This window comes from Pseudomonas sp. PL-6 (assembly GCF_054110165.1).
Map to the genome: position 1 here is coordinate 56,606 of NZ_CM134189.1, position 110,672 is coordinate 167,277.

General features: G+C 67.2%; 101 protein-coding genes and 1 pseudogene (2 of these 102 running past the window's edge). 49 read left to right on the forward strand and 53 right to left on the reverse strand.

Translation table 11 applies throughout. The annotated features are described in order from the left end of the window. Positions 1-481, reverse strand: the beginning of a protein-coding gene (gene cls, locus ACW9UL_RS00265; protein ID WP_457788466.1) for a cardiolipin synthase. 959 nt of this gene lie to the left of the window's left edge; only the first 481 of its 1,440 coding nucleotides appear in the window; its start codon is at positions 479-481; its stop codon lies off the left edge, out of view. Positions 482-748: 267 nt separating this feature from the next. Between cls and ACW9UL_RS00270 the strand changes: the two genes are divergently transcribed. After that, positions 749-2,416 (forward strand): BCCT family transporter, encoded by a 1,668-nt coding sequence (locus tag ACW9UL_RS00270; RefSeq protein ID WP_457788467.1) that lies wholly within the window; start codon positions 749-751, stop codon positions 2,414-2,416. A gap of 254 nt (positions 2,417-2,670) precedes the next feature. Beyond that, positions 2,671-4,362, forward strand: a complete 1,692-nt coding sequence (locus ACW9UL_RS00275) for a BCCT family transporter (RefSeq protein WP_457788468.1) — start codon at positions 2,671-2,673, stop codon at positions 4,360-4,362. A gap of 118 nt (positions 4,363-4,480) precedes the next feature. Here ACW9UL_RS00275 and ACW9UL_RS00280 read toward each other — a convergent pair whose 3' ends face one another. The 3 genes from ACW9UL_RS00280 to folE2 form a co-directional block, all read right to left on the reverse strand. Further along, a complete protein-coding gene (locus tag ACW9UL_RS00280; protein WP_021443115.1) occupies positions 4,481-5,179 on the reverse strand; it encodes a 3'-5' exonuclease in 699 nt (232 codons plus the stop codon). Next, positions 5,179-7,083, reverse strand: a complete 1,905-nt coding sequence (locus tag ACW9UL_RS00285; protein ID WP_457788469.1) for a DUF294 nucleotidyltransferase-like domain-containing protein — start codon at positions 7,081-7,083, stop codon at positions 5,179-5,181. The genes ACW9UL_RS00280 and ACW9UL_RS00285 overlap by 1 nt, the downstream gene beginning before the upstream one ends. 128 nt (positions 7,084-7,211) lie before the next feature. Continuing rightward, a complete protein-coding gene (gene folE2, locus ACW9UL_RS00290) occupies positions 7,212-8,102 on the reverse strand; it encodes a GTP cyclohydrolase FolE2 (RefSeq protein WP_457788470.1) in 891 nt (296 codons plus the stop codon). Positions 8,103-8,174: 72 nt separating this feature from the next. Between folE2 and dksA the strand changes: the two genes are divergently transcribed. From dksA to ACW9UL_RS00305, 3 genes are read left to right on the forward strand one after another with little or no spacing between them, the layout of a single operon-like run. Continuing rightward, complete coding sequence (gene dksA, locus ACW9UL_RS00295; protein ID WP_021443112.1) at positions 8,175-8,597, forward strand: RNA polymerase-binding protein DksA; 423 nt, start codon at positions 8,175-8,177, stop codon at positions 8,595-8,597. Between the two features lie 13 nt (positions 8,598-8,610). Beyond that, a complete protein-coding gene (gene zigA / locus ACW9UL_RS00300) occupies positions 8,611-9,816 on the forward strand; it encodes a zinc metallochaperone GTPase ZigA (RefSeq protein WP_021443111.1) in 1,206 nt (401 codons plus the stop codon). Next, on the forward strand, positions 9,816-10,460 hold the full coding sequence (locus tag ACW9UL_RS00305) for a DUF1826 domain-containing protein (protein WP_021443110.1): 645 nt from the start codon (positions 9,816-9,818) through the stop codon (positions 10,458-10,460). Before zigA ends, ACW9UL_RS00305 begins: the two co-directional genes overlap by 1 nt. A gap of 190 nt (positions 10,461-10,650) precedes the next feature. Here the strand turns inward: ACW9UL_RS00305 and ACW9UL_RS00310 are convergent, their stop codons facing one another. Beyond that, positions 10,651-11,001 carry an NADH:ubiquinone oxidoreductase gene (locus tag ACW9UL_RS00310; RefSeq protein WP_457788471.1) on the reverse strand — a complete coding sequence of 117 codons (351 nt, stop codon included), beginning with the start codon at positions 10,999-11,001 and terminating at the stop codon, positions 10,651-10,653. A 96-nt stretch (positions 11,002-11,097) separates the two neighbouring features. On the opposite strand from ACW9UL_RS00310, the gene ACW9UL_RS00315 reads away from it, so the two are divergent. After that, a complete protein-coding gene (locus ACW9UL_RS00315) occupies positions 11,098-12,063 on the forward strand; it encodes a CobW family GTP-binding protein (protein WP_457788472.1) in 966 nt (321 codons plus the stop codon). A gap of 13 nt (positions 12,064-12,076) precedes the next feature. Here ACW9UL_RS00315 and ACW9UL_RS00320 read toward each other — a convergent pair whose 3' ends face one another. Next, on the reverse strand, positions 12,077-12,913 hold the full coding sequence (locus ACW9UL_RS00320) for an extracellular medium-chain-length polyhydroxyalkanoate depolymerase (protein ID WP_397498163.1): 837 nt from the start codon (positions 12,911-12,913) through the stop codon (positions 12,077-12,079). A 232-nt stretch (positions 12,914-13,145) separates the two neighbouring features. Here ACW9UL_RS00320 and ACW9UL_RS00325 point away from each other — a divergent pair, with 232 nt between their 5' ends. Both ACW9UL_RS00325 and ACW9UL_RS00330 read left to right on the forward strand, forming a co-directional pair. Then, a complete protein-coding gene (locus ACW9UL_RS00325) occupies positions 13,146-14,894 on the forward strand; it encodes a DUF1302 domain-containing protein (RefSeq protein ID WP_457788473.1) in 1,749 nt (582 codons plus the stop codon). A gap of 11 nt (positions 14,895-14,905) precedes the next feature. Beyond that, positions 14,906-16,258, forward strand: coding sequence for a DUF1329 domain-containing protein (locus ACW9UL_RS00330; protein WP_457788474.1), 1,353 nt, complete (start codon positions 14,906-14,908; stop codon positions 16,256-16,258). Here the strand turns inward: ACW9UL_RS00330 and ACW9UL_RS00335 are convergent. Continuing rightward, entirely contained in the window at positions 16,255-16,875 is a 621-nt protein-coding gene (locus ACW9UL_RS00335) for a TetR/AcrR family transcriptional regulator (protein ID WP_457788475.1), read from the reverse strand. The genes ACW9UL_RS00330 and ACW9UL_RS00335 overlap by 4 nt on opposite strands. A gap of 178 nt (positions 16,876-17,053) precedes the next feature. Here ACW9UL_RS00335 and ACW9UL_RS00340 point away from each other — a divergent pair, with 178 nt between their 5' ends. From ACW9UL_RS00340 to ACW9UL_RS00350, 3 genes are read left to right on the forward strand one after another with little or no spacing between them, the layout of a single operon-like run. Beyond that, the gene (locus tag ACW9UL_RS00340; protein ID WP_457788476.1) at positions 17,054-17,854 is read left to right on the forward strand and encodes an alpha/beta fold hydrolase; all 801 of its coding nucleotides are present in this window, start codon (positions 17,054-17,056) and stop codon (positions 17,852-17,854) included. Between the two features lie 57 nt (positions 17,855-17,911). Beyond that, positions 17,912-18,790 (forward strand): alpha/beta fold hydrolase, encoded by an 879-nt coding sequence (locus ACW9UL_RS00345; protein ID WP_457788477.1) that lies wholly within the window; start codon positions 17,912-17,914, stop codon positions 18,788-18,790. 3 nt (positions 18,791-18,793) lie between these two features. Continuing rightward, positions 18,794-19,153: a DUF7079 family protein gene (locus tag ACW9UL_RS00350; protein ID WP_457788478.1), complete on the forward strand. Its 360-nt coding sequence runs from the start codon at positions 18,794-18,796 to the stop codon at positions 19,151-19,153. Between the two features lie 4 nt (positions 19,154-19,157). Here the strand turns inward: ACW9UL_RS00350 and ACW9UL_RS00355 are convergent, their stop codons facing one another. The 5 genes from ACW9UL_RS00355 to ACW9UL_RS00375 all read right to left on the reverse strand — a co-directional run bounded on the left by ACW9UL_RS00355 (position 19,158) and on the right by ACW9UL_RS00375 (position 24,074). Then, on the reverse strand, positions 19,158-19,553 hold the full coding sequence (locus ACW9UL_RS00355; protein ID WP_122110153.1) for a DUF3301 domain-containing protein: 396 nt from the start codon (positions 19,551-19,553) through the stop codon (positions 19,158-19,160). A gap of 229 nt (positions 19,554-19,782) precedes the next feature. Beyond that, on the reverse strand, positions 19,783-20,268 hold the full coding sequence (locus tag ACW9UL_RS00360) for an acyl-CoA thioesterase (RefSeq protein WP_021445701.1): 486 nt from the start codon (positions 20,266-20,268) through the stop codon (positions 19,783-19,785). 144 nt (positions 20,269-20,412) lie between these two features. Then, on the reverse strand, positions 20,413-21,144 hold the full coding sequence (locus ACW9UL_RS00365; RefSeq protein WP_457788479.1) for a substrate-binding periplasmic protein: 732 nt from the start codon (positions 21,142-21,144) through the stop codon (positions 20,413-20,415). A 50-nt stretch (positions 21,145-21,194) separates the two neighbouring features. Continuing rightward, entirely contained in the window at positions 21,195-22,562 is a 1,368-nt protein-coding gene (locus ACW9UL_RS00370) for a glutamine synthetase family protein (RefSeq protein WP_397498169.1), read from the reverse strand. Positions 22,563-22,682: 120 nt separating this feature from the next. Further along, positions 22,683-24,074: an aspartate aminotransferase family protein gene (locus tag ACW9UL_RS00375; protein WP_457788480.1), complete on the reverse strand. Its 1,392-nt coding sequence runs from the start codon at positions 24,072-24,074 to the stop codon at positions 22,683-22,685. Between the two features lie 250 nt (positions 24,075-24,324). Between ACW9UL_RS00375 and ACW9UL_RS00380 the strand changes: the two genes are divergently transcribed. Continuing rightward, entirely contained in the window at positions 24,325-24,978 is a 654-nt protein-coding gene (locus ACW9UL_RS00380) for a GntR family transcriptional regulator (RefSeq protein WP_021443679.1), read from the forward strand. A 116-nt stretch (positions 24,979-25,094) separates the two neighbouring features. Here the strand turns inward: ACW9UL_RS00380 and ACW9UL_RS00385 are convergent, their stop codons facing one another. From ACW9UL_RS00385 to ACW9UL_RS00395, 3 genes are all read right to left on the reverse strand, one after another. Next, positions 25,095-25,502 (reverse strand): SMI1/KNR4 family protein, encoded by a 408-nt coding sequence (locus ACW9UL_RS00385; protein WP_021443680.1) that lies wholly within the window; start codon positions 25,500-25,502, stop codon positions 25,095-25,097. 76 nt (positions 25,503-25,578) lie between these two features. Beyond that, the gene (locus tag ACW9UL_RS00390) at positions 25,579-25,947 is read right to left on the reverse strand and encodes a VOC family protein (protein WP_021443681.1); all 369 of its coding nucleotides are present in this window, start codon (positions 25,945-25,947) and stop codon (positions 25,579-25,581) included. Positions 25,948-26,046: 99 nt separating this feature from the next. After that, positions 26,047-26,889, reverse strand: coding sequence for a Tim44 domain-containing protein (locus tag ACW9UL_RS00395; protein WP_457788481.1), 843 nt, complete (start codon positions 26,887-26,889; stop codon positions 26,047-26,049). Between the two features lie 145 nt (positions 26,890-27,034). Between ACW9UL_RS00395 and ACW9UL_RS00400 the strand changes: the two genes are divergently transcribed. Further along, positions 27,035-27,670: an FMN-binding negative transcriptional regulator gene (locus tag ACW9UL_RS00400; RefSeq protein WP_031303080.1), complete on the forward strand. Its 636-nt coding sequence runs from the start codon at positions 27,035-27,037 to the stop codon at positions 27,668-27,670. A 153-nt stretch (positions 27,671-27,823) separates the two neighbouring features. Here ACW9UL_RS00400 and ACW9UL_RS00405 read toward each other — a convergent pair whose 3' ends face one another. From ACW9UL_RS00405 to uvrD, 3 genes are all read right to left on the reverse strand, one after another. Next, positions 27,824-28,402, reverse strand: coding sequence for a TetR/AcrR family transcriptional regulator (locus tag ACW9UL_RS00405; RefSeq protein ID WP_457788482.1), 579 nt, complete (start codon positions 28,400-28,402; stop codon positions 27,824-27,826). A 125-nt stretch (positions 28,403-28,527) separates the two neighbouring features. After that, the gene (locus ACW9UL_RS00410) at positions 28,528-29,619 is read right to left on the reverse strand and encodes a TRAP transporter substrate-binding protein (RefSeq protein WP_457788483.1); all 1,092 of its coding nucleotides are present in this window, start codon (positions 29,617-29,619) and stop codon (positions 28,528-28,530) included. A gap of 58 nt (positions 29,620-29,677) precedes the next feature. Next, complete coding sequence (gene uvrD / locus ACW9UL_RS00415) at positions 29,678-31,861, reverse strand: DNA helicase II (RefSeq protein WP_457788484.1); 2,184 nt, start codon at positions 31,859-31,861, stop codon at positions 29,678-29,680. Positions 31,862-32,091: 230 nt separating this feature from the next. Here uvrD and ACW9UL_RS00420 point away from each other — a divergent pair, with 230 nt between their 5' ends. Both ACW9UL_RS00420 and ACW9UL_RS00425 read left to right on the forward strand, forming a co-directional pair. Beyond that, the gene (locus tag ACW9UL_RS00420; protein WP_457788485.1) at positions 32,092-34,974 is read left to right on the forward strand and encodes an EAL domain-containing protein; all 2,883 of its coding nucleotides are present in this window, start codon (positions 32,092-32,094) and stop codon (positions 34,972-34,974) included. A gap of 121 nt (positions 34,975-35,095) precedes the next feature. Beyond that, complete coding sequence (locus ACW9UL_RS00425; protein WP_457788486.1) at positions 35,096-35,758, forward strand: hypothetical protein; 663 nt, start codon at positions 35,096-35,098, stop codon at positions 35,756-35,758. A 16-nt stretch (positions 35,759-35,774) separates the two neighbouring features. Here ACW9UL_RS00425 and ACW9UL_RS00430 read toward each other — a convergent pair whose 3' ends face one another. Beyond that, entirely contained in the window at positions 35,775-36,200 is a 426-nt protein-coding gene (locus ACW9UL_RS00430) for a VOC family protein (RefSeq protein ID WP_122110162.1), read from the reverse strand. A 288-nt stretch (positions 36,201-36,488) separates the two neighbouring features. Between ACW9UL_RS00430 and ACW9UL_RS00435 the strand changes: the two genes are divergently transcribed. Then, entirely contained in the window at positions 36,489-37,343 is an 855-nt protein-coding gene (locus ACW9UL_RS00435; protein WP_457788487.1) for a LysR family transcriptional regulator, read from the forward strand. A 73-nt stretch (positions 37,344-37,416) separates the two neighbouring features. Here the strand turns inward: ACW9UL_RS00435 and ACW9UL_RS00440 are convergent, their stop codons facing one another. The 7 genes from ACW9UL_RS00440 to zur form a co-directional block, all read right to left on the reverse strand. Further along, entirely contained in the window at positions 37,417-38,187 is a 771-nt protein-coding gene (locus ACW9UL_RS00440) for a MetQ/NlpA family ABC transporter substrate-binding protein (RefSeq protein ID WP_457788488.1), read from the reverse strand. A gap of 64 nt (positions 38,188-38,251) precedes the next feature. Then, complete coding sequence (locus ACW9UL_RS00445) at positions 38,252-38,920, reverse strand: methionine ABC transporter permease (protein ID WP_021443438.1); 669 nt, start codon at positions 38,918-38,920, stop codon at positions 38,252-38,254. After that, on the reverse strand, positions 38,920-39,927 hold the full coding sequence (locus tag ACW9UL_RS00450; protein ID WP_457788489.1) for a methionine ABC transporter ATP-binding protein: 1,008 nt from the start codon (positions 39,925-39,927) through the stop codon (positions 38,920-38,922). Before ACW9UL_RS00450 ends, ACW9UL_RS00445 begins: the two co-directional genes overlap by 1 nt. A 191-nt stretch (positions 39,928-40,118) precedes the next feature. Beyond that, positions 40,119-40,952 (reverse strand): PA5502 family lipoprotein, encoded by an 834-nt coding sequence (locus tag ACW9UL_RS00455; RefSeq protein ID WP_457788490.1) that lies wholly within the window; start codon positions 40,950-40,952, stop codon positions 40,119-40,121. A gap of 122 nt (positions 40,953-41,074) precedes the next feature. Next, a complete protein-coding gene (znuB, locus tag ACW9UL_RS00460; RefSeq protein WP_021444556.1) occupies positions 41,075-41,863 on the reverse strand; it encodes a zinc ABC transporter permease subunit ZnuB in 789 nt (262 codons plus the stop codon). Further along, positions 41,863-42,651 carry a zinc ABC transporter ATP-binding protein ZnuC gene (gene znuC, locus ACW9UL_RS00465; RefSeq protein ID WP_021444555.1) on the reverse strand — a complete coding sequence of 263 codons (789 nt, stop codon included), beginning with the start codon at positions 42,649-42,651 and terminating at the stop codon, positions 41,863-41,865. The genes znuB and znuC overlap by 1 nt, the downstream gene beginning before the upstream one ends. Further along, positions 42,648-43,133: a zinc uptake transcriptional repressor Zur gene (zur, locus tag ACW9UL_RS00470; protein ID WP_457788491.1), complete on the reverse strand. Its 486-nt coding sequence runs from the start codon at positions 43,131-43,133 to the stop codon at positions 42,648-42,650. Before zur ends, znuC begins: the two co-directional genes overlap by 4 nt. Positions 43,134-43,199: 66 nt before the next feature. Between zur and znuA the strand changes: the two genes are divergently transcribed. The 3 genes from znuA (at position 43,200) to ACW9UL_RS00485 (ending at position 46,763) form a co-directional block, all read left to right on the forward strand. Continuing rightward, on the forward strand, positions 43,200-44,162 hold the full coding sequence (gene znuA / locus ACW9UL_RS00475; RefSeq protein WP_457788492.1) for a zinc ABC transporter substrate-binding protein ZnuA: 963 nt from the start codon (positions 43,200-43,202) through the stop codon (positions 44,160-44,162). Between the two features lie 175 nt (positions 44,163-44,337). Continuing rightward, positions 44,338-45,585 (forward strand): MFS transporter, encoded by a 1,248-nt coding sequence (locus tag ACW9UL_RS00480; protein ID WP_457788493.1) that lies wholly within the window; start codon positions 44,338-44,340, stop codon positions 45,583-45,585. A 185-nt stretch (positions 45,586-45,770) separates the two neighbouring features. Further along, entirely contained in the window at positions 45,771-46,763 is a 993-nt protein-coding gene (locus ACW9UL_RS00485) for a formylglycine-generating enzyme family protein (RefSeq protein ID WP_457788494.1), read from the forward strand. Positions 46,764-46,797: 34 nt separating this feature from the next. On the opposite strand, the gene ACW9UL_RS00490 is transcribed toward ACW9UL_RS00485, so the two are convergent. The 5 genes from ACW9UL_RS00490 to zwf all read right to left on the reverse strand — a co-directional run bounded on the left by ACW9UL_RS00490 (position 46,798) and on the right by zwf (position 54,715). Continuing rightward, positions 46,798-49,389 carry a LysM peptidoglycan-binding domain-containing protein gene (locus ACW9UL_RS00490; protein WP_457788495.1) on the reverse strand — a complete coding sequence of 864 codons (2,592 nt, stop codon included), beginning with the start codon at positions 49,387-49,389 and terminating at the stop codon, positions 46,798-46,800. Beyond that, a complete protein-coding gene (locus ACW9UL_RS00495) occupies positions 49,364-50,200 on the reverse strand; it encodes a DUF4123 domain-containing protein (protein WP_021445986.1) in 837 nt (278 codons plus the stop codon). Before ACW9UL_RS00495 ends, ACW9UL_RS00490 begins: the two co-directional genes overlap by 26 nt. 5 nt (positions 50,201-50,205) lie before the next feature. Beyond that, the gene (locus ACW9UL_RS00500; protein ID WP_457788496.1) at positions 50,206-52,257 is read right to left on the reverse strand and encodes a type VI secretion system Vgr family protein; all 2,052 of its coding nucleotides are present in this window, start codon (positions 52,255-52,257) and stop codon (positions 50,206-50,208) included. A gap of 168 nt (positions 52,258-52,425) precedes the next feature. Continuing rightward, positions 52,426-52,944 (reverse strand): Hcp family type VI secretion system effector, encoded by a 519-nt coding sequence (locus ACW9UL_RS00505; protein ID WP_003241180.1) that lies wholly within the window; start codon positions 52,942-52,944, stop codon positions 52,426-52,428. Between the two features lie 283 nt (positions 52,945-53,227). Next, positions 53,228-54,715 carry a glucose-6-phosphate dehydrogenase gene (gene zwf, locus ACW9UL_RS00510; RefSeq protein ID WP_177342939.1) on the reverse strand — a complete coding sequence of 496 codons (1,488 nt, stop codon included), beginning with the start codon at positions 54,713-54,715 and terminating at the stop codon, positions 53,228-53,230. A gap of 103 nt (positions 54,716-54,818) precedes the next feature. On the opposite strand from zwf, the gene hexR reads away from it, so the two are divergent. The 4 genes from hexR (at position 54,819) to ACW9UL_RS00530 (ending at position 58,921) form a co-directional block, all read left to right on the forward strand. Beyond that, positions 54,819-55,685: a transcriptional regulator HexR gene (gene hexR, locus ACW9UL_RS00515; RefSeq protein ID WP_021445989.1), complete on the forward strand. Its 867-nt coding sequence runs from the start codon at positions 54,819-54,821 to the stop codon at positions 55,683-55,685. 98 nt (positions 55,686-55,783) lie between these two features. Beyond that, positions 55,784-55,990: a PA3496 family putative envelope integrity protein gene (locus ACW9UL_RS00520; RefSeq protein ID WP_021445990.1), complete on the forward strand. Its 207-nt coding sequence runs from the start codon at positions 55,784-55,786 to the stop codon at positions 55,988-55,990. 221 nt (positions 55,991-56,211) lie between these two features. Beyond that, positions 56,212-56,670, forward strand: a complete 459-nt coding sequence (locus ACW9UL_RS00525; protein ID WP_457788498.1) for a (2Fe-2S)-binding protein — start codon at positions 56,212-56,214, stop codon at positions 56,668-56,670. A gap of 13 nt (positions 56,671-56,683) precedes the next feature. Further along, on the forward strand, positions 56,684-58,921 hold the full coding sequence (locus ACW9UL_RS00530) for a xanthine dehydrogenase family protein molybdopterin-binding subunit (protein WP_457788499.1): 2,238 nt from the start codon (positions 56,684-56,686) through the stop codon (positions 58,919-58,921). Between the two features lie 155 nt (positions 58,922-59,076). Here the strand turns inward: ACW9UL_RS00530 and ACW9UL_RS00535 are convergent, their stop codons facing one another. Both ACW9UL_RS00535 and ACW9UL_RS00540 read right to left on the reverse strand, forming a co-directional pair. After that, a complete protein-coding gene (locus ACW9UL_RS00535) occupies positions 59,077-60,264 on the reverse strand; it encodes an XdhC family protein (protein WP_457788500.1) in 1,188 nt (395 codons plus the stop codon). Positions 60,265-60,347: 83 nt separating this feature from the next. Then, positions 60,348-61,322, reverse strand: coding sequence for a LysR family transcriptional regulator (locus ACW9UL_RS00540; RefSeq protein ID WP_122110015.1), 975 nt, complete (start codon positions 61,320-61,322; stop codon positions 60,348-60,350). A gap of 154 nt (positions 61,323-61,476) precedes the next feature. On the opposite strand from ACW9UL_RS00540, the gene ACW9UL_RS00545 reads away from it, so the two are divergent. The 4 genes from ACW9UL_RS00545 (at position 61,477) to ACW9UL_RS00560 (ending at position 66,227) form a co-directional block, all read left to right on the forward strand. Continuing rightward, on the forward strand, positions 61,477-62,892 hold the full coding sequence (locus ACW9UL_RS00545; RefSeq protein ID WP_021443839.1) for an acetyl-CoA carboxylase biotin carboxylase subunit: 1,416 nt from the start codon (positions 61,477-61,479) through the stop codon (positions 62,890-62,892). A 16-nt stretch (positions 62,893-62,908) separates the two neighbouring features. Then, positions 62,909-64,717 (forward strand): sodium-extruding oxaloacetate decarboxylase subunit alpha, encoded by a 1,809-nt coding sequence (gene oadA / locus ACW9UL_RS00550; protein ID WP_457788501.1) that lies wholly within the window; start codon positions 62,909-62,911, stop codon positions 64,715-64,717. Between the two features lie 264 nt (positions 64,718-64,981). Further along, on the forward strand, positions 64,982-65,923 hold the full coding sequence (locus ACW9UL_RS00555; protein ID WP_021443748.1) for a sodium-dependent bicarbonate transport family permease: 942 nt from the start codon (positions 64,982-64,984) through the stop codon (positions 65,921-65,923). 1 nt (position 65,924) lies between these two features. Beyond that, entirely contained in the window at positions 65,925-66,227 is a 303-nt protein-coding gene (locus ACW9UL_RS00560; RefSeq protein WP_021443749.1) for a P-II family nitrogen regulator, read from the forward strand. A gap of 171 nt (positions 66,228-66,398) precedes the next feature. Here ACW9UL_RS00560 and ACW9UL_RS00565 read toward each other — a convergent pair whose 3' ends face one another. The 3 genes from ACW9UL_RS00565 to ACW9UL_RS00575 form a co-directional block, all read right to left on the reverse strand. After that, positions 66,399-67,127 carry a carbonic anhydrase gene (locus tag ACW9UL_RS00565; RefSeq protein ID WP_021443750.1) on the reverse strand — a complete coding sequence of 243 codons (729 nt, stop codon included), beginning with the start codon at positions 67,125-67,127 and terminating at the stop codon, positions 66,399-66,401. A gap of 335 nt (positions 67,128-67,462) precedes the next feature. Continuing rightward, positions 67,463-68,521, reverse strand: a complete 1,059-nt coding sequence (locus ACW9UL_RS00570) for a PA0069 family radical SAM protein (RefSeq protein ID WP_457788502.1) — start codon at positions 68,519-68,521, stop codon at positions 67,463-67,465. Positions 68,522-68,701: 180 nt separating this feature from the next. Next, entirely contained in the window at positions 68,702-69,691 is a 990-nt protein-coding gene (locus ACW9UL_RS00575; RefSeq protein ID WP_457788503.1) for a bile acid:sodium symporter family protein, read from the reverse strand. 81 nt (positions 69,692-69,772) lie between these two features. Between ACW9UL_RS00575 and ACW9UL_RS00580 the strand changes: the two genes are divergently transcribed. Then, the gene (locus ACW9UL_RS00580) at positions 69,773-70,564 is read left to right on the forward strand and encodes an AraC family transcriptional regulator (protein WP_457788504.1); all 792 of its coding nucleotides are present in this window, start codon (positions 69,773-69,775) and stop codon (positions 70,562-70,564) included. A 212-nt stretch (positions 70,565-70,776) separates the two neighbouring features. Here the strand turns inward: ACW9UL_RS00580 and ACW9UL_RS00585 are convergent, their stop codons facing one another. Next, complete coding sequence (locus ACW9UL_RS00585; RefSeq protein ID WP_397498740.1) at positions 70,777-71,040, reverse strand: YheV family putative zinc ribbon protein; 264 nt, start codon at positions 71,038-71,040, stop codon at positions 70,777-70,779. After that, positions 71,037-73,082: an oligopeptidase A gene (gene prlC / locus ACW9UL_RS00590; RefSeq protein ID WP_457788505.1), complete on the reverse strand. Its 2,046-nt coding sequence runs from the start codon at positions 73,080-73,082 to the stop codon at positions 71,037-71,039. The genes ACW9UL_RS00585 and prlC overlap by 4 nt, the downstream gene beginning before the upstream one ends. 135 nt (positions 73,083-73,217) lie before the next feature. Between prlC and ACW9UL_RS00595 the strand changes: the two genes are divergently transcribed. Both ACW9UL_RS00595 and ACW9UL_RS00600 read left to right on the forward strand, forming a co-directional pair. Beyond that, a complete protein-coding gene (locus ACW9UL_RS00595) occupies positions 73,218-73,760 on the forward strand; it encodes a gamma carbonic anhydrase family protein (protein ID WP_457788506.1) in 543 nt (180 codons plus the stop codon). Next, a complete protein-coding gene (locus ACW9UL_RS00600; RefSeq protein ID WP_457788507.1) occupies positions 73,760-74,407 on the forward strand; it encodes an HAD family hydrolase in 648 nt (215 codons plus the stop codon). The genes ACW9UL_RS00595 and ACW9UL_RS00600 overlap by 1 nt, the downstream gene beginning before the upstream one ends. 102 nt (positions 74,408-74,509) lie before the next feature. Here the strand turns inward: ACW9UL_RS00600 and ACW9UL_RS00605 are convergent, their stop codons facing one another. Both ACW9UL_RS00605 and ACW9UL_RS00610 read right to left on the reverse strand, forming a co-directional pair. After that, the gene (locus ACW9UL_RS00605; protein ID WP_021443284.1) at positions 74,510-74,740 is read right to left on the reverse strand and encodes a DUF1161 domain-containing protein; all 231 of its coding nucleotides are present in this window, start codon (positions 74,738-74,740) and stop codon (positions 74,510-74,512) included. A 61-nt stretch (positions 74,741-74,801) separates the two neighbouring features. Continuing rightward, positions 74,802-75,860: an aminopeptidase gene (locus ACW9UL_RS00610; protein ID WP_457788508.1), complete on the reverse strand. Its 1,059-nt coding sequence runs from the start codon at positions 75,858-75,860 to the stop codon at positions 74,802-74,804. Between the two features lie 85 nt (positions 75,861-75,945). On the opposite strand from ACW9UL_RS00610, the gene ACW9UL_RS00615 reads away from it, so the two are divergent. After that, complete coding sequence (locus ACW9UL_RS00615; protein ID WP_122110005.1) at positions 75,946-76,365, forward strand: PA0061/PA0062 family lipoprotein; 420 nt, start codon at positions 75,946-75,948, stop codon at positions 76,363-76,365. A gap of 70 nt (positions 76,366-76,435) precedes the next feature. On the opposite strand, the gene ACW9UL_RS00620 is transcribed toward ACW9UL_RS00615, so the two are convergent. The 7 genes and pseudogenes from ACW9UL_RS00620 to ACW9UL_RS00650 form a co-directional block, all read right to left on the reverse strand. Then, on the reverse strand, positions 76,436-77,437 hold the full coding sequence (locus ACW9UL_RS00620; RefSeq protein WP_457788509.1) for an LLM class flavin-dependent oxidoreductase: 1,002 nt from the start codon (positions 77,435-77,437) through the stop codon (positions 76,436-76,438). 132 nt (positions 77,438-77,569) lie between these two features. Beyond that, positions 77,570-78,862 carry a methyl-accepting chemotaxis protein gene (locus tag ACW9UL_RS00625; RefSeq protein WP_457790887.1) on the reverse strand — a complete coding sequence of 431 codons (1,293 nt, stop codon included), beginning with the start codon at positions 78,860-78,862 and terminating at the stop codon, positions 77,570-77,572. Continuing rightward, a pseudogene (locus tag ACW9UL_RS00630) lies at positions 78,836-79,165 on the reverse strand (PAS domain-containing protein); the annotation flags it as partial. The gene ACW9UL_RS00625 and the pseudogene ACW9UL_RS00630, both read right to left, overlap by 27 nt. Next, a complete protein-coding gene (locus ACW9UL_RS00635) occupies positions 79,162-81,414 on the reverse strand; it encodes a putative bifunctional diguanylate cyclase/phosphodiesterase (protein WP_457788511.1) in 2,253 nt (750 codons plus the stop codon). The gene ACW9UL_RS00635 and the pseudogene ACW9UL_RS00630, both read right to left, overlap by 4 nt. A gap of 156 nt (positions 81,415-81,570) precedes the next feature. Then, a complete protein-coding gene (locus ACW9UL_RS00640) occupies positions 81,571-81,855 on the reverse strand; it encodes a hypothetical protein (protein ID WP_457788512.1) in 285 nt (94 codons plus the stop codon). A 70-nt stretch (positions 81,856-81,925) separates the two neighbouring features. After that, positions 81,926-82,246, reverse strand: a complete 321-nt coding sequence (locus ACW9UL_RS00645; RefSeq protein ID WP_457788513.1) for an antibiotic biosynthesis monooxygenase family protein — start codon at positions 82,244-82,246, stop codon at positions 81,926-81,928. A 13-nt stretch (positions 82,247-82,259) separates the two neighbouring features. After that, on the reverse strand, positions 82,260-83,297 hold the full coding sequence (locus ACW9UL_RS00650) for an AraC family transcriptional regulator (RefSeq protein WP_457788514.1): 1,038 nt from the start codon (positions 83,295-83,297) through the stop codon (positions 82,260-82,262). Between the two features lie 171 nt (positions 83,298-83,468). Between ACW9UL_RS00650 and ACW9UL_RS00655 the strand changes: the two genes are divergently transcribed. The 3 genes from ACW9UL_RS00655 (at position 83,469) to ACW9UL_RS00665 (ending at position 88,768) form a co-directional block, all read left to right on the forward strand. Next, the gene (locus ACW9UL_RS00655) at positions 83,469-84,440 is read left to right on the forward strand and encodes a TAXI family TRAP transporter solute-binding subunit (RefSeq protein ID WP_122110002.1); all 972 of its coding nucleotides are present in this window, start codon (positions 83,469-83,471) and stop codon (positions 84,438-84,440) included. Between the two features lie 146 nt (positions 84,441-84,586). Continuing rightward, complete coding sequence (locus tag ACW9UL_RS00660) at positions 84,587-87,145, forward strand: TRAP transporter permease (RefSeq protein ID WP_457788515.1); 2,559 nt, start codon at positions 84,587-84,589, stop codon at positions 87,143-87,145. A 114-nt stretch (positions 87,146-87,259) separates the two neighbouring features. Continuing rightward, positions 87,260-88,768, forward strand: a complete 1,509-nt coding sequence (locus tag ACW9UL_RS00665) for an NCS2 family permease (protein WP_457788516.1) — start codon at positions 87,260-87,262, stop codon at positions 88,766-88,768. A gap of 9 nt (positions 88,769-88,777) precedes the next feature. Here the strand turns inward: ACW9UL_RS00665 and ACW9UL_RS00670 are convergent, their stop codons facing one another. Next, positions 88,778-90,421 carry a Na/Pi cotransporter family protein gene (locus ACW9UL_RS00670; protein ID WP_457788517.1) on the reverse strand — a complete coding sequence of 548 codons (1,644 nt, stop codon included), beginning with the start codon at positions 90,419-90,421 and terminating at the stop codon, positions 88,778-88,780. Between the two features lie 233 nt (positions 90,422-90,654). On the opposite strand from ACW9UL_RS00670, the gene ACW9UL_RS00675 reads away from it, so the two are divergent. Continuing rightward, positions 90,655-91,425 carry a substrate-binding periplasmic protein gene (locus ACW9UL_RS00675; protein WP_457788518.1) on the forward strand — a complete coding sequence of 257 codons (771 nt, stop codon included), beginning with the start codon at positions 90,655-90,657 and terminating at the stop codon, positions 91,423-91,425. Here the strand turns inward: ACW9UL_RS00675 and ACW9UL_RS00680 are convergent. After that, positions 91,406-92,326, reverse strand: a complete 921-nt coding sequence (locus ACW9UL_RS00680; RefSeq protein ID WP_457788519.1) for an AEC family transporter — start codon at positions 92,324-92,326, stop codon at positions 91,406-91,408. The genes ACW9UL_RS00675 and ACW9UL_RS00680 overlap by 20 nt on opposite strands. A gap of 47 nt (positions 92,327-92,373) precedes the next feature. Next, positions 92,374-92,763: a hypothetical protein gene (locus ACW9UL_RS00685; protein ID WP_457788520.1), complete on the reverse strand. Its 390-nt coding sequence runs from the start codon at positions 92,761-92,763 to the stop codon at positions 92,374-92,376. Positions 92,764-92,833: 70 nt separating this feature from the next. On the opposite strand from ACW9UL_RS00685, the gene ACW9UL_RS00690 reads away from it, so the two are divergent. Continuing rightward, positions 92,834-93,235 carry a GFA family protein gene (locus ACW9UL_RS00690; RefSeq protein WP_021444852.1) on the forward strand — a complete coding sequence of 134 codons (402 nt, stop codon included), beginning with the start codon at positions 92,834-92,836 and terminating at the stop codon, positions 93,233-93,235. A 67-nt stretch (positions 93,236-93,302) separates the two neighbouring features. Here ACW9UL_RS00690 and ACW9UL_RS00695 read toward each other — a convergent pair whose 3' ends face one another. The 3 genes from ACW9UL_RS00695 to ACW9UL_RS00705 form a co-directional block, all read right to left on the reverse strand. Next, a complete protein-coding gene (locus tag ACW9UL_RS00695) occupies positions 93,303-95,255 on the reverse strand; it encodes a DUF7844 domain-containing protein (RefSeq protein WP_457788521.1) in 1,953 nt (650 codons plus the stop codon). Further along, the gene (locus ACW9UL_RS00700; RefSeq protein ID WP_122109995.1) at positions 95,252-95,572 is read right to left on the reverse strand and encodes a DUF2388 domain-containing protein; all 321 of its coding nucleotides are present in this window, start codon (positions 95,570-95,572) and stop codon (positions 95,252-95,254) included. Before ACW9UL_RS00700 ends, ACW9UL_RS00695 begins: the two co-directional genes overlap by 4 nt. A gap of 143 nt (positions 95,573-95,715) precedes the next feature. After that, positions 95,716-96,036, reverse strand: a complete 321-nt coding sequence (locus tag ACW9UL_RS00705; RefSeq protein WP_457788522.1) for a DUF2388 domain-containing protein — start codon at positions 96,034-96,036, stop codon at positions 95,716-95,718. A 336-nt stretch (positions 96,037-96,372) separates the two neighbouring features. On the opposite strand from ACW9UL_RS00705, the gene ACW9UL_RS00710 reads away from it, so the two are divergent. The 13 genes in view from ACW9UL_RS00710 to ACW9UL_RS00770 are tightly spaced (at most 40 nt apart) and all read left to right on the forward strand, a layout consistent with a single transcriptional unit that may run on beyond the window. After that, entirely contained in the window at positions 96,373-97,842 is a 1,470-nt protein-coding gene (locus tag ACW9UL_RS00710; protein ID WP_457788523.1) for a glycosyltransferase family protein, read from the forward strand. Further along, positions 97,839-99,392 carry a glycosyltransferase family protein gene (locus ACW9UL_RS00715; protein WP_457788524.1) on the forward strand — a complete coding sequence of 518 codons (1,554 nt, stop codon included), beginning with the start codon at positions 97,839-97,841 and terminating at the stop codon, positions 99,390-99,392. The genes ACW9UL_RS00710 and ACW9UL_RS00715 overlap by 4 nt, the downstream gene beginning before the upstream one ends. Next, positions 99,389-100,267 (forward strand): class I SAM-dependent methyltransferase, encoded by an 879-nt coding sequence (locus tag ACW9UL_RS00720; protein ID WP_457788525.1) that lies wholly within the window; start codon positions 99,389-99,391, stop codon positions 100,265-100,267. The genes ACW9UL_RS00715 and ACW9UL_RS00720 overlap by 4 nt, the downstream gene beginning before the upstream one ends. Positions 100,268-100,307: 40 nt before the next feature. Beyond that, positions 100,308-101,144, forward strand: coding sequence for a class I SAM-dependent methyltransferase (locus tag ACW9UL_RS00725; protein ID WP_457788526.1), 837 nt, complete (start codon positions 100,308-100,310; stop codon positions 101,142-101,144). Positions 101,145-101,159: 15 nt separating this feature from the next. Further along, on the forward strand, positions 101,160-102,317 hold the full coding sequence (locus ACW9UL_RS00730; RefSeq protein WP_457788527.1) for an acyltransferase family protein: 1,158 nt from the start codon (positions 101,160-101,162) through the stop codon (positions 102,315-102,317). A 12-nt stretch (positions 102,318-102,329) separates the two neighbouring features. Next, the gene (locus tag ACW9UL_RS00735) at positions 102,330-103,220 is read left to right on the forward strand and encodes an FkbM family methyltransferase (RefSeq protein ID WP_457788528.1); all 891 of its coding nucleotides are present in this window, start codon (positions 102,330-102,332) and stop codon (positions 103,218-103,220) included. A gap of 34 nt (positions 103,221-103,254) precedes the next feature. After that, positions 103,255-104,166 (forward strand): GDP-mannose 4,6-dehydratase, encoded by a 912-nt coding sequence (locus ACW9UL_RS00740; protein WP_457788529.1) that lies wholly within the window; start codon positions 103,255-103,257, stop codon positions 104,164-104,166. Between the two features lies 1 nt (position 104,167). Further along, positions 104,168-105,139 (forward strand): GDP-mannose 4,6-dehydratase, encoded by a 972-nt coding sequence (locus ACW9UL_RS00745; RefSeq protein ID WP_457788530.1) that lies wholly within the window; start codon positions 104,168-104,170, stop codon positions 105,137-105,139. 4 nt (positions 105,140-105,143) lie between these two features. Continuing rightward, positions 105,144-106,583 (forward strand): mannose-1-phosphate guanylyltransferase/mannose-6-phosphate isomerase, encoded by a 1,440-nt coding sequence (locus ACW9UL_RS00750; RefSeq protein ID WP_457788531.1) that lies wholly within the window; start codon positions 105,144-105,146, stop codon positions 106,581-106,583. Continuing rightward, the gene (locus tag ACW9UL_RS00755) at positions 106,583-107,380 is read left to right on the forward strand and encodes an ABC transporter permease (protein ID WP_457788532.1); all 798 of its coding nucleotides are present in this window, start codon (positions 106,583-106,585) and stop codon (positions 107,378-107,380) included. The genes ACW9UL_RS00750 and ACW9UL_RS00755 overlap by 1 nt, the downstream gene beginning before the upstream one ends. After that, the gene (locus tag ACW9UL_RS00760; protein ID WP_122109981.1) at positions 107,380-108,630 is read left to right on the forward strand and encodes an ABC transporter ATP-binding protein; all 1,251 of its coding nucleotides are present in this window, start codon (positions 107,380-107,382) and stop codon (positions 108,628-108,630) included. Before ACW9UL_RS00755 ends, ACW9UL_RS00760 begins: the two co-directional genes overlap by 1 nt. Before the next feature lie 11 nt (positions 108,631-108,641). Beyond that, on the forward strand, positions 108,642-110,018 hold the full coding sequence (locus tag ACW9UL_RS00765) for a glycosyltransferase family 4 protein (protein ID WP_457788533.1): 1,377 nt from the start codon (positions 108,642-108,644) through the stop codon (positions 110,016-110,018). Further along, positions 110,002-110,672 carry the 5' portion of a glycosyltransferase family 4 protein gene (locus ACW9UL_RS00770; protein ID WP_457788534.1) on the forward strand. Its footprint extends 463 nt past the window's final position, so the window shows 671 of its 1,134 coding nt (coding positions 1-671); the start codon lies at positions 110,002-110,004; its stop codon lies beyond the right edge, outside the window. Before ACW9UL_RS00765 ends, ACW9UL_RS00770 begins: the two co-directional genes overlap by 17 nt.

Sequence of the window (110,672 nt, forward strand, 5' to 3'; positions counted from 1 at the left end):
GGCGGCCAAGGGCGTCGTCGCGGATGATGAAGAACTGCAGCAGGATCGCCCGCTGCGCACCCTGCAGCGCCTCGAACAGCGCGGCGAAGGCGGCCTCGCCGTCGATCAGCAGCTGCACCCGGTTGCCGGTCAGGCCGGGCATCCGTGACAGCCGCGGCAGGGCGCGCAGGCGCTGGTAGGCCGGCGCCTGGTGCGCGGCCTTGGCTTCCTCGACCCATGGCCGCCAGTCCTGCGCGGCCATGGCCTGGCGCATCTCGGCGTCGGCCTGGCGGCGCGCCTTCACATAGGCATCGAAGCGGCTGCGGCCGAACACCAGGTAGGGCAGCAGCGTCAGGTAGGGCATGAAGAACAGCGACAGGCCCCAGGCCAGGGCGCCCTGGGCGGTGCGCACGGTGAGCACCGCATGGATCGCGGCGAGCATGCCGAGGCCGTGGATCGCGGCGATCAGCCAGGCGAACAGGTGGGGGATGCCAAACTCCATGGACTTCCTCGCTGCGGGGGCCGTATCCAGCTGACCACGGGCGTTGCGCGCCGTTCGCCGGCCATCCTGCCACGGCCCCGCGGCGAATGGCAGAGGGCGTTTTAGCCGTTGTATTTGGCACTTTCATGCAGGCCTGTTTCTGCATGAGCCGGTTTCATCTGTTACCCTTGTCGGTTCGACCCAAAGGTGGGTCGTCTTTACTTGAGGAGGGCAGACCGTCCTGTTCACGCTCGTTCAGCGAGTCAAACGCATCAAGGAGCACGCCACATGGGAAACGTCCCTTCGCATGACATGACCCCGCCACCCGCAGCGGCAACCCCCGACGGCATCCCGGCCCCGACCGGCGAGGCCAACCTGATCGACACCGACTACGTCATCGGTCAGGACAACATCCAGGGCAAATTCATCTTCTCGATGGATATCCACGGCAAGGTCTTCAGCATCTCCGCGCTGGTCGCGGTGATCTTCGTGGTGCTGGCCCTGGCCCTGCAGAACCAGGTCGAGCCGCTGTTCAGCGCGCTGCGCGACTGGCTCACCCACCACATGGCCTGGTTCTTCATCGGCGCCGCCAACGTCTTCGTCCTGCTCTGCCTCGGCCTGATCGTCTCGCCGCTGGGCAGGGTGCGCATCGGCGGCAAGGACGCCACGCCCGACTACAGCTACGCGGGCTGGTTCTCCATGCTGTTCGCCGCCGGCATGGGCATCGGCCTGATGTTCTACGGCGTGTCCGAGCCGATGTCGCACTACAGCTCGGCGATGGCCGGCATCACCCTCGGCGAGGACGGCGTGCGCACCGACTGGGCGCCGCTCGCCGGCGCCGCCGGCAACAGTGAGGAGGCGGTGCGCCTGGGCATGGCCGCCACCATCTTCCACTGGGGCCTGCACCCCTGGGCGATCTACGCCATAGTCGCGCTGGCGCTGGCGCTGTTCTCCTTCAACAAGGGCCTGCCGCTGTCGATCCGCTCGATCTTCTACCCGATCCTCGGCGAGCGCGTGTGGGGCTGGCCGGGCCACGTGGTCGACATCCTCGCGGTGTTCGCCACCCTGTTCGGCCTGGTCACCTCGCTGGGTCTCGGCGCCGAGCAGGCCGCCGCGGGTATTGAGTACCTGTTCGGCATCAGCGCCACCGACACCAGCAAGGTGCTGCTGATCGTCGCCATCACCATCATCGCCCTGGCCTCGGTGGTCGCCGGTCTGGACAAGGGGGTCAAGCGCCTGTCCGAACTGAACATGGCGCTGGCCCTGGCGCTGCTGCTGTTCGTCATCATCGCCGGGCCGACCCTGGCCATCCTCACCGGCTTCTTCCAGAACCTCGGCGCCTACCTGCAGTACCTGCCGGCGTTGTCCAACCCCATCGGCCGCGAGGACGCCAACTTCAGCCAGGGCTGGACGGCGTTCTACTGGGCCTGGTGGATCAGCTGGTCGCCCTTCGTCGGCATGTTCATCGCCCGGGTCAGCCGTGGCCGCAGCGTGCGCGAGTTCCTCATCGCCGTGCTGCTGGTGCCGTCGCTGGTGTCGGTGCTGTGGATGACCGCCTTCGGCGGCACCGCGATCAACCAGCTGCTGGTGGACGGCTTCACCGGCGCCCAGGACGCCGGCCTGGAGCTGAAGCTGTTCAGCATGCTCGGCGAAATGCCGCTGACCGCCATCACCTCCTTTATCGGCATCGTGCTGGTGGTGGTGTTCTTCATCACCTCGTCGGACTCCGGCTCCCTGGTGATCGACACCATCACCGCCGGCGGCAAGGTCAACGCGCCGGTGCCGCAGCGGGTGTTCTGGGCCAGCATCGAAGGGGTGATCGCCATCGCCCTGCTGCTCGGCGGCGGCCTGGTGGCGCTGCAGGCCATGGCGGTGTCGACGGGGCTGCCGTTCACCATCGTGCTGCTGGTGGGCTGCGTGTCCATCGTCAAGGGGCTGCTGAGCGAGCCGCGCTAAGCGCCGGCCTCGCCGCCCCGGAGAGCGCGCCTGCGGGCGCGCTTTTTTATGCGCGGGCCCCGCGACCTCGGGTTCGACACCCTCCTGTAGGAGCGGCGCCCCCCCATCGCCAAGCGCCGCCCTCGTCGCTATTGGATAGCCCCGCGCCGCTTGCGCCGCGCAGGCCGGTTTTTCCTTCTGTTAGCGTCGGCCTCCGCGTTCGGCACTGCGCCGCGCGCCGCGTCGAGCACGCGATAACTATAAGGAGCAGCCATATGAGCCATGCCCAAGGGTCCAAGGGGCCCAGTACAGCCAACGACGACGGTATACCCGCCCCGAGCGGCGCCGCCACTCTGATAGACACCGACTACGTGGTCGGCCAGGACAATATCCGCGGTCGCTACCTGGTCAATCTCGATATCCACGGCACGGTCTTCATCGTCTCGGCGCTCAGCGCGCTGTTGTTCGTGGTGCTGGCGCTGGCCCTGCACAACGAGGTGGAGCCGCTGTTCAAGGCCGTGCGCGACTGGCTGACGCAGAACCTGGCGTGGTTCTTCATCGGCTCGGCCAATATCTTCGTGCTGCTGTGCCTCGGCCTGATCGTCTCGCCGCTGGGCAAGGTACGCCTCGGTGGCACGCTGGCGCGGCCCGACTACTCCTACACGTCCTGGTTCGCCATGCTGTTTGCCGCCGGCATGGGCATCGGCCTGATGTTCTACGGCGTGGCCGAGCCGATGTCGCACTACGACTCGTCGCTGGCCGGCATCGCCGTCGGCGACAACGGCGCGCGCAGCGACTGGGCGCCGCTCGGCGCGGCCGCTGGCGATTCCGCCGAGGCGGCGCGGCTGAGCATGGCCACCACCATCTTCCACTGGGGCCTGCACCCCTGGGCGATCTACGCCATAGTCGCGCTGGCACTGGCGCTGTTCGCCTTCAACAAGGGCCTGCCGCTGTCGTTCCGCTCGATCTTCTTCCCGCTGCTGGGTGAGCGGGTGTGGGGCTGGCCGGGGCATGTGATCGACATCCTCGCGGTGTTCGCCACCCTGTTCGGCCTGGTCACCTCGCTGGGCCTGGGCGCCGAGCAGGCCTCCGCCGGTCTGCACAGCCTGTTCGGCCTGCCGGCCGACACCACCACCAAGGTGCTGCTGATCGCCGTCATCACCCTGATCGCGCTGTGCTCGGTGCTGGCCGGCGTGGACAAGGGGGTCAAGCGCCTGTCCGAGCTGAACCTGGGCCTGGCCCTGCTGTTGCTGCTGTTCGTGGTGGTCGCCGGTCCCACCGCGCTGCTGCTGAGCGGCGTGCTGGACAACCTCGGTGCCTACCTGCAGTACCTGCCGGCGCTGTCCAACCCCATCGGTCGCGAGGACGCCAACTTCAGCCAGGGCTGGACGGCGTTCTACTGGGCCTGGTGGATCAGCTGGTCGCCCTTCGTCGGCATGTTTATCGCGCGGGTCAGCCGTGGCCGCACCGTGCGCGAGTTCCTCATCGCCGTGCTACTGGTGCCGTCGCTGGTGTCGGTGCTGTGGATGAGCACCTTCGGCGGCACCGCGTTGCATCAAGCCCTGGGCGGTCTGACCGAGCTGCAGCAGGCGGCGCTGGAGCTGAAGATGTTCGTCATGCTCGACCAGCTGCCGATCAGCGCGATCAGCTCCTTCGTGGCCATCGTGCTGGTGGTGCTGTTCTTTATCACCTCGTCGGACTCCGGTTCCCTGGTGATCGACACCATCACCGCCGGCGGCAAGGTCAACGCGCCGCTGCCGCAGCGGGCGTTCTGGGTGCTGCTCGAGGGCGCGCTGGCCGTGGCGCTGTTGCTCGGCGGCGGCCTGGTGGCACTGCAGGCCATGGCGGTGTCCACCGGCCTGCCGTTCACCCTGGTGCTGCTGGTGGGTTGCGTCGCCGTCATCAAGGGCCTGCTCAGCGAGCCGCGTGCGCTGCCGGGCGGGGCCGGGGTGCTGTCGCGCGACTAGCGTCTGTGCGAGGAGCCCCTGGCACTGGAGAAAAAGCCGCGATGCCGCTGGGTATCGCGGCTTTTTTCATGGGCGTTCGGGGCGCGCCGGCTATTCCCCTGCGAAGGTTGGGGCGCGGCTAGTGCCACAGCTCGCCCACCGGCGTATGCGTCCAGTGATGAGTGGCCGCCTGCGCCTGCAGCAGTTCGGCGGTGGCCAGGGCGTCGCTCAGCGCATGGTGCGCGCGGTACGCCGGCAGGCCGTAGCGCTGGCGGCTGTCGGCCAGGCGTATGGAGATCGGCCGTTGCCCGCGCAGGCGTCCCAGCAGGCCGGGACGCCTGCGTGGATGCAGGCGCGCCTCCAGCGCCATGGTGTCGAGCAGGGGGAACAGCAACCCCTCGCCCAGCTGGCGGCGCAGCGCCTGGTCGAGGAAGCCGCGTTCGATGCGGTGGTAGTGCACCACCACCAGCTTGCCGGCCAGGGCCTCGAGCACCTCGCCGAGCACCGCGTCCAGCGGCGGCGCATGGCGCACGTCGGAGTGGGTGATGTGGTGGAAGGTCACCGAATCGCCGTGCAGTTCGCTGCTGGGACGCACCACCCAGTAGCGCGCCTCCTGGCAGCGGATGCGGCGCAGATCGAAGGGCACCAGGCCGAGGCTGACGATGGCGTCGCGGCCCGGCTCCAGGCCGGTGGTTTCCACGTCCAGGGCGAGCAGCGGCGCCTCGCCCAGCGGCGTCTCGGCGGCCGGGCAGCCGGCGCGGTAGAAGGCCGCCAGGCGGGGATCGCGGGCAGCTTCGCCGAGCTGGCGCAGGCGCTCGGACCAGTTCGCGGCGCTCATCACAGGCGCCCCATGGGCTGCGCCGGATAGCGGAAGCGGAGGAATTTCTGCGCATTGCTGACGATCTGGAAGGCTTCCTTGAGGTTGTGCCGTTCCTCGCTGCTGATCTGCTCCGGTTCGATGTAGTTGCTCAGTTTGCGCTCGGCTTGCAGGTCGTGCGCCTGGTGGCGGATGCGCACCAGGCCGAGGAATTCGAAGGCGTAGCGCAGGCCCTCCAGCGCTTCGTTGGGCAGCAGCTTGGTGGTGGCGATGGCGTCCAGTCGTTCCAGCGAGTTCTGCGCGCGGGAGCCGCAGGCCAGGGCGTGCACGCGGATCAGGTCGGTGAGCGGCGCGGTGCCGCGGCCCTTGAGGTTGATGATGTGCTTCTGCTGGCCGTCGGTCTCCATCACGAAGGTGCGGAAGAAGCCCAGCGGCGGCGTGCGATTGAGCGCGTTGCGCGCCAGCGCGGCGAGGAACGCCGGGTTGCCGCTGGCGCGGCTGGCGAGCAGGTCCTTGAGGTTTTCCACCAGCTCGGTGGCGCCGTAGACGCCGTCGAGGTCGAAGAAGATGCTGGCGTTGAGCAGGGTCTCCGGGTTGGGCTGCTCGATCCACTGGATGAAGTAGTCGCGCCATACCCGCAGCGGTTTGCGCCACTTGGGGTTGTTGGCCATGATCCCGCCCTTGCAGTAGGCATAGCCGCAGGTCGCCAGGCCGTCGTTGACGAACTGCGCCAGCTCGGCGAAGTAGTCGCCGTGCAGGGCGGGGTCGAAGCTGTCGTCGAGCACCAGGGCGTTGTCCTGGTCGGTGAGCAGCAGCTGCTCGTCGCGTGCCAGCGAGCCGGCGACCATGAAGCAGTAGGGCACCGGCGGCGGGCCGAGCTTGTGCTCGGCGAGCGCCAGCAGGCGCTGGGCGAAGGCGCGGCCGATGCCGCTCATGGCCTTGCCGACCATGTTGACGTTGGCGTCGTCGGCGACCATGCGCAGGAAGGTGGCGCGCAGGTCCGGCGTCAGGCGCTTGAGCTCCTCGACCGACTGCTTGTTGAAGATGCCGTTGACCAGATACAGGCTGCTGCGCGACTCGTAGCGGACGATATCGGCCAGGTTGATGACGCCCACCGGCACGTTGCGGCTGAGCACCGGCAGGTGGTGGATGTTGTGCCGCAGCATGCTCAGCATGGCTTCGAATACCGAGTCGTCGGCCTGGGTGGTGATCGGATCGGGCGACATCACCTGGCTGACCGGGGTGTGGCCGGGCAAGCCTTCGGCCAGCACGCGGGTGCGCAGGTCGCGGTCGGTGAGGATGCCGGCCATCCGCTGCGCGGGGCGCTCGCCGGCGGCCGACGCGGCGTCCTTCTGCGGCGCCACGACTATGACCGAGGACACGCTGTGCTCGGTCATCACCCGGGCGACTTCCTGCACCGGGGTGTCCGGCACGACGCTGACCGGCGCCCGGGTGACCAGCTTGCGCACGGTGATCTTCATCAGCTCGCTGGCCTTGCCCTGGCTGTCCTCCAGCGCCGACTTCAGGCGCGACTGGCCGACCAGCTCGACGAAGTCGGCGAAGCTGTCGAACTGCTCGCACAGCTGGTGGAACAGGACGCCGGGGATGAAATAGATCAGGCTGTCTTCCAGCGCCCGCGCCGACAGGCGCACGCGGTTGCCGCCCATCAGCCCGGCCTGGCCGAAGATCTCGCCCTCGGTCAGGCGGTTGTGCAGCTCGCCGCTGCGCCTGTGGATCTCCACCGCGCCGCTGCGCACGTAGTGCAGCTCATGGATCGGCGCCCCCGGCGCGAGGATCTCGCTGCCGGCCTTGAAGTAGCCGACCTGCACCTGGCGGGCGATCTCGCCCAGGGTCTCCTCCGGCAGCTTGTCGAAAGGCGGAAAGCGCTTTAGGTGATCGCGGATCTCGATCAGCTCGATCTGCATGGGGCGTCCTTAGCTCGCGGGTGGCCTCCATCTAAGCATAGAGGCCACGGGATTCGCCCCTCTGAATGCGCCCAGCGCCGTCGCAGGCCCGCCGGCGTTTATGGCCGGGCGGGGCAGCGGCTCGTGCCTCACCCCCAGTTCCAGCGGCTCTCGGCCACCGCGTCGTGGGCGTGCAGGCTTTCCGCGTGCACCACCCGCACGCGCAAGGCGCTGGCCTGCGGCAGCTGGCGCAGGGCGCGGTGCAGGCGCCGCGCGGCATCTTCGCAGAACATCAGGTTCTGCCCGTTGGCCAGGGCGAAGGCCTGCTCGTCGGCGCGCTTGACCGCGGTCTGCACCGGCGTGCCGAGGGCGCGCTCGGCGCCGTCGAGCAGCGCCAGCAGCGGCAGCTCCTTGCAATCCGGGTTCAGGCGCAGTTGCAGGGTCGCCGTGCTGCGCTGGCTGTGCGGCGTGGCGAGGATGCCCCGGGTGCTGCCGAGCCAGCCGATGATGTCGGCGCGATCGAGGTTTTTGCCTGCAAAATCTTCGTTGAATTGTTGCTGGATCAGCTGCCGGGCCAGCGCCGCCGAGCACGGGCAGGTCGACGAATAGGCCAGCTCGACCTGTAGTTCGACCTGGAATTGGCGGCCGTCCTGGCGTGCGCGAACCTCGAAGGGGTAGTGCTTCCAGCCGCTCAACGGGCTGATCAGCGCCGGGCGCTCCAGCGGCAGCGCGCCGCGCAGGGTCAGGCTGGCGCTGTCCGACAGCTCGCGGTGGCTGCCCAGGCAGTCGTCCAGCAGCCGCTGCAGCGCCGGCACGTCCAGGGGTTGGCCGGCCAGCGCCTGCAGGGCCAGGTACAGGCGTGACATATGGATGCCGCGCGCGCCGCCATCAATCAGGCTGACGCCGATATCGGCCTGGGCCGTCAGCGTCTGGCCGGCCAGCCGCAGCGGCAGGGCGATGCCGGCCATGCCGACCCAGTCCAGCGGCAGGTCGTGGTGGGTGGCTTGGGCGGCTATGTCCGGCAGGGTCTGTACGTTCATCGCAAATCCATGGGTTGCTGGTTCGATTGAATGTTATGTTATAACACTAAAAAATAAACCAGCCGATGTGCCATGACCCTGACTGTGCCTACCGAAGCCGAACTGCTCGCCCAGCCCGCCGACGCCTATATGAACGACGCCCAGCAGCGCTTCTTCCGCGCCCTGCTGCTGGCCCAGCGTGCCGAATTGCAGGCGCGCATCGACGAGGAATTCGCCGAACTGCGCGAGCGCGAGACCAGCAGCGACGTCGCCGATATCGGCAGCGCCGAGGAGCAGCGCCAGTGGCAGCTGCGCCTGCTGGAGCGGGAAAAGAAGCTGCTGGACAAGATCGACCAGGCGCTCGAACGCCTGGCGCGCGGCGAATACGGCTGGTGCGCCGAAACCGGCGAGCCCATCGGCCTCAAGCGCCTGCTGCTGCGCCCCACCGCGACCCTGTGCATCGAGGCCAAGGAGCGCCAGGAGCAGCGCGAAAAACATCAGCGTGACCGTGACTGAACGAGGACCCCCCATGAATCAGCGTCTACCCGTTACCGTGCTGTCCGGCTTTCTCGGCGCCGGCAAGAGCACCCTGCTCAACCATGTGCTGAAGAACCGCGAGGGCCGCAAGGTCGCGGTGATCGTCAACGACATGAGCGAAATCAACATCGACGGCGCCACCGTCCAGCAGGACGTCAGCCTCAACCGCGCCGAAGAGAAGCTGGTGGAAATGAGCAACGGCTGCATCTGCTGCACCCTGCGCGAGGACCTGCTCGACGAGGTCAGCCGCCTGGCCAGCGAAGGCCGTTTCGACTACCTGCTGATCGAATCCACCGGCATCAGCGAGCCGCTGCCGGTGGCCGAGACCTTCACCTTCCGCGACGAGCAGGGCCGCAGCCTGTCCGACCTGGCGCGGCTGGACACCATGGTCACGGTGGTCGACGGGGTGAACTTCCTGCGCGACTTCCACGAGGCCGACAGCCTGGCCAGCCGCGGCGAAACCCTGGGCGAGGAGGACGAGCGCTCGATCACCGACCTGCTGATCGAGCAGGTGGAGTTCGCCGACGTCATCCTCATCAGCAAGATCGACCTGATCAGCCAGGCCGAGCGCGAGGAGCTGATGGCCATCCTCCGTGGCCTCAACACCCACGCCGAGATCCAGGCCATGAGCATGGGCCAGATCGCCCTGGACAAGATCCTCGACACCGGCCGCTTCGACTTCGAGCGCGCCGCGCAGGCGCCGGGCTGGCTCAAGGAACTGCGCGGCGAGCACGTGCCGGAAACCGAGGAATACGGCATCGCCTCCAGCGCCTACCGCGCGCGCCGGCCCTTCCATCCGCAGCGCTTCTTCGACTTTATCGCCCGCGACTGGGTCAACGGTCGCCTGCTGCGCTCCAAGGGCTTCTTCTGGCTGGCCAGCAAGTACCAGGAAGCCGGCAGCTGGTCGCAGGCCGGCGGCCTGATGCGCCATGGCCTGGCCGGGCGCTGGTGGCGCTTCGTGGCCAAGCAGCACTGGCCGCAGGACGAGGAGGGGCTGCAGGCGATCATGCAGCACTGGAGTGCCGAGGTCGGCGACTGCCGCCAGGAGCTGGTGTTCATCGGCCAGAACATCGACTTCGCCCGGCTGACCGCCGAGCTGGACGCCTGCCTGCTCACCGACGAGGAAATGGCCGGCGGGCCGGAGGCCTGGCGTCTGCTGCCCGATCCCTTCGGCGCCTGGCAGCAGGAGGCGGCCTGATGTTGGCCCTCAAGCTGCGCCCGGCGCCGCGTCAGGCGCTGGGCGAGGATATCCAGGTGCTCACCGAGGTGCTGCGCGACGAGGTCAACCTGGCCGTCTGGCAGCGCCGCCTGCCGGCGCAGATCGAGGACTTCGCCGCGGCGCTGCTGGCCCAGGGCGAATCCCTGGCGCAGTCCATGACCCTGGAGCTGGCGACGCCCGACAGCGCGCCGAATCTCGACGGCCTGGTGGCGCAGTACGCCGATCTGCCGGGCCAGGCCGCCTTTCTCGCCGACGTGGCCTGGCTGGTGCGCGCCTACGCCTGCCTGCTCGATGCCGAGCGCATCGGCCTGCGCCTGCGTGTGCTGGACAAGGCCATGTGCCCGCGCTTTCACGTCGACCACGTGCCGCTGCGGCTGATCACCAGCTACGCCGGGGTCGGCAGCCAGTGGCTGGAGGAGGGCGGCATGCCGCGCGCGCGCCTGGGCGATGGGTCGGCCGAGCCGCAGGACGCGGCAGCGATCCGTCAGCTGCAGGCCGGCCAGGTGGCGCTGGCCAAGGGCGAGAAATGGCAGGGCAACGAAGGCCGTGGGCTGATCCACCGCTCGCCGCAGCCGCCGGCCGGCGAACGGCGGTTGCTGTTGACCCTGGATTGGCTGGCCTGAGGGAAGTAGCGACGGTTTCCGTTGGGCTTCGTCGCGGGCTCCTCAACCCACGGGATGGCGAACCAAAAAAATAGGCCGGAGCGACTGCCCCGGCCTTAAGCACCAAGAGATCATGTCGACGCGTGACTCGACATGAGGGCCATGTGAGGTACCCGCAGTCATTAGGCGCTGTTTGGGTGACGTTTTGATGTCAGGGTTCGATCCAGGTGCCCTGATACTGGCTGGTGCAGGCCGGCTGCAGATACAGCGCATCGCTGGCCACGCCGTAGTAGTGGATGTCCTGTCGATACAGACCGCTGCCGGCCCGCGCCTCCTGGCACACGCCGTAGGCGCCCTCGGGGCACTGTTCGAGGAACTCCACCTCCACCTTCTGGCCCTGCAACTGCGGCTGGCAGAAGCCCTCGCGGAACAGCTGGCTCGGGATATTGCGGTTCTCCTGGCACAGCTGCACGTCCAGGCGCTCGGCCTGGCTGTGCACCACGCAAGCCTCGCCCAGGGCCAGGCCGGGCAACAGGGAGAACGGCAGCAACCACGCACGCATCGTATCGACTCCAGAGCAAATTGCCGGCGAATCTAGCATGCCGTCCACCTGCAGTCTGTGCTGGCAACGGCAGCCAAGACCGTCGACCATAGGCCCATGCTCAGTCAGATCCCCACCCACCTGATCGCCGGCCCCCTCGGTGCCGGCAAGACCAGCCTGATCCGCCAGCTGCTGGCGCAGAAGCCGGCGGCCGAGCGCTGGGCGGTGCTGGTCAACGAATTCGGCCAGATCGGCCTGGACGCCGCTTTGCTGGAGCGCGGCGAGGATGGCGTCGCCCTCGCCGAGGTGGCCGGCGGCTGCCTGTGCTGCGTCAACGGCGCGCCCTTTCAGGTCGGCCTCGGTCGTCTGCTGCGCCGGGCGCGGCCGGATCGCCTGTTGATCGAGCCATCCGGCCTCGGCCACCCGCTGCAACTGCTGGAGCAGCTGCGCCAGCCGCCCTGGATTGGGGTGCTGGCGGTGCAGCCGATGCTGCTGGTGCTGGACGCCGCCGCCCTGGCCCGCGGCGAGGCGCTGCCCGACAGCCAGCGCCTGGCTCTGGACGGCGCCGGCCTGCTGCTGCTGAACAAGAGCGAGCGCCTGAGCGCCGAGGACCGCGCCCGTATCGCCGCCGCATTGCCGCCGCTGCCACTCTTCTGGACCACCCAGGGCCGTCTCGAACTGGCGCTGCTGCCGGGCCGCTCCGCGCAGGCCGGCAACCTTAGCGCCGCCGCACTGCCCAGCGCCGCAGCACCCCTGCCACAGCTGTGGCGCACGCCGGACGAACCCATCTGCCTGATCCAGGATCAGGCCGAAGGCTGGAGCATCGGCTGGCGCTGGCACCCGAGCCAGCGCTTCGACCTGCTCCGGGTGCAGCGCTGGCTGGACGGCCTGGACTGGCGCCGGGCCAAGGCGGTGCTGCACGGCGAAGACGGCTGGCGCTCGCTCAATGCCCTGCACGGCCAGGCCGGCGAGGGCTGGCGCGCCAGCGAATGGCGCAAGGACTCGCGCCTGGAGCTGATCTTCAGCGAGGCGCAGGATGCCGCAGCCCTGCGCGTCGGCCTGGCCGCCTGCCACGTCTCGTAGACCGCGTTAGCGGTCAGGGATGACTCTGGAACCAGGCGAGGATCTTGCCCGGCGAGCTGGCGAACCACTCGTGCCCGCCCAGCGCCTCGGTATGCCGCGCGGTCGGTATGCCCTGATGGAGCAGGCGGTCGTAGTACAGCTCCATGCTCCACCAGGGCACGGTGAGGTCGACGAAGCCGTGCACGAACAGGGTCGGCGGATGGTCGGCCGGCAGCGTCGGCACGCTGCACAGCGGCCCGGAGCAGGTGGCGTAGGAGCCGGACTGGATCGCCAGCGCCTTGAACCGGCCGGGGAAGGACACTGCCATGCGGCTGCTGTTGTAGCCGCCACTGGAGATGCCGGTGGCGTACTGGCGGCTGGCGTCGAGCGGGCCGAAATGGCCGGCGGCGATGGCCTCCAGCACGTTGCCGAGAAAGTCGTAGTCGGTGCTCAGCTCGTAGTGCTGCGCCAGCCCGGGGATATTGGTCTGCCAGAACAGATCGGCCGGTGCGCTCGGCGCAACCACCGCGTAGCCGTTGTCGAGCAGGCGCTGGATCAGCTTGCCCTCGTAGAAGCCGCCGAACGGCATATTGCTGTAGTAGGTGAAGTCGTCGAGCGGGAAGAACGAGCCCTGGTAGATCAGCACCACCGGCCAGCCGGCGGCCGGAGGCGTGCCCAGCGGCGTCTGGTAGATCACCTGGCGCTGGCCGACCAGGCCGGAATCGATCCAGGCGGACTGATAGCTGCAACTGACCTTGGCTGGCAGCAGCAGGCTCTTGGCGCGCTCGCTGCAGCGCGAGGCGGCCTGGGCCTGGAGGGTGGACAGGGACAGCAACAGCAGGCAGAGACAGGCGGTGCGAAGACGGGACATGGCGGAATTCTCCGTTGTTGTTATGGGTACCGCGCATCGAATTGAAACAGGAATTCCGATTCCGTCAAGTACTGCAGGCCGCGCCAATCCTGGCCTGCAGGCGAATGCGGCGGGCTTGAGCGCTGCGGAGAAGAGAAAAATAGAACCGGGGGCTTGCCAGGCTGAAACCAGCGTACTAGTTTATTCGGAACCGATGTTCCGATTCCGATAAAAACAACAGCTGGAGGTCATCGTGGCACATCAAGGAAGGGGCCTGGCGGCAGCCGGCCTGGCATTGCTCGGGGCGCTGCCGTTCGGCGTGGTGCAGGGGTTTCAGACCCGTCATGGCGACTGGGGCGTGTCGCTGGACACCACCCTGTCCTACGGCGTCAGCTACCGCATGGAGGGGCAGGACAGCAAGCTGATCGCCCGCGCCAATGGCGGCACGGGCGACAACACGGCGCTGATCAACTCCGACGACGGCAACCTCAACTTCAAGAAGGGCGAGCTGTTCTCCGAGGTGGTCAAGGCCGTCTCCGAGCTGGACCTGCGCTATCGGGAACAATACGGCCTGTTCGTTCGCGGCCGCGCCTTCTACGACTTCGAGCTCGAAGACGACGAGCGTCGCCATCGCCCGATCAGCGACGCCGGCCTCGACGAAGCCGGCTCCAGCGCCGACTTGCTCGACGCCTTCGTCTACGGCAGCTGGACGCTGGGCGAGCGCGCGCTGAACGCCCGTCTCGGCCGTCAGGTGATCAACTGGGGCGAGTCGCTGTTCTACCAGAACGGCATTGGCGCGACCAACCCGGTGGACATCAACGCGCTGCGCGCCCCGGGTTCGGAGATCAAGGAGGCCTATATGCCGACCGCCATGGTCTATGCCTCCTTCGAGCTGCGCGACAACCTCAGCATCGAGGGCTACTGGCAGCCGGGCAAGGCCTGGGAGGCGTCGAAGATCGACCCCTGCGGCACCTACTACTCGACCCTCGACGTGCTCGGCGAGGGCTGCAACTACCTGTCGGTGGCGCCGCTGCAGGAGGCTATTCTCGGTACTGCCTTCGACAGCCCGGCCGTGGCCGCGGCCTACGGCGAGGCGCTCGGCCCCGGCTTCGTCAACGAGCTGATCCGCGGCTACCTGCCGCGCACCTTCATGCCGCGGGCGCAGGACATCGACGGCGACGACTCGCCCCAGTACGGCGTGGCCCTGCGCTGGTATGTGCCGCAGCTGAACGACACCGAACTGGGTTTCTACTACCTGCGCTACAACATGCAGGTGCCGATGATCGGCCTGACCGTCGGCCAGCCGGTGCTGGTACCGGTGGTCGGCCTGCTGCCGGACGCCAGCAGCTCGCGTTACTACGCCGAATACCTGGAGAAGCGCGACCTGTTCGGCGTCAGCTTCAACACCTCGGTCGGCGGCGACAGCATCTTCAACGGCCTGTCGCTGGCCGGCGAGCTGAGCTACCGACCGGACACGCCGATCGCCCTGGGCCTGGGCGAGTACCTGCCGGACGCCCTGTTTGGCAACCTCGCCGGCCTGCCGGTGGGCACGCGCCTGGATGGCTACCGCGAGAAGGACATGGTCCAGGCCTCGCTGTCGGCCATCTACAACTTCACCGGGCTGCTCGGCGCCAACTCCGCGACCCTGTTCAGCGAACTGGTGGCCAGCCGGGTGCAGGGCCTGGAGTCGGACGTCGACTACTACGAGGCCACCAGCAGCGCCTACGGCGCCCAGGCCAGCCTACAGCTGACCTACAGCAACGTGTTCAACCTGGTCACCCTGGCGCCCAGCCTCAGCTACCAGTACAGCATCAACGGCGTCGCCCCCCAGCTCACCAACGGCCTCGACGAGGAAGCGCAGAGCTGGTCGCTGGGCCTCGACGCCATCTATCAGGAAGCTTTCACGGTCGGAGCCCGCTACGTCGGCTACAGCGGCGGCGGCTTGTCGAACAAGCGCACCGACCGCGACTACCTGAGCCTCAACGTCAAATACAGCTTCTGAGAGGGAACGCCATGCATCGTCTGAATATCACCCTGCTGGCCTTCGCCCTGCTGGCAGCCGCGCCGGCCATGGCCCAGGTCGACGCCACGCAGGCCGCGCGGCTCGGCCAGGAGCTCACCCCCATGGGGGCCGAGCGCGCCGGCAATGCCGCCGGCAGCATTCCCGCCTGGGACGGCGGCCTGGCCAAGGACAGCGGCGCCTTCGACGCCAAGCTCGGCTACAAGGACCCCTTCGCCGCCGACCAGCCGCTGTTCACCGTGACCCAGGCCAATGCCCAGCAATACCGCGAGCAGCTCAGCCCCGGTCAGCTGGCCATGCTGCAGCGCTACCACGACAGCTGGAAGCTCAAGGTCTACCCGACCCGGCGCTCGGCGTCCTATCCGGACAAGGTATACGCCGCGGTCAAGACCAACGCCACGACAGCCAAGCTGATCGAGAACGGCAACGGCATCGCCGACTTCCAGCTGGCCACGCCCTTTCCCATTCCCCAGTCGGGCCTGGAGGTGCTGTGGAACCACCTGGTGCGCTACCGCGGCGACAGCGTCAAGCGCTACTATGCCCAGGCCGTGCCGCACGCCAGCGGCGACTACTTCATGACCCGCATCGAGGACCTGTTCCTGTTCAACCAGGACGCCGGCGATCTCAGCAAGGGCAACGGCAACGTGCTGTTCTACTTCCGCCAGTCGGTGCTGGCGCCGGCGCGCCTGGCCGGTACCGAGCTGCTGGTTCACGAGACCGTCAACCAGGTCAAGGAGCCGCGTCTGGCCTGGCTCTACGCCGCCGGCCAGCGCCGCGTGCGGCGCACGCCGAACGTCGCCTACGACTCGCCCGGCACCGCCTCCGAGGGCATGCGCACCACCGACAACTTCGACATGTTCTCCGGTGCGCCGGACAAGTACGACTGGCAGCTGCTGGGCAAGCGGGAAATGCTGGTGCCCTACAACAGCTACCGCTTCGCCGCCAAGAGCAACAAGTACAGCGACATCGTCCAGCGCGGCCACATCAATCCCGAGCTGCTGCGTTACGAGCTGCACCGCGTCTGGCACGTACGCGCCACGCTGAAGGCCGGCCAGCGCCACCAGTACAAGCGCCGCGACTTCTACTTCGACGAGGACAGCTACCAGATCCTGCTGGTCGATCACTACGACAACCGCGACAACCTCTGGCGCCTCGGCGAGTCCTACACCATCAACTATTACGATCAGCCACTGGTGTGGACCAAGGGCGACGCAATATACGACCTGATCGGCGGCCGTTATGTCATCGGCATTCTGTCCAACGAGGAACCGGCGGATCAGTTCGATATTGCCCTGAAACCCACCGACTTCACCCCGGCGCAACTTAGAAGGGACAGTGTGCGTTAACTTTCGGCAACTTTCAGGTAATTGCAGATAAGCCGGGAAAGTTCCTCTGGCACAACTTCCCTGGGCGTCGTGCCGAGGCTGCCGACCATAGTGAAGTAGTTCATCCCGGCCAGCAGCAGATGGGCGCACAGATCGGCCGCCTGGGCGGGATTGGGGTGGCCCAGTTCGGCCGGGTTGGCCAGGGCGATACGGCAGAAGGTCTGACCGATATGGGCATTGAGCTGATGGAAGCGCTGGCGGAAACGCAGGTCCGCCGAGCTGCGCCGGATCAGTGCGCGGAGCAGACCCTCGCTGCCTTCGAACTGGCGCACCAGGCCCTGGATAAAGGCCGTGACGCGCGCCTGCAAAGGCGTTTCGGCATGTGCCAGCTGCTCGGCGAGGGCATCGATGGCGCTGCCGCTCTGCTCGATGAAGCGCTCGTGCACGGCGTACAGCAGCACGTCCTTGTCGCCCAGCAGGCGATAGAAGGTGCCCACCGAGGATTCGGCCAGCTGGGCGATCTGGGAAATGCCGGTGTCTTCGAAGCTGTCGTTGGCGAGCAGCTCGGCGGCGACGTTGAGGAAGCGTTCCAGAGCCTTTTTGCTGCGTGCCTGGGTAGGGCTGGCGATGCTGTACATGATCAATTCTCGAACCGGCACGGGCCGATTCTAGGGGGTTTGGCAAGTCAAGGCAAATAACCGCTCCATTATTAGAAAGTTGTCTGGAAAGTTGATGGATTAACGCCCGGTGGATGATTCCTTTATTGCGAGTCAGGGCACTTTATTGTTTGTCGTTAATTAAGGAGTCGAGTGAGCTATGGACTATCTGCATTTGCCCTCTGGCCGTATCGCCTATATTTGCCGCGGCCAGGGCCCTGCGGTTCTGCTGCTGCACGGGCTGGGCTCTTCCTCGCTCGACTGGCAACCGCAGATCGAGCACCTGGCCCGGCACTATCGGGTCTATGCCCTGGACCTGCGTGGCCATGGCCAGAGCGCGCCGCTGCGTGCGCCGGTGAGCCTGGCCGAGCTGGCGGCGGATGTGGCCGACTTCATCCGTGCCCTGGATATCGAGCCGTGCGTCCTGGTCGGCATCTCCATGGGCGGCATGCTCACCTTCCAGCTGCTCGCCGATCACCCCGAGCTGCTGCGCGCGGCGGCGGTGGTCAACAGCGCGCCGAGCTTTCCGCTGGACAGCTGGAAGATCCGCGCCCAGGTCGGCCTGCGCCTGCTGCTGGTGCGCGCGCTCGGCCTGCCGACGCTGGCGCGGCTGCTGGCCGGCAAGCTGTTCCCCAAGGCCGAGCAGCAGGCGCTGCGCGAGCAACTGATCGAGCGCATCGCCGGCAACGATCGCACCTCCTACCTGCACGCGATGCGTGCCATCCCCGGTTGGAGCGCGCTGCCGCGGGCAGCGCAGGCGGATATCCCGCTGCTGGTGGTGGCCGGCGACCGCGACTACACGCCGCTGGCCTACAAGCGCGCCTATGTCGCCCAGTTGCGCAACGCCCGCCTGGAGGTGATCGAGGATTCCGGCCACGCCACCCCGCTGGACCAGCCGCAGCGCCTCAACCAGCTGCTGCAGGCCTTTATCGCCGAGCATTCGCCGCCCGTGCCGGCCTGACGCGGCGCCGGCGCGCCGCTACACTGGCCAGCCGTCATTGGCTGCGGCTGGTCCTCTATGCAACTGCTTCCCTGGTCCCATTCCTGTTCCGCCGGTTTCACCCTGCGCGGCTGGCACAGCCCGCCCTCGGGCAAGCCGCTGCTGCATTTCCTGCACGGCAACGGCTACTGCGGGCGGGTCTACGAGCCGATGCTGGCGCGGCTGGCCGAGGACTTCGACCTCTGGCTGTGCGACGTGCAGGGCCATGGCGACAGCGATCACGGCGGCCGCTTCCACGGCTGGAACCGCAGCGCCGAGCTGGCGCTGGAGGCCTTCGAGGCGCTGCGCGCGCCGTTCGGCACGGTGCCGCGCTTCGCCCTCGGGCACAGCTTCGGCGGCGTACTGACCAGCCTGATCCTGGCCCGTCACCCCGAGCTGTTCCGGCGCGCGGTGCTGCTCGATCCGGTGCTGTTCAGCCCGGCGATGATCGGCGTCATGGCGCTGTCCGACGTGGTCGGCCTGGCCCAGCGCAGCGGCATGGCGAGCAAGGCGCGCAAGCGCCGCCGGCAATGGCCGGATCGCCCCGCCGCGCATGCTGCGCTGCACGGCCGCGGCATGTTCCGCGGCTGGGACGAGGCGGCTTTTTCCGCCTATATCGAGCATGCGCTGAAGGAGGTGGCGGACGGCGTCGAGCTCAAGTGCCGGCCGAGCCGCGAGGCCGAGATCTTCGGTTCCTATCCGCGCCGCCTGTGGCCGTCGCTGGCCAAGGTGAGCACCCCGACCGAAGTGATTCACGGCGCGCGCAGCTATCCCTTCGTCGCCCGCTCGGTGGCGCGCTGGTGCGCGGGCAATCCCCATGTACGTGGCCAGGTGGTGCCCGGCGGGCACTGCTTCATGCAGGAGCGGCCGGCCGACAGCGCCGAGCGGGTGGCCAACTTCCTGCTGCAGCGTGGCTAGGTCGTGAGCGCCGAGCGCGAGGAGGTCTGGCTGGCGCTGTCCGACCTGTGGCTGGACAGCGAGCTGGACGAGCCCTGGCTGCGCAGCATCGCCGCGGTGCTGCGCAACAGCGGCCTGAGCCGTGCGGAGCTGGAGCGAATCTTCCACTACGAGGTGGCGCCGGTGGTGTGGCTCAACCACTGGGTGACGGCCGGGGTCTGGGGCGCCTTCGACCGTGACTGGCTGGTGGAGGGCTGTCGGCGCAACCAGGCCCGTGGACGCTGGCATCGCGGCTGTTGCCGGCTGCTGCGCTGGCCGATGAGCTACGGCTGCCGCGGCGAATGGCGGCAGGTGCTGACGCTGCTGGATGACGCCGAGGGCTGAGGGCTCACTCGGCCTTGCGCCGCCAATCCTCCAGGCGAATCACCTTGTCGCTGCCCTGGGTCGCCACCGGCTCCGGTTGGGCCTCGAGCACCGGGTGCGGCTGCAGCTCGATACGCCCCAGGTGCTGGCCGAACATGCTGATCTGCCCGCGCAGGCGCTGCTCGCCGGTGACGGTGAACTCGAAGTCGTAGAGCCGCGCCAGGCGCCGGTGGCCGCGGGCGTCGCGCAGGATGGCCAGGCGGCGCAGGGCCACCGCGCCGTCCAGCAGCTCGACGTCGAGCCTTGCGCAGTGCTGCTTGGCCAGGCTCAGGGCGCGTTCGCGAATGCCGTGGCCGCGCCACAGCCAGGCGCAGAAGGCGGCGAACAGCATCAGCAGGAAGACATCGAACAGATCGATCATTATGACTCCGGCGGCGGGAGAGAGAGCTTAGCAGGCCGTTGAAAAACTACCTACGTTGCCATTGCTGCGTTAAAAACAGACTCGGAATGCTCATTTACAGCTCGTAAACTCCGCTTCCTCGCCTGTTTTTGCCTTGCACTGGCTGCCTCGCCTACGTTTTTCAACGGCCTGCTAGCCTATCTGCCGCCTGCTTCTCAGCCCATGCGGTCGGGTGGACGCTGGGTGGCTCTCAGCTTTTCTCTTCGCTCAGTGCCTGGTAACGCTGCTGCAGTTCGGCGCGGATCTGCCGGCGCTGCGCCGCCTGGCGCTGGCGGCGCAGGCCGTCGGGGGTGTCCGGCTGCAGCTCCGGTACCGGCGCCGGGCGGCCCTGTTCGTCCACCGCGACCATGGTGAAGAAGCAGCTGTTGGTGTGGCGCACCGAGCGCTCGCGGATGTTCTCGGTGATCACCTTGATGCCGATCTCCATCGAGGTGCGTCCGCAGTAGTTGACCGAGGCGAGGAAGGTGACCATCTCGCCGACGTGCACCGGCTCGCGGAAGATCACCTGGTCCACCGACAGGGTCACCACGTAGCGCCCGGCGTAGCGGCTGGCGCAGGCGTAGGCGACTTCGTCGAGGTACTTGAGCAGGGTGCCGCCGTGGACGTTGCCGGAGAAGTTGGCCATGTCCGGGGTCATCAGTACGGTCATCGTCAGTTGTGCGGTTCCGGCTTCCATAGGTACTCCGTGGGCGGGGTTGGGCGGGACGCTGCAGGACGCCTGCTGTCGTGCCGGCTCGGTGCCGGGATCGCGGCGGCCTCCTGCAAGGACGCCGGCGGGCGCTCGCGCGCCACAGTCCGCGCCCGGTTTGGCCGCCGAACGTCAGCGCAGGCCGTACTGCGCCTTGAGCCGCTGCACGCTGGCGTCCTGCTCGACGAGGAAGCGGTCGAAGCGGCGGATCAGTTCCGGGTGGCGGTAGCTGCTCAGGTGGAAGCTGGTGTAGATCAGTGGCAGTTGCTGGTCCAGCTGCAGGTAGTCGCTGGCCAGGCCCATCTCGCCGAGCTGATAGCGCACCACCTGGGGGTTGGCGTAGAGCGCATCGAGCCGGCCGCGGGCGACCATGCGGATCAGGCTCTGGATATCCTGGATCTCCACCAGGTTCACCTCGCCCTTGGCCAGCAGCGGTTGCCAGGCCTCGGCGCTGAAGCCGCGCACCGTGCCGAGCTGGCGCACCCGGGCCAGGCCCTGGCCGCGCCGTTCGGCGAGCACCAGGGTGCCGTCGACGATCTGCGCGGCGGCATCGCTGTAGTGCAGGCGCCGCCCGGCCTTGGCCTGGCGTGCCCAGGCCGGGTTGTCGGGGAACAGCAGATCGAGACTCTGCTCGTCGAGCAGGTTGCGGTACAGGCGGTTGATCGGCTGCGGCAGCAGTTCCAGGGTCAGGCCCTCGTGCTCGGCGAAGGCCTGCAGCAGGTCGAGGCAGTAGCCTTCGGGCGGGCTGCCGGCGACGGCGCGGTAGTAGGGGAAGTAGTCGTGCAGCTCAATACCGACGCGCAGCGTCTCGCCCTGGCCCAGATTGGCCAGCAGTGCCAGAGCCAGCAACAGCCAGCGTTTCATGCGTTTCTCCCCGCCCCTCGCCGTAGCAAGCTTAGCCCAGGGGGCGGCGTTCAGGCGTGGCTCAGGTACCAGCGCCAGTCCTGTTCGCCCACCTCGCCCATGAACTGGCGGTACTCGGCCCATTTGATCGCCAGGAACACCTTGAGGAACTCCTCGCCCAGCGTCTGTTTGGCCCAGGCGGAGTTCTCCAGCGCGCGCAGCGCGGTGAGCCAGTCGGTGGGCAGGGTCTCGCGCGCCTGCTGGTAGCCGTTGCCGATGATGGCCTGGCCCGGGTCGATCCGCTCGCGGATGCCCTTGTGGATGCCGGCGAGGATCGCCGCCGCGGCCAGGTAGGGGTTGGCGTCGGCGCCGCAGATGCGGTGCTCGACGTGGCGACTCTTGGCCGGCCCGCCCGGCACGCGGAACGACACGGTGCGGTTGTTCACCCCCCAGCTCTTGGCCAGCGGCGCGTAGCTGTTGGCCTGGAAGCGGCGGAAGGAGTTGGCGTTGGGGCAGAAGATCGCCAGGGCGTCGTCGAGCGTGGCCATCATCCCGCCAATCGCATATTTCAACAGCGGCGTGCCCTGCGGGTTTTCGCTGGCCATGAGATTGTTGCCGTCCGCGTCGGCCAGCGACACGTGCATATGCAGGCCGCTGCCGGCCTGGTCGCCGAACGGCTTGGCCATGAAGCAGGCCTGCAGCCCGTGCTTGTTGGCCACGCCCTTGACCAGGCGCTTGTAGCGCACGCCTTCGTCCACCGCCTGCAGCGCGTCGAAGCGGTGCTCCAGGGTCAGCTCGAGCTGGCCGGGGGCGTATTCGGAGATCGCCGTGCGCACCGGCAGGCCCTGCGCCTCGCAGGCGGCGTAGAGGTCGTCGAGGAACGGCTGCAGCTGCTCCAGCTCGTACACGCCGTAGACCTGCGGCGCCTGCGGGCGCACACCGTTCATCTGCAGCGCCGGTTGCGGCCGGCCGCAGGCGTCGCGGGTCTTGTCCAGCAGGTAGAACTCCAGCTCCACCGCCATCACCGGGTGGTAGCCGTCGGCCTTGAGCGCCTCGATGGCGCGCACCAGCACGTGGCGTGGATCGCCCGGGGTAGCCGGCAGGCCTTCGGTCGGGTGCATGCTCACCTGCAGCTGGCCGGTGGGCACCGCGCGCCAGGGTTGCAGGCACAGCGAGCCGGGGATGGGGTAGGTCCAGCAGTCGGCATCGGCCACTTCCCAGACCAGGCCGCTTTCTTCCACGTCCTCGCCCTGAATGGTCAGCGACAGGATCGAACTGGGCAGCGGCCGGCCGTGCTCGTAGATGGCCAGCAGCTCGTCGCGGTGCAGCAGCTTGCCGCGCGGGATGCCGTTAGCGTCGATCAGCATCAGCTCGATGCTGCGTACCTCGGGGTGGCGTTCGAGGAAGTCGCGGGCTTCCTGGGGGTTGGCGAATTGCATGGTGGTCTCTCACCTGATGGGCACGTTGTGCACCGGGGCGTAGGGTGGATGGCGCTTTATCCATCCACCGGGTATCGGTGGCCTGTTGGTGGATGAAAAGAGCGTCATCCACCCTACGGATTATTCGCGGGCGCCGGGAATGGCCAGCAGCTCGGTGAGGGCCTGGTCGAGCATGCCTATCAGCTGGTCCACATCCTGCTCTGTGGTCGAGGGGCAGCACAGGGTCATATTGTGGAAGGGGGTGATCAGGATGCCGCGGTTGATCAGGTACAGGTGCAGGGCCATCTGCAGCTCGTCGTGGAAGGCCGCCTCGGCCTCGGCGCCGGTGCGCGGCGCGGTGGCGCAGAACTGGAATTCGCAGCGTGCGCCCAGCTCGGTCACCGACCACTTGAGCGCGTGCTGGCCGATCAGGCGGCGAAAGCCCGCCGCCAGTCTGGCGGCCAGCGGCAGCATATGGGCGTAGGCGGCCGGGGTCATCACCTGTTCCAGGTTGGCGCGCATGCAGTGCATGGCCAGGGCGTTGGCCGACAATGTGGTGCCCATGCCGCTGTGGCCGTGGCCATGGCTGCCTTCGCTGGCGCGTTTGCGCGCTTCGGTCATGGCCTCGGCCATCGCCGCGCTGCAGCCGAAGATGCCGCAGGGCACGCCGCCGGCGATGGGTTTGCCGACCACGAAGAAGTCCGGCTCGAGATCCCAGAGTTTGGTGCAGCCGCCGATATCGGTGGAGATAGTGTGGGTTTCGTCGATGATCAGCAGCGCGCCGTATTTGCGGGTCAGCTCGCGGCACTGATGCATGAAACCCGGCTCGGGCAGGACCATGCCGATATTGGTCATGGCCGGCTCGCAGAGCAGGGCGCAGACGTCGCCCTGGGCCAGCGCGGCCTCCAAGGCGGCGACATCGTTGAACGGGATCGAGCGGCTGTACTGGGTCAGGTCATAGGCCTGGCCGACCAGGCCGGAGCGGGCCACGGTCTGGCCATCGCGATGGCGCACCATCACGTCGTCCACCGTGCCGTGGTAGCAGCCGTCGAACACCAGCAGGGTCTTGCGCTGGGTAATGGCGCGGGCCCAGCGCAGCACATAGCGATTCGAGTCCGTTGCCGTGGCGGTCACCTGCCAGAACGGCAGGCCGAAGCGCGCCGCCAGCAGCTCGCCGCAGACCACCGCGTCCTCGCCCGGCAGCATGGTGGTCAGGCCGTTGTTGCCCTGTTCGGCGATGGCCTTGGCGATCGGGTCCGGCGAGTGGCCGAACATGCTGCCGGTGTCGCCCAGGCAGAAGTCGATGTACTCGTGGCCGTCGACGTCGTAGAAGCGCGCGCCCTTGGCCCGCTCGACGAACAGCGGCACCGGGGTCGACCAGTCGGCCATCCAGTGCATCGGCACACCGCCGTACAGCGAATGCTGCGCGCGCTCGGCCAGGGCGACGGACTTGGGGTTGCGGGCCAGGAACAAGGCGCGCTCGGCGGCGGCGAAGCGTTCCACGGCGGCGGGGCTGATAGCGCTGGCGGTCATCTGGGCATACCTCGGTAAGAATCTGACGGTATGATATTTTGTGATCACATATTAGTAAATGATGTCGATGAATCCGCTATATTTCGCCGATACACGGTTTTTTGGTGATCACAAATAAGGTGCGCCAGTTCGTCGCTTAGGCACAAAGCGGCGTCTGGAGTACACTCGTGCACATTTTTCACGGAGGCCGCCATGCGTGACTGTAGCCTGACCCTTGCCCAACTGCCGGCGCCGCCGCTGGAGGCGCTCGATGGCCGATAACCTGCAGGAGCAGCTGTACCAGAAGATTCGCGAGGGCCTGCTGGCCGGGCGTTTCCAGCCCGGCGAACGGCTGAAGATCCGTGACCTGGCGGCGCAGTGGGGCACCAGCCCGATGCCGGTGCGCGCGGCGTTGCAGCGGCTGGTGGCCGAGGGCGCGCTGGAGGGCGAGCCGCAGCGTTCGGTGCGGGTGCCGGCGATGACCCGCGAGCGCTACGAGAACATCTTCCAGGTGCGCCTGGGCCTGGAAGGGCTGGCGGTGGAACTGGCCACGCCGCGCCTGCAGGCGGCCGATCTGGCCCTGCTGCGCGACTGCGTGGCACGCATGGATGCGGCCATCGAGCAGCGCCAGGTGCAGGACTACCTCCGCGCCAACAGCCAGTTCCATCTGCACCTGTACGCCGCCTGCGGCAACCCGGTGCTGCTGCGCTCGATCGAGTCGCTGTGGCTGCAGATCGGCCCCTTCTTCAACCGCCTGTTCACCGGCGCCGACCTGTCGCTGCGGCTCAACGACTTCCACGAGGACGCCTTCGCCGCCATCGAGGCCGGCGACGCCAAGGCCGCGCGTCAGGCGATGGAGCAGGATCTGCTGTACTTCGCGCGCTTTTTGCTCAACCTGCTGGCGCTGGAGCAGGGCGAGGGGTGAGGCGCTGCTCCCCAACGGCGTCGGGGGCAGTCCTGCAGGCTGGGTTAGCCGCCAGCATGGTCAGTGCGGCGGGCGGCACTTTCGCGGCGGGGTGACCCAGCGCCGCTGCCCGGCCCTCAGCTTTCCAGCCAGACGTCGCGGCACCAGTGCCACACCGAGTCCCAGCTCTCGTCGGTCAGCTCGCCCTCGTCGCCGTCCCACAGCCAGACCTGGCCTTCCACGTCCACCGCGTAGTAGTCGCGGCCGCTCTGGCACAGCGGCACCAGGTCGCGCGGCAGGCCCAGGCTCCAGGCCTCGGCGGCCACTTCCGGCAGGTAGGTGTGCGATTGCGGGTCGCTGGCGGTGACCGGCTCCAGGCGGCCGTAGACCACGTCGCTGACCTTGAGCAGGAACTCGCGCAGCTCGAAGGGCAGGTGGATGAGGATCTGCTCCTGGATCTCCACCAGGGTTTCCTCGTCCGGCAACTCCAGCGGCACCGGCACCGGTTCGTTGAGTTCGCGCAGCTGTTCGATGACTTCTTCCACGGGGGCAACCTCCTGATCAATGCGGCGGGCTTTATACCCCAACAGCCTGCTGGGGCGGTATCGGTGCGCGACGGCTTCAGCCGGCGTGGAAGAAGGCCAGCTTGTTGCCGTCCGGATCGCGGAAGTAGCCGATATAGAAGCCGGGCATGCGTTCGCCCGGTGCGCCTTCGTCGCTGCCGCCGAGGCTCAGCGCCTTGGCGTGCAGTTCGTCGACCTTGGCCCGCGAGCCCGCCACCAGGGCGGTCATGCAGCCGTTGCCGACGCAGGCCTGCTGCTGGTCGTAGGGCAGGCAGACGCCGAACATCGGCTGCTTCATGCTGGTGCCGAACAGGGTCAGCCGGCCGATATCTACCAGCGGCTTGGCGCCGAGGCCGGCGAGCAGCTCGCCGTAGAAGGCCTTGGCCTTGTTCAGGTCGTGGGTACCGACTGTGGTGTATCCGATCATCCGCGCGTGCTCCTCGAGGTAGGCGCTATCACTCTAGCCGAAAGTCGACGGGCAAAAGAAACCCGGGACAAGCCCGGGTTGCTGTGTTGCGCGGCGCGATCAGTTCTGGCGGATGCCGGCGATCAGCCAGGGCTGGTTGTCGCCCTGGGCGCGTTCCAGGCGCCAGCTTTCGCTGAACGGCTCGCCCTGGTCGAAACGCGAGGTTTTGGCCACGCCGCTGAAGGTCAGGGTGGCGGTGGTCTTCTCGGCATCGTCGTCGACGCCGTCCAGCTGCACGGCCAGCTCGTCGATGTAGGTGGACTGGAAGCCCTCGCCCAGTTCGGCACGTTCGCGCTTGAGGAAGTCCAGCAGCTGCGGGGTGACGAACTCGGCGATCTTGTCCATCTCGTCGGCGTCCCAGTGCTGCTGCAGGTTCATGAAGTGCTCGCGACCGGCGGCGATGAAGCTCTGCTCGTTGAACCAGGCCGGGGCGTTGATCACCGGACGGGCCGCGGCAGCGGCGTTGCCGCCGAAGATCGAGGTCGGCGCGGCGCTGGCCGGCATTTCGCGCTGGTAGGGTGCGCCGGCCGCGGCGACTTGCGGCTGCTGGCGGGCGCGACGGGCGGCGAGGAAGCGGAACAGCAGGAAGGCGATCAGGCCGAAGATCAGCATGTCCATGATCTGCAGGCCTTCGAAGCCGTCACCCATGAACATCGAGGCGAGCAGGCCGCCGGCGGCTAGACCGGCCAGCGGGCCGAGCCAGCGCGAGGCGCCGCTGGCGGCGGCCGGTTGGCGACCGGCGGTCGGGGCGGTGGCGGCCGGCTGCGTGGGCTGGGCCTGACGGGTCTGGTGGCTGGGCGCGGAGCCGAACGACTTGCCGCCGCCGAAGCGCTTGGCATGGGCCTCGAAGCTGAAGGTCAGGGCCAGGCACAGGACCATGGCGATACTGAGGAAACGCTGCATCACGGTTTTCTCTCTGGTGGAAAGGCGTGGCGGCATCTTGCCCGGCATGGGCGGCGATGACTAGTGACAGAATGTTTCCGGCTTTTGCTTTGCGCCGCGACGGTGCAGCATGGCGGTCGAGTCGAGCCTGTCCGGAGCCGCCACCTTGTATCAGCCGAAAGCCTTCGCCGTGAGTGATCTTGCCGCCCTGCACCAGTTGATCGAGCAGAGCCCGCTGGCGACCCTGGTCAGCCCGGGCGCAAACGGCCTGCAGGCCAGCCATCTGCCGTTGCTGCTGGTGGCGCAGGAGGGCGAGTTCGGCACCCTCTACGGTCATTTCGCCCGGGCCAACCCGCAATGGCGCGAGCTGAACGGCGACGCCGAGGCGCTGGCGATCTTCCAGGCCGGCGAGGCCTACGTCAGCCCCGGCTACTACCCGAGCAAGGCCGAGCACGGCAAGGTGGTGCCGACCTGGAACTACCAGGCGGTGCACGTGCGCGGCCGGCTCGAGGTATTCGACGAGCGCGAGCGCCTGCTCGATCTGGTCGGCCGCCTCAGCGCCCATCACGAGCGGGGGCGGGCGCAGCCCTGGGCGGTAAGCGATGCGCCGGCCGACTATATCGACGGCATGCTGCGCGCCATCGTCGGCTTCGCCCTGCCGATCCGGCGGATCGAGGGCGTGCGCAAGCTCAGCCAGAACAAGGGCGCCGCCGACTTCGCCGGCGTGCGCGAGGGCCTGGCGCAGTCCTCGCGGGCGGAGGAGCGGCGGATCGCCGAGGCGATGGCGGGTCTGAAACGCTAGGCTGTCGCCGGGCCGCCCAGGCGGTGCGCATCACGGCCTTGTCGGGATTGCGCCCCGGTGTGCGGTTGCTCCTGTAGCCGGATGCAATCCGGGCCTGTGCACGAGGATTTTCCGCGGATTGCCTCCGCGCCGCGCATGCGCGCCATTTCCCCTTCAGCGGCGCAGCAGCAGGGCCAGCGCGCCGCAGCGCAGCTGGCCGCGCAGGAAGGCGCGGAATTCGGCGGCGTCTTCCTCGGGGTGGCGCAGCCAGTGCACGAAGCTGCGCAGGTAGGCGCCGGTGAGCAGGGTCTCTTCGGCGATGCGGCGCAGGTGCAGGGTCTGTCGCCCGGCGGCCTCGCGCCACCACTGCACGGTGCGGCTGACGCGCATCAGGCCGAGCAGCTGCAGGTGGATATGCCCGGGTTCGAGCTTGTACAGCAGCATCTGCCCGGTCACCGCGCGGTGCGCGGCGAGGCTGTCGAGCCAGGCCAGCAGGCAGGCTTCCAGGCGCTGTTCGGCGTTCAGTTCGGCGAGGTCGGGCTGGCGCGCGCGGGCCAGCATGGCCAGGTCGGCGCGGTCGAACCAGGCTTCGACCAGGGCGTCCTTGTCGCGATAGTGCGGGGCGATGTCGTCCAGTCCGGCGCCGAGGGCGGCGGCCACTTCGAACAGGTGCAGGCGCTCCCAGCCGCAGACGTCGGCCAGCTGCAGGGCGCTGTCGAGGATGCGGGCGGGGGTGAGGGCGGCTTTCTTCATCGGTTCACCTCGCCTTCGAGTATGGCCGCGCCGCCGCCAGGCAGGGCCTGAAACGACAAACGGAAGCCGTGGCTTCCGTTTGAGTGGGTAATGGCCCGGATTGCATCCGGGCCGGGCAGTGCCCGTCAGCGCCAGTTATAGAGTTCCTTCTCCGAGACCGAATGCATCGGCGCGGCGAGGGCCTGGAAGGCCTTCATCGAGGCCCAGATGCGGCCGTTCAGCTCGCTCTGCGCGGCCAGCTCGCCGAGCACCACATCGGCCTCGCGCTGCATGGCGTCGAGCACCTCGTCGGGGAAGCGCTTGAGCAGGGTGCCGCTCTTCTTCAGCTGATCCAGGGCCAGGGCGTTGTGGTAGACGTAGTCGTCGAGCATGTCCTGGCTGGCGCCGCGGGCGGCCTCGGTGAGGATCGCCTGCAGGTCGGCCGGCAGGCTGTCCAGGGCCTTCTGGTTGACCAGCAGCTCGAGCACCGCCTGTGGTTCCTGCCAGCCCGGGTAGTAGTAGTACTTGGCCGCCTGCTGCAGGCCGAAGGCCTGGTCGTTGTAGGGGCTGACCCAGTCGGTGGCGTCGATGGCGCCGGTCTGCAGGGCGGTGAACACCTCGCCGCCGGGGATGTTGACGGTGATCGCGCCGAGCTTGGCCAGCACCTCGCCGCCCAGGCCCGGGGTGCGGATCTTCAGGCCCTTGAGGTCGTCCAGCGAGTTGATTTCCTTGTTGAACCAGCCGCCCATCTGCATGCCGGTGTTGCCGACCACGAAGGGCTTCACCCCGTGCGGCGCATAGGCCTCGTCCCACAGCGCCTGGCCGCCGCCCTTGCTCAGCCAGGCATTCATTTCCAGGGTCGACAGGCCGAACGGCACCGAAGTGAAGAACTGCGCGGTGTTGACCTTGCCCTTCCAGTAGTAGGCAGCGCCGTGGCCCAGCTCGGCGGTGCCGCGCGACACGGCGTCGAACACCTCCAGCGGCGGCACCAGTTCGCCGCCGGCATAGACCTTGATGGTCAGGCGGCCGTCGCTCATGGTCTTGACCCGCTCGGCCAGGCGCTCGGCGGCGGTGCCCAGGCCGGGGTAGTTCTTCGGCCAGGCGGTGACCATCTTCCACTGGTAGGTCTGCGCCGGGGCGGCGGTCTGCTCGCTGCCGGCCTGGTCGTCCTTGCAGCCGGCCAGGCCGAGGGCGGCCAGCAGGGCCGCGGTGGCGGTGAAGAGATGACGGCGATTCATCGGGGCTTCCTTATTGTGGGTTCTCAATCCCGTGGTCCGGAGGCGAATCGGGCGATGGTCAAAGCGCCTCCAGCTTGGCGTAGCTGAGCATCAGCCACTTGCTGCCTTCGCTTTCGAAATTCACCTGCACCCGCGCCTGCGCGCCGGCACCCTCGAAATTGAGGATGGTGCCCTCGCCGAACAGGCTGTGACGCACGCGCTGGCCCAGGTTGAAGGGGGTCTGCGGCACGGCGCTGCCGGCGAACAGGCTGCCACCGCCCATCGCACTGGTGCTCATGGGCCGGCTGACGCTGTTGCTCAAACGCACTTCCTGAATCAGCGGTGCGGGGATTTCGCGGACGAAGCGCGACACCTTGTTGTAGGTCTCGCTGCCGTACAGACGGCGGGTTTCGGCGTAGCTGATCACCAGCCTGTGCATGGCACGGGTAATGCCGACATAGGCCAGGCGGCGTTCTTCTTCCAGGCGGCCCGGTTCTTCCAGGCTCATCTTGTGCGGGAACAGACCCTCCTCCATGCCGACCAGGAACACCAGGGGGAACTCCAGGCCCTTGGCGCTGTGCAGGGTCATCAGTTGAATGCTGTCCTCGTTCTCGGCGGCCTGGGTGTCGCCGGCCTCCAGCGAGGCGTGGGTGAGGAAGGCCTGCAGCGGGGTCAGCTCCTCGTCTTCGTCGTTCTCGAAGGCGCGCGCGGCGCTGACCAGTTCTTCCAGGTTCTCCACCCGCGCCTGGCCCTTCTCGCCCTTTTCCGCCTGGTGATAGGCGATCAGCCCGCTCTGCTCGATGACGGTCTGGGTCATCAGGTGCAGGGGCATGGCTGCGACTTTCTCGTCGAGGTTATTGATCAGATCAATAAACGCGGTCAGCGCACCAGCCGCTTTACCGGACAGAGCTTTGGTAGCGAGCATGCGACGAATAGCTGCCCACATCGGTAATTCATGTTCCCGAGCGAACTGACGAATGTTCTCTACCGTTTTTTCGCCAATACCGCGGGCGGGCACATTAATGATTCGTTCGAGAGCGGCATCATTGTCCCGGCCGTCGAGCAGGCGCAGGTAGGCCATGGCGTTCTTGATCTCGGCACGCTCGAAGAAGCGCTGGCCGCCGTAGATGCGGTAGGGGATCTTCTCGCGCAGCAGCGCCTCTTCCAGCACCCGCGACTGGGCGTTGGAGCGGTAGAGGATGGCGATCTCGCTGCGTTTCAGGCCCTCCTTGCGCAGCGCGTCCTCGATGCTCTCGACCACGTAGCGCGCTTCGTCGTGCTCGTTGAACGCGGCGTACAGCGCCAGCGGCTCGCCGTCGTCGCCGTCGGTCCAGAGTTCCTTGCCCAGGCGCCCCTGGTTGTTGGCGATCAGCGCGTTGGCGGCCTTGAGGATGCCGGCGGTGGAGCGGTAGTTCTGCTCCAGGCGGATCAGCTGGGTACCTTCGAAGTCGCTGGAGAACTGCTGGATGTTCTCGATCCGCGCGCCGCGCCAGCCGTAGATCGACTGGTCGTCGTCGCCCACCACCATCAGGCTGTCGCCGCCCTGGGCCAGCAGGCGCAGCCAGGCGTACTGCACGGCGTTGGTGTCCTGGAACTCGTCGACCAGGATATGGCGGAAGCGCCGCTGGTAGTGCTCGAGCAGGCCCGGCTTGTCGCGCCACAGGTCGAGGGCGCGCAGCAGCAACTCGGAGAAGTCGATCACCCCGGTGCGCGCGCAGGCCGCCTCGTAGGCCTCGTAGATGCCGCGCATGGTGGCCAGGAACAGGTCGCCGCCGGCCTGGATATGCTGGGGCCTTAACCCCTCATCTTTTTGCCCGTTGATAAACCACTGCGCCTGCTTGGCCGGCCAGCGCTGCTCGTCCAGACCGAGTTCGCGGATCACCCGCTTGATCAGGCGCTGCTGGTCGTCGGAGTCGAGAATCTGGAAGTTCTCCGTCAGCCCGGCTTCCTGCCAGTGCGCGCGCAGCAGGCGGTGGGCCAGGCCGTGGAAGGTGCCGACCCACATGCCGGCCGGGTTGTGGCCGAGCATCTGCTCGATGCGCGCGCGCATTTCGGCGGCGGCCTTGTTGGTGAAGGTCACCGACAGGATCGAATGGGGCGAGGCGCCCACCGCCTGGATCAGCCAGGCGATGCGGTGCACCAGCACGCGGGTCTTGCCGGAACCGGCGCCGGCCAGCACCAGTTGGCGCCCCAGCGGGGCGGCCACGGCCTGGACCTGGGCGTCGTTGAGAGAAGCGATCAGGAGTTCGGGGTCGTTTTGCATCGCGGCATTCTAGGGGGCGCGGCCACGTCGGGCAAACCGCGCGCGGCGCACGGCGGCAGCTGACGACCGGCGGGTCAGCGCGGCGACCGGCGAACCAGGGCGGCGGCGGCGCGGACGGCCCGTCGAAAGTTAGGCGCGAGCGGGTGAAATTGGTCACATCTTGGTTGGGCGATGCGTCTGTCTCGGGTATTCTGCCGCGACGCCTAGGCACCATTACAAGAAAATCGCCTATGACCGCCACCACTAGCGCCGTAGTCCCTGAAGTGACGCTGGATCCGTACGCGGCCGAACAGCTGTTCGCCACGGATATCGCCGTCGAACGTACCCGCCTGCTCTACCAGGGCTCGCGCCTGCCCACCCTGTTGATGCTGCTCACCGGCCTGGCCTGTGCCTTTCTGTTATGGAGCGAGCAGCGCGCGCCGCTGCTGGCCGCCTGGCTGGGCTGGATGGTGCTGCTGGTATTGCTGCGCCTGGTGCAGGTCAAGGCCTTCGACGCCGCGCTGCCCAGCCGCCAGGCCGAAGCCCACTGGCGCCGGCGTTTCCTGTTCGGCGCCGGGGCCTCGGGGCTGACCCTGGCCTTCGCCGCCATCGTCCTGGTGCCAGCCGATGCCTTCTATCAGCAGGCGCTGCTCTACGGCCTGATCGCTGCGGCGATCCTCTCCGCCAGCGTCGCCTACGCCGTCAGCCTGCCGGCTTTCCTCACCTTCGCCTTGCCCTGCCTGCTGCCCTCGGTGGCCTTCCTGCTGGCCGAAGGCAACAACCTGCAGCGCGGCTGGGGCGGGCTCGGGGTGATCCTCTCGCTGGCCTTGCTGGTGGTGGCCTGGCAGGTCAACCGCCTGGTCCAGCGCAGCCTGCTGCAGCGTTTTCACAACCAGGCGCTGATCGCCAACCTGGAGCACGCCAAGCTGCGCGCCGAGGGCCTCAACGAGGAACTGGCGCGCGAGGTGGAGCAGCGCCGGCGCGCCGAGCGCGAGCTGCGCGGCGCCCATGGCGAGCTGGAAATGCGCGTGGCCGAGCGCACCCTGGAACTGGACGAGGCGACCCACGCCCTGGGCAAGAGCCAGGCGCGCCTGGCCCTGGCCTTGGAGGCCAGCGAACTGGGCCTGTGGGACTGGGATCTGGAAAGCGACCAGGTGCACCACTCGCACTTGCGTGAGCTGTTCGGCCTGGACGCCGAGCAGGTGCAGGTGATGCTGCGCGACCTGACCCCGCGCCTGCACCCGGACGACCTGCCGACGCTGCGCCGCGCCCTAGTCGAGCATATGAAGGGGCGCAGCGACGGCTATCAGGTGGAATACCGGTTCAAGCACGCCGACGGCCATTGGCTGTGGATCGAGGACCGTGGTCGCGCGGTGGAGCGCGACGCCACCGGGCGCGTGCGGCGCATGCTCGGCACCCGCCGCGACGTCAGCGCGCGGCGTCAGCAGGAGCAGCAGCAGCGCCTGGCGGCGACGGTGTTCGAGGCGGCCAGCGAGGGCATCTTCATCCTCGACCCGGACTACCGCCTGCTGGCGGTCAACCGCGCGTTCAGCGCGGTGACCGGCTACGCCCGCGAGGAGGTGCTGGGGCGCACGGTGACCAGCCTGATCGGCAGCCGCGAGATGCGCCGCCAGTACCAGCTGATCCGCCAGGAGCTGGACGGCAGCGGCAGCTGGCAGGGCGAGCTGATCGAGACGCGCAAGAGCGGCGAGCTCTACCCGCAATGGCTGCAGCTCAACCTGGTGCGCGACGCCAGCGGGCGGCCCAGCCATATCGTCGGCTTCTTCGCCGACCTCAGCGCGCGGCGCGAGGCCGAGGAGCGCCTGCGCTACCTGTCGCACTACGACGAACTGACCGGCCTGGCCAACCGCAGCCTGTTCAAGGAGCGCCTGCACGAGGCCAGCCAGCGCGCGCGGCAGAGCGGGCGCAGCGTCGCCCTGCTGCATATCGACCTGGACCGCTTCAAGCTGCTCAACGACAGCCTCGGCCACGAGGTCGCCGACCAGCTGCTGCGGCAGATGAGCCGCCGCCTGACCCAGGCGGTGCCGGAGGCCGACTGCATCGCGCGGCTGTCCGGCGACGAGTTCGCCATCATCCTCGATGCCTACGGCAGCCTGTCCAGCCTGGCGCGGGTGGCCAGCCGGCTGCTGGCCAAGCTGCGCGTGCCGATGGACGTCGGCGGCCACGAACTGGTGGTCAGCGCCTCGCTGGGCATCAGCCTGCTGCCGGACTACGCGCGCGAGATCAGCGCGCTGATCAGCCAGGCCAACATGGCCGTGCAGCACGCCAAGCACCTGGGCGGCAACACCTTCCAGTTCTTCACCGACAACCTGCAGGCCTGCACCCTGGAGCGCCTGCAGCTGGAGAACCAGCTGCGCAAGGCGATCGAGGAGGGCCAGCTGGAGGTGTTCTACCAGCCCAAGCTGTGCCTGGCCGACGACAGCCTGAATGCCGCCGAGGCGCTGGTGCGCTGGCGCCATCCGCAGCAGGGGCTGGTGCCGCCCGGCGAGTTCATCGGCCTGGCCGAGGAAACCGGGCTGATCGCGCCGATCGGCGAATTCGTCCTGCGCCAGGCCTGTCGGCAGGCGCGCGAGTGGCAGCGCCAGGGCCTGGCGGAGATCCGCGTGTCGGTGAACATCTCGGTGCATCAGCTGCGCCAGGGCAACCTGACCAGCCTGGTGCGCCAGGTGCTGGAGGAAACCGACCTGGCGCCGCGCTACCTGGAGCTGGAGCTGACCGAGAGCCAGTTGCTGGACAACGTCGACAGCGTCATCGCCACCTTCCGCCAACTGCGCGAGCTGGGGGTGAAACTGGCGATCGACGACTTCGGCACCGGCTACTCCTCGCTCAGCTACCTCAAGCGCTTCCCGGTGCACTACGTGAAGATCGACCAGACCTTTATCCGCGACCTGTCGCCGGGCGGCGAGGACGCGGCGATCACCCGCGCGATCATCGCCATGGCCCACAGCCTGGAGCTCAAGGTGGTGGCCGAGGGGGTGGAGACCCAGGCGCAGATGGATTTCCTCAAGAGCCAGCACTGCGACGAGATCCAGGGTTTCCTCATCAGCCGGCCGGTGGAGGCCGAGGCCTTCGCCGCCTTGCTGCGTGCGCAGATCGACGCCCCGGTGTACTGAGGCTGTTCCCTCCCTACCCGGGCGCCGCGGGGACGGCCGGGCCGACCGAATCAAAGATGGCTGCCGGCGCGCGCCATCCTGGGAGATGCTGGGGGCTCCCGCTCACGACAAGGAGTTCCCGATGGCCGAAGCCCCATCCCTGAGCCTTGGCCAGCGCCTGCTGCTGGCTTCGCAGCGCATGGCGCCGGTGCCGGTGAAGGCGGCCCTGGTGCAGAAGCTCGGCCCCGAGCAGGCGGCGCAGCTGTCGCCACATCTGCCGCCGGCGCAGCTGCGTGAGCTGATCCTGGCGCTGCCCGTCGAGTTCCTCGCGCAGGTCACCACCCACCTCGACCCGCAGCTGATCCTCGCCACCTACCTCAGCCTGCCCGACAGCCTGCACCTGGAGGTGGCGCGCCGGCTCTGCGTGATCGGCGCCTTCGCCACCGCCGCGCGCTATGCCGAATGCCTGTCGGCCAGGCAGGTCAAGGTGCTGATCTACGGCATCAACGACGCCGACCACGTGCTGCAGATCGCCCGCCATATCCTCGATATCGAGCTGATCGTGCAGAGCCTGCGCAGCTTCTCCACCGCCTACCTGTGCACGCTGACCGAGGCGGCGGCCGCCGACGACAACGTCGCGGTGTCCGCCCGGGTGCTCGCCGGCCTGCCGTTGCCGCGCCAGGCGGATGTCTGCGCCCACCTCAGACCGGCCGTGCTGCGCGAGCTGCTGCCGCAGCTGCTGGCCGCCAACCCGCAACTGCGCGACCTGCTGCCCGAACGCCTGCAGCAGACGATCCTGGCCTAGGCTGCGCCGCCGGCCCTCACTTGGCGAACAGCTGGCCGATATCCTTGAACGCCTTGAACTCCAGGGCGTTGCCGCAGGGATCGAGCAGAAACAGGGTGGCCTGCTCGCCGACCTGGCCGGCAAAGCGCACGTGGGGTTCGATGACGAAGGCCGTGCCACGTGCCTGCAGGCGCTCGGCCAGCGCCTGCCAGTCGTCCCAGGCCAGCACCACGCCGAAATGCGGCACCGGCACGTCGTGACCGTCCACCGGGTTGCGGTGTGCCGCCTCCTGGTGCGCCATCTTCGGCGCTTCATGGATCACCAGCTGGTGGCCGAAGAAGTCGAAATCCACCCACTGCTCGCTGCTGCGGCCTTCGGCGCAGCCGAACAGCTCGCCGTAGAAGTGCCGCGCCGCGGCCAGGTCGTACACGGGAATCGCCAGGTGAAAGGGGGCTAGGGCCATTGCGGAGTTCCTCTTGGTTGTTCGCCTCAGGCTGTTGAAAAACTACCTGCGTTGCCATTGCTGCGTTAAAAACAGGCTCGTGCGCGAGTCCGATCAAAATGCTCATTTACAGCTCGTAAAGTCGCCTGCGACCCCAGCCGTTTTTCGCCTGTTTTTGCGGGGCCGCCATCGGTATTGCACTGGCTGCCTCGCCTACGTTTTTCAATAGCCTGACAGCCTAGCAACAGCCAAATCGATTGAAAGCGGATATCCTTGCTCGCGAGCTCAAATAATTTTGATGGATTGCCGATGCTGCGCGAGTTCAAGACCTTCGTCGCCGTCGCCCGCCTGGGCACCTTCGCCGCCGCCGGTCAGCAGGTCGGCCTGACTCAGTCGGCGGTCAGCGCGCAGATGCGCGTGCTGGAACAGCAGCTGGGCGTGCGTCTGTTCGACCGCAGCGGCCGCGCCGCCGTGCTCAACGCCGCCGGCCGGCATGCCCTGCCGCTGGCCGAGCAGATGCTGGCGTTGTACGCGCAGATGGCGCTGCCGCAGGTGGTGGACCAGTGGCAGGGCGAGCTGCGCGTCGGCGCCATCGCCACCCTGCAGACCGGCTTGCTGGCCGAGGCGCTGCCGCGCTTTCGCCAGCTGGCGCCGCGGGTCGAGCTGAAGCTGGTGCCGGGGGTGTCGCTGCAGCTGCTCAGCCAGCTGGATGCCGGCGAACTGGATCTGGCCCTGCTGATCAAGCCGCCGTTCCCGCTGCCCAAGGAGCTGCTGCAGGTGCCGCTGGCGCGCGAGCCTTTCGTGCTGATCGCGCCGCTGGCGACGGAGGGCGACGAGCCGCTGCGGCTGCTCGCCGAACAGCCGTTCGTGCGTTACGACCGCGCCTCGTTCGGCGGTCGTCAGGTCAGTCGTTTCCTCCGCGAACAGCGCCTGAACGTGCGCGAGGCGCTGGAGCTGGACGAGCTGGAGGCCATCGTGCGTCTGGTGGAGAACGGCATGGGCGTGGCCCTGGTGCCGCGCGCCGGGCTGTGGCTGCAGCGGCCGACGCGGCTGCGGGTGCTCGAGCTGGGCGAGCTGACCTTCCACCGCGAACTGCTCGCCCTGCTGCGCCGCGCTCAGCGCCAGCCGGCGCTGGATTGCCTGCTGCAGTGCCTGCAGGCGTAGACACCCTGCGTGCGCAACCTGCAGAAAAAAGCCCGCACGGCGGCGGGCTTCTGGATCGGGCAGTGGCTGCGGCTTAGAACGCCGGCACCACGGCGCCCTGGTACTTCTCGGCGATAAAGGCTTTGACCTCGGCGCTGTTCAGCGCCTTGGCCAGCTTCTGCATGGCGGCGCTGTCCTTGTTGTCCGGACGGGCCACCAGCAGGTTGACGTAGGGCGAGTCGCTGCCTTCGATGGCCAGGGCGTCCTGGGTCGGGTTGAGCTTGGCTTCCAGGGCGTAGTTGGTGTTGATCAGGGCGAGGTCGACCTGGCTCAGCACGCGCGGCAGGGTGGCCGCTTCCAGTTCGCGCACCTTGATCGCCTTGGGGTTTTCGACGATGTCCTTGGGCGTGGCGAGGATGCCGGCTTCCGGCTTGAGGGTGATCACCCCGGCCTTTTGCAGCAGCAGCAGGGCACGGCCGCCGTTGGTGGCGTCGTTGGGGATGGCCACGGTGGCGCCCTGCGCCAGCTCGCTCAGGTTCTTGACCTTACTGGAGTAGGCGCCGAAGGGCTCGACGTGCACGCCGACCACGCCGACCAGCTCGGTCTTGCGGCTGGCGTTGAACTCGTCCAGGTAGGGCTGGTGCTGGAAGAAGTTGGCGTCGAGGTTCTTCTGCTGCACCTGCAGGTTGGGCTGCACGTAGTCGGTGAATACGCGCACCTTGAGTTCCACGCCTTCTTTGGCCAGCGCCGGTTTGACGAATTCGAGGATCTCCGCGTGCGGCACCGGGGTGGCGGCGACGTTGAGGGTTTCGGCCTGGGCCGAGAAGGCCGCGCAAGCGGCCAGGGCAGTCAGCAGTTTCTTCATTTCAAGGTTCCTTTTGGGAAGGTTCGCGCGGGTCCCGCGGGTGGCGAGTCGCCGCTTTTCATCATTACTTGCGAGAAAAATGTACGACGAGGCGATCACCGACCATCTGCAGCACCTGCACCAGGATCAGCAGGAGGATCACGGTCACCGCCATCACGTCCGGCTGGTAGCGTTGGTAGCCGTAGCGCACCGCCAGGTCGCCGAGGCCGCCGCCGCCGATCAGGCCGCTCATGGCGGTGTAGGAGACCAGGGTGATGGCGGTGACGGTGGCCGCCGCCAGCAGGCCGGGCAGGGCCTCGGGCAGCAGCGCGCGGGTGATGATCTGCCAGGTGCTGGCGCCCATGGCCTGGGTCGCCTCGATGATGCCGCGCTCCACTTCGCGCAGGGCGGTTTCCACCAGACGGGCGAAGAACGGCGTGGCGCCCACCACCAGCGGCGGGATGGCGCCGGCCACGCCCAGCGAGGTGCCGACCAGCAGCTCGGTGAGCGGGATCATCAGGATCAAGAGGATGACGAAGGGCACCGAGCGCAGGATGTTCACCACCAGCGACAGCGCGCCGTAGAGCGCCTTCTGTTCGAACAGCTGGCGCGGGCCGGTGAGAAACAGCAGCACGCCGAGCGGCAGGCCGAGCAGCACGGTGAACAGCATGGAGCCGAGCAGCATGTTCAGGGTGTCGAGGCTGGCCTGCCAGATTTCCGGCCAGAACACGTTGGGCAGCAGTTGTTCGAGCATCAGCGCAGTACCTCCAGATGCACCTCGGCGACGCCGAAGCGCGCCAGCGCGGCGTCGATGTCGCCACCGGTCAGGGCCAGGGTCAGCTGGCCGTAGGGGGTGTCCTTGATGCGGTCGATGCGCCCGGCGAGGATGCTGTAGTCCACTCCGGTCTCGCGCGCCACGGTACCCAGCAGCGGCGCGTAGGTGGCCTCGCCCTGGAAGGTCAGGCGCAGGATGCGGCCCTGCACATGGGCGAAGTCGTCGTGCTGCTCGGCCTCGTCGACGTGCTCGGACTCCAGCACGAAGCGCCGCGTGGTCGGGTGCTGCGGATGGAGGAACACCTGGGCCACCGGGCCTTCCTCGACGATGACGCCGGCGTCCATCACCGCCACGCGGTCGCAGACGCGACGGATCACGTCCATCTCGTGGGTGATCAGCACTATGGTCAGGCCCAGTTCGCGGTTGATCTCGGCCAGCAGCTGCAGCACGGCGGCGGTGGTCTGCGGGTCGAGGGCGCTGGTGGCCTCGTCGCACAGCAGGATCTTCGGCCGGGTGCTCAGCGCCCGGGCGATGCCGACGCGCTGCTTCTGCCCGCCGGAGAGCTGCGCCGGGTACTTGTTGGCGTGCTCCTGCAGGCCGACGCGGGCCAGCAGCTCGGCGACCCGGGCGTCGATCTCGGCGCGGCTCAGCTCGCCGGCCAGGCGCAGCGGCATGGCGATATTGTCGGCGACGGTCTTCGACGACAGCAGGTTGAAGTGCTGGAAGATCATCCCGACCTGCTGGCGGAAGCGGCGCAGGCCCTGGGCATCGAGGGCGGTGACGTCGACGCCGTCGATCGCGATGCGCCCGCCGGAGGGCTCCTCCAGGCGGTTGATCAGGCGCAGCAGGGTGCTCTTGCCGGCGCCGGAATGGCCGATGATGCCGAACACCTGACCGCGTTCGATCTGCAGCGCGGTCGGCTGCAGTGCGGGAATCTCGCGGCCGGCGACGCGGTAGGCCTTGTGGACGGATTGAAACTGGATCACGCGAACGACCTTTTGGGTATGTTCAAGGGCGGGCTCCACGGTAGGTGAGCCGGCCAGCGGGCGCCGGGTGGGCGCAAAAGGGCGCTAGTCTACCCGGCCGTGTTTAGGCCGAGAAAATCTTTGTTGGCCTATGGTTATTACAAAATCGCATTAAAGAGGCAGGTTTTCCGAACAGTCTAGGCGGCTCACGCTCAGCCGCGCTGCGGGCTGAGCAGCAGGCGCGGCACCTGTTGCGGCACGATCGTCTGGCTCAGCTGCGGGCGAAAGGTCGGGTCGAGCTTCTTGATCCGCGCGCTCAGCAGCGCCGCGACCCAAGGATAGTCCTTGGCCTCGCGCACTTCGATGCGCACGGCGCAGCGGAAGGTCACCACGTCCGCCGCCACGCCATCGAGCAGGCGGCGCAGGTGCTCGTTGTCCTGCTTGTCCAGCATCGGCATGGGCACCGCGCTGCTGGCCGCGGCGGGATCGATCAGGTGCGCCGTGGGCGGCTCGGCGACGGCCGGCGCGGGGGCGGCGAGCTTGGCCGGAACGGCGGCGGCCAGGCGCTCGACTGCCAGGCGCTGCTCGCGCAGTTGCGCCTGACGCTGCGCGTCGAGCTGGGCGGCGGCGTCGCGCGCCTGCTGTTCGGCGGCGGCCTGGCGGGCGTCGCGGGCATTCTCGATGGCCTGCTGCAGATCGCCGCTCAGCGCCGGGGCCTGCGGCAGCAGGCTGCGCGCCTGGCCGAGGGGCTTGGCGGCGCGATCCAGATCGCCCTGCAGCAAGGCTTCGCGGCCCTGCTGCAGATAGGCGTCGGCCAGCTGGCGGCGGTACTGCTCGAGACGGGTGTCGCCGGCGGCGCTGCGCTCGAGGGCGGCGAGCTGGGTCTGGGCATCGTCCAGCCGCTCCTCGGCCAGGCTCAGGTCGAGCTGGCGCAGGGCGAGCACCAGCTCGTCGACCGGAGGCAGCGGCTGCTGTGGGGCCTGCTGGCAGCCAGCGAGGAACAGAACCAGCAGCAGAGGGAAACCACGGAAAACGAACGACTTCATGACAGTGCGTCTCGGATTGTGCAAAAAACGCGCAATCATACAGGGTTGCACCGGCGAATTCACGCCGATCGGCAAGGCTCTGGCCCGGATGGTATCCGGGCTACGCAGGGGCGAGGGCGCTATCAGGCGTTGCGCTTGGGCAGGGCGAAGCTGGCGAGAAACAGTGCGGCGGCGCTGACGACTATGGACGGCCCGGCCGGGGTGTCTTGGAACCAGGACAGGCTGAGCCCGGCGCACACCGCCACCAGGCCAAGCAGGCTGGCGCCCAGGGCCATCTGCTCCGGGGTGCGCGCGTGGCGCTGGGCGGCGGCCGCGGGGATGATCAGCAGCGAGGTGATCAGCAGCACGCCTACTATCTTCATCGCCACGGCGATCACCACGGCGATCAGCAGCATCAGCGCCAGGCGGATGGCCGCCACCGGCAGGCCCTCGACCCGCGCCAGCTCCTCGTGCACGGTGATCGCCAGCAGCGGCCGCCACAGCAGCGCCAGCAGCACCAGCACCAGCGCGCTGCCGCCGAGAATCCAGGCCAGGTCGGCTGGGCCGACGGCGAGCAGGTCGCCGAACAGGTAGCCCATCAGGTCGATGCGCACCTCGTGCATAAAGCTCAGCACCACCAGCCCCAATGACAGGGTGCTATGGGCGAGGATGCCCAGCAGGGTGTCCGAAGCCAGCGGCTGGCGCTGCTGCAAAGTCACCAGCAGCACGGCGAGCAGCACGCAGCCGACCGTCACCGCCAGGGTCGGGCTGACGTCGAGCATCAGGCCGAGGGCCACGCCGAGCAGGGCGGCGTGGGACAGGGTGTCGCCGAAATAGGCCATGCGCCGCCACACCACGAAGGAGCCGAGCGGGCCGGCCACCAGGGCCAGCGCCAGGCCGGCGAGCAGGGCGTTGAGGAGAAAATCGGGCATCAGTGTTTGCAGTCCGGGCCGTGGACGTGGGCCGGGCCGTGGATGGTCAGGCCCGGCTTGACCACGCTGCCGTGCAGGTCGTGGTCATGGTCGTGATGGTGGTGGTAGACGGCCAGGCTCTTGGCGTCCTGGCCGAACAGTTCGATAAAGGCCGGATCGAAGCTGACCTGTTCCGGGTGGCCGGAGCAGCACACATGGCGATTCAGGCAGACCACCTGGTCGGTGGCGCTCATCACCAGGTGCAGGTCGTGCGAGACCATCAGCACGCCGCAGCCGTGGCGCTCGCGCAGGCGCGAGATCAGCCGGTACAGTTCGGCCTGGCCGGCGACGTCGACGCCCTGTACCGGCTCGTCCAGCACCAGCAGTTCGGGCTCGCGCAGCAGCGCGCGGGCCAGCAGCACGCGTTGCAGCTCGCCGCCGGAGATGCCCTGCAGCGGGCTGTCGATCACCTGTTCGGCGCCGACTTCGGCCAGCGCGGCCAGCGCGCGGGTGCGGTCGACCCCCGGCACCAGGCGCAGGAAACGCAGCACCGACAGCGGCAGGGTGGCGTCGACGTGCAGCTTCTGCGGCATGTAGCCGATGCGCAGGCGCGGCTTGCGCCAGACGCTGCCGCGCTCGGCCTGCAGCAGGCCGAGGACGACGCGCACCAGGGTGGTCTTGCCGGCGCCGTTGGGGCCGATCAGGGTGACGATTTCGCCCGGGCGCACGCTCAGATGGGCGTCTTCCAGCACCGCCTGGCCGTTGAAGCTGACGCTCACCTGCTCCAGCCGGATCAGCGCCTCGTTCATGCCTTGTCCTTGCAGCCGGCGCAGAGGCCGACCACTTCCACGGTCTGCGCTTCGACGGCGAAGCCGACGCCGGCGGCGCCCTCGACTATGGCCTGGCTGATGGCCGGCTGTTCCAGCTCGATGGCGGCATGGCAGGCGCGGCAGATCAGGAACTGACCCTGGTGCGCGTGCTCCGGGTGGCTGCAGCCGACGAAGGCGTTGAGCGAGGCGATGCGGTGCACCAGGCCGTTTTCCAGGAGGAAATCCAGCGCCCGGTAGACGGTCGGTGGCGCGGCGCGGCGGCCGTCCTCGTCGCTCAGCACGCCGAGGATGTCGTAGGCGCCGAGCGGCTTGTGGCTGGCCCACACCAGCTCCAGCACGCGCTTGCGCAGGGCGGTCAGGCGCAGGCCCTGGCGCGCGCAGATGGACTCGGCCTCGGCCAGGGCATGGCTGACGCAGCGGGAGTGGTCGTGGGGGCGCGAGGCCAGGGGCGTGTCGGTCATGGGCAAGGACGGCGCGGGCTGGAGACGTTATTATATTACCCGTTCAATCCCGCCCGAGTATGCCCCGTGTCGCGTCTTTTCTGTCTCGTTGCCCTGCTGTTCGTCGCCAATGCCCAGGCCGAGGTGCGCCTGCTCACCAGCATCAAGCCGCTGCAACTGATCGCCGCGGCGGTACAGGACGGCGTCGGCGTGCCCGATGTGCTGCTGCCCCCCGGCGCCTCGCCGCATCACTATGCGCTGCGTCCGTCCGACGTGCGCCGGGTGCGCGAGGCCGACCTGCTGTACTGGATCGGCCCGGACATGGAAGGCTTCCTGCCGCGGGTGCTGGATGGGCGCGGCAAGCCGGACGTGGCGGTGCAGGAACTGCCCGGCCTGAGCCTGCGTCATTTCGGCGACAGCCATGCTGAGCACGAGCACGAGCACGAGCACGAGCACGAGCACGAGCATGACGAGCATGGCCATGATCAGGCGGACGACGGCCTGGGTCACGATCACGACCATCGCCCCGGCAGCCTCGACGCCCACCTCTGGCTGCTGCCGGCCAACGCCCGGGTGATCGCCGCGCGCATGGCCGCCGACCTGGCCAATCTCGACGCCGCCAATGCTGCGCGCTACGCCGCCAACCTGCAGGCCTTCGAAGCCCGTCTGGATGCACTGGATGGCCGTATCCGCCCGCAGCTGGCGAGCATCGCCGACAAGCCCTATTTCGTCTTCCACGAGGCCTACGACTACTTCGAGGCCGCCTACGGGCTCAAGCACGCCGGCGTGTTCAGCGTGCTCGGCGAGGTGCAACCCGGCGCCCGCCACGTCGCCGCCATGCGCCAGCGCCTGCAGCAGGCCGGTCCCAGCTGCGTGTTCAGCGAGCCGCCGCTGCGCCCGCGCCTGGCGGAAACCCTTACCGCCGGCCTGCCGGTGAAACTGGCCGAGCTGGATGCGCTCGGCGGCGAGCTGCCGGTGAGCGCCACGGGCTACGAGCAACTCCTGGAAAACCTGGCCAATGGCCTGACGGAGTGTCTGGGTAGTCTGTAACACGAGTCTCGCTCTGCTTCCGGGTGAGGTCCTCATAATTCGTAGCGCCCTCTCGCGGCGGTGCGCGTGGGAGGGCTTTAGCCGCGACCAGCCGGGCTACGAACTGTAACCACCCGTACGTTGCCGCTCGCAGTCGCTAACCACTAGGCTTGCGCTTTTGTCGCGAGCGCCCGCCATGTCGCCATCCGCACCTCGCCCGTCCAACGCCACGCTGGTGCTGCTGGCCTCGCTCTATTGCGCGCAGGGCCTGCCGTCCGGGTTGATCGCCCACTCGCTGCCGGTGCTGCTGCGCCAGCACGGCGTCGACCTGGCGCTGATCGGCCTGCTCAAACTGCTGGCGCTGCCCTGGCTGCTCAAGGTGTTCTGGGCGCCCTGGATCGACCGCCTGGCTTCACCGCGCTTGGGCCATCACCGCGGCTGGATTCTGCCGCTGCAGGCAGGCGTGATCCTCTGCGTGGCTGCGTTAGCCACGTTGGCGCCGCAGACCCTGTTCGGCTCAGGCCTGTGGCTGCTGCTGGGCCTGCTGCTGACGATCAATCTGCTGGCGTCCACCCAGGACATCGCCACCGACGGCCTTACCGTGCGCCTGCTGCCCGAGCGCTGGCGCGGCCTGGGCAACAGCCTGCAGGTGGGCGGCTACAAGGTCGGCATGATCGTCAGCGGCAGCGGCCTGCTGCTGGTGATCGACCCGCTGGGCTGGAACCTTGCCGTTGGTCTGCTGGCCGGGCTGATTCTGCTGATGACCGTGCCGATCTGGCTGTTCCCCGAGCGCCGGGTATTGCCCTTCCAGCCAGCATTGGCGGAAAGCGCACTGGGCCCGCGTCTGCTGCTCGAGCACTACCGCGGCCTGCTGGCGCAACCCGGCATGCTGCTGTGGCTGGCAGTGGTGCTGACCTTCAAGCTGGGCGACTCGCTCGGCTCGCCGATGATCAAGCCGATGCTGGTGGACCAGGGCTGGAGCACCGCGGCGCTCGGTCAACTGACCCTGATCAGCAGCCTGGCCGGCATCGCCGGCGCCCTGCTCGGCGGCCTGCTCTACGCCCGCATCGGCGTGCTGCGCGCGCTGATCCTGTTCGGTGCCCTGCAGGCTCTCGGCATCGCCGCCCTGGCACTGCTGGTGGGGCAGGGCGGCAATATCGGACTGGTCTACGCCGTGACCCTGTTCGAGCAGGTGGCCGACGGCATGTCCACCGTCGCCCTGTTCGCCGCCATGATGCGCATGTGCCGCCCCGAACACGAAGGCGCCGATTTCACCCTGCAGGCCTCGGCGCAGTTGCTGCTGTCCGGCTTCGTCGGGGCCAGCAGCGGGGTGTTGGCCAAGGTGTTGGGGTATGAGGGGTTGTTCATCGGGGCGGGGGTGTTGGGTTTGCTGGTGCTGACGGTGGTTTTCATGCATGCGAGTTGGTCGCGACGGGGCCTCTAGAACCAGGTCACGAATAGGGCGTCAGAGACAAATCCATGCTTCGTATGACAGGGCGCACAGAGCACGGGCGTGAACCTGGCGTTGCCCGCCTGGCGGTAGGTATTGTCTGAGCCCTGCCGATAAAGCCAATTTCCCTGGCTGGCCTGTTAGGCTAAGCCGCCGATCTGATTGACAAGGACGTTGCCATGTATCGTCGACTGATACTTCCTCTTATCGCTCCGCTGCTGGTGGTGGGTTGCCAGGCGCAGTCGCAGCCCCTGCCGAAAAGCGAAAAGCTCAGCCCGGAGAAGGTTGCGGCCATCGCCGAGCGAATCGACTCGCAGTACGCCAAGCTATCCGCCGAGCTGCGCAGCCAGGTGCTCACTACAGTGGTGCGCTCGCTGGATGAGATGGTGTTTATCGAAGGGGGCGAGTTCGAGATGGGCGACTTCGGCGCGCCCTGCGATTTCGATCAGACCAATATGGGCACCTGGCCCTATGGCTACGAGCCGGATGAGCTGTGTCCGATTACCCCCAAGTTCCACGATGACTATCTGCATCAGGTGCGTTTGAGTAGTTACTACCTGGCGAGTTACCAAACTCGGCTGGGAGATTTCGATTTATTCCGTACCAGCCAGGGACTACCTTTGTTCGATGTGGAGTATCGAGATAGGAGAGATTTAGCTGGCGAATTTGATCCGAACAAGCCTGCTCCACCCAAAGAATGGCAAGAGGCCAAAGACTATTGTCTGTGGTTGGGGCAGCTCAGTGGCTATCCAGTGGGCTTGCCGACTGAGGCACAGTGGGAATATGCCGCCCGTAATCGTGGACAGTACGTACAATTCCCTACGGATACGGGAAGCCTGGACTATGGGCGTAATATTCCTCGTGATGAAGACACCGACATACATCCCGTTGGACAGTTCGCTCCGAATCCACTGGGCCTATATGATATGGCTGGTAACGCCACCGACTGGGTCAATGACTGGTATGACCCTGATTACTACAGAAATTCGCCTGCTGATAATCCACAAGGGCCAACTACAGGCGCCCAGAAGATTCGTCGAGGGTCAAACTATTTTGAGTCAGGTTGGCAGTCTGCGAATACAGTTCGACGCTGGGCAGATAAGCCAGAGCAGGACGGATATTATCCAGGAACCAGTTTCCGCTGCGCTATTCAGCTCGACCATGAACTTTAAGAGACAAGGGCTCCCTATTGGGAGCCCTTGCTTTTTAGGCTAGCCCGTCGAACTGCCCACTGGATCTTGCCGCGATCAGAACGTCGCGCTTGCGCCATGCGTCTGTGGGTGTCCAAGCCAGCATCACAGTCGGGCTGGAGTCCATTGAGCCCGGTAGACCGCGTACGGCCAGTTGCTCGATAAATTGATTGAACTCCTGCTGCTGCCGTCCATCGAGCAGACGGTTAAGACGATTGAGGCTTTCCATTGCATTGACCTTGGCGCCATTCGGTGAACAATGTTCCATTGCCTCTATGAATTGACGCCAGCGGCGATAAAGGTGGCTGAGTAGCAGGACGATCGCTTTTTCTTGGTATTCCTGAAAGCTTTCCACATAGCTTTCACTAAGCACATACAGCATTGGGCCGACGGTTTGCGGTGGAAGTTTATCTAGAGGTAAGCGCTTGCCATTTATCAGTACGGCGCGATTAGTCAGAAGATAGCGGGCTAGGTTTTCTGCCTCGACCATGGAGGCGCTACGCCTCCTCCACCAAATGGACATCTTTTGAGCACCATTTTCAAACGCCTGGATTGCAGCAGTACCAGGTGCGCTTGCCACTTGATACAAACCCCAAGCCATATAGTTAAAAGCCTCCTGAGAAACCCCCAGCAGATATCGATAATCCACATCAGCCAGTGCTTCACACACCAGCTTCAGCAGTGCGTAGGTTTTCTCCAGATCCACCACGGTCGAGAAGCCACCGCTGGCCCCGGGACCGAATACCAGGCGGCCTTTGCAGTTCACGGCGAGTCGGTCGCTGGCGATGGTGATACCGAACTCGCCACCAATACCGGCACCGAAGGCCGCGCTGGCCTCGGCCTTGATTTCGGCCAGGCTGCTCCATCTGCTACCAGCGTTGGACTGACCGCTGACAATGGCGCCACGCCCCTGTTCGGAAGGGTCGACCCACTGCAGTGCACCGCTCAATGCGCCACCTGCCTGGGCACCGGCGAAGGCATCGCCTTTCAGGCCGATATTGCCGCCGCGGCTGGGGGCGATATGAGGTGAGCCGAGCAGCGCCGTGGCGCCCCCCGCGGCTTCGTCGCCGGGCTTGTAGCGCACGCTGACGCCCGCCGAGGCCTGGGCATGGGCACCGACGAAACAGGACAGCTCCACTTTTCCTTGCAGACGTATGACGCCCAGCGGGCAATCGACCTCGCGCCCTTCCGCGTTGCGGTAGCGCAGGCGCAGTGGGTAGCCGCCTTGGGAGGGGAAGAAGCTGGTGAGCGAAACCGAGCCTTCCGCCAGCGAGAACGCGGCACTGCCCTTGGCGCCGACTTCGATATTGCCCTGGGCTGGATTCCAGTTGTTCACGCCGGCACTGGCGCTGGCAGCAAAGCGCAGGGCATGGGCTTCCGATGAGACGGCGTAGGGGGCGGAGTCATCCGGGTTGCTGGTCCAGTTGGTCTCTTTGTGCAGGGCGTTGAGTAGGTTGTCTTCCTTGCTCGTCCAGCCGACCAGCTTGGCTTCCAATGCGCCGATTGGGCTGGCTTTGCGGCCTTCGCCAATTCCCTTGCGGATATCGTCGAGCAAATCCTTGGCCAATTGACTGCCGAAGGGTTTGCCTGCCAGTACGGTGCTGCGCACCTTGAGTTTCCAGTCCACCTGCTCGTGGTAGCGGGTGCTGATGTAATAGCGTCGGTCCGGTTGGCTGAACAGCACGACTTCGACGACGGTGACACCACTTCGGCGTCTTGTACCTCGTTCTCTTTCGCCGCTGCGGCCACCTCCGTGAGCCAGATCCGGGCGGGTGCCGCTGCCCAGGGTGCTGCTGTCATCCGGCTTGCTCGATAGCCGTCCACGTAGAGTGACGATCTCTGCATCCAGCTCGGCCAGCTTCTTCTGCCGCAGTGCTCGCCAGTTGCTTTCCATCAGGTTGCCGGTGGCGTGAGAAGAGTTGAACCAGGGGGTATAGGATGCGTACCAGTTGCGCGCATCCTGCAGAGTGCGCAGCTGGCCCTGGATGTCTTCCGCGGAGGTCAGCAGGGGGATTTCGTTCTCCTGCGGAGGAGGGGACAGCAGTAGAAGGCCGGCCTGTTCGGCTTTTTCGTTCCAGGCCTGTTTGATGCAGCGGCTGCAGTCGCATGCGTTGCCCTGGGTGCGTTCCTTCAGGCATTCGATGCGTTCTTTGGCCTGGGCCAGCTTCTGCTGCAATTCGTCCATCAATGCCTGTACACGCTGGATTTCGCGCTTCAGTGCCTGGGCTTGTGGTTCGGTCAGCACGTAGTAGTGGGCGTCGCCTGTGATATGCACCACATCGACCAACTCGTCGTTGCATTGGCTGGCACACTGCGCCTGCGCGCTGCTGGGGTCGTTGGCGTGCTGGGCAGGGGGTAACTGTCTTGCCCCGCCAGCGGAGGGCGCCGCTGCGGGCGTTTCATTGGCCGCAGCCTGGGCGGGGAGTTTGAGCTTCCAGCCGGGCTGAATGATGTTCGGGTCGCGAATTATCGGATTGATTCGCTGCAGCTCAGCCATTGTGGTGGCGTGTTGTTGGGCGACTCCGCTGAGGGTATCGCCGCGTTGCACGATGTAAGTCTTGCCGCTCGACATGTCCTTGTCCCTAGCCCGAAAGGCTTTCCAGTTCATCCAGTTTTGCGCCTGTCGTCAGATCCTGGCGCGCCAGGACTGTTCGTGCAGGCTCTGATTTCCAGAATCCCGTGCCATGGCTCAGGGTCAGTCGCAGCCAGCGTTCGTATTGGGCTTTCTGGGTAATGCCGATGTCGTAGGCAGCAAGCAACTGTTGTTGCACGAAGTCTTCGGGAGGCGAGGCTTCGATCACCGCGGCGTAGTCATCGGCCATCTGTGCGGCGATCAGCCGTAGTCGCGCCTTCTCCATCTCTCGCTGTCGTTGTTGACCCAACCATAGCCAGCCGGGCTGTTGCAGCCTGCCGTCCCACGGTTGTGGGCGAGAGGCGTAGCGCCAGCCCAGTTCGTTGCGCCAGGCCAACCCGGAAAACGGGCCAAAGAATGCCTGCCGCTCTCCAGCGCTCAGGGTTTCCAGAAGCGGCTCGATCCAGCGTGGTTCGAAGAAGCGCATCAACTGGTCGGGGCGCTCTTCCGTGCGGACGCAAAGCAGGCTTTGGCAATGTGTAACCGCGGCATTCCAGTGTTGCAGGTCATCCAGATAGAGCAGGCAGCCCGCGTCGCTTTGGGCCAGCAGGGCGTGGGCGTACTCGCTCCACGGATCGTCTGTCGAGCTGATCACCAGCGCTGGGCCCTGCTCGCTCAGGGCCCGATAGGGCGTATCCAGAAAAAGCGGCGCCCATTGTGGCGTGCCCTCTGGCGCTAGCTGATAAAGCCACCTTGGCATATCCGGGTCGGCGGTAGCTTCGAGGATCACGCAGCGAAGGTGTGTATCCGGTGCCTGCTCGAACGGGGAGGGGATCGGGTTCGCCATGTCGCTCATCCGTGATTGTGGATCATGCATTTCCCGCTGGCGTCGAACTCGCAACCAGAGGCAGGCAGCAGGTGTCCGGCTAGGGCCTGGTCGCGGTAGTTGCTGGTGACCATACCGGCTTTATCCGCATCCGCCGGCTTCGCCGCCCCCGGCAGTATCGGCGCCGCCCCCGAGCCGCTGCCCGGTGCGCCTCCGGAGTTGATCTTTATCACCGGGCCGACCAGGGTGATGCCGCCGCCGTCGAGTTTGATAAAGCTGCCGCCGCCCTTGAGGGTCAGTTCGCTGCCTGCCTCCAACACCACCTTGAGCCCGCTGGATAGGTGGATCTCGCTGCCGGCCTGGATGAACTGGCCGTTGCCCAGCTTGATGTGCTGGCTGTCGTCGACGGTGAGGTGGTCGTTGGCCTTGATCTCGGTCTTGCGGTCGGCGTGGGTGGTGCGGTGTTCTTCGGCCTTGAAGTGGCTGTAGGCATTGGCCTCGACGATGTCGTGGCGTTCGTTGCCGACGCGTATCTTCTGGTCGTGCTCGATGTTCTCGTCCCAGTCGCGCTGGGCGTGGAGGTAGATCTGCTCGGCGCCCTTGCGATCCTCGATGCGCAGTTCGTTGTAGCCACCGCCGCCGGGGCTGCTCAGGGTCTTGAATATGCTGCGGGTCTTGTTCGCTGGCAGGTCGTAGGGCACCACATGTTCGGCGTGGTACAGGCAACCGGTGACCAGGGGCTGGTCGGGGTCGCCTTCGAGGAAGGTGACCAGCACTTCCATGCCGATACGCGGGATGGTGATGGCGCCGTAGCGATCACCGGCCCAGCTGGAGCTGACCCGCAGCCAGCAGCTGGTTTTCTCGTCCGCTTGGCCTTCGCGATCCCAGAAGAATTGCACCTTCACTCGACCATATTCGTCGCAGTGGATTTCCTCGCCGACAGGTCCCGTGACCACGGCGCTCTGGCTGCCGAGTATGCGCGGCTTGGGGTGGGCCAACTGGGGACGGTAGGGCACGTTCCAGGGCGTGGCGGTGAAGCGGTTGCGGTAGCCCTGGGTGAAGCCGTCGGCAGGCTGGGTGTCGCTGGTCACCGACTCTTCCAGCACCTGCGGCTGCTTGCCTTCGTGCAGCACTTCGGTGAGCAGCCAGAGCTGGTTCCACGCCTCGCGCGGATGGCCTTCCAGGTCGAGGAAGTGGCCGCTGACCAGGGTCGGCGAGTCGCCGTCGCCCTGGGCCAGTTCGAAGTCGTGGCGGTGGCGCTCCAAGGCGCGCTTGGCCAGGTGCTTGCCGCGTTCGCGGTCGGTATAGCGGCCCGGGTAGTCGTAGTCTTCCAGCTTGGGTTGGGCATCGCCGTCGGCCTTGGCTTCCAGCTGCAGGCGCGGTTTCTCGAAGTCGTAGTCGCGGCGGGTGACCTGGCTGGTGCGGGTTTCCACGCGCACGCCGAAATGCTTGATCACCGGGTCGTCGGCCACCAGGCCGCTGTCCTGCTGGTAGGCCAGCGGTGCCAGGCGCGGGAACACGGTCTGGTCGTCGCCGAAGCACAGTACATGGCCTTCGCTGCTGTGCTGGAAGTGGTAGTGGATGCCTTCTTCCTCGCACAGGCGCTGGACGAAGTGCAGGTCGCTCTCGTCGTACTGCACGCAGTATTCACGCTCGGGGTAGAGCGAGCCGAGCTGGAACTGGTAGGCGTCAGCCTGGATGCCGTGTTCCTCCAGCACCTGGCCGATGATCTGCTCCACCGTCAGGTGCTGGAAGATGCGCTGGTTGGTGCGGTGCGCCAGGTAGGCCAATTGCGGCACCAGGGTCAGGCGGTAGCGCGTCATGCGCTTGCCGGATTCGCCCTGGGCGATGCGGTGGATCAGGCCGTGGATGCCGTCTCCATTGGGGCTGAAGGCGAGGAAGGCGCGCTGGTGCAGCAGGCTCTCCAGATCGAGGTCGGGGCGTTCGCCGATCAGTTCCACGTCGAAGGCGTAAGGCTGGCTGATCGCCTCGCACCCTTTGAACTCGAGCACCTGCAGGTCGTGTTCGACACCGTCGATGCTGAGGCTGAAATGGGTCTGGTTGGCCTGGGCGAACATTCGTTGTTCCTCTCGATCATTCCATGATGGGCGCGCGGCGCGCTCCAGGTTGTAACCGAATCGGCCGCCGCGCGCTGGCAACGGTCGAGGTTTTCGGCAGGCAGCCTGCCGAAACGCAGCGGCCAGGACGATGCCTGGCCGCTGCGGTGACGCGGACGCGATCCCGGCTTAGGCGGAGATCGGGGTACGCCAGTCGTCGGAGCCGGAAGTGCCGGAGACTTCGTGGGTCCAGACGATCTTGCGGTAGGTGAAGTAGACGTCTTCCAGGTGGGTGAAGTGCGCCATGTTCGGGTCCTGGCAGTTCGGCATGCGCGACTGCACGTCGACGATCACCGCGTCTTCCAGTTCGATGGTGAAGTAGTGCTCCTGGGTACCGGTGGAGGAGGTGCGGTACCACTCCAGACGGCACTTGTTCAGACGCTCGCCGGAGGTCAGGGCGTTGAAGATCAGCGGCGAGGACTTGTCGAAGACCTTGGTGATCATCAGCGGCTTGTGCACGCGCTGGCCGGTCGGTTGGCCGGACTGCGGGTCGCGCGGGATGATGACCTGGTGGTTGTAGGCTTGCACCAGAATCTGGTCTTCATGACCTTCCTGGAAAATATTGCCGACCGAGTCCTCGGTGAAGGTACCAGCGGTGATCAGACCTTGTTTGGTGCCTTCGAGGGACAGATACGCGGGTGTTGGCATGAGTGCTCTCCTTGCCTGGGTCATGGATCGTGATCGATCCGGGAGTCAGGCTCATAGCGAGCGGCGTGCCAGGTAATTTAATTTCAATAAAATCAATTAGTTGATATGACCGAGTTGCTGTTTTCGGTCATTGTGAGCGCTGCGTCACGTCTGGTTGCGCAACAAGTTGCGCAGTGCTGTGCAGCTTGTTGCGCAGCCTGCTGCAGGGCCCATGGTCGCTGGGCTGGGCCCGGCCCGGCGGAGGGTTATCCACAGCGGTCTGCGCAAGAAGCTGCCAGGTCGCTCACTCGGCCCAGTGCCGGCCATGGCGCTCCAGCAGGTGCTGCAGCTGCTCCGGGCCGTCGCTGCCGGCCGGGTAGGGACGCGGGCTCTGGTAGTGCTGATGCCAGCCCTGCAGGATGGGGTCGACCCACTGCCAGGCGGCCTCCACCTCGTCGCGGCGCATGAATAGCGTCGAGTCGCCTTCGATCACGTCCAGCAGCAGGCGCTCGTAGGCGTCCCAGCGGCGCTGCTGGCTGAAGGCGTCGGCCAGGTTGAGGTCCAGTTCCACGGGTTTGAGGTGCATGCCCTTGCCGGGGTTCTTGGCCATCAGCTGCAGGCTGATGCGCTCCTCGGGCTGCAGGCGGATCAGCAGCTGGTTGGCCTGGCCCTCGTGGAACAGGCGATGCGGCACCGGCTTGAACTGGATGAGGATTTCCGAGGTTTTCTTCGCCAGGCGCTTGCCGGTGCGCAGGTAGAAGGGCACGCCGGCCCAGCGCCAGTTGTCGATTTCCACCTGCACGGCGACGAAGGTTTCGGTGTCGCTGTCGTTGTCGACGTTCTTCTCGAAGTAGTAGGCCGGCACGTCGTGCCCGCCGATCTTGCCGGCGGTGTACTGGCCGCGCACAGTCTTGTCCTGCACGTCGAGGCCGCTGATCGGCTTGAGCGCCTCGAGAATCTTCACCTTCTCGTTGCGCACCGCCTCGGCGTCGAAGCGCACCGGTGCCTCCATGGCCACCAGGCAGAGCAGCTGCAGCAGGTGGTTCTGGATCATGTCGCGCATGGCGCCGGCATGGTCGTAGTAGGCGCCGCGGTTTTCCACGCCGAGGGTTTCGCACACGCTGATCTGCACGTGGTCGATATGCCCGGCGCGCCACACCGGCTCGAACAGGGCGTTGGCGAAGCGCAGCGCCATCAGGTTCTGCACGGTTTCCTTGCCCAGGTAGTGATCGATGCGAAACACCCGCGCCTCGTCGAACACCGCGCCGATGGCGGCGTTGATCGCCCGTGCCGAGTCCAGCGAATGGCCGATGGGTTTTTCCAGCACGATGCGCGCCTTGGGGCCGGCCAGGCCGGCGTTGGCCAGGTGCGCGGCGATGTCCTCGAACAGGTCCGGCGCGGTGGCCAGGTAGTAGACCCGCACGCGCTCGTCGTCGCGCCCCAGGCGTTTGCTCAGGCGGCCGAAGTCGGCGCTCTGCGCGGCGTCCATGGCGAAGTAGTCGAGGCGCGCGGCGAAGCTGGCCCAGGTGCCGGCATCGAAGTCGGCGCGTGCCACCTGAGCCCGGCAGCGGCGCTCGGCCAGGGCCTGGTAGGCCTCGCGGCTGTGGCTGCTGCGGGCCAGGGCGAGGATGCGCATGCCGGCGTGCAGACGCCCTTCGCGGTGCAGGTGATAGAGCGCGGGCAGCAGTTTGTGCAGGGCCAGATCGCCGGTGCCGCCGAAAACCAGCATGTCGCAGGGGATGCTCAAGAGAGGACTCCGACTCGGTTTAACCTGTGCGCGGCTGCGAGCCATGTAGTATAACTACAAGGCCACTACAACCGCCGGCCACCGATCATAACCGAGCCATGTCCGGTCGAGCGCCGCGCTTGACCCTTTTCTTCATAGAGCCGAATCCGTGAATCTGTTGCAACACATCGCCCAGTCGCGCCACCTGCTGCGCAAGTCCGAGCTCAAGGTGGCCGACCACGTCCTGCTCGACCCCGCTTCGGTGATGCACAGCTCCATGGCCGAGCTGGCCCATAGCGTCGGCATCAGCGAGCCGACCATCGTGCGTTTCTGCCGCGCCATCGGCTGCAGCGGCTTCCAGGACCTCAAGCTGAAGCTGGCGCAAAGCCTGGCCGCCGGCGCCAGCTTCGGCCAGTTCGCCATCCACGAGGACGACTCGGTCGCCGACTTCAGCCTGAAGATCTTCGACACCACCCTGCACACCCTGATGGAGGTGCGCGAGAAGCTCGACCCCGAGGCGCTGCAGCGTGCCATCGCCGCCTGCGCCCAGGCGCAGCGCGTGGAGTTTTACGGTTTCGGCGCGTCCGGCGCGGTGGCCGCCGATGCCCAGCACAAGTTCTTTCGCCTGCTGCTGACCGCCGCCGCCTACTCCGACCCGCATATGCAGGCGATGAGCGCGGTGACCCTCAAGCCATCCGACGTGGCCATCTGCATCTCGCAGTCGGGGCGTTCCAAGGACCTGTTGATCACCGCCAACCTGGTGCGCGAGTCCGGCGCCACGCTGATCACCCTGTGCCCGAGCCAGACCCCGCTGGCCGACCTGGCCACGGTCAACCTGGCCATCGACGTGCAGGAAGACACCGAGATCTACACCCCGCTGACCTCGCGCATCGCCCACCTGGTGGTGATCGACGTGCTGGCCATGGGCGTGGCCATGGCGCGCGGGCCGAGCCTGGTCAACCACCTCAAGAGCGTCAAGCGCAGCCTGCGCAGCCTGCGCCTGTCGCCGAAGTCGCTGCGCAACGTCGAGGACTGAGCGCAGCCGGTTTCACCGGCTGTTCATGTGGGCGCCGTCAAAGCGTCATCTGCCCGGAGGATGCTGAAGGCTCCAGTCCTCGTTCCGGGAGAACCGAGATGCCTCGTATCTTCGATGACGCGCCACTGCAGGCCAAGCCTGACGCCAAGACCCGCCGCAAACTCCAGGACCAGCGCCGCATGGCCTATCGCCGGGCCATCGAGGCCTACGCCGAGCAGTGCCAGCTGCAGCGCGAACTGGCCGACTATCCCGACCTGATCCCCGCCGGCTACCTGCTGGCCGGCGCCCAGCGCAACGCCGCCTGAACCCCGCCTGCGCCCGGCGCTCGCCGGGCCGGCCCGCCAGGGTTGCCCGATCCTGCGGACTTATTGCCCGGTTCTGCCGATCTGCGCGCGGGCCGACGACAGCGCCCGCGCGCCCCTCTAGAGTGATGCTCTGCCCCGCTGCGCATGACGCACGCGGGCCAGCGTGACCTGTCGGCCCTGGCGCCGGCTATCCAAGACCGGCCTGAAAAAGGTGGCAAACCATGATTACCCTGAACCTCAATGGCCAAGACCATGAGCTCGACATGGCCGACGACATGCCGCTGCTGTGGGCCTTGCGCGACGTCGCCAATCTCACCGGCACCAAATACGGCTGCGGCATGGCGCTGTGCGGCGCCTGCACGGTGAACGTGGAGGGGCAGCCGACCCGCTCCTGCGTGACCCCGGTATCGGCGCTGGTGGGCAAGCGCATCACCACCATCGAGGCGGTCGGCGAAGACGCCGTGGGTAAGGTGGTGCAGGACGCCTGGCGCCGGCTCGACGTGGTGCAGTGCGGCTACTGCCAGTCCGGGCAGATCATGGCCGCCACGGCGCTGCTCAGCGGCAACAAGGCGCCGAGCGACGCCGATATCGACGCGGCCATGAGCGGCAATATCTGCCGCTGCGCCACCTATGTGCGGATTCGCGCCGCCATTCACGACGCCGCCAAGCAACTGGCCTGAGGAGAGACGCAGCATGGGCAAGATCGAAATCCCCGATAGCGCCGCCCGCGGCATCCTCAATCTCAGCCGGCGCAGCCTGCTCAAGGGCGCCGGCGGCCTGGCTCTGGGCATCTTCTTCGCGCCGCTGCTGCGCGGTATGGAGGCGCTGGCGGCAGGTAGCCCGCTGGAGCCGAACGCCTTCGTGCGCATTGACCTCGACGGCACGGTGACCGTGCTGGCCAAACACCTGGAGATGGGCCAGGGCAGCTACACCGGCCTGGCCACGCTGCTCGCCGAAGAGCTGGACGCCGACTGGAACCAGGTGCGCGTCGAAGGCGCGCCGGCCGACGCCAAGCGCTACAACAACCTCGCCTTCGGGGCGATGCAGGGCACCGGCGGCAGCACCGCCATGGCCAACTCCTGGGAGCAGATGCGTAACGCCGGCGCCGTCGCCAAGGCCATGCTGGTGGCCGCCGCGGCGCAGCGCTGGGGCGTGCCGGCCGGCGAGATCGGCGTCAGCCAGGGCGTAGTCAGCCACGCCGGCTCCGGCCGCAGCGCCGGTTTCGGCGAGCTGGTCGAGGCTGCCGCGCAGCTGCCGGTGCCCGAGCAGGTGCAGCTCAAGGATGCCAAGGACTTCAAGCTGATCGGCAAGCGCGAACTGCGGCGCAAGGACAGCCTGGACAAGACCGACGGCAGCGCGATCTTCACCCAGGACTTCAAGCTGCCCGGCATGCTGGTGGCCATGGTCGCCTACCCGCCGCGTTTCGGCGGCGTGCCGCGGACCGTGGACAGCAGCAAGGCCAAGGCCGTGCGCGACGTGGTCGCGGTGGTGGAGTTTCGCGACCTGCCCCACGGCCGCGCCGGCGTGGCGGTGTTGGCGAAGAATACCTGGGCCGCGCGCCAGGGCCGCGACGCCCTGCTGATCGACTGGGACGAGAGCCAGGCCTTCACCCTCGGCAGCGCGGAAATCTTTGCCCAGTATCGCGAAGCCGCCGGCCAGCCGGGGCTGCCGGCCACGCGCAAGGGCGATGCCGACGCCGCGCTGACCGCGGCGGCGAAAACCCTCGAGGCCGAGTACGAGTTCCCCTACCTGGCGCATGCGGCGATGGAACCGATGAACTGCCTGGTGAAGCTGTCTGCCGAGCGCTGCGAGATCTGGAACGGCGAGCAGTTCCAGACCGTCGACCAGGCCATCATCGGCGGTTACCTGGGCCTGGCGCCGGAGCAGGTGTCGCTGACCCAGCTGTATGCCGGCGGCAGCTTCGGCCGCCGCGCCAGTTCGGTGTCGGACTATCTGCTGGAGGCGGTGGCCATCGCCAAGGCGGCGCGCGCCCAGGGCGTCGAGGCGCCGGTGAAGATGGTCTGGACCCGCGAGGACGACACCCGCGCTGGCTACTACCGGCCGCTGTACCTGCACCGCGTGCGCATCGGCCTGGATCAGGCCGGCAAGCTGCAGGCCTGGCACAACCGCATCGTCGGTCAGTCGATCATTGCCGGCACCTCGATGGAGTCGTTCCTGGTCAAGGAGGGGATCGACCACACTTCGGTGGAAGGGCTGTCCAATCTGGCCTACAGCGTGCCCAACCTGCAGGTGGAGCTGAGCACGCCGAGCAATATCAAGGTGCCGGTGCTGTGGTGGCGCTCGGTGGGCCATACCCACACCGGTTACGTCGCCGAAACCATGATCGACGAGGCCGCCGTGGCCGCCGGCCAGGACCCCTACGCCTTCCGTCATGCGCTGCTGGACAGCCAGCCGCGGCATCGTGGCGTGCTGGAACTGGCCGCCAAACAGGCCGGCTGGGACCAGCCGCTGGCTGCTGGTGCCGAGGGTGAGAAGCGCGGGCGCGGTATCGCCGTGCACGAGTCGTTCGGCTCCTTCGTCGCCCAGGTCGTCGAGGTGACGGTCAAGGCCGACGGCAGCTACAAGCTCGATCGCGTGGTCTGCGCGGTGGATTGCGGCATCGCCATCAACCCGGACGTGATCCGCGCGCAGATGGAGGGCGGCATCGGCTTCGGCCTGGCGGCGGCGTTGCATGGCGCGATCACCCTGAAGGAGGGACGCGTGGAGCAGTCGAACTTCCACGACTTCCAGGTGCTGCGGATGAACGAGATGCCCAGGGTCGAGGTGCATATCCTGCCGTCGGCGGAGAACCCGACCGGCGTCGGCGAGCCGGGCGTGCCGCCGCTGGCGCCGGCGCTGGCCAACGCGCTGTTCGCCGCCACCGGCGTGCGCCTGCGCCAGCTGCCGTTGCCGGCGCAGATCAAGGCCTGACGTCCGATACTGGAAACACGAACGCCCGGGGTAATCCCGGGCGTTCGTGTTTATGGAGGCTGTTTTTCCCGGATTGCATCCGGGCTAGGGTGTGGTGGGAGGCAAGAGCGTGTCGGGTGGACGACGCGAAGCTTGTCCACCTGTTTGATGGCGGCTCAGGATGCGTTCAGCCTGGTCGCCGTTTCGAGCTCGCTGGCGTCTTGCGGCGTCGGCACATGGATCGCCGCCTGGCGATGCTTGAGCATGCCGCCATCGCGCTGGTTCAGCGCTGCGGTCATTTCGGCGAGGATCGCCGTGGCCACGCTTTCCGGGGTGTCGCCGCCGATATCCAGGCCGATGGGGTAGTGCAGACGCTCCAGCGCCGGCAGACGCCTGGTGTGCTGGCGAATTTCTTCCAGCAGGCGTTCGGTGCGCTCGCGCGGCCCTAGCTGACCGATATAGACCGGCGCGCCCTGCAACACAGCGCCCAGCCAGTGGCGGTCCTGGCTGTAGCTGTGGCTCATCACCGCCACCAGCGCGCCGTCGGTCAGATGGTGCAGGGCGTAGGGCGAGCCGGTGTCGACCTGCAGCACCGCATCGGCCTCGGCAAAGCGCTCGGCGCGGGCGAAATGGGCGCGGCCGTCGATCACCGTGACTTGCCAGTCCAGCAGCTTGGCCATATGCACCAGCGGCTGCGCATCGTGGCCGGCGCCGAAGATCACCAGACGCCGTTGCGGCGCCAGGTATTCGCAGAACACCTCGATCTCGCCGCGCGCATCGCGGTAGCTGTGCAGCGAGGAGCGGCCTCGAGCCAGGGTCTCGGCCAGATCGGCGCGCACTCGGGCGTCCAGCGCCGGATCGAGCAGGCGCGCGCTGTCGGCGTGAGCCGGATGCAGCAACAGGCGCTCGCCAACCCTGACGCGGGCGTTGCGGTAGCTGGCGATCACCGTGGCCACGGCGCCGGCCTGGCCGCTTTCGCGCACCCGGCGCAGCAGGCCGAGCAGCGCCAAGGGTCTTTCGCCGCTGTGGCGCTCGAGCAGCACGTGCACGGTGCCGTTGCAGCCGAGGCCGAAGGTCAACGCGGCGTCCTGGTCGTCGTCATCGTCCTGGGTGGCGGTGCTGTAGCGGCGGATCACCGGCTCGCCGCCGTCGGTCAGCCACCAGGCCTTCTTCGCCACCTCGGACTCCAGGCAGCCGCCGCTGATGGTACCGACCGTGCCGCCGTAGAGCGGAATCAGCATGCGTGCACCGGGGCGGCGGTAGGCCGAGCCCTCGACCTTGACCACCGTGGCGAGCACGGCCTGGCCGCCGTCGCGCTCGACGGCGGCGATGGCGCCGAGCAGGGCGCTGGTTCCCGACAGCATTGGCTTCTCTCCCAGGCAGGTTCGGCGGGGCGCAGGGGCGCGCCGCCCAGGCTGCCAATGTCGCGCAGGCCAGTTACGAAGGGTTAGGCCGATCCTGCTGGATCATTGCCCGATCCTGCCGCTCCGAGCTGAAAGCGCTCGGCCAGCTGGCCGATGGCGGCGCGCTCGCTGCGGATAAAGTCGAGAAAGGCCTGGGCCACCGGCGACAGGCGCCGGCCGCGGTTGTTCACCGCGCACCAGCTGCGGTACAGCGGCAGTTCGGCCACCGCCAGCTCGCGCAGCAGGCCGTGGCGCAATTCCAGATGCACCGCGTGGCGCGGCAGCAGGGCCAGGCCGAGGCCGGCGATCACCGCCTCGCGCTGGGCGTCCAGCGAGCCGATCTCCAGGGTCTGGGGAAAGTGCGCGCGCTTCTGGTGGCAGTATTCCTCGCAGGCGCGGCGGGTGCCCGAGCCGCTTTCGCGGATCAGCAGCGGATAGGCGGTGAGGTCCTGCAGCTGGAGGTCGTCTCGTGCGCAGAGCGGATGATCCGGCGGCGCTACTGCGATGATGGGGTTGTTGAGAAACGGCAGAAAATCCAGCGCCATGTCCTGCGGCACCTGGCTCATGATCAGCAGGTCGTCGCGGCTCAGGCTCAGGCGGCGTACCGCCAGGGCATGGTTGACCACCGTGAGGTTCAGGCTGACTTCGGGGTACTGGCGGCGAAAAGCGGCGAAAAGGTGGGGAATGAAGTACTTGGCGCTGGATTCCACGCACAGGTTGAGCTGCCCCTGCAGCGAGCCCTGCAGGTCCGACAGCTGCATGTCCAGGCTCTCCAGGCGGCCGAAGATGTCGCTGCCGGCGCGCTTGAGCGCCTCGGCCGCCTCGGTCAGGTAGAGCTTCTTGCCGACGTATTCGAACAGCGGCTGGCCGACCAGCTCCTCCAACTGGCGAATCTGCAGGCTCACCGCCGGCTGGGTCAGCGCCATCTCGTCGGCGGCGCGGCTGTACGAGCCGTGGTCGCACACGGCACGGAACACCTGGAGTTGGCGCAGGGTCATGCGCAGCAGGGTTTTACGCACGCTTTGCTCCTCGCTGGATCAATGCATAAGTAATTACTTATGTCTGATCAAATAATTATTGATTTTGGTTAATTCGTACAGCCAGCTAGGGTAACTGGGCGTTCGCCGTATTGGCCGCCGCGACCCTGACAGCTCTGCGCTGAGGATTCCAACCGTGATCAAGAAAATCCTGATCGCCAACCGTGGTGAGATTGCCGTCCGCATCGTGCGCGCCTGCGCCGAAATGGGCATTCGCTCGGTGGCCATCTATTCCGAGGCCGACCGCCACGCGCTGCACGTCAAGCGCGCGGACGAGGCGCACAGTGTCGGCGACGACCCGCTGGCCGGCTACCTGAACCCGCGCAAGCTGGTCAACCTGGCGGTGGAGACCGGCTGCGACGCCCTTCATCCGGGCTACGGTTTCCTCTCCGAGAACGCCGAGCTGGCGGAGATCTGCGCCGAGCGCGGGGTCAAGTTCATCGGCCCCTCCGCCGAAGTGATTCGCCGCATGGGCGACAAGACCGAGGCGCGGCGCAGCATGATCAAGGCCGGCGTGCCGGTCACCCCGGGCACCGAGGGCAACGTCGCCGATCTCGCCGAGGCGCTGCGCGAAGCCGAGCGCATCGGCTACCCGGTGATGCTCAAGGCCACCTCCGGCGGCGGCGGCCGCGGCATTCGCCGCTGCAACTCGCGCGAGGAGCTGGAGCAGGCCTACCCGCGGGTGATCTCCGAGGCCACCAAGGCCTTCGGCAGCGCCGAAGTCTTCCTGGAAAAGTGCATCGTCAATCCCAAGCATATCGAGGCGCAGATCCTCGCCGACAGCCTCGGCAACACCGTGCACCTGTACGAGCGCGACTGCTCGATCCAGCGCCGTAACCAGAAGCTGATCGAGATCGCCCCCAGCCCGCAGCTGACCCCCGAGCAGCGCGCCTACATCGGCGACCTGGCGGTGCGCGCGGCGCAGGCGGTGGGCTACGAGAACGCCGGCACTGTGGAGTTCCTGCTCGCCGAGGGCGAGGTGTACTTCATGGAGATGAACACCCGGGTGCAGGTGGAGCACACCATCACCGAGGAAATCACCGGCATCGACATCGTTCGCGAGCAGATTCGCATCGCCAGCGGCTTGCCGCTGTCGGTCAAGCAGGACGACATCATCCACCGCGGCTTTGCCCTGCAGTTTCGCATCAACGCCGAGGACCCGAAGAACAACTTCCTGCCCAGCTTCGGCAAGATCACCCGCTACTACGCCCCCGGCGGCCCCGGCGTGCGCACCGACACGGCGATCTACACCGGCTACACCATTCCGCCTTACTACGACTCGATGTGCCTGAAGCTGGTCGTCTGGGCGCTGACCTGGGAAGAGGCGATGGACCGCGGCCTGCGTGCGCTGGACGACATGCGCGTGCAGGGCGTGCGCACCACCGCGCCCTATTACCAGGAAATCCTGCGCAACCCGGAGTTCCGCAGCGCCGAGTTCAACACCAGCTTCGTCGAGAGCCATCCGGAGCTGACCCAGTATTCGATCAAGCGCAACCCGTCGCACCTGGCCATCGCCATCGCCACCGCCATCGCGGCCCACGCCGGCCTGTAGGGGAAGGATTCAGAACATGAGCAAAAAGATCTCGATCACCGATACCATCCTGCGCGACGCCCACCAGTCGCTGCTGGCCACCCGCATGCGCACCGAGGACATGCTGCCGATCTGCGACAAGCTCGACCGCGTCGGCTACTGGTCGCTGGAAGTCTGGGGCGGCGCCACCTTCGACGCCTGCGTGCGCTTCCTCAAGGAAGACCCCTGGGAGCGCCTGCGCCAGCTCAAGGCGGCGCTGCCCAACACCCGCCTGCAGATGCTCCTGCGCGGGCAGAACCTGCTCGGCTACCGGCACTACAGCGATGACGTGGTGCGCGCCTTCGTCGCCAAGGCCGCGGTCAACGGCATCGATGTGTTCCGCATCTTCGACGCGATGAACGACGTGCGTAACCTGCGCGTGTCCATCGAGGCGGTGAAGGCCGCCGGCAAGCACGCCCAGGGCACCATCGCCTACACCACCAGCCCGGTGCACACCATCGACGCCTTCGTCGAGCAGGCCAAGCAGATGGCCGCCATGGGCGTGGATTCCATCGCCATCAAGGACATGGCCGGCCTGCTCACCCCCTACGCTACCGGCGATCTGGTCAAGGCGCTGAAAGACGCCCTGCCGCTGGAGGTGGTGGTGCACTCGCACGATACCGCCGGCGTGGCCAGCATGTGCCAGCTCAAGGCCGTGGAGAACGGCGCCGACCGCATCGACACCGCCATCTCCAGCATGGCCTGGGGCACCAGCCACCCGGGTACCGAGTCGATGGTCGCAGCGCTGCGTGGCACGCCCTACGACACCGGCCTGGATCTGGAATTGATCCAGGAGATCGGCCTGTATTTCCACGCCGTGCGCAAGAAGTACCACCAGTTCGAGAGCGAGTTCACCGGCGTCGACACCCGCGTGCAGGTCAATCAGGTGCCGGGCGGGATGATTTCCAACCTGGCCAACCAGTTGAAGGAACAGGGCGCGCTCAATCGCATGGGCGAGGTGCTGGAGGAGATTCCGCGGGTGCGTGCCGACCTCGGCTACCCGCCGCTGGTCACCCCGACCTCGCAGATCGTCGGCACCCAGGCCTTCTTCAACGTGCTCGCCGGCGAGCGCTACAAGACCATCACCAACGAGGTGAAGCTGTACCTGCAGGGCCGCTACGGCAAGGCGCCGGGCAAGGTCAATGACGAGCTGCGCAAGCGCGCCATCGGTAACGAAGAAGTCATCGACGTGCGCCCGGCCGACCTGCTCAAGCCTGAGATGGCCAAGCTGCGCGAGGAGATCGGTAGCCTGGCCAAGTGCGAGGAGGACGTGCTGACCTTCGCCATGTTCCCCGACATCGGCCGCAAGTTCCTCGAGGAGCGTGCCGCCGGCACCCTCAAGCCCGAGGTCCTGCTGCCGCTGCCGCAGGCCGGCGGCGCGGCGCCGGTGGGCGGCGAGGGCGTGCCCACCGAGTTCGTGGTGGACGTGCACGGCGAGAGCTACCGCGTCGACATCACCGGCGTCGGCGTCAAGGGTGACGGCAAGCGTCACTTCTACCTGTCCATCGACGGCATGCCGGAAGAGGTGGTGTTCGAGCCGCTCAACGACTTCGTCGCCGGCACCGGCGGCAAGCGCAAGCAGGCCAGCGCGCCGGGCGACGTGTCCACCACCATGCCGGGCAACATCGTCGACGTGCTGGTCAAGGTCGGCGACGCGGTCAAGGCCGGCCAGGCGGTGCTGATCACCGAAGCGATGAAGATGGAGACCGAGGTGCAGGCGCCGATCGCCGGCACGGTCAAGGCGGTGCACGTGGCCAAGGGCGACCGAGTCAACCCGGGCGAGGTGCTGGTGGAAATCGAAGGTTAACCTCATGGAGCCCGGCCTGTTGAATGGGCAAGTTTGATGGGATCGCCCGGGCTCCTTTTTTATTTCGGCGCGACGGCGCGCGCGTGTTGTCCCGGGGGCCGCAAGGCTCCCTTTTTTTGATCGCGCGCGTGCCGGCGCGCCTACGCTTTCCGGTCATGTCCCGGTGCGTCGCCCGGTGGCGAGGCAAAGCAGGGCGATCAGCACCGCCCTGTGCCGGGGCATGGCCTTTTCCTTCGTTTCACCCGATCTAGGAGGTGAGCTCAAGTGGCTCTGGACCCGGTGGTGCTGTTCTTCGTCTTCGGCCTGGTCGCCGGTCTGCTCAAGAGCGAGCTGAAGCTGCCGGCGGCGCTGTACGAGACGCTGTCGATCATTCTTCTGCTGGCCATCGGCCTGCACGGCGGCGTGGAGCTGGCCGAGCAGGCCAGCCTGCAGCTGCTCGGCCAGTCGGCGCTGGTGCTGGCGCTCGGCGTGCTGTTGCCGTTGCTCGCCTTCGTCCTGCTGCGCGGCCTGCGCTTCGACCGCATCAACGCCGCCGCGGTGGCTGCGCACTACGGCTCGGTCAGCGCCGGTACCTTCGCCGTGGTGGTGGCCTATCTGCTGGCCAAGGGCGTCGCGTTCGAGAGCTATATGCCGCTGTTCGTGGCCATCCTGGAGATTCCCGCGATCCTGGTCGGTATCGTCCTGGCCAAGGGCATCTCCCGCGAGACCCACTGGGGCGAGCTGGGCCGCGAGATCTTCCTCGGCAAGAGCATCATGCTGCTACTCGGCGGCCTGGTGATCGGCGCCATCGCCGGCAAGGAGGCGATCAAGCCGCTGGAGCCGCTGTACACCAGCATGTTCAAGCCGGTGCTGGCGTTCTTCCTGCTGGAGATGGGCCTGATCGCCTCCGGTCAGCTCGGTGCGCTAAAGCAGTTCGGCCTGCGCCTGGCCGCCTTCGCCCTGCTGATGCCGCTGCTCGGCGCGCTGATCGGCGCCCTGCTGGCGCGCTTCATGGGCTTGAGCCTGGGCGGCACGGCGATGCTCGCCACCCTGGCCGCCTCGGCCTCCTATATCGCGGTGCCGGCGGCCATGCGCCTGGCGCTGCCGGAGGCCAATCCCTCGCTGTCGCTGACCGCTTCGCTGGGGATAACCTTCCCTTTCAATATCCTGCTCGGCATCCCGCTGTACCTGGCGCTGGCCGAGCTATTGATCGCCTGGGGATTCTGAGATGAACGCACATAGCCGTACCCTGCTCACCGTGATCTGCGAGGCGGCGCTGGAGAAGAAGCTGCTGGCCGACCTGGAGGCGCTCGGCGCCCCCGGCTGGACCCTCTCCGACGCCCGCGGCCGCGGGCACCGCGGCGTGCGCAGCGCCGATTGGGACACCGAGGGCAATATCCGCCTGGAAATCATCTGCGGCCGCGAGCTGGCCGAGCGCATCGCCGAACACCTGCAGGCGCGCTACTACGACCATTTCGCCATGGTCTGCTACCTGGCGCAGGTGGAGGTGCTGCGCGGGGAGAAGTTCTGAGTCGCCGCTCGTAGGCTGCGCTGTGCGCACCGGCTACGGAGACGCTTTAGGATAAGAGCGTCGCGGCTAAAGCCCCTCCCACCTTGCAGTGCATCTGCGAGAGAGGCGTCAGCCGCGACCTGGTGAGACTTGGTGCGCGCGACCTGGGCGGCCCCGCGACACCCCAGGCTTTCAGCTCTGCGGGTAGCGCGCGCGCGGGGTGGCCATCGGCACCTTGTCGCCATCGAGCGGCAGGAAGCCGCCCAGCTCGGCGTCGTAGGCCTTGATCTGGCTGGTTTCGATGTCGTACACCCAGCCGTGGATGAACAGTTGGCCGCGCGCCAGCTTGGCCGCCACCGAGGGATGGGTGCGCAGGTGGTCGAGCTGGGCCACCACGTTTTCCTCGGTCAGCACGGCGAGGGTTTCCTGGTCGTTGCCGCAACTGCAGTTCTCCGCCACCACCGTGCGCGCCACTTCGGCATGGCGCAGCCAGGCCTTGACCGTGGGCATGGTTTCCAGCGAGGCCGGATTGAGCACCGCCTTCATCGCGCCGCAGTCGGAATGGCCGCAGATGACGATGTGCTGCACGCCCAGGGCCATCACCGCGTACTCGATGGCGGTGGACACGCCACCCATCATCTGGCCGTAGGGCGGCACCACGTTGCCGACGTTGCGGTTGACGAACAGGTCGCCCGGCGAGCTCTGGGTGATCAGTTCCGGCACCACCCGCGAGTCGGCGCAGGTGATGAACATGGCGCGCGGGTTCTGCGCGGTGGCGAGCTTCTTGAACAGCTCTTCCTGCTGCGGGAATACCTCGTTGCGAAAGCGTTTGAAGCCGTCGACGATGCTTTGCAGCGCCTGCTCGGCGGTTTCGTTGCCCTCGTGGGTCTGAAGCGGAATGACCTGGTGTTTGTAAGGCATGCCCTGAACCTCTATGAACCTGAAAAGACGCTGCTAAGAACCTGCATACGATCTGCTGCGCGTCGGCCCTACTGCGTTAAGAACAGACTCGGACTGCTCATTTACAGCTCGTAAACTCCGCGTCCTCGTCTGTTTGACTCGCTGGCGCTTGCCCTTCGGGCCAGCCTTCGGCTGTTACTCCCGTTGGTCGTTGCGCCTTGTATGGCTCTAGCTCGCGAGATCGTAAACACGTCCTAAACCGACAGCCGCAGCCGCTGGCGAGTCACACGCCAAGTGTCGCCTTACGACCGGTGCGGCGACAACCCGCAGGCCCGTGCAGAGTGTGGCCGGCTGCGTCAGAGCAGGGCCAGCTGTCCGCCCGGCGGGGCGAAGCGGCTGCAGTCCAGTTGCAGGGCCTGGCGCCGCTGCAGGCCGAGGCGGCGGATGGCCAGGGCGAAGCGCTGCGCCAGCAGTTTGGCGAAGGCGCCCTCGCCGCGAAAGCGCGCGCCGAACCGGCTGTCGTACAGCTCGCCGCCGCGGCTCTGGCGGATCAGGCTGAGCACGTGCTCGGCGCGCTGCGGGTGATGCGCCCGCAACCACTCCTCGAACAGCGGCGCCACCTCGCGCGGCAGGCGCAGCAGCATGTAGTTGGCGCTCTGTGCGCCGGCCTGCTGCGCCGCTTCGAGCAGGCGCTCCAGTTCCATGTCGTTGATCATCGGGATCATCGGCGAACACAGCACGCCGACCGGGATATCCTGCTGGCGCAGCACGCGGATCGCCCGCAGGCGTGCCGAAGGCGCCGCCGCGCGCGGCTCGAGGATGCGCTTGAGTTCGTCATCCAGGGTGGTGAGGCTGATATACACCGCCACCAGGCGCTGCTTGGCCAGCTCGGCGAGCAGGTCGAGGTCGCGCAGGATCAGCGCGCCCTTGGTGACGATGGTCACCGGGTGGCGGTAGTCGAGGAGGATTTCCAGGCACTGGCGGGTCAGCCGCTGCTCGCGCTCGATCGGCTGGTAGGGGTCGGTGTTGGCACCCAGGTTGATCGGCGCGCACTGGTAGCCGGGCTTGCTCAGCTGCTGCTGGAGCAGAGCGGCGGCGTTGGTCTTGGCGATCAGCCGGGTCTCGAAGTCCAGCCCCGGCGACAGGTCCCAGTAGGCGTGGCTGGGCCGCGCGTAGCAGTAGATGCAGCCGTGCTCGCAGCCGCGGTAGGGGTTGATCGAGCGGTCGAAGGGCAGGTCCGGCGACTGGTTGCGGCTGATGATGGTCTTGGCGGTTTCCGCGCGCACCTCGGTGGCGCGGCTCGGCGGCACTTCCTCGAACCAGCCGTCGTCGCTGGCGATCACCCGGGTCGGGGCGAAGCGGTTATGCGGATTGCTGGCGGTGCCACGGCCACGTGGCGGCAGGCTGACGGACATGCTCGGACTCCTCGATATACTGTATAAAAATACAGTTATTTTGCGTCCGAGCAAGTGCCGGTCATCAGCTGTAGGTCGGGTTGAGGAGCCCGCGACCAAGCCCAACGAGCGATGGTGGGCACGACGCCGAGGCCAGGTCACCAGGTACCGTCGTTGGGCTTCGCTGCGCTCAGCGCCGGGCTATGCCGGGGCGGCCTCCTGCGCCATCTCCGGCCGCCTGGCATAACGTTGCGCCAGTACCGCGCAGACCATCAGCTGGATCTGGTGGAACAGCATCAGCGGCAGGATCAGCAGGCCGATGCTGCTACCGGCGAACAGCACCTGGGCCATGGGAACTCCGGTGGCCAGGCTCTTCTTCGAGCCGCAGAAGAGGATGGTGATGCGGTCTTCCAGGCTGAAGCCCAGCCACTTGCCGAGCAGGTGGGTGAGCAGCAGCGCCAGCGCCAGCAGCACGCAGCAGGCCAGCACCAGGGCCAGCAGGGTGAGCAGCGGCACCTGCTGCCACAGGCCGCCGATCACCGCGGCGCTGAAGGCGGTGTAGACCACCAGCAGGATCGAGCTCTGGTCGACGTACTTCAGCCAGCCCTTGTTGCGGGTCACCCAGGCGCCGATCCAGCGTTGGGCGATCTGCCCGAGGATGAACGGCAGCAGCAGCTGCAGGCTGATCTTGCCGATGGCGTCCAGGGTCGAGTCGTTGGCGCCCTCAACGCCCATCAGCAGCGCCACCAGCAGCGGGGTGAGGAAGATGCCGAGCAGGCTGGAGGCGGCCGCGCTGCAGATCGCCGCGGCGATATTGCCGCGCGCCAGCGAGGTGAAGGCGATGGCCGACTGCACCGTGGCCGGCAGGGCGCAGAGGTAGAGCATGCCCAGGTACAGCTCGGTGCCGATCAGCGGCGCCAGCAGCGGCTTGAGCGCCAGGCCGAGCAGGGGAAACAGCACGAAGGTGCAGGCGAATACCAACAGATGCAGGCGCCAGTGCCCGGCGCCGGCGAGGATGGCCTGGCGCGACAGCTTGGCGCCGTGGAGGAAGAACAGCAGGGCGATGGCCAGGTTGGTGATCCACTCGAAGGCCACGGCCACCTGGCCGCTGGCGGGCAGGACGGTGGCGATCAGCACCACGGCGAGCAGGGTCTGGGTAAAGGCATCGGGCAGGAAGCGGCGCAGGGACATGGCGACTCTCGGGCTTGCGGTACGGGAGGCGGCCACACTATCGTGCTGGAAAATTTCCGGCTAACGCCAAAGAGCCAGCAAGTGTCGCCAAACAGACATTCGTCCACCCTGCACCGCAGCCTGCCCGAGCTGCCGAGTCTGCCGCGGCCGCTCTATGGCCGGGTCGAATCGCTGAGCAACCGCGCGCTGACCTTCCGCCACAGCCACCCCTGGGTGCAGCTGTCCTACGCCATCGCCGGGGTGCTCGAGGTGCAGACCGCCGGCGCCCGATTCGTCGCCCCGCCGCAACGCGCGGTGTGGGTGCCGGCGGGCGTCGAGCACCGGGTGTTCAGCTCGCCGCGCACCGAGATGCGCAGCCTCTATATCGACGGCAGCGCGGTGCCCTGGGGGCCGGACGCGTGCCGGGTGCTGGCGGTCAGTCCGCTGCTGCGCGAGCTGATTCGCGGCTTCAGTGCGCTGCCGGTGGAATACGACGAACAGGGCGCGCCAGGCCGGCTGGCCGCGGTGCTGCTGGATCAGTTGCGCGCCGCGCCGGAGGTGGCGCTGATGCTGCCGCTGCCGCAGGACGCGCGGCTGCGCGAGGTATGTCTGGGGCTGGAGGATGCGCGCCTGCGCCAGCTCGGCCTGGGCGAATGGGGCGAGCGCCTGGGGGTGTCGGAGAAGACCCTTAGCCGCCTGTTCTTGCGCGAGACCGGGCTGAGCTTTCGCGCCTGGCGCCAGCGTCAGCGCCTGCTCGATGCGCTGACCCCGCTGGAGCAGGGCGAGCGCGTCACCGACGTGGCACTGGCCTGCGGCTACGACTCGCTATCGGCCTTTATCGCCGCCTTTCGCCGCCAGTTCGGCGCGACGCCGGGGGAGTTCTTTCGCGAGTAGCGGAGAGGGCGGGGGGTAGTTCGCCTGCATCAATCGCCACGATTCGTAGGGGGGTTAGCCGCTTGTCACCGGGGCTGAAAAAACCGTTGTACCTGCTGCGGCGTAACCCGCCATCGGCGCAACACGGCCTATCGCCTGGTGGGTTACGCGGCGCGCTGCCTTTATCGGCGCTTGCAAGATCGGCGGTCGGCGCCGCTAACCCACCCTACGGATCACTCGCTCGGCTTTTTCAGCTTGGGATTGGGGAAGAACTGCACCGCCTGCACCTTGGGGTCGGCGGCCTTGGGCTTCAGGCCGCTGACGTTGACCCGGGTGGGGATCTCCTTGGGTACCGAGTTGCCGCGCGCGTCGAGGGTGTCGGCGTAGCCGCAGGCCACGCATTCGCGGTGCGGCACGCCGTCCTCGTCCCACATCTGGATCTTGTCCTGCTCGCTGCAGGCCGGGCACACGGCGCCGGCGATAAAACGCTTCTTCACGCGGCCTCCTGGCTCAGGCCGAGGTGGCGCAGCAGGGCGTCGATCTTGGGTTCGCGGCCGCGGAAGTCGACGAACAGCACCATCGGCTCCTGCGAGCCGCCACGGGCGAGGATGGCTTCGCGGAAGGCGCGGCCGGTGTCGGCGTTGAACACCCCTTCTTCCTCGAATTTCGAGAAGGCGTCGGCGCTGAGCACCTCGGCCCACTTGTAGCTGTAGTAACCGGCCGCGTAGCCGCCGGCGAAGATGTGCGCGAAGCCGTTGGCGAAGCGGTTGTAGGCCGGCGGACGCAGCACCGAGACTTCGTCACGGATGGCTTCGAGCACCTCCAGCACGCTGCGGCCGTCGCCGTGGGTGGCGTGCAGCTCGAAGTCAAACAGGGAGAACTCCAGCTGGCGCACCATCATCAGGCCGGACTGGAAGTTCTTCGCCGCCAGCATCTTGTCCAGCATGGCCTGCGGCAGCGGCTCGCCGGTTTCATGGTGGCCGGAGATCAGCGCCAGGCCCTCGGGCTCCCAGCACCAGTTCTCCATGAACTGGCTAGGTAATTCGACGGCATCCCAGGCGACCCCATTGATCCCCGAGGCGCCGGCATGCTCGACGCGGGTCAGCAGGTGGTGCAGGCCATGGCCGAACTCGTGGAACAGGGTGGTGACCTCGTCGTGGGTCAGCAGCGCCGGCTTGCCGCCGACCGGCGGGGTGAAGTTGCACACCAGGTTGGCCACCGGGCTGATCAGGCTGCCGTCGGCGGCGCGGCGCTTGTCGCGCGCGCCGTCCATCCAGGCGCCGCCGCGCTTGTTGGCGCGGGCATAGAGGTCGAAGAAGAAGCGGCCGACGTGCTGGCCGTTCTCCTGGATTTCGAACAGGCGCACGTCCGGGTGCCAGCTGTCGAAGTCTTTCAGCTCGCGAATCTCGATGCCGTAGAGCTTCTGCACGATGGCGAACAGGCCGGTGAGCACCTTGTCCACCGGGAACCAGGCGCGCACCTGTTCCTGGGAGATGCTGTAGCGCTGCTGGCGCAGTTTCTCGCTGTAGTAGCCGACGTCCCAGCTTTGCAGGTCATTCAGGCCCTGCTCGGCGGCGAAGGCCTTGAGCTCGGCCAGGTCCTGCGCGGCGAAGGGTTTGCTGCGCACGGCCAGGTCGCGCAGGAAGCTCAGCACCTGCTCGGTGGATTCGGCCATCTTGCTGGCCAGGCTCAGCTCGCTGTAGTGGGCGAAGCCGAGCAGGCGCGCCAGCTCCTGGCGCAGGTCGAGGATCTCGGCCATCAGCGGGCCGTTGTCGTGCTGGCCGGCGTTCGGCCCCTGGTCGGAGGCGCGGGTGCAGTAGGCGGCGTAGATTTCCTCGCGCAGGGCGCGGTCGTCGGCGTAGGTGATCACCGCGAAGTAGCTGGGGAACTCCAGGGTGATCAGCCAGCCGTCCAGGCCCTTGGCCGCGGCGGCCTGCTGCATCTGCGCCTTGGCCGAATCGGTGAGGCCGGCAAGCACAGCCTCGTCGGTGACGTGCTTGGTCCAGGCCTGGGTGGCGTCGAGCAGCTGGTTGGAGAATTTGCTGGTCAGCTCGGACAGGCGCATCTGGATTTCGCCGTAGCGCTTCTGCTGCTCGGCCGGCAGGTCGATGCCGGACAGGCGGAAATCGCGCAGCGCATGCTCGAGGATGGTCTTCTGTGCGACGTCGAAGCCGGCGGCCTCGGGGCTGCCCGCCAGCGCGTCGTAGGCCTGGAACAGCGGCTTGTTCTGGCCCAGCTCGGTCCAGTACTCGGACAGCTTGGGCAGGCAGGCCTCGTAGGCGGCGCGCAGCTCCGGGCTGTTGCACACCGCGTTGAGGTGGCTGACCGGGCCCCAGGCGCGGCCCAGGCGCGCGCCCAGCTCGTCCAGCGCCAGCACCAGGCCGTCCCAGCTCGGCTCGGCCTGCTGCTGGAGCAGTTCGGCGATGGCCGCGCGGCTGTCGGCCAGGATCTGGTCGATGGCCGGCTCGACGTGCTCGGGTTTGATCTGCGAGTAGGGCGGCAGGTCGAAGTCTTGCAGCAGGGGGTTGTTCGCGGTCACGACGAGGCACCTGTGGCGAATGGATTCCAGGGTTGCGACCCCGGGACGCGATAAACAATCCAGGGTCGATAACAACCGACATGGGGGCCATCTTAATTACAATCAAGCTTTCCCGCAGCCCAGGAGATTTCTATCGTGGCGATTCGCAGCTACCAACAGTTCACCCCGCAGCTCGGCGAGCGGGTGTTCGTCGACGCCAGCGCCGTGGTGCTGGGCGATGTGGAAATCGGCAGCGACAGCTCGGTGTGGCCGATGGTGGTGGTGCGCGGTGACATGCACAGCATCCGCATCGGTGCGCGCACCAGCGTGCAGGACGGCAGCGTGCTGCACATCACCCACGCCGGGCCGTTCAACCCGGCCGGCTATCCGCTGATCATCGGCGACGAGGTGACGGTCGGGCATAACGTCACCCTGCACGGCTGCACCCTGGGCAATCGCATCCTGGTCGGCATGGGCAGCATCGTCATGGACGGCGTGGTGGTCGAGGACGAGGTGGTGATCGGTGCCGGCAGCCTGGTGCCGCCGGGCAAGCGCCTGGCGAGCGGCTACCTCTATGTCGGCAGCCCGGTAAAACAGGCCCGGGCGCTGACCGAGCAGGAACGCAGCTACTTCGCCTACAGCGCGGCCAACTACGTGCGTCTGAAGGACCTGCATCTGGTCGAGGGGTATGACGGCTGATGCATTACCAGACCATCCTCTTCGACCTCGACGGCACCCTCACCGACCCGCGCGAGGGCATCACCCGTTCGGTGCAGTACGCCCTGGCCAAGCTGGGCATCGACGAGCCGGACCTGGCGGCGCTGGAGCACTTCATCGGCCCGCCGCTGCTGCAGTGCTTCATGGCCAGCTACGCGCTGGACGAGGCCACGGCCTGGCAGGCGGTCAATCACTACCGCGAGCGTTTCAAGCTCACCGGGCTGTACGAGAACCGCCTGTTCGACGGCGTGCCGGCGCTGCTCGGCGAGCTGGCGGGGCAGGGCCGCAACCTGTATATCGCCACCAGCAAGCCGACGGTGTTCGCCGAGGAGATCGCCCGTCACTTCGGTTTCGCCGGGCACTTCAAGCGCATCTACGGCAGCGAGCTGGACGGCACGCGCACCGACAAGGTGGCGCTGCTGGCGCATCTGCTGGAATGCGAGGGGCTGGCGCCGCAGACGGCGCTGATGATCGGCGACCGCAAGCACGACCTGATCGGCGCGCGGCGCAACGGCCTGGATGCGGCGGCGGTGGGCTACGGCTTCGGCAGTCGCGAGGAGCTGCTCGGCGAGGCGCCGACCTACCATTTCGCGACGCTGGAGGAGCTGCACCGGGCCTTCATCTGCTGAGGGGCTGTAGCAGCGAGCGCTGCTCGCGAATGCTGCCCAGGCGAGCGCTTCGCGAGCCAGCTCGCGCCTGCAAGAACTGAGGTGGCCAGCTGAGGGGAGGTATCAGCCGTTCTTCTGGTAGATGATCTTCTTGCTGCCGCCGTCGCAGCTGCCGACCACCATGCTCTGGTCGGTGACCTCGTCGTTGGCGACGATTTCCAGGGTGTAGCTGGGCACGCCGGCGGCCTGGATCTTCACTTCGATTTCTTCCTTGAGTTCTTCACAGGGCTTGGGCGCGGCCTGCGCGCCGGCGGCGAGCAGCATCAGGGCCAGGGTGGGTATCAGGCGTTGCATCGCTTACCTCCGGTGTCGAGCGAGTCCTGTCACTTTCGACAGGCAGATGGGTTGGCCAGTTCTAGCCGCCGGCCTGCAGCCTGTCCAATGCCGCGCGACGCTCTGCCTGCGGCAGCCGACCAAGGGCGGCCACCGCCCGGTAGAAGGCCGCCCAGTCGCCTGCGTGCTGGGCGAACAGCGCGGCGAAGGCCGGCACCCGCTGGTCGTAGAGGCCGAACGGCAGCAGCTTGGCGTTGTTCAGCGGGCTTTCGATCCAGGCATCGAAGCGGCCGTTGCCGCCCCATTCGCGCTGGCGCAGGGCGCGGTAGTCGCGGCGTAGGCGCTCGAACTCGGCCTGCTTGGCGGCGCGCATCGCCGCCGCGTCCAGTTCGCTGGCGTACAGCCGCTGCAGGCGCTCGCGGCTGGCCAGCACCAGGTCGACGAACTGCTGGCGCTGGCGCTCGCCGTCGTCCGCGTGCGCTTCGCCGCGGCTGGCCTGCCACTGGCGCAGGCCTTCGCGCTCGACGAAGGTGGCGAAGGACTCGTTGAACGCGGTGTCGCCGGCCAGGTAGTACTGCTGGTGCGCCAGCTCGTGGAAGATCACCGCCACCAGGCGCTGGTCGCTCCAGCGCAGCATGGTGTTGAGCAGCGGGTCGTCGAACCAGCCGAGGGTGGAATAGGCTTCCACCCCGCCGATATGGGTGTCCAGGCCCTGCTGACGCAGCAGCGCGGCGCCGCCGCGGGCCCGGCCCAGTTGGTAATAGCCGCGGTAGGCGACGCAGCCGGCGATGGGGAAACAGTGCAGCTCGGGCTCCAGGGAAAACTCCGGCGTGGCGAACAGGTTCCATACCACGAAGGGCCGGCCGAGGTCGGCGTACAGGCGGTAGCTGCGGTTGTCCGGCAGGCCCAGCTGGCTGCTGGCGAAGTCGCGCGCCTGCTGCGCCAGGGCCAGGCGCCGCGCCAGCTGCGGCTCGGTGGCGGGATCGGCGAGCAGGCGCGCGACCGGCTGGCGTGCCTGCAGCAGCTGCCACTGGCCCTGGCCGAGGTGGGCGTAGTAGTCCAGGGTCGAGCAACCGCCCAGCAGCAGCGCGAGCAGGGGAGCGCTAAGGCGACGCAGCAGATGGAGGCGGGCGATGGGCATGGCGCCACGCTACCCCATCGGCGCAGCTGCCTCCAGCGCCGAATGGGCGTAGGCTAGGGTTTCGCGCCACAGACTGGAGGTCGCCATGCGTGCCCTGCTTATCGCCGCCGCGCTGCTGCTCGGTGCCTGCGCTTCACCCCTGCCGAAACCCGACCCGCAGCAGGCCTGGGTCGATCTCTACGCGCCGGCCGGCGACCTGCTGATGGCCGACCGCCTGGACCGCAAGCGCTGGCCGGACGGCCGCTACTTCCAGGTCGGCCCCGGTGCCCACGAACTGCTGGTGCGCCTGCAGTTCGAGGCCAGCCGCGGCGGCGGCATGGGCTTCAACAGCGAACCCTTGCTGCTGACCTGCGAACTGCGCCTGCGCTACGACGAGTTCGCCGCCGGCCAGCGCTACCGGGTGGAGGCCCGCTCGATGGCGATGACCGCCCAGGCCTGGCTCTACGACGAGCAGCGCAACGTGCTGGCGCGCGGCAAGGTGATGCGCTGCGGCACCGCGATCTAGCTGAGGCGGCAGCGTCCCCACCTCGTCCGAGCAGCAGGTTGGACAACCCGCAGCTTGTCCGCCGGCTGGTTCAGCCGCGCTGCAGTTCGGCGAGGATGTCGAAGGCGTGCAGGCGGTCGGCGAAGTCGTACATGTCGCAGGTGAAGATCAGCTCGTCCGCCTCGGTCTGCTCCAGCAGCTGCTCCAGGCGGCTGCGCACGGTCTGCGGTCCGCCGATGGCGGCCAGGCCGAAGAACTCGCTGACCCCCTGGCGCTCGTGCGGCAGCCACAGCCCTTCCATGCTCGCCACCGGCGGCCGTTGCACCAGGCTCTGCCCGCGCAGCAGGGCGAGGATGCGCTGGAACGCCGAGGTGGCCAGGTACTGCGCCTGCTCGTCGCTGTCGGCCGCCAGCAGCGGTACACCGAGCATCACATAGGGTTTGTCCAGCACCTCGGAAGGTCTGAAGTGGTTGCGGTAGATGCGCAGCGCCTCGTGCAGGTAGCGCGGCGCGAAGTGCGAGGCGAAGGCATAGGGCAGCCCCTTCATTCCCGCCAGCTGCGCGCTGAACAGGCTGGAGCCGAGCAGCCAGATCGGCACCTGGGTGCCGGCGCCGGGCATGGCGATCACCCGTTGATCCGGGGTGCGCGGGCCGAAGTAGGCCTGCAGCTCCTCGACGTCGCCGGGGAAATCCTCGGCGCTGCCGTCGCGGCTGCGGCGCAGGGCGTGGGCGGTGTACTGGTCGGCGCCGGGCGCGCGGCCCAGGCCCAGGTCGATGCGCCCGGGATAGAGCGTGGCGAGGGTGCCGAACTGCTCGGCGATCACCAGCGGCGCGTGGTTGGGCAGCATCACCCCGCCGGCGCCGAGGCGGATGCGCGAGGTGCCGGCGGCCAGGTAGCCGAGCAGCACGGCGGTGGCGGAGCTGGCGATGCCGTCCATGTTGTGGTGTTCGGCGACCCAGAAGCGCTGGAAGCCGAGGCTTTCCACGTGCCGCGCCAGCGCCAGCGAGTTGTGCAGGGCCTGGGCGGCGTCGCCGTCGTCGCGGATCGGTGCCAGGTCGAGGGTGGACAGCTTGATCGAGGCCAGTCGGCTCATGAGGGGCTCCTCGTTGCGTGGCCGGCCACTCTAACCCCTTGAGTCCGGGCGGCGCACGCCGTGCACAGGCATAGTCATCATCGACGCGGCTGATGCGCTGACACTTGCGGGTGCAGATGGCCGTGCAGGTGTTCACCCCGGTCGGCTCTGGCGCTGGCTCCAGAACTGCTCCGCCAGCAGTTGCAGGCGCTCGGCCAGGCCGGCCAGCTGTTCGGCGCTGCTGTGGCTGTGAGCGCTGGCCCGGGTGGTGTCCTCGCAGGCCTGGCGAATGCCCTGCAGGTTGCGCTGGATGTCGTCGCCGACGGCGCTCTGCTGTTCCACCGCACTGGCGATCTGGATGTTCATCTCGCTGATCTGGCTGACGCGCTCGGTGATGCCGGTCAGCGCATGGGCCGCCTGTTGCGCCTGGGCGGCGATGGCCTGGGCGCGCCGCTGGCTGTCGCCCATGGCCGCCACGCTGCTGGTCACCGTGGCCTGCAGATCGGCGACTAGGGCGTCGATCTCGCCGGTCGAGGCCTGGGTACGCTGGGCCAGTGCGCGCACCTCATCGGCCACTACGGCGAAGCCGCGGCCTGTTTCGCCGGCTCGCGCCGCTTCGATGGCGGCATTGAGCGCCAGCAGGTTGGTGCGCTCGGCGATATCGCCGATCACCGTGAGCACCCGGCCGATCTCGCGGCTGCTGTCGGCCAGTTGTTGCACCAGAACGTGGCCGGCCTGCAGCTCCTCGGCCAGGGCGGCGATGTGTTGTCGGGTGCTTTCCACCAACTGGCGGCCGTCGCCGCTTTCCTGATCGGCGGCGCTGGCTGCGCTGGCGCTGAGCTGAGCATTGCGCGCCACCTCCTGGACGCTGACCGCCATCTGCCCCATGGCGCTGGCGACCTGCTCGGTTTCCTGGCGTTGTTGCAGGGTGGCGTTGTTGTGATGCTCTACCGCGCTGGCCAGTTGCCCGGCCTCGCCGCTGAGCTGGCGCGCCGAGTCGGCGATACGCCCGACCACCGCACCGGCTTCGGCCTGCAGGCTGTGCAGGGCGAAGGCGATGGCCCCGAAGGCGTCGCGGCGACCGGTGTACAGCCACTGGCTGAGCGGGTTGTCGGCCTGCTGGCGAGCCTGGGTCGCCAGGCGCTCCAGCGGACGCAGGGCCAGATGGTTGATCAGTCCCAGCAGCAGGCCGAGCGCACCGCCACCCGCCAGCAGCGGCAATGCCGGCAGGCCCAGGCCGGCGCTCAGCAGCAGCGCGGCCGCCGGCGGCAGCAGGCAGGCGCCGAGAACCAGGCGCAAACTCAGGCTCAGGCGTGGCCGGCGCAGCGCCCGCGGCGTGCGCCCGGCGCGCAGTTCGGCATAGAGCGCCTCGGCAGCGGCGATCTGCGCCTCGCTGGCGGCGGTGCGCACCGATTGGTACTCGACGATGCGCCCGTCCTTGCGCATGGGCGTGACATAGGCGCTGACCCAGTAATGGTCGCCGTTCTTGCAGCGATTCTTCACCAGCCCCATCCATGAGCGTCCCGCCTTCAGGGTCTGCCACAGGTGGGCGAAGGCGGCCGGTGGCATGTCCGGGTGGCGCACCAGGTTGTGATTCTGGCCGATCAGTTCGTCCTCGGCGAAACCGCTGATGGCGATGAAATCCGGGTTGACGTAGGTCAGCGCGCCCTTGAGGTCGGTGGTGGAGAGGATGTTGGTCTGCGCCGGTACCGGCAACTGGCGCCCGCTGACGGGCAGGTTGAGCTTCATGGCTGCATCTCCCGGGCCCCGGCCTGATTGTCCAGTGGGCAGCAGAGGTCGTCGAAGCGGCCCTCGCCACTGAACAGGCGCTGCAACTCGTGCGGCGCGCGTGGTGGGCTGAACCAGTAGCCCTGGGCGTAGCGGCAACCTTCCCGGGCGAGGAACTCGAGCTGCTGCGGCTGTTCGACGCCCTCGGCCACCACGCTCAGCCCCAGGCTATGGCCGAGGCCGATGATCGCCCGACTGATGGCCAGCGACTCGGCGTCCTGCGGGGTGCCGGCGATAAAGCTCTTGTCCACCTTGATGATGTGCAGGGGGAAGCGCTTGAGGTAGCCCAGCGAGGAGTAGCCGGTGCCGAAGTCGTCGAGGGCCAGCTGCACGCCGAGGCTGGCCAGCTCGCGCAGGCAGGCGAGGTTCTGCGCGCTGTCCTGCATCAGTTGGCTCTCGGTGATCTCCAGCACCAGGCTCGCCGGTGCCAGGCCGGTTTCGCGTAGCACGTCGGCGACCCGGGCGGCGAAATCGCCCTGCTGCAGCTGGCGGCTGGACAGGTTGACCGAGCAGCGTAGCCGCGTCTGCCTGGCCAGTTGCCAGGCGCGTACCTGGCTGCAGGCCTGACGCAAGACCCAGTCGCCGACGGCGAGAATCTCGCCGGATTCCTCCAGACAGGGAATGAACTCCAGCGGTGACACCTCGCGTCCGTCGTGTCGCCAGCGCAACAGGGCCTCCACGCCCATCAGGCCGACCTGGCCCCGATCGAGCTCGCAGATCGGCTGATAGACCAGGCGCAGCTCGTCGCGGGCCAGCGCCTGGGCCAGGGCGTTCTGCAGCTCCAGCTGGCGCTGTGCCTGCTGCTGCAGCTCGGTGCAGTAGCGGGCGAACTGCGCCTTGCCCGCGCTCTTGGCGCGGTACAGCGCCAGGTCGGCGGCCTGCAGTGGATCGAGCGGCTGGTCGCGCTCCTGCAGCGCGGCAATGCCGATGCTGGCGCTGACCGCCAGGGTCAGCTCCTGCAGCCGCAGCGGTGGGTGCAGGCTGTCCAGCATGCGCTGGGCGACCCGTTCGGCATCGCCCATGCAGGCCAGGTCGTCGAGCAGGGCGACGAACTCGTCGCCGCCGAAGCGGGCCAGGTGGTCGCCGGGGCGCAGGCAGTGGCCGAGACGCTCGGCCACCTCCACCAGCACCCGGTCGCCGGTCTGGTGGCCGAGGCTGTCGTTGATCAGCTTGAAACGGTCGAGGTCGATGAACAGCAGCGCCGCCTCGCGCGCTCCGGGGCGCTGCCGGCGTTGCATGGCCTGCTGCAGCAGCTCGCCGAGGCGGGCGCGATTGGCCAGCCCGGTCAGCGGGTCGTGGCGGGCGGCGTGATGCAGCTGTTCCTGGGCGGTGCGGCGCTGGCTGATATCGCTTTGCGAGCCGGCGATACGGCGTAGGCCGCGGCTGCAGGTGTCGACCACGCCGCGCACCAGCACCCACAGGTAGCTGCCGTCGCGGCGGCGGATGCGGTATTCGTGGTGCAGCGTGGGGCTGAGGCCGTGCAGGTGGTTGTCGATGGCCTGGCGCAGGCCGGGCAGGTCGTCCCCATGCACGCGGCCGAACCAGCTCTGGCTGGTGGGTGCCAGGCTGTCGCGATCGAGGCCGAGCATGCTGGTCCAGCGCTCGGAGAGGTAGAGTTGATCCTGCTCCAGCTGCCACTCCCACAGGCCGTCGTTGGCGCCGCGCATGGCCCTGGCATAACGCGCCTCGCTGTCCTGCAGGGCCTTGCGCTGGGCGGCTCCATAACTGTCCAGGGCCAGACCGATATCGAAGAACACCTTCTTGATCAGGCTGGCGAAGCAGTCCACGGCCGGCGAGCTGCCGAGCAGTTCGCCGAGCAGCTCGTCCAGGTACAGGCGATAGGCGCCCAGGTACCACTTGAGGTCGACGCCGACATGCTGGTGCACCCAGCCGATGCGCAGGCGTTCGAGCACGTAATCCCGGTCCAGCTGACCCTGCCACAGGCGCCGGTAGTAGTCGGTCTGGCTGTGCTTGAGGCGTGCCGTGGTGGCGGGGTTGCCGAGGTTGGCCGCCGGGGCGGGATAAGCGGCGAGCTGGTCGTAGAGTTTGTCGATGTACTCCTGGTTTCGGCGTTCCACACGCTGGGCATGCTGCGCCAGGCGCTCGTTATCGGTCTGGCTCCAGTCGAGAAAGCGCAGACGCTGGATCATTTCGTCAGGGTCCGGCGCGATGTGTTGAAGCAATTCTTGGAATTCTTCTTCGTTGCCCATGTCAGCCTCATGCATTTCTTCGGCGCAAAAAAAAGCGCCGCTGCGCGCCACCCTGAGTGGATGGCGAGCTGCGGCGCTCTGTCTTGCAGGCCCTGTGTCCTGCCCGGCAAAGCCGGTCTCCGCGCGTGGCGGAACCTACTGCGGCTAGCTTTTACCTTAATTGCCGGAGTCGGACAACTCCTCCAGCAGGCGGCGCAGGCGCTTGCGCAGCTCGGCCAGCTGCGCGGACTTGAAGGCATGGCGGCTGCGTTCCAGCACAAGCACGGCCTCGTCCAGGCTATGCGCAGGCAACGGCTGCAACCAGCGGCACAGGGGGCGCAGACGACAATCATCGAGGCTGTCGATGATCTGGCAGTGCGGAGCCTGGCTGTGCAGCAGATGCGTTACCCGTTGGCAGGCTTCCGTGTCCGGCAGGCTAAGCAGCAGATGGGTCTGAGGCATGGTGATGGTCGCTATGTGGCGAGTGGCCATCAATGCTAGTGGCCGTGCGGCCCGAGGATATTGACTGGTGTCAGTCCAGGCCGTAGTCGCGTTCGACTTTGGCGATGCGCAGGCGGAAACCCCCGTACCAGCGCCCGCGGCCCTGGCGCTGGGCTTCGCGGTGTTCGGCGTTGGCCTTCCAGGCGGCGATGGATTCCAGGTCGCGCCAGTAGGAGACGGTGATGCCGAGACCGTCGCGGGCCGATTCGAGACCGAGAAAGCCGGGCTGCTCGGCGGCCAGCTCGACCATACGCGCGGCCATGGCGGCGTAGCCCCGATCATCGGCGTTCAGCGTCGAGGTGAAGATCACCGCGTAGTAGGGCGGCGCAGGGGTGGCGGCGAAGGGGCTCATGTGGGGCTCGGGCTCAGGTGGCGGGGCCGCTACCGTGGCGTGCGCGGTATTCGCCGGGGGTCAGCCCGGTCCACTGGCGGAAGGCGCGGAAGAATACGCTGGGTTCGGAGTAGCCCAGCAGCAGGGCGATCTCGGCGACCGGCAGGCCGCCTTCGCGCAGGTGCTGTTCGGCCAGCTGGCGGCGGGTGTCGGCGAGCAGTTGCTGGTAGCTGCAGCCTTCTTCGGCCAGGCGCCGCTGCAGGGTGCGCTCGCTGAGCAGCAGGGCGCGCGCCAGTTCGCCGCGATCCGGTTCGCCGTGGGCCAGCTGTTCGCCGAGCAGGCCGATCACCCGCGCGCTCAGGCTGGCGCTGGGCAGGCGCGCCAGCAGCGCTTCGGCGTGCTGGCGCAGCAGCTGCTGCAAGGGCGGGTTGGCCTGCACCAGCGGCACGTCGCGCAGGACGCGGGGCAGGGCGATGGCGTAGTCGGCGGCGGCGAACTGCAGCGGGCAGGCGAACACCTCGCGGTAGGGCGCCAGATCCGCCGGTGCGGCGTGGCGGAACTGCGCGCCGAGCAGGTGGAAGCCGTCCAGCAGCGGCGTGGTCATCTGCACCCAGCAGGTCATCATCGCCAGCACGCGGATGCGCGTCGCCGGGTGCTGCGGGTGCAGCGGGCGATAGAGCAGCAGCAGGGCCTCGCCCCGTTCCTCGATGTGCAGTTCGCCGCCTTCGCCGCCCAGGCGCTGGTAGCGCAGCGCTGCGGTCAGCGCCTCGCCGAGGGTGGCGCTGCTCTGCAGCAGGTAGCTGAGTACGCTGAACGGGCCGGGGGTGAGGCTGCGGCCGAGCAGCAGGCCGGGCTCCGGGTGCTGCAGGCGCGCATCCAGTTCGCGCCACAGCGCCTCCTGGGCACTGAACGGCACCCGCGCGTCGGGGTCGGCCAGTTGCCCTTCGTGCAGGCCGCAGGCCGTCAGCAGCGTCTGGCGGTCGAGGCCGAGGCGGCTGGCGGCGTGCAGGATCGCCTGGGTCAGGCTGGCGCTGACCGAGGCCTGCGGCGACTCGTGAATGGCGTGTGACATGTGCCGATTCTGCCCAATGGCGGAGAACGGCGATAGCCCGGCGCGCCACACGCGGTTACGACCGATTGGTCGTTGGCGCGTGCATATTGGCGCCGAGCGGTTAGACTTGCCCTCCCGAACGTCGCCCACAAGGCGCGCTCGCTCTACAACAACAGAAAAAGGAGATCTCCCATGAAAGGCAAATCCTTGGCATGGGTCCTGTCCGCCGCACTCGCAGGCACTACCCTGAGTGGCATGGCACAGGCTGAAGAGAAGTTCGTCACCATCGGCACCGGCGGCCAGACCGGCGTCTACTACGTGGCCGGCCAGTCCATCTGCCGTTTCCTCAACCGCGGTGCGGCCGAGCACGGCATCAAGTGCAACGCCCCGGCCAGCGGCGGCGGCGTGGCCAACGTCAACGGCATCCGCAGCGGCGAGTTCAACTTCGGCATCATGCAGTCGGACCACCAGTACAAGGCGCTCAACGGCGCGGCGCCGTTCGAGGCCGAAGGCGCGATGAGCGACATCCGCGCGGTGTTCTCCCTGCAGAGCGAGGTGTTCACCATCCTCGCCCGCCGCGACGCCAAGATCGCCAGCTTCGACGACCTCAAGGGCAAGCGCGTCAACGTCGGCAACCCGGGTTCGGGTCAGCGCGACACCCTGGAAGAGATCATGGCCGTCAAGGGCTGGGATCGTTCCGCCTTCGCCCTCGCCGCCGAGCTGAAGCCGGCCGAGCAGGCCAGCGCCCTGGGCGACAACAACATCGATGCCATGACCTACTTCGTCGGTCATCCCAACGGCGCGATCCAGGAAGCCACCACCACCACCGACGCGGTGCTGGTGCCGGTGACCGGCGCCGAGATCGACAAGCTGCTGGCCGAGAAGACCTACTACACCAAGGCCGACATCCCCGGTGGCCTGTACAAGGGCAACGATGCGCCGACCCCGTCGATCGGCGGCAAGGCCGTGCTCTCCACCTCGGCCAACGCCGACCCGGAAGTGGTCTACCAGCTGGTCAAGTCGGTGTTCGACAACATCGAGCGTTTCAAGCGCCTGCACCCGGCCTTCGCCGACCTCAAGGAAGCCGACATGATCAAGGTCGGCCTGACCGCGCCGCTGCATGAAGGCGCCGCGCGTTACTACAAGGAGCGCGGCTGGCTGTAAGCCGCCAGCGACGGGCCTGCCGAGCAGGCCGGTTGGCCTTTCCGGCGGGCGCTGCGCCCGATTCGCTTCTAGTGTTAAGCAAACCCGCAAGGCGCAGGCCTGCGGGTTTTGCCGTTCTCCGATGACTCGAATGCAGGTTTGATCCCATGCATGACAAGCAACTCTCCACCGAGGAACTGATCGCCCAGGATGTCGGCGCGCGTCTGCCCGTCGGCGCCATGGCCCAGGTGATCGCCGGCCTGGCCCTGCTCTGGTCGCTGTTCCAGCTGTGGATCGCCTCGCCGCTGCCGTTCGTGCTCGGCTTCGGCGTGCTCAACGATACCCAGACCCGCGCCATTCACCTGGCCTTCGCCCTGCTGCTGGCGTTTCTCGCCTACCCGGCGTTCAAGCAGTCGCCGCGCGACCGCGTGCCCTTGCTGGATATCGCCCTCGGCCTGGTGGCCGCCGCCAGCGCCGCCTACCTGTTCGTCTTCTACCAGCAGCTGGCGCTGCGCCCCGGCAGCCTGACCACCGGCGACCTGGTCACCGCCTGCATCGGCATTCCGCTGCTGCTGGAGGCCACCCGCCGCGCGCTCGGCCCGCCGCTGGCGATCATCGCCCTGGTGTTTCTCGTCTACAGCCTGGCCGGCCCGTACATGCCGGGGCTGCTGGCGCACCGCGGGGTCAGTTTCAACGCCCTGGCCAACCACCAGTGGATCACCACCGAAGGGGTGTTCGGCATCGCCCTCGGCGTGTCCACCAGCTTCGTCTTCCTCTTCGTGCTGTTCGGCGCCCTGCTCGAGCGGGCCGGCGCCGGGCACTACTTCATCCAGCTGGCGTTCAGCCTGCTCGGCCACCTGCGCGGCGGCCCGGCCAAGGCGGCGGTGCTGTCGTCCGGGCTGACCGGGATGATTTCCGGCTCGTCGATCGCCAACGTGGTCACCACCGGCACCTTCACCATCCCGATGATGAAGCGCACCGGCTTCTCCGCGGAGAAGGCCGGCGCGGTGGAGGTGGCCTCCTCGGTCAACGGCCAGATCATGCCGCCGGTGATGGGTGCCGCGGCCTTCCTGATGGTCGAGTACATCGGCATGCCCTATGTCGAGATCATCAAGCACGCCTTCCTGCCGGCGGCGATCTCCTATATCGCGCTGCTCTACATCGTCCACCTGGAGTCGCTCAAGCTCGGCCTGCAGCCCATCGGCGGCCATCAGCCCAAGCCCTGGCTGCGCCGCCTGACCGGCTTCGTCTTCGGCGCGGCGCTGATCAGCGGCCTGTCGCTGGCGGTCTACTACGGCCTCGGCTGGCTCAAGCCGGCGCTCGGCGACTACGCCCTGCCGGGCATCGGCGTGCTGCTGGCGCTGGTCTACCTGGGCCTGCTGAAGGTCGCCGCCAGCGTGCCGGTGCTGCCGCCGGAAGACCCCAATGCGCCGCTGGAGTCGCTGCCCGAGACCCGTGCCGTGCTGCTCTCCGGCCTGCACTTTTTGCTGCCGGTGGTGGTGCTGGTCTGGTGCCTGATGATCGAGCGCCTGTCGCCCGGCCTGTCGGCCTTCTGGGGCAGCGTGATGCTGATCATCATCCTGCTCACCCAGCGTCCGCTGTTGAGCTGGATGCGCCACGACGGCAGCCACGACCACGGCACCTTCGTCGACGGCGTGATCGACCTGCGCGAAGGCCTGATCGCCGGCGCGCGCAACATGATCGGCATCGGCATCGCCACCGCGGCGGCCGGCATCATCGTCGGCGCGGTGTCGCAGACCGGCGTCGGCCTGGTGCTGGCCGACCTGGTCGAGCTGCTGTCGATGGGCAACCTGCTGCTGATGCTGGTGCTGGTGGCGGTGTTCAGCCTGATCCTCGGCATGGGCCTGCCGACCACCGCCAACTACATCGTGGTGTCCAGCCTGCTGGCGCCGGTGGTGGTGGCGCTGGGGCAGCAGAACGGCCTGATCGTGCCGCTGATCGCGGTGCACCTGTTCGTCTTCTACTTTGGCATCATGGCCGACGTCACCCCGCCAGTGGGCCTGGCCTCGTTCGCCGCCGCCGCGGTGTCCAAGGGCGACCCGATCAAGACCGGCCTGGTGGCCTTCTTCTACAGCCTGCGCACCGCGGCGCTGCCGTTCCTGTTCATCTTCAACACCGACCTGCTGCTGATCGACGTGGACTTCTGGCACGGCGTGCTGATCTTCATCGTGGCGACCATCGCCATGCTGATCTTCGCCGCCGGCACCCAGGGCTTCTTCCTGGTGCGCAGCCGCTGGTACGAGAGCCTGCTGTTGCTGCTGGTGGCCTTCACCCTGTTCCGCCCCGGCTTCTGGATGGACAGGCTCCACGACCCCTACCAGGACGTGCCGCCGGCCCAGCTGGCGCAGGCCCTCGACGGCGTCGCCGACGGCAGCCAGCTGCGCCTGCGCGTACTCGGTGAGAACGCGGTGGGCGACCCGCGCGAGTTCACCCTGCTGCTGGCGGTGCCGGATGGCACCTCGGGCGAGGAACGCCTGGCCAAGCTCGGCCTGAACCTCTACGAGGAGGGCGACAAGGTGCTGGTCGACAGCGTCACCTTCGGCAGCCTGGCGGCCGACGCCGGCCTGGAGTTCGACCAGCAGATCCTCAGCGTGCGGGCGCCGACCGACCGCTGGACCAAGGAGCTGATGTGGCTGCCGGGCTTTATGCTGTTCGCCCTGATCGTCTGGTTGCAGCGCCGCCGTCAGCTGCCGCAGCCGGCGTAGGGATCCGCCGTCACCACCACAAGGCAGCTTCGGCTGCCTTGTTCGTTTATGCCCCGGCGGCGGGTTGCTAGACTCGCCGACCTGACCATTCGGACAACAAGGATTCCGCCCGCCATGTCGACGCCGCGTGTGCATTACCCCTGGTACAAGAAGGAGGACACCGACGCCTTCTTCGCCCTGTTCCAGAACAACATCGCCAACTTCGTGATCATCGCCATCAGCATGCTGGGCATGGGTTTTCCCGCCGAGATCGTGTTCGGCCAGGTGTTGCCCGGTGCGGCGGTGGCGGTGATGGCCGGCAACTTCTACTACGCCTGGAGCGCCGCGCGCCTGGCCCGCAAGGAGAACCGCGCCGACGTCACCGCGCTGTCCTACGGCATCAGTACCCCGGTGATGTTCGTCTTCCTGTTCGGCGTGCTGCTGCCGGCGAAGCAGCTCACCGGCGACGCCGAGCTGGCCTGGAAGGTGGCGGTGGCGGCCTGCCTGATCAGCGGCGCGATCGAGGCGGCGATCAGCCTGATCGGCAACTGGGTGCAACGCCATCTGCCGCGCCCGGCCATGCTCGGCGCGGTGGCCGGGGTGGCGCTGACCTTCATCGCCGGCGAGATGCTGTTCAAGACCCTGGAAATTCCCATGATCGGCCTGCTGGTGCTGGCCATCACCCTGGTCGGCCTGGTGGCGCGCATCAGCATGCCGTTGCGCCTGCCGGCCTCGCTGTTCGCCATCGTCGTCGGCACCGCGCTGGCCTACCTGGTCGGCGCCGCCGACAGCGGCAAGTTCGGCGACGCCTTCACCCACCTGGGTTTCTACCCGCTGCTGCCCAACCTGGCCTGGTACGAGGGCCTGGGCCTGCTGTTCACCAGCATGCTGGCGCTGATGACGGTGATCCTGCCGATCACCCTGTACAACGCCATCGAGACCATGAACAACGTCGAGGCCATGAGCGCCGCCGGCGACCGCTACAGCGTGCGTGAATGCCAGGCGGTGGACGGCGTCGGCACCCTGCTCGGTGCGCTGTTCGGCGGGGTGTTCCCGACCACGGTGTACATCGCCACCGTGGGCTCGAAATGGATGGGCGCCGGGCGCGGCTACAGCCTGCTCAACGGCGCGGTCTATGGCCTGGCCACCATGTTCGGCCTGATCGCCTTTATCGCCGCGCTGATCCCGGTGGCGGTGGTGGCGCCGATCCTGGTGTTCGTCGGCATGTCGATGATCGCCACCGCCTTCAACAGCAACCACGCCCGTTACTACCCGGCGGTGGCCCTGGCCATGCTGCCGTACTTCGCCAACTACCTGATGACCCGCTTCAACCGCGGCGCGCCGGAGGTGGTGCAAGGCATCTCCACGGCCATCGGCGCCCTCGGCCAGGGCGCCATGTTCAGCGCCATCCTGCTCGGCGCCATGTGCGTGGCGGTGATCGACCGTCAGTTCCGCCAGGCCACCGCCTTCGCCCTGGTCGCCGCGGCCATGGCCTGCGTCGGCCTGATGCACGCGCCCAAGCTGGCCTGGTATGCCGCGCCGGACTTCGTCCACGGCTACCTGCTGATGGCGCTGTTCTTCGCCTGGTACGCCTGGCGCGGGGTGGAGCCGGCGCCGGCCGCGCGCGCCGCCGACGCGGACTGAGGCGGGGGGCTATTCGCCGCCTTCTTCGAGCTGCAGCGCGCCGGTCTCGCCGCCCTCCAGCACCACGTAGGCGCTGGAGCAGAACAGCGAATTGAGGCGCTTCATGTCGGCGATCAACTCCAGGTGCAGCGAGCTGGTCTCGATGCTCTGTACGACTTGACGCTGCAGGCGGCCGATATGCGCATGGGCCAGGCGCCGCTCCTGGGCGCGGAAGCGGCGTTTCTCGCGCAGCAGCTGGCTGGCGCTGGCGTGATCGGCGCTGAGGAACACGTTGAGGCCCAGGCGCAGGTTGGCCATCAGCTGTCCGTGCAGGCTGGTCAGCTCCTCCAGGCCCTTGTCGGAGAAGGCCCGGCGCTGCGCGGTCTTCTCGTTCTGGATCTTGCCGAGCATGCGTTCGATCAGCTCGCCGGCCTGCTCCAGGTTCACCGCCAGCTCGAGCACTTCGGCCCAGCGCCGGCTCTCGTGTTCGCTCATCGCCTCGCGCGGGATCTGCGCCAGGTACAGCTTGACCGCCCGGCACAGGCTGGCGACGTCGTCGTTAAGCAGGCGCAGCTCCTTGCTCGTCGCCGGCTGGTTGTGTTCCAGCACCGGCAGCAGGTGGCCGAGCATGGCCTCGATCAGGTCGCCGATGCGCAGCGTTTCGCGCACCGCATTGGCCAGTGCCAGGCTCGGCGTGGCCAGCGCCGTGGCGTCCAGATGGCGCGCGCGGGCGATGCCGGCCTCTTCGGCGCGGTCCGGCATCAGCCAGTTGCAGAAGCGCGCCATCCAGCCCACGGTGGGCAGCATCAGCAGGGCGCGCAAACCGTTGTAGAGCAGGTGGAAGAAGATCACCAGCTCGGCCGGACGCCAGTCCAGGCCGTCCAGCCAGCTGGCCAGAGGTTGCAGCAGCGGCAGCACCAGCAGCAGGCCGATCAGCTTGTAGATCAGGCTGCCCAGCGCCACGCGGCGACCGGCCGGGGTCTGCAGGCTGCTGGTGAGAAAGGCCAGCAGACCGCTGCCGATGTTGGCGCCGATCACCAGGCCGATGGCCACCGGCAGGCTGATCAGCCCGGCGCCGGCCAGGGTCGCGGTGAGCAGCACGGCGGCCAGGCTGGAGTAGGTGAGCAGGGCGAACAGCGCGCCGACCAGGGCGTCGAGCAGCAGGTCGCCGGTCAGCGAGGCGAACAGCACGCGGATGCCGCGTGCCTCGGTGATCGGCGTGGCGGCGGCGACGATCAGCTCCAGCGCCAGCAGCATCAGGCCCAGGCCGATGGCCACGCGGCCGAGCTGGCCGGCGCGGGTCTGCCGTCGCGAGAGGAAGAAGATCACCCCGAGGAAGATCAGCAGCGGGCTCAGCCAGCTCAGGTCGAGGGTCAGCACCCGCGCCATCAGCGCGGTGCCGACGTCGGCGCCGAGCATGATCGCCAGCCCCGGCGCCAGCGCCATCAGGCCCTGGGCGACGAAGGAGGTGACCAGCAGCGCGGTGGCGTTGCTGCTCTGCACCAGCGCGGTGACGCCGATGCCGGCGGCGAAGGCCAGCGGCCGGCGGCCGACGTTGTGGCTGAGGATCTTGCGCAGGTGCGAGCCGTATACCCGCAGGATGCCGGTACGCACGATGTGGGTGCCCCAGACCAGCAGGGCGATGGCGGACAACAGATTGAGCAGGGTCAGCATAAGGCGGCTCCCCCTTGCGAGCCCGCTGGCGATCGGTCGTGATCGCGACGCAGGTTGCGTAGCCGGCCGGCGAGAAATGTTTTATCCGGCTTGTACTTAGCATCGGCCGGAAATCGTCGTTGCGCCAGTCGCGCGGTGAGCGGGCACTGGTTAACCTAGCGGCCTCTACACTATGGCCACTGGAGCGAATTCGTTGCGTTCGGGCGCTGGGCCGACGCTAAGGCTGGGGATCGATGGCGGGAAAATGGCGGGCGGGCCTGCTTCTGGGGCTGGCGCTGAGCGGCGCCGCCTGGGCGGCCGAGCTGCGCCTGGTGACCGGCGACGATTACGCGCCCTTCACCGGCCAGAGCCTGCCCGGCGGCGGCCTGCTGACCCAGGTAGTGCACGCCGCCCTGGCCGAGCGCGAGCTGTCCGCCACGCTGGCGTGGCAGCCGTGGAAGCGCGGTTACCTGAAGACCCTGCGCGGCGACTACGACGCCACTTTCCCCTATGTCCCCGGCGCCCAGCGCCAGGCGGAATTCCTCTACTCGGCGCCGCTGTTCGTCGCCGAACAGCACCTGTTCAGTCGCGCCGGCGATGCCATCGAGGTGGCGGATTTGTCGCGCCTGGCCGGCAAGCGCCTGTGCTACCCGCTCGGCTGGCAGCCGCCGGCGCCGATCCAGGCATTGCTCGACCAGGGCCTGCTCACCCGCCATTCGCCGCTCGGCCTCAACGAGTGCGCGCGCCTGCTGCTGCTGGCGCGCGACGACCTGTTCATCGCCGACCGCCGCCTGGGCGAGAGCGCCCTGCGCGCCACCGGGGCGCCGGCGAGCCGCTTCCACCGCTCGCAGGGGGTGTTCGGCAACAGCACCCTGCACCTGATCGTGCCGCGCAACCATCCGCGCGGCGCCGAGCTGATCGCCGAGTTCGACCTCGGCCTGGCCGCCTTGCAGGCCAGCGGCGCCTACCAGCGCCTGCTTGAGGCCTATCTGCAGCCGCCTGAGTTCAGCCCAGCAGCGCCATGATCGCCACCAGGCTGCCCGCCGCCAGCAGCGTCTGCAGGGTGATGATGCCGGCCATCAGCTGGCTGTCGCCGCCCAGCTGGCGGGTCAGCACATAGGCCGTCGGCGCGGTGGGTAGGGCGAAGAACAGCACCAGCACGGCGCTCTCCATCGCCGGCAGGGCCAGCGCCCAGGCCACCGTCCAGGCCAGCAGCGGCATGGCCAGCAGGCGCAGGGCGCTGTTCCACCCCAGTGCCGGAATTTCCCCGCCGAGCTGCTCGGGTTTGAGCGCCGCGCCGACGCAGAGCAGGCCCAGCGGCAGGCTGGCGGCAGCCAGCAGGCCGAGCAGGCGATCGCTGCCGCCGGGCAGGCCGATGCCGGCGAGGTTGACCAGGGCGCCACCGACGCAGGCGAGAATCAGCGGGTTCTTGGCGATCGGCAGCAGCAGGCCGCGCGCGCTGACGCCGCGCTCGGCGGTCAGCGACCAGACCGACAGCACGTTCACCGTCGGCACCATCAGCGCCAGCATCAGCGTAGCGAGGGTCAGCCCCTCCTGGCCGAACAGGCTACCCACCGCGGCCAGGCCCAGGTAGGTGTTGAAGCGCAGGATGCCCTGGGTGAAGGCGCCGAAACGCCCGGCCGGCCAGCCGCGCAGGCGGCGCAGCAGCAGCAGGGCGAACCAGGCGATGCCGAGGCCGAGCAGTACCGCCAGCGCCAGGCGCGGCAGCGCCGGGTTGCTCAGCGGCGCCTGGGCCAGGCTGGAGAACAGCAGGGCGGGGAACAGGATGAAGTAGTTGAGGCGCTCGGCGCCGGGCCAGAACGTCTCGCTGGGGAAGTCGCGCAGGCGCAGCCAGTAGCCGGCGACTATCATGGCGAACAACGGCCAGAGGGCCAGCAACAGGTCGATCACGGCAGCTTTTTCCATGGGCAAAGCGGCGATAGTCGACCAGCTGCACGCCTCGGCGCAAGCCTTCAGCTCGGCGGCAGGGCGCTGATGCGCAGGTGAAAGTCGAGCCGTTCCCAGTCCTCGCGGCGGTTGGCCAGGGTCGGCGTCGAGTGCAGGACGATGCGGTGCTCGCCGTCCGCCGTGCGGCGGTAGCCGGGGCGCGCCGGCTCCCAGTCCGAGCCGCGGAACTCCAGCGGCGCCATGCCGAACTGGCGGATCAGCAGGGCTTCCAGGGCCTCGGCCTGGCCGGCGGCGACCCGGTACAGCGCCGCGCCGTCGCCCTCCTCGGCGCAGCCGGCGAACTGCGCCGGCAGCTCCAGTTGCCAGCGCTGCAGCCAGTCGATGCAGGCGCGCTCGTCCTGCTCGGCGAGCAGGGCCGTGGCGACCAGCAGCAGGGGCAGGAGCAAGGTGCGCATGGGCAACCCGGGGCGTTGAGGTGATCGTCAGAGTCTAGACTGCTGGCGAGCCCTTCGCGGAGTTCCTGCCATGCCCGCCTCGCACCAGGGCGGCTGCCATTGCGGCCAGCTGCGCTACGTCTTCGACGCCCCGCTCGCGGATATCGCCCACTGCCATTGCGCGGATTGCCGGCGCAGCAGCGGCGGCATCCTGGTTACCTGGCTGACGGTGCCGCTGAGCAGTTTCCGCTGGCTGCGCGGCACGCCCGCCGAGTACGCCAGCACGCCGACCTGCACGCGCAGCTTCTGCCCTCACTGCGGTGCCCAGCTGACCCTGTTCAGCGCGCTCAGCCCGCACAGCCTGGATATCAGCGTGGCCTGCCTCGACCAGCCCGAGCGGGCGCCGGCGGATCGGCATATCTGGGTGCGCAGCCGGCTGCCCTGGTTGAGCGTCGACCCGCAGTTGCCGGAGGAAGACGAGGAGATTCTCTAGCCGGTCGCGGGTGCGGGGTATCGCGGGGCCGCCCGGGCTGCGCGCACCAGATTCCTGGCCGTATAACTCAGGGCAACTGCAGGCCGCCGCTGTCTTGGTGCAACTTGCGCAGGTGCGCGCCGAGGGCCACCAGGTTGGCCTCGTTGGCCTGCAGCTCGGCCAGGCGCGCGGGCGCCAGCAGCTTGCGCACTTCCGCGTCGAGCTCGTCGCTGAGCTGACGCAGTTGCTGCTGGCGCTGCCGGCTCTGGGTTTCCAGGCTGTGCCATTCGCCGGCCTGGGGCAGGCCGTAGCCGCCGTCGAGCAGCTCGGCCGGGCGGCTGAGAAAGCCGCTGCCGGCCAGTATCTGCTCCAGCGCCGCACCGGCCTTGTCCAGGTTCGGGTCGCCGGCGGCGCGGCCGCTCAGGTAGCGGCGCTTGAGCTCGTCCTGGGCCAGCAGCAGCTGGCGGCGCAGGGCCGCCTGTTCCAGCAGCAGCAGGGCGGCGCTGGCGCGCAGGTCGGCCTCGGCGAACCAGTCACGGCGTGCGCTGGCGGGCTGTTCCAGCCAGGCCTCGACGTTGTCCTGGGCGATCGGCAGGCGCTGGCGCAGCACGGCGAACATGGCCTGGTAGCGCTCGCGGAACGAATCGAAGCGATAGCCCAGGCGCAGCGCCTCGCGGGGATCGTCGAGCACCGCGGTGTCGGCCAGGCCGCGCGCCGCCAGCAGTTGCAGCAGGCCGTTGGGCAGGATGCTGTCGAGCGCCTGCAGATCGGGATGCGCGGTGCCGCTGCGCAGCAGCTTGAGGGTCTCCACCGCGCAGTTGTTGGAGATGAAGTAGTAGTCGCCGTCGTAGCTCCAGTGCTGCTCGACGGCGCGCGCGACCAGCTGTTCCAGTTCGTCGCGCGACAGCTTGAGCGGCACCGAGGCCAGGCTGCGCAGCTCGACCTTGGTGTACTCCTCGACCACCTGCTCCAGCGGCAGGACGAACAGCCGCGAGGGGTAGACGCCGGTCAGGCCGTCCCAGCTCGACAGCTGCAGGTCGCCGACGAAGGCGCGGTAGGACAGCACCAGGTGCTGGTCGAGATCCAGCCGGCAGTCGGGGCCGCGCGGCCGGCCCGGCGCGCACACCACCAGGCGCAGCATGCTGTGGCCCCAGCGGCTCATCCATTGCTGGTTGGCCTCGGCCAGCAGGTAGTCGACCGCATAGACCCGCTCGGGATCGAGGCGGCCCAGCGGCTGGCGGGCGAAGTCGCGGCCGGCGTTGAGGTAGGCATGACCGCCGGCGCAGTCAGCCTGCGCCGGCGCCCAGGCGAAATGCTCGCGAAAGTAGCGCGCCAGCGACGGCCTACGGCAGGCGTAGCCGGGGTCGAGGAGGAAATACTCGAGGTTGACCGCGACGAACTCCAGCGGCCGGCTCAGCTCGTAGACGTCCGGGCTGCGCGCGACCTGGCCGTTGTCCTGCTCGCGCGCGCCGCGCCGGCCGACCTGCTGCGCCCAGCCGGCCAGGTCGAGCAGACGCGGGTCGTCGCTGAGGGTGAAGCGCCGCGCAGTCTGCCCGCGACAGCTGTCCGGCAGGCCGACCAGGCCCCGCGACTCGGCGCGTTGCCGGCAGCGCTGCAGTTGCCGGCGCTGCGCCGCGGGCCAGAGTTGGGCGCGGTCGTAGAGGTGAGTCAGCTCGTGGATCAGGGTGGCGAGCAGTTCGCGGCGCTGGCTGCCGTGTACGCGTCCGGTCTGCGTCGTGGCGGCCGTGCCGTCGGTCAGCGCCGGCAGCAGGCTGGCATTGAGCTCGATGCCGGACCAGCGCCCGACGCGGCCGTAGGCGTTGGCCGGCAGGTCGTCGCGCCAGGCGACCTTCACGCTGCGCGCCAGGCGCTGGACGAAGCTCGGCGGCAGGGTGGCCAGGGCGTCGTCGAGCAGCGCCTGGCTGGCCTGGCGCTCGGCGGCGCTCAGCTGGTCGTGCTCCAGCACCAGGCGCAGCTCGGCCTGGACGCCGCCGCTGAGCGCCAGCAGCGCGGCGCAGCACCAGGCGCGCAGGGACCTCACAGGGCGAGAATGGCTTCGGCCAGTTGCAGGTCGCTGGCGCTGCGCGCTTGCGGCAGTTGCGTGCGGATCGCCAGCAGCGCCGCCTCCAGCTGCGCGCCGCGGATCTCGCCGGCGCTGGCGACGAAGCTGGCGGCGTCGTCGCGGGCCTGCACCACCAGCTTCATGTCGCGCAGCGAGGTGGTGGTATCGGAGGTGAAGTCGATGCTGCGATCCAGGGCGCGGACGATGATATTGCTGGTGGCGACCACGGTTTGCGCCTGGGCGAGGCCGCTGAACAGGGCACAGGCGGTGGCGAGGACGAGAAGCGAATGACGCATGGAGAAACTCCGCAAACGGCGAATGGACGGTTGGACGAGCCCGCGCGGTTGGGGTTCCGCAGGCGGGCGGGTATGCCCGTGCAGTTTACGGGGCCGGCGCGCGCCGGTCAGCAACTGGGCCGGCCGGCGTTACCAGGGATGCATCAGAGGCTGAGGATGGCTTCGGCCAGCTGCAGATCGTCGGCCGCCGCCAGCGCCGGCACCTGGCTGCGGATATGCAGCAGCGCCGCCTCCAGCTGCACACCGCGGATCTCGCCGGCGCTGGCGACGAAGCTGGCGGCATCGTCACGGGCGGCGAGCACGACCTTGTCGTCGCGCAGCGAGGAACTGATATCCGAGGTGGCCTCGCTGGTCGCGGCGACGCCGCTGACGATGGCGTCGGTGGTGACCACGAAGCTGGTGGCGGAGGCGCTGGTGGCCAGCGCCAGGAGGGTGGCGGCGCTCAGGATGCGGAAGGCGGTCATGGGATATTCCTCAACGGGCGAGATGGGCGGTGCAGAGGGCCTGCGGCCGGAATAACAAGCCTAGCTCAGGGGCGCTTGCGCCGACCAGTTGCTGGCGTTCTGCTGGCGCGTCTTTCAGAGGAATTTCACCGCGCCACGATTGCGTCGGATGACAAAGGCTGAGATGCTCTTCGAGCATAAAAAGCAGGTATTGCTAAGTAAAATGCCGCCATCGTGCGAAGACTCTCGCCTTCAGTCGGAGTGGATCGTCTCCGGCAGCTCTGCAGATGTGTCACCAATAACAATTAAATGCGCATTCCGGGCCATGGCCCGTGTTAGTGGGGTTGTTCTCGCGTCATGATCATCCTTGTGGCATCGAAAATCGATCAGGCCAGTATCCACGGTTCTCTCGGCAAACCCGAATACAGCTACTTCTTCCTGATGAAGGATTTCCTCCCGGTGCTCGAACGCCTGGGGCGGGTGCAGGTCGTTCACCGCCTGGCCGAGATCGAGCAGCTCGCCGCGCAGCACCGTGCGGCCGGTGAAACCGTGGTGTTCCTCAGTTTCAGCCCGCCGCACCAGGCTCCATTGGGACTGAGTTGTCCGACCCTCAGCGTGTTCGCCTGGGAGTTCGACAGCCTTCCGTCGGTGGCCTGGGAGGGCAATCCGCAGAATGACTGGCGCTACGCATTCGCCCATCTGCAGGGTGCCATCAGCACCAGTCGCGAAGCCGCGGCCCTGGTTGAAGATGCCATGTCGCCCGATTACCCGGTCGTCGCCCTGCCGGCGCCGGTCTGGGATCGCTATCGCGGTGACCCGGCGACAGTGCGCAGCAGTCCGCAGCTGGGCGAACGCCAGTTCCCGTTTGCCGGTCTGGTGATCGACAGTCCGACGCTGGGGCTGTCGGCGGACGGCCTGGTACGTAAACCGGCGGTTGCCGAGCCCGCGCCCGTCGCGCAAGCGCCCACATCCAAACCGTTGCGTGACGACCGTTTCAGTCTCGCCTGGCGCGAGACCAAGGCGCTCGCCAGGGGCTGGTGGCGGGAGGTCGGTCTGCCCGCATTGGCGGTCGATACGCCCCAGCCGCAAGACGCTCCACCCGCTCCCGCGAGCGCGCCGCCGGCCGTGCCGATCAGTGTGACCGGTGTGGTCTACACCACCGTGCTCAACCCGGCCGACAGCCGCAAGAACTGGGTCGAGCTGATCACCGCATTCTGCTGGGCCTTCAAGGATCGCGACGATGCCACGCTGATCGTGAAGATGACCCACCACGATCTCGAGTACTACCGCATCGTTCTGATGACCCTGCTGTCGCGCCTGGCGCCCTTCAGTTGCCGGGTAGTCGTGTTGCACGGCTTTCTTGAGGACCAGCAGTATCGGCAACTGATCGAGGCCTCCAGCTACTACGTCAACGCTTCCTCCGGCGAGGGCCTGTGCCTGCCGCTGATGGAGTTTCTCAGTGCCGGCAAGCCGGCCATCGCGCCGACCCACACGGCCATGGCCGACTATGTCGACGAGCGGCTGGCGTTCCTGGTGAAGTGCGCGCTGGAACCCTTCTGCTGGCCGCACGATCCGACCGGGATCTTCATGACCCATCGCCATCGGCTGAACTGGCAGTCGCTGGTCGAGGCCTACCGACACAGCTATCGGGTGGCCAAGGACGAACCCGAGCGTTATCGCGAGATGGCGCGACAGGCCGATGCGCGGATGCAGGCGTTCGCCTCCATCGAGCGGGTGGCCGGGCCGCTTGGCGCGTTTCTCGAACGGATTGCCGCGACGCAATCGGCGCAGGCCGAGCTGGGTTGTGCGGGGAGTGCAGTGCTATGAGATTCCTGGTCTATTCGCAAGTGAGCGCGGCGAAGATCGCCAGCAGCATGGGCCTGCCGGAGTACAGTTACTACTTCGTCCTGCGCGACTTCCTGCCGGTGCTGCAGGCGCTGGGCGAAGTTCTGGTGGTCGAAGATCCCGAGCAGGAGGTCGACCGGCTGTACGACGAAGCGCGCGCCGCCGGCGAGCGGTGCCTGTTCCTGTCTTTCTCGCCGCCGCACAAGACTCCCCTGCAGCTGCGCTGTCCGACCGTTCCGGTGTTCGCCTGGGAATTCGACAGCATTCCCAACGAGTCCTGGCTGGATGAGCCGCAGCAGGATTGGCGGCACGTGCTGAAGATCTGCGGCAGCGCCATCACCCACTCGCAGATGATCGTCGCGGCGGTGCGTCGGGAGATGGGCGCGGATTTTCCGATCGTTTCGGTGCCCTCGCCGGTCTGGGACAAGTTCGCCGCGCTGCGCGCACAGCCGGGGTCGTTGCCCCTTGCAGACGGCGTGAGCATTCGCGTGCGCTCGGGCGTGGTGGTGGACAGCCGCGACCCCGCGCTGAGCCCCTATATCTTCGGTCCAGACGCCACTGCGCGGGTGGTGCAGGCGATCCGCGAGCACGAGAACGCCATGGCGCGCGCGCAAGGCGGCAGTGTGGCGGTCGAGCCGCCGGCCGGCCGCCGGCAGTCGCGGTATCGCATCACTCGGCGTTACCTGGGCGAGTGGTACCTGAAGGTGCTGCAGCCGCTGCTGCCTTTTCTGCCGGGGCGGGCAGAGCCATTGGTCGAGCTGGTGGCGGAGAGCCCCGATACGCCCCTGGAGCCGCGCAATACCGTCGAACCGCCGCATCCTGCGGCCAAAGGTGTCACGCCGAAGATGCCCGATTGGCAGCCCGGCGAGTCGGAGCTGCAGCTGTCCGGGGTGATCTTCACCGCGCTGTTCAACCCCTATGACGGGCGCAAGAACTGGGCCGACATGCTGACCGCCTTCTGCGCGGCATTTCGCGATACGCCCGACGCCACCCTGGTGTTCAAGCTGGGGCACCACGAGTACCTGTCGGCCATGCACGACATGCTGATCTGGATGGCGCGCATGCCCAGGTTCAGCTGTCGTGTGGTGCTGCTGCACGGCTACCTGGAGGGCGGTGACTTCGACACCCTGATCCGCGCCAGCGCATTCGCCGTCAACGCTTCCCACGGCGAGGGGCAGTGCCTGCCGCTGATGGAATTCCTGTCCTGCGGCAAGCCGGCGATTTCGCCGCGGCATTCGGCGATGGTCGACTACATCGACGAGCAGGTGGCCTTCGTGGTCGACAGCTGGCTGGACTCCACTGCCTGGTCGCACGACCCGCGGCTGGCCTACCGCACCCAGCGCCATCAGATCGACTGGGCATCGCTGCGCGATGCCTATCGGGCCGCCTATGAGTGCATCAAGACGGACCCACAGCGTTATCAACGGTTATCTCGCCATGCGATCGAGCGCATGCGTGAGCATTGTTCGCGGCAGGCGGCCATGGGCAAGTTATCGGCATTCCTGTGTCGGGAACAGGAGCTGTCGGCATGAAAAGGCTATTGGGCTGGTGGCGGGGCCGAGCTGCCAAGCATGCGGCCGTATCGGCACCTGCGGCAGCGGATACAGCGATGCCAGGCTACGTGGATTCGCGCGACTGCGGCTTGGTCGACGCGGTACAGAGTGGCTGGTTCCAGAATCACAGCGATGAGCTGTTCTCCGGGTTCCCGGTGGGTGATCAGGACGTCGTCCTGGATGTCGGTTGTGGTGCCGGCGGCGCGACCCTGTTCTGTGCCAATCGGGGTGCCCATGTGGTGTTCACCGATGTGGTGGCCGAAAAGATCGAGGCGTTGCGCGCCAAGCTCGCGAGCACGCCCGCGCGGGCCATCGAAGGGCTGGTGTCGGACAGCATGCCGCTGCCGCTGGACAACCATTACGCGACGCGAATCATCGCGCTGGAAATGCTCGAGCATGTGGACGATCCGGCTGCGGTGCTGCGCGAACTGGTACGAGTAGGGCAGCCGGGGGCGCTCTATCTCCTGGCCGTGCCCGATGCGGAAGGTGAAAAAGTGCAGCTTGACTGCGCTCCGGCGCATTACTTCCGCCAGCCGAATCACATCCACATCTTCGAGCGCGAGGCATTCGCTAAGTTGGTGGAGGATGCCGGATTGGTGGTCGAGCGCCGCTCTTCCTATGGTTTCTACTGGAGCATGTGGATGCTCATCTACTGGTCGCAGCTGCGAGCCTCCGGGCGGGAGCTGGCCGGGGAAACCCACGATGTGGTGCATCCGCCCTATTCGCCCCTGCTGGATGACTGGGCCAGTCTCTGGCATCGCCTGATCCAGATGCCGGATTTCGCGCCGATCAAGCAGCACCTGGATCGTTTGTTGCCCAAGAGCCAGGTCATCGTCGCGCGTAAGCCCTATTGAACACTGCATGTACGGCCCTCGGCCGAAACAGGAAGTCTCCATGCTGAATCGCTTGAAACGCCTCATTTCCCCCGTCAGCGAGCCAGAGCCTGCGGTTCCGTGCGAGACCGCCCTACCGGCGGCAAGTGAGCCCGAAATCGATATCGGGTTGATCGATATTCACCAGAGCGGCTGGTTGCAGAACGACACCGGCGAACTGGTCCGCGGCTTTGCGATCACCGCCGAGGATGTCGTGCTCGATATCGGCTGTGGTGAGGGGGGCTACGCGCTTTTCAGTGCCCGCCAGGGGGCCGAGATCATTCTTGCCGACGTCGCTGCCGACAAGCTCGAAACCGCCCGCGCGCGGCTGGAGAAAGAGGGCGCGCGCAGCGTTCGTACGCTGGTGACCGATGCCAATCCCATACCGCTGGCCGATGGCGTGATCAGCCGGGTCGTGGCCATGGAGGTGCTCGAGCATGTCGAGGATCCCGCCCAGTTCATGGCCGAACTGGTGCGCGTCGCCAGACCGGGCGCACTGTTTCTGCTGACGGTACCGGACGAGGTCATCGAAGGCGTACAGAAGCACATCGCGCCCCCGGTCTATTTCGAACGGCCCAACCATATTCGTATCTTCAAGCGCGGCGAACTGGAGCAACTGGCGCTGGAGGCGGGGCTGAGCGTGGAGAGCAGCATGCAGTACGGTTTCTATCACGCCGTGTGGTGGTCGCTGTACTGGGCCTGTGAGAACCAACCGCTCAGCCCACCCTGGCATCCGCTGCTGGAAAACTGGTCGCAGACCTGGTCGACGCTGTTGTCGCTGCCTGCCGGGCCGCGCATCAAGGCGGCATTGGATGCGGTTATGCCGAAAAGCCAAGTTGTAATTGCGCGCAAGCCCTGAGGCAGCCGTTACCCAATGAGAACCCGTATCGGCGATATTGAAATCCTGCGTGGCGTCGCGGTGTTGATGGTGGTCTTCCACCACGCCGCCGACAACCTGTTTACTTGGGACACGCCCAATATGGAGCGGTTCTACAGCTACTTCAGTGGCTGGGTCGGAGTGGATCTGTTCTTCGCTATCTCTGGCTTTGTGATCGCGCGTGATCTCGTGCCGCAGCTGCTGACGGTGCCGCGTGGCGAGGCGACTACGCGCATGGTTCTGGCCTTCTGGGTTCGTCGAGCTTGGCGACTGCTGCCATCGGCATGGCTATGGCTGCTGGTGATGTTGATTGCCTCGCTAGCTTTTAATCAGACCGGCGCATTCGGTTCGTTCCGCACTAATCTGGAGGCAACGGTTGCCGGGGTATTGCAGGTGGCCAACTTCCGCTTGGCCGAGGCCTTTATGCAATGGCCCTATGGAGCGAGTTTCGTTTACTGGAGTCTTTCGCTGGAAGAGCAGTTTTACCTGTTGTTCCCTCTGCTGATTCTCTTGGTGCGCCGCTATCTGCTGCACGTCATGATCTTGTTGGTGCTGTTTCAGTTTTTCTTGGTGCGTACACCTACATTGATGTTCTTTCGTACCGATGCATTGGCGCTAGGAGTGCTTTTGGCGTTATGGACACAGCATTCATCATATTGGCTTTTCAAGCCAAATTTTCTTGGGCGGTATAAATGCGGGCTGGTTGTGGTTCTGGTGGCGCTGCTCTGTCTTTGGGTACTGGGATCGGACCAATTACGCGGCGTTGACAGCAAAATCGGCATGATTGCACTGGTTTCTGCTGTGCTTGTCTGGGTGGCATCCTACGACAGGAGCTATCTGGGTTTCCCCAAGCCGCTCTCGAGCCTACTGATTTGGCTGGGCGCACGATCCTATGGCATCTACCTGATTCATATACCGGCTTTTTATTTCACGCGAGAACTCTGGTTTCGTACGGATGCGGCGGCGCAAGGTTTTAATGGCGACTTCTTCTATCCCTTCGTAATTACGGCTTGTCTGCTAATTGTGGTGTTGAGTGAGTTGAACTATCGCCTGCTGGAGATTCCATTGCGCGACCATGGAAAGCGAGTCGCGCGAAGAATCAGGGGTGGGCGCGATAGCGTCGTGGATATGTCTGAACCGGTCAGGCCTCAATAAACAGTGGAATCCATGAATAATCAGGACTTCGTCTCCCCGCAATTCATTTCCTACGCCCAGAACTTCGAGGACGTGATGCTTTGGCGCGCCCTCAAGCTGTTCGGCCCTGGCCATTACGTCGACGTAGGGGCCAACCACCCCACTCTCGATTCGGTGACCCGTTCGCTGTATGAACGAGGCTGGCGTGGCATCAATATCGAACCGGTCCGGCACTATTACCAGGCCCTGTGCGATGAGCGCCCGCAAGACACCAACCTGTGTGTGGCGGTGGGCGATCAGGAAGGCGAGTTGGTCTTCTTCGAGTCGGCAGATACCGGTCTTTCGACCCTGAGCCATGAGATGGCGGAACTGCAACAGGCCGAAGGCATTCCTTTCCTGCGGCGTACGGTGCAGACGAAACGGCTGGTGGACATCTGCGATCAATACCTGCCTGTCGCCGCGCCCTTTCATTTCCTCAAGATCGATGTCGAGGGTTTCGAGCGCAATGTGCTGCAAGGCATGGATTTTCAACGCTGGCGGCCGTGGATCATTCTGATCGAGTCCGCCTTCGACAAGACGCCCGAATGGGAGGCGCTGATTCTGCAGGCTGGGTATGAACCGGCGCTGTGCGATGGGATCAATCGTTACTACGTCGCCGCGGAACGCCACGAATTGCTGGTTCCGCTGGCCTTGCCGCCAAACATTCTGGATGAGTTCCAGCTGTGCCGCGGTCATCGCCTGAGCCACCCGCTGACAGAGGCGGATCAAGCGCAGGATCAACTGACCGCCATGCGTCAGCGGGCAGAGACGGCAGAGGCCCAGTTGGCGGCGATATACGGCAGCCGGCTGTGGTCCGTGGTCAGGCTGTTAACCGCTGGCAGGGGCAGGCTGAAAACTTTGCTGTCGTCGCGCTTCAACGGTTGAGGCTGGGACGCTACCGAGCGGAACTGGAGGTGAGGTGAGAAAGTTACTCGTTACAGGCTTGGGCGGCTTCGTAGGGCAGCATCTCGAGGCGCGCCTGCAGGAGCCAGCAGTTGGCGGCTGGCAGCTGATGGCGACGCAGCCCCACGATCTGACCGATGCGGCAACGCTCGATGCATGGCTGGCCGCCGACTGTCCCGATGCAGTCATCCACCTGGCTGGCCAGACCTTCGTGCCCGAGGCTTTCCGCGATCCTGCGCGCACTCTGCAAGTCAATCTGCTCGGTACCCTCAACCTGCTGCAGGCACTCAAGCGCAGAGGCTTCAGCGGCACCTTTCTCTACGTCAGCTCGGGCGACGTGTATGGCCAGGTGGACGAGGCGCATATGCCCATCGCGGAGGCTCTGGCACCGCGTCCGCGCAATCCTTACGCGGTCAGCAAGGTTTCCGCCGAACTGCTCTGCCAGCAGTGGAGCTACGCCGAGCCTTGGCGCATTATGGTGGCGCGCCCGTTCAACCACATAGGCGCGGGGCAGAGCGAGTCGTTCGTGATTTCCAGTATGGCCAGGCAGTTGGTACGGGTGTGCCATGGCTTGCAGCCACCACGCCTGGAGGTGGGCGATATCGATGTGACGCGGGACTTTCTCGATGTTCGCGATGTCATCGAAGCGTACCTGCTACTGCTGGACAAGGGAGTGAGTGGCGAGGTCTACAACGTGTGCTCCGGCCAGGAGCGCAAGGTGCGCGACATGATCGCGGAGATGGCCCGTTTGGCGGGGGTGGAGGTGGAACTGGTGCAGGACCCGGCTCGCATGCGGCGAGCCGAACAGCGTCGGGTTGTCGGTAGCTCCGACAAGTTGCAAAGAGAGACCGGGTGGAAACCCGGCGTACACATCACGGATACCCTGCAGAGCGTGCTCTCTGACTGGGCTGCGAGAGAATCACAATAATATGAACAAGAGTGCACTGATCACAGGAGTTACCGGCCAGGATGGCGCCTATCTCGCCAAGCTGCTGCTGGAAAAAGGCTATCGGGTCCATGGTCTGGTGGCCCGGCGCAGTACCGACACACGTTGGCGTCTGCGTGAGTTGGGTATCGAGAGTGAGATCAATTACCTGGACGGGGATCTGGCCGACGCCTGCTCCGTGCAGCGTGCACTGCTAAAGGCCGGTCCGGACGAGGTGTACAACCTCGGCGCGCAAAGTTTCGTCGGCTCGTCCTGGGACCAGCCGGTCACGACCGGCATCGTCGACGGTCTGGGCGTCACCCATATGCTCGAGGCCATTCGCCAGTTCAGCCCGCAGAGCCGTTTCTACCAGGCCTCGACCAGCGAGATGTTCGGCCTGATCCAGGCCGAGCGGCAGGACGAGAGCACGCCGTTCTATCCACGCAGTCCCTACGGCGTGGCCAAGCTCTATGGCCACTGGATCACCGTGAACTACCGCGAGAGCTTCGGCCTGCATGCTTCCAGTGGCATCCTGTTCAACCACGAGTCGCCGCTGCGCGGTATCGAGTTCGTCACCCGCAAGGTCACCGACGCGGTGGCGCGGATCAAGCTCGGCAAGCAGCGCGAGTTGCGCCTGGGCAACATCGACGCCAAGCGTGACTGGGGCTTTGCCGGCGATTATGTCGAAGCCATGTGGCTGATGCTGCAGCAGGAGCAGGCCGACGACTATGTGGTGGCCACGGGGGTGACCACCACGGTGCGGGACATGTGCCGCATCGCCTTCGAGTATGTCGAGCTGAACTATGAGGATCATGTGGTGATCGATCCGGCGTTCTTCCGTCCGGCCGAGGTCGAGGTACTGCTCGGCAATCCGGGCAAGGCCGAGCGGATGCTCGGCTGGACGCCGAAGACCAGCCTGGAAAGCCTGATCCGCATGATGGTGGATGCCGATCTCGTTCGCGTAGCCAAGGAGTAGGCCGATGTTGTTTCCCGTGATTCTGTCCGGCGGCGCCGGTACCCGTTTATGGCCGGTTTCCCGCGAAGGCCATCCCAAGCCGTTCATGGCCCTGCCGGACGGCGAGTCGCTGCTGCTCAAGACCTATCGCCGGGCGGGCGCCCTGCTGGCCGACGGCGGCGAGATCGTCACGGTGACCAACCGCGATTACTACTTCCAGAGCAAGGACGAGTTCGCCGCGGCCAGGCTGTCGCAGCGGCGCGCCCGTTACCTGCTCGAGCCGCTGGGGCGCAATACCGCGCCGGCGATTGCCGCGGCCGCGCTGGCGCTGCGTGAACGGCATGGCGACCAGGCGATCATGGTGGTGATGCCGGCCGATCATCTGATTCGCGACAGCGAGGCGTTCGTTGCCGCGGCCAGGCAGGCGGCGACTCTGGCGCAGGATGGCTACCTGGTGACCTTCGGCATCCGCCCGACTCGTGCGGAAACCGGTTTCGGCTATATCGAGGCGGGCGACGCGCTGGGCGGCGATGGCGCCTCCCGGGTTGTGCGTTTCGTCGAGAAGCCGGATCGCCAGACGGCCGAGCATTACCTGGCCAGCGGCCGCTTCCTGTGGAACTCCGGCATGTTCTGCTTCAGCGTCGGCAGCCTGCTCCGCGAGCTCGCCGAACAGGCACCGCAGTTGCTCGAACAGGTTGCCGCCTGCGTCGCCGCCAGTCCGGCGCTGCAACAGGGCGAACTGGCGCAGCAGGAGCTGAACGCCGAGCTGTTTGCTGAGCTGCCGGATATTTCCATCGACTACGCACTGATGGAGCGTTCGGACAGGGTGGCGGTGGTGCCGGCGGCTTTCGACTGGAGCGATATCGGCTCCTGGAACGCCCTGAGCGAGCTGGTCGAGGCGGATGCGCAGAACAATCGCGCGGCCGCCGATGCGCTGTTCATCGACAGCCGCAACAACTTCGTGCAGAGCGAGGCGCGTCTGGTGGCGGCGGTCGGGGTCGACGACCTGATCGTGATCGACACCGCGGATGCCTTGCTGATCGCCCACGCCGAGCGCGCGCAGGACGTGCGCCAGGTGGTCAAGCAGTTGAAGGCCAGCGAGCATGACGCTTATCGCCTGCACCGCACGGTGAGCCGTCCCTGGGGCACCTACACGGTGCTCGAGGAGGGCCCGCGCTTCAAGATCAAGCGCATCGTGGTCAAGCCGGGCGCGGCGCTGTCGCTGCAGATGCATCACCACCGCAGCGAGCACTGGGTGGTGGTGCAGGGTATGGCGCGAGTGGTCAATGGCGGCGAGCCGCGGCTGGTCAGCGCCAACGAATCGACCTTCATCCCCGCCGGGCACAAGCACCGCCTGGAGAACCCCGGGGTGATCGATCTGGTGATGATCGAAGTGCAGAGCGGCGAGTACCTGGGGGAGGACGATATCGTCCGCTTCGAGGATCAGTACGGCAGGATCAAGTAATGGCCTTGAGTATGGCGCGCGCGGTGTGGAACTACCGCGGTTTTGTCGTGGGCAGCGTCAAGCGCGAGTTTCAGACGCGCTATCGCAACTCCCTGCTGGGGGCGGTGTGGACGGTGCTCAACCCGTTGTCGATGATCGTCGTCTACACGGTGATCTTCTCGCAGGTGATGCAGGCGCGCCTGCCCGGAGTCGAGCACAGCCTGGCGTACGGCATCTATCTGTGTGCAGGCATTATCGCCTGGGGCTTCTTCGCCGAGGTCATCGGGCGCAGCCAGTCGGTGTTCCTCGAACACGCCAACCTGATCAAGAAGCTGAGCTTTCCGCGCATCTGTCTGCCGTTGATCGTGGTGCTCAACGCTTCGGTGAACTTCGCCATCATCTTCGCCCTGTTCCTCGGCTTCCTGCTGCTGACCCAGACCTTTCCCGGGTTCGTATTGCTGGCGGTGCTGCCGGTGTTGCTGGTGCAATTGGCCTTCTCCGTTGGCCTCGGCATCATCCTCGGGGTGCTCAACGTGTTCTTCCGCGATGTCGGTCAGTTCACCGGCATCTTCCTGCAGTTCTGGTTCTGGTTCACGCCAATCGTCTATCCGGCCTCGATTCTGCCGGAAGCCGTTCGCCCGGTGCTCGAGCTGAACCCGATGATGCCGGTGATCGCCGCCTACCAGGGCATCTTCGTCTACGGGCGCTGGCCGGACTGGGGGTCGCTGCTGCCGATCGCGCTGGTCTCGGTGGTGCTCTGTGCCCTGGCCCTGCAACTGTTCCGCAAGCGCTCCGGTGAAATGGTGGATGAACTCTGATGGGCAGCATTCAAGTCAGCGGCCTGGGCAAGGCCTATAAACAGTACCCGTCGCGCTGGTCGCGTCTGGCGGAGTGGCTGATCCCCTTCGGCAGGGATCGTCACCAGTTGAAGTGGGTGCTGCAGGACATTTCGTTTCGCGTGCAGCCGGGGGAGGCGCTGGGCATCATCGGCGTCAATGGCGCCGGCAAGAGCACGCTACTGAAGATGATCACCGGCACCACTCAGCCCAACGCCGGCAGCATTCATATCGATGGTCGCGTCGCCGCCCTGCTGGAGCTGGGGATGGGCTTTCATCCGGATTTCACCGGCCGGCAGAACGTGTTCATGGCCGGACAACTGCTCGGTCTGAGCATGGAGGAGCTGCAGCGGCTGATGCCCGAGATCGAGGCGTTCGCCGAGATCGGCGAGTACATCGACCAGCCGGTGCGCACCTACTCGAGCGGCATGCAGATGCGCCTGGCGTTCAGCGTCGCCACCGCCCGGCGGCCCGACGTGCTGATCGTCGACGAGGCGCTCTCGGTGGGCGATGCCTACTTCCAGCACAAGAGCTTCGACCGCATCCGCGAGTTCCGTAAGGCGGGTACCACCCTGCTGATCGTGTCCCACGACCGCCAGGCGATCCAGTCGCTGTGCGATCGCGCCATCCTGCTGGTCAATGGACGACTGGCGCTGGAAGGGGCGCCGGAAGAGGTGATGGACTTCTACAGCGCGATGTTGGCCGAGAAGGAGCAGCAGACCGTGCGCCAGGAACGCCTGGAGGGCGGCCAGATCCGCACCATCTCCGGCACCGGCGAGGCGGGCTTCGCCGACATCGCCCTGTTCAACGAGCAGGGGCAGCGCATCGAGGTGCTCTCCGTCGGCAGCACCGTCACCCTGCGCGTGGTGGTGGATATCAAGGCGGATATCCCGCGGCTGGTGCTGGGCTTCATGATCAAGGACCGCATGGGCCAGCCCATCTACGGCATCAATACCCACCGCCTGCAGCGCGCGCTGGAGAACCTCGCCGCGGGCGAGCGGGTGACCTACGACTTCCGTTTCCCGGTGCGCCTCGGCAAGGGCAATTACTCCATCGCCCTGTCGCTGTCGCGTTTCGACTCGCATCTGGACAAGAACTACGAGTGGCGCGATTACGCCCTGGTCTTCCATGTCATCAACGTGCAGCAGCCCGATTTCGTCGGCTGCGCCTGGCTCGATTCGCAGGTCGCCATCGAGCGCAGCGGCTCGTTGGCCGCCGAAGCCTGTCATTGAGGAGCGCTGGCATGCGTTTGTTGGTCGAGTGCACCTATGTCTATGAACATCCCCAGGACAATTCGGGGATCCAGCGCGTGGTGCGCAATATCATCGGTCATCTCGCCGGTGTGCAGGCGGGCGTCGAGTGCGTACCGGTGATGATGACCGGCGGGCGCCTGTATCGGGTGCTGAGCCTCGAACCGCTGTCGGTCGACCGCGCCAAGAGCCGGCGGCAGAGGCTGATCATGCGCCTGGATCACGCGCGCAATCGTTACTGGTGGCTGCATTCGCGCCTCGAGCGGTTGCCGCCGTTCCGCGATTCGGCGCTGGCCAGACGTCTGTTGTACTGGCCGTGCAAGCTGCTGAGCCTGGGCATTACCCTGCCGTTGCGCGGCCTGCTCTGGCTCAACCGCAACGCCCAGCCCGCGCCGCAACGGGCGGTGGAATTGCAGGTGGAGGAAGGCGATCAGCTGCTGCTGCTCGATTCCTCCTGGCACGCCGATTTCTTCGAGCTGGCCGAACGCCTCAAGAACCAGGGCGTGGGCATCGTTTCGGTGATCTACGACCTGATCCCGCTGACCCACCCGCAGTTCTGCGATGCCGGCCTGGTCAAGGTCTTCGACCGCTGGTTCGACTGGGTGTCGAGAACCGCCGATGGCTTCATGGCCATCTCGCAGACCGTGAGCGACCAGGTGGCTGCCGAGCTGCAGGTTCGGCTGGGCGCTGCCGAGGCGGCGCGGCGTTGGCACGGGTACTTTCATCTGGGCTCGGAGCTCGACCTCAATCGCCCGGCCGCCGAGTTGCACAAGGGCGTCCGGCGGATGTTCGAGCAGCAGACGCCGGTCTACCTGATGGTCAGCACCGTGGAGCCGCGCAAGAACCACGTCTATCTGCTCGATGCCTTCGAGCGCCTGTGGGCGGACGGGGTCAATGTGCGCCTGTGCATCATCGGCAAGATCGGCTGGAAGTGCGAAACGCTGGTCGAGCGGATCAGGCGCCACCCGCAGCACGGCAAGCGCTTGTTCATGTTCAACGATGTCAACGACAAGAGTCTCGAGTTCGCCTACTCCAACGCGCGTGCGCTGGTCTTCCCCTCGCATGCCGAAGGCTTTGGCCTGCCGCTGGTCGAGGCCATGCAGCGCGGCCTGCCGGTAATGGCCAGCGATATTCCGGTATTCCGCGAAGTGGGCCAGGATTTCATGGCCTACTTCGACCTGCACGACCCGGGCAGTCTGGTCGAACGGGTCAAGGCGTTCGAGCTGTCCGGCCAGTTCCCGGCTGCCCGCGCGGTCGAACATTGGCAATGGATCGACTGGGCGGCGGCGGCTGGGCAGCTGGTGACGCGAACCCTGCACGGTATTCGTGGCACTCCGAGCAAGGCAGTGGTCGATGCGGATTGCCCTTAACGCTCGCATCCTCCAGGCGCCGCGCACCGGCATCGGCCAGTACCTGATCGAGCTGATCGCGGCGCTCGACGGCGATCCCTCGCTGGAGCTGGAGTTCTTTCATGGCTGGGGTTGGAGTCGGCAACTGCCGCCAGCGGCGTTGCCCGGCTACAGCCGCTGGGTCGCCTGGGCCAAGCAGGTGCCGGGTGCCTACCGTATTCGGCGCCTGCTCGAGCAGCGTCGTTTCGAGCGGGGGTTGCGGCATACGGCAGTGGACCTGTACCACGAGCCCAGTCTGTGGCCGCTGGATTTCCCCGGCCCGATGCTGATGACCCTGCACGACCTGACCCATGTCCACTATCCGCAGACGCAGCCGGCAGATCGCCTGGCCGAAATCGCCAGGTGCGTCGAGCCCGCGCTGGAACGGGCGCGGGTCATCCTCACCGACTCGCAGTTCGTTGCCGACGAGTTGCAGCGGCATTACGGCGTGGCGCGCGAGCGCCTCAAGGTGGCCCCGCTGGGTTATGCCCAGCGCTTTCATCCGCGACCGCTGGCCGATCTGGGCCGGGTAACGGCGCCGCTGGGCGTGACGCCGGGCGCCTACCTGCTCTGCGTCGGCACCCTCGAACCACGCAAGAACCTGGCGCTGGCGCTGCGCGCCTACGCGCTGCTGCC

What these genes read in the sequence shown, in the direction of transcription:
- ACW9UL_RS00275 (WP_457788468.1), top strand. Translation starts at nt 2,671, where the DNA reads ATGAGCCATGCCCAAGGGTCCAAGGGGCCCAGTACAGCCAACGACGAC.
- ACW9UL_RS00610 (WP_457788508.1), bottom strand. Translation starts at nt 75,860, where the DNA reads ATGCCCATCGCCCGCCTCCATCTGCTGCGTCGCCTTAGCGCTCCCCTG.
- zwf (WP_177342939.1), bottom strand. Translation starts at nt 54,715, where the DNA reads ATGGCTCGCAGCCGCGCACAGGTTAAACCGAGTCGGAGTCCTCTCTTG.
- ACW9UL_RS00390 (WP_021443681.1), bottom strand. Translation starts at nt 25,947, where the DNA reads ATGATCGGATACACCACAGTCGGTACCCACGACCTGAACAAGGCCAAG.
- ACW9UL_RS00710 (WP_457788523.1), top strand. Translation starts at nt 96,373, where the DNA reads ATGATCATCCTTGTGGCATCGAAAATCGATCAGGCCAGTATCCACGGT.
- ACW9UL_RS00310 (WP_457788471.1), bottom strand. Translation starts at nt 11,001, where the DNA reads ATGCGTGCGTGGTTGCTGCCGTTCTCCCTGTTGCCCGGCCTGGCCCTG.
- ACW9UL_RS00670 (WP_457788517.1), bottom strand. Translation starts at nt 90,421, where the DNA reads ATGCTGACCCTGCTCAATCTGTTGTCCGCCATCGCCCTGCTGGTCTGG.
- ACW9UL_RS00570 (WP_457788502.1), bottom strand. Translation starts at nt 68,521, where the DNA reads ATGTCCGTCAGCCTGCCGCCACGTGGCCGTGGCACCGCCAGCAATCCG.
- ACW9UL_RS00315 (WP_457788472.1), top strand. Translation starts at nt 11,098, where the DNA reads ATGCTCAGTCAGATCCCCACCCACCTGATCGCCGGCCCCCTCGGTGCC.
- ACW9UL_RS00335 (WP_457788475.1), bottom strand. Translation starts at nt 16,875, where the DNA reads ATGTACAGCATCGCCAGCCCTACCCAGGCACGCAGCAAAAAGGCTCTG.
- ACW9UL_RS00360 (WP_021445701.1), bottom strand. Translation starts at nt 20,268, where the DNA reads ATGGAAGCCGGAACCGCACAACTGACGATGACCGTACTGATGACCCCG.
- ACW9UL_RS00530 (WP_457788499.1), top strand. Translation starts at nt 56,684, where the DNA reads ATGGGCAAGATCGAAATCCCCGATAGCGCCGCCCGCGGCATCCTCAAT.
- ACW9UL_RS00635 (WP_457788511.1), bottom strand. Translation starts at nt 81,414, where the DNA reads ATGGGCAACGAAGAAGAATTCCAAGAATTGCTTCAACACATCGCGCCG.
- ACW9UL_RS00280 (WP_021443115.1), bottom strand. Translation starts at nt 5,179, where the DNA reads ATGAGCGCCGCGAACTGGTCCGAGCGCCTGCGCCAGCTCGGCGAAGCT.
- ACW9UL_RS00575 (WP_457788503.1), bottom strand. Translation starts at nt 69,691, where the DNA reads ATGTCCCTGCGCCGCTTCCTGCCCGATGCCTTTACCCAGACCCTGCTC.
- ACW9UL_RS00615 (WP_122110005.1), top strand. Translation starts at nt 75,946, where the DNA reads ATGCGTGCCCTGCTTATCGCCGCCGCGCTGCTGCTCGGTGCCTGCGCT.
- ACW9UL_RS00765 (WP_457788533.1), top strand. Translation starts at nt 108,642, where the DNA reads ATGCGTTTGTTGGTCGAGTGCACCTATGTCTATGAACATCCCCAGGAC.
- ACW9UL_RS00705 (WP_457788522.1), bottom strand. Translation starts at nt 96,036, where the DNA reads ATGACCGCCTTCCGCATCCTGAGCGCCGCCACCCTCCTGGCGCTGGCC.
- ACW9UL_RS00665 (WP_457788516.1), top strand. Translation starts at nt 87,260, where the DNA reads ATGTCGACGCCGCGTGTGCATTACCCCTGGTACAAGAAGGAGGACACC.
- ACW9UL_RS00435 (WP_457788487.1), top strand. Translation starts at nt 36,489, where the DNA reads ATGCTGCGCGAGTTCAAGACCTTCGTCGCCGTCGCCCGCCTGGGCACC.
- ACW9UL_RS00285 (WP_457788469.1), bottom strand. Translation starts at nt 7,083, where the DNA reads ATGCAGATCGAGCTGATCGAGATCCGCGATCACCTAAAGCGCTTTCCG.
- ACW9UL_RS00750 (WP_457788531.1), top strand. Translation starts at nt 105,144, where the DNA reads ATGTTGTTTCCCGTGATTCTGTCCGGCGGCGCCGGTACCCGTTTATGG.
- ACW9UL_RS00375 (WP_457788480.1), bottom strand. Translation starts at nt 24,074, where the DNA reads ATGACCGCCAGCGCTATCAGCCCCGCCGCCGTGGAACGCTTCGCCGCC.
- ACW9UL_RS00370 (WP_397498169.1), bottom strand. Translation starts at nt 22,562, where the DNA reads ATGCAATTCGCCAACCCCCAGGAAGCCCGCGACTTCCTCGAACGCCAC.
- ACW9UL_RS00305 (WP_021443110.1), top strand. Translation starts at nt 9,816, where the DNA reads ATGTTGGCCCTCAAGCTGCGCCCGGCGCCGCGTCAGGCGCTGGGCGAG.
- ACW9UL_RS00410 (WP_457788483.1), bottom strand. Translation starts at nt 29,619, where the DNA reads ATGAATCGCCGTCATCTCTTCACCGCCACCGCGGCCCTGCTGGCCGCC.
- ACW9UL_RS00725 (WP_457788526.1), top strand. Translation starts at nt 100,308, where the DNA reads ATGCTGAATCGCTTGAAACGCCTCATTTCCCCCGTCAGCGAGCCAGAG.
- ACW9UL_RS00745 (WP_457788530.1), top strand. Translation starts at nt 104,168, where the DNA reads ATGAACAAGAGTGCACTGATCACAGGAGTTACCGGCCAGGATGGCGCC.
- ACW9UL_RS00395 (WP_457788481.1), bottom strand. Translation starts at nt 26,889, where the DNA reads ATGCAGCGTTTCCTCAGTATCGCCATGGTCCTGTGCCTGGCCCTGACC.
- ACW9UL_RS00640 (WP_457788512.1), bottom strand. Translation starts at nt 81,855, where the DNA reads ATGCCTCAGACCCATCTGCTGCTTAGCCTGCCGGACACGGAAGCCTGC.
- folE2 (WP_457788470.1), bottom strand. Translation starts at nt 8,102, where the DNA reads ATGAACGTACAGACCCTGCCGGACATAGCCGCCCAAGCCACCCACCAC.
- ACW9UL_RS00430 (WP_122110162.1), bottom strand. Translation starts at nt 36,200, where the DNA reads ATGGCCCTAGCCCCCTTTCACCTGGCGATTCCCGTGTACGACCTGGCC.
- ACW9UL_RS00655 (WP_122110002.1), top strand. Translation starts at nt 83,469, where the DNA reads ATGAAAGGCAAATCCTTGGCATGGGTCCTGTCCGCCGCACTCGCAGGC.
- ACW9UL_RS00690 (WP_021444852.1), top strand. Translation starts at nt 92,834, where the DNA reads ATGCCCGCCTCGCACCAGGGCGGCTGCCATTGCGGCCAGCTGCGCTAC.
- ACW9UL_RS00720 (WP_457788525.1), top strand. Translation starts at nt 99,389, where the DNA reads ATGAAAAGGCTATTGGGCTGGTGGCGGGGCCGAGCTGCCAAGCATGCG.
- dksA (WP_021443112.1), top strand. Translation starts at nt 8,175, where the DNA reads ATGACCCTGACTGTGCCTACCGAAGCCGAACTGCTCGCCCAGCCCGCC.
- ACW9UL_RS00440 (WP_457788488.1), bottom strand. Translation starts at nt 38,187, where the DNA reads ATGAAGAAACTGCTGACTGCCCTGGCCGCTTGCGCGGCCTTCTCGGCC.
- ACW9UL_RS00455 (WP_457788490.1), bottom strand. Translation starts at nt 40,952, where the DNA reads ATGAAGTCGTTCGTTTTCCGTGGTTTCCCTCTGCTGCTGGTTCTGTTC.
- uvrD (WP_457788484.1), bottom strand. Translation starts at nt 31,861, where the DNA reads ATGCAAAACGACCCCGAACTCCTGATCGCTTCTCTCAACGACGCCCAG.
- ACW9UL_RS00520 (WP_021445990.1), top strand. Translation starts at nt 55,784, where the DNA reads ATGCCTCGTATCTTCGATGACGCGCCACTGCAGGCCAAGCCTGACGCC.
- ACW9UL_RS00700 (WP_122109995.1), bottom strand. Translation starts at nt 95,572, where the DNA reads ATGCGTCATTCGCTTCTCGTCCTCGCCACCGCCTGTGCCCTGTTCAGC.
- ACW9UL_RS00650 (WP_457788514.1), bottom strand. Translation starts at nt 83,297, where the DNA reads ATGTCACACGCCATTCACGAGTCGCCGCAGGCCTCGGTCAGCGCCAGC.
- ACW9UL_RS00355 (WP_122110153.1), bottom strand. Translation starts at nt 19,553, where the DNA reads ATGATCGATCTGTTCGATGTCTTCCTGCTGATGCTGTTCGCCGCCTTC.
- zur (WP_457788491.1), bottom strand. Translation starts at nt 43,133, where the DNA reads ATGACCGACACGCCCCTGGCCTCGCGCCCCCACGACCACTCCCGCTGC.
- ACW9UL_RS00535 (WP_457788500.1), bottom strand. Translation starts at nt 60,264, where the DNA reads ATGCTGTCGGGAACCAGCGCCCTGCTCGGCGCCATCGCCGCCGTCGAG.
- ACW9UL_RS00660 (WP_457788515.1), top strand. Translation starts at nt 84,587, where the DNA reads ATGCATGACAAGCAACTCTCCACCGAGGAACTGATCGCCCAGGATGTC.
- ACW9UL_RS00340 (WP_457788476.1), top strand. Translation starts at nt 17,054, where the DNA reads ATGGACTATCTGCATTTGCCCTCTGGCCGTATCGCCTATATTTGCCGC.
- ACW9UL_RS00620 (WP_457788509.1), bottom strand. Translation starts at nt 77,437, where the DNA reads ATGAGCCGACTGGCCTCGATCAAGCTGTCCACCCTCGACCTGGCACCG.
- ACW9UL_RS00680 (WP_457788519.1), bottom strand. Translation starts at nt 92,326, where the DNA reads ATGGAAAAAGCTGCCGTGATCGACCTGTTGCTGGCCCTCTGGCCGTTG.
- ACW9UL_RS00405 (WP_457788482.1), bottom strand. Translation starts at nt 28,402, where the DNA reads ATGAAGAAAGCCGCCCTCACCCCCGCCCGCATCCTCGACAGCGCCCTG.
- ACW9UL_RS00605 (WP_021443284.1), bottom strand. Translation starts at nt 74,740, where the DNA reads ATGCAACGCCTGATACCCACCCTGGCCCTGATGCTGCTCGCCGCCGGC.
- ACW9UL_RS00490 (WP_457788495.1), bottom strand. Translation starts at nt 49,389, where the DNA reads ATGAACTGGAAAGCCTTTCGGGCTAGGGACAAGGACATGTCGAGCGGC.
- ACW9UL_RS00565 (WP_021443750.1), bottom strand. Translation starts at nt 67,127, where the DNA reads ATGCCTTACAAACACCAGGTCATTCCGCTTCAGACCCACGAGGGCAAC.
- ACW9UL_RS00270 (WP_457788467.1), top strand. Translation starts at nt 749, where the DNA reads ATGGGAAACGTCCCTTCGCATGACATGACCCCGCCACCCGCAGCGGCA.
- ACW9UL_RS00735 (WP_457788528.1), top strand. Translation starts at nt 102,330, where the DNA reads ATGAATAATCAGGACTTCGTCTCCCCGCAATTCATTTCCTACGCCCAG.
- znuC (WP_021444555.1), bottom strand. Translation starts at nt 42,651, where the DNA reads ATGAACGAGGCGCTGATCCGGCTGGAGCAGGTGAGCGTCAGCTTCAAC.
- znuB (WP_021444556.1), bottom strand. Translation starts at nt 41,863, where the DNA reads ATGCCCGATTTTCTCCTCAACGCCCTGCTCGCCGGCCTGGCGCTGGCC.
- ACW9UL_RS00495 (WP_021445986.1), bottom strand. Translation starts at nt 50,200, where the DNA reads ATGGCGAACCCGATCCCCTCCCCGTTCGAGCAGGCACCGGATACACAC.
- ACW9UL_RS00480 (WP_457788493.1), top strand. Translation starts at nt 44,338, where the DNA reads ATGTCGCCATCCGCACCTCGCCCGTCCAACGCCACGCTGGTGCTGCTG.
- ACW9UL_RS00715 (WP_457788524.1), top strand. Translation starts at nt 97,839, where the DNA reads ATGAGATTCCTGGTCTATTCGCAAGTGAGCGCGGCGAAGATCGCCAGC.
- ACW9UL_RS00645 (WP_457788513.1), bottom strand. Translation starts at nt 82,246, where the DNA reads ATGAGCCCCTTCGCCGCCACCCCTGCGCCGCCCTACTACGCGGTGATC.
- ACW9UL_RS00365 (WP_457788479.1), bottom strand. Translation starts at nt 21,144, where the DNA reads ATGAAACGCTGGCTGTTGCTGGCTCTGGCACTGCTGGCCAATCTGGGC.
- ACW9UL_RS00380 (WP_021443679.1), top strand. Translation starts at nt 24,325, where the DNA reads ATGGCCGATAACCTGCAGGAGCAGCTGTACCAGAAGATTCGCGAGGGC.
- ACW9UL_RS00760 (WP_122109981.1), top strand. Translation starts at nt 107,380, where the DNA reads ATGGGCAGCATTCAAGTCAGCGGCCTGGGCAAGGCCTATAAACAGTAC.
- ACW9UL_RS00500 (WP_457788496.1), bottom strand. Translation starts at nt 52,257, where the DNA reads ATGTTCGCCCAGGCCAACCAGACCCATTTCAGCCTCAGCATCGACGGT.
- ACW9UL_RS00675 (WP_457788518.1), top strand. Translation starts at nt 90,655, where the DNA reads ATGGCGGGAAAATGGCGGGCGGGCCTGCTTCTGGGGCTGGCGCTGAGC.
- ACW9UL_RS00525 (WP_457788498.1), top strand. Translation starts at nt 56,212, where the DNA reads ATGATTACCCTGAACCTCAATGGCCAAGACCATGAGCTCGACATGGCC.
- ACW9UL_RS00560 (WP_021443749.1), top strand. Translation starts at nt 65,925, where the DNA reads ATGAACGCACATAGCCGTACCCTGCTCACCGTGATCTGCGAGGCGGCG.
- oadA (WP_457788501.1), top strand. Translation starts at nt 62,909, where the DNA reads ATGAGCAAAAAGATCTCGATCACCGATACCATCCTGCGCGACGCCCAC.
- ACW9UL_RS00485 (WP_457788494.1), top strand. Translation starts at nt 45,771, where the DNA reads ATGTATCGTCGACTGATACTTCCTCTTATCGCTCCGCTGCTGGTGGTG.
- ACW9UL_RS00330 (WP_457788474.1), top strand. Translation starts at nt 14,906, where the DNA reads ATGCATCGTCTGAATATCACCCTGCTGGCCTTCGCCCTGCTGGCAGCC.
- ACW9UL_RS00445 (WP_021443438.1), bottom strand. Translation starts at nt 38,920, where the DNA reads ATGCTCGAACAACTGCTGCCCAACGTGTTCTGGCCGGAAATCTGGCAG.
- ACW9UL_RS00425 (WP_457788486.1), top strand. Translation starts at nt 35,096, where the DNA reads ATGGCCGAAGCCCCATCCCTGAGCCTTGGCCAGCGCCTGCTGCTGGCT.
- zigA (WP_021443111.1), top strand. Translation starts at nt 8,611, where the DNA reads ATGAATCAGCGTCTACCCGTTACCGTGCTGTCCGGCTTTCTCGGCGCC.
- ACW9UL_RS00730 (WP_457788527.1), top strand. Translation starts at nt 101,160, where the DNA reads ATGAGAACCCGTATCGGCGATATTGAAATCCTGCGTGGCGTCGCGGTG.
- ACW9UL_RS00345 (WP_457788477.1), top strand. Translation starts at nt 17,912, where the DNA reads ATGCAACTGCTTCCCTGGTCCCATTCCTGTTCCGCCGGTTTCACCCTG.
- ACW9UL_RS00625 (WP_457790887.1), bottom strand. Translation starts at nt 78,862, where the DNA reads ATGCGCAAGGACGGGCGCATCGTCGAGTACCAATCGGTGCGCACCGCC.
- ACW9UL_RS00685 (WP_457788520.1), bottom strand. Translation starts at nt 92,763, where the DNA reads ATGCGCACCTTGCTCCTGCCCCTGCTGCTGGTCGCCACGGCCCTGCTC.
- ACW9UL_RS00600 (WP_457788507.1), top strand. Translation starts at nt 73,760, where the DNA reads ATGCATTACCAGACCATCCTCTTCGACCTCGACGGCACCCTCACCGAC.
- ACW9UL_RS00755 (WP_457788532.1), top strand. Translation starts at nt 106,583, where the DNA reads ATGGCCTTGAGTATGGCGCGCGCGGTGTGGAACTACCGCGGTTTTGTC.
- ACW9UL_RS00505 (WP_003241180.1), bottom strand. Translation starts at nt 52,944, where the DNA reads ATGCCAACACCCGCGTATCTGTCCCTCGAAGGCACCAAACAAGGTCTG.
- ACW9UL_RS00320 (WP_397498163.1), bottom strand. Translation starts at nt 12,913, where the DNA reads ATGTCCCGTCTTCGCACCGCCTGTCTCTGCCTGCTGTTGCTGTCCCTG.
- ACW9UL_RS00420 (WP_457788485.1), top strand. Translation starts at nt 32,092, where the DNA reads ATGACCGCCACCACTAGCGCCGTAGTCCCTGAAGTGACGCTGGATCCG.